We start from the raw sequence: 115343 nt of genomic DNA, 5'->3' as shown, positions 1-115343 counted from the left end.
AAATCCGAAACGACGTTAACGTCACCGGTGAAAAGTGTTCGACTAAAATCTTGATGGCAGTCACGTTTAATCCCCAGATCAGCATAATCAAAACGAGGGATATATAAACGAACGATTTCGACATGTCTAAACTCCTCTCACGCATCAACATGAAGTCATAAAAAAGATAGTGCATCCTTCTGCAAAAAGATGCAGCACGCTCTATTCTAGCAACCATTCAACGAAATGACAACCAAAGTGATTTTCAATGTTCGTGATCCATTCCTATATATGTATGTATTTTTTCACGGCATCATGTTTGTTGTTTCCATTATGTAATATGGTCGCGAATGCATGTGCCGAAAACAGAGATTTTCTCGCGTTATGAACGTCACGAGGCTTGGAAGAACAATTTTTGCATCACCTTTGTTACGGATCAATCACAGCACATACGTTCGTTTTTGTGAATAAAAAACCCTCCGATCCATCTCCCTTACACGCCGTTTAGAAGAGGGAGACTTCTCGGAGAGAATGTTACTTCTTGTTCTCGATAAAGAAGTGGTTTGATCAATCCCTAGCTTTAGAAACAATTTCTCATCGGGTGGTGACAGGCACCAAACCTAAGGGCTGCACATCATTTTCATATTCAATGACAGAGATGACACGCACTAAGACGGGGGAGTATAATAATAGTAAAAATAAGTGAGGATGGAAAAATGACAGGTGGTATATCGTATCATGCGAAAGACGTTTTGTTTAAGTCGTGATTGAAAAAACGATCGAGCTCGCGAAAGAAATTCGTGACGAACCAACGCAACTACACGTCATCGCCGGTATCTTAACCGCTACCGATAAGTTTATTGACGAAGAATATGCCAAAAAAGTAAAGGAGTGGATCAAAATGACAAAGGTCATTCGGCTTTTCGAACAGGAAAAAGAAGAAGCAGTGAAAGAAGCGGAAAAACAGAAGGCAATTGAAATCGCAAAAAACTTACTAGATGTCCTGCCTATTCATGAGATTGCGAAACGGACCAGATTAACCGTCGCTGAAGTGGCAGACTTGGCGAAAGAAATGGGCAAATAATCTGTCACTTACGCCCAATAAACGGAAAATCCACACTTCGGGCAATATTGTCCCTCATGAACCTCTCCTACCTACACTCCGTTAAGAGGCGGGAGACTTCTCGATAAATATGTTAAAAAGTTCCGTAACACAATGGCATGATTGCATTCTTTATCCTTAGCCCCGTAAAGGAGAGTTACTTTTTCTTTTTTTGCCATCGCCATCAGTTCCCTGACCAGCCTTTGTTTTTGTTCCTCCGTTTCCAGTTCCGTCACATAACGCTTTGAAAATTCTTGAAACCGCTCCCTTTTATGATCAAACCATTTTCTAAGTTCGGGGCTCGGGGCAATCTCTTTCATCCACAGATCAATTTTTGCTTCCGTTTTAGAGATGCCTCTCGGCCAAATCTGATCGATTAAAATTCGTTTTCCATCTGCTGGATCATACGGTTCATAAATTCTTTTTAAAAAATAATCTCCGGCCATTCTACCCACTCCCTCTTGAAACCCTCTAATTATCATAGCGCATCTTTTCCAAAACAAAAAGGGAAGCAATCTCCCTGTTTTGCCGGATCGCATCCCGGTATATTCCATCCTGCCGCTTGCAATCATTTTGTTAAATAAAATAGCATCCCCTTTTTGCCATATGATTAGGCACGCAAGAAAGGAAATGGAAAAACGAAGCGTGTTATCAAAGTGATAAAAAAGAGGCTGCTTTTAGATGGAAAAATCCCAACTAAAAGCAGTCTTCATTTTAGCTCAATATCGTGATGGGCTGTTATGAAGAAGCGAAACGAGTTGTTCAAACGAAACAGGAGGGCTAAATAAATAGCCTTGGATTTTATCGCAATGGTGTTGTTCTAAGAAGTATAACTGTTCTGCTCTTTCTACTCCTTCCGCAACCACTTGCAAGTTTAAGTTGTGTGCAAACGTGATCAGCGCAGACGTCAAATGAGCGGTATTTGGATTGGTTGTTACATCGAAAATGAATGATTTATCAATTTTCAATGTGTCAACGGAAATGGTTCGTAAATATCCGATGGAGGAATATCCGATTCCGAAATCATCAATCGCGATGCGGACACCTATATCTTTTAATTCCTGAATGCTATCGATGACATGTTGTTCATCGCATAGGGCAATATTTTCCGTAATTTCTAGCTCTAAATAGTTTGCTTGTAATTTATTTTTTTGTAATAATTGACTGATCAATGCGGTAAAGTCATGATGCCGCAATTGTCGTAAGGAAAGGTTCACGCTGACGTACAAATGATCAAATCCGATTTCGTGCAAATGTTTTAAATCTTGAAGAGCAGTTATTAATATATGCTTGCCAAGCGATACAATGAGACCGTTTTCTTCTGCAACCGCGATAAATTCATTTGCCGGAATATCCCCGATCTCCGGATGGTGCCAACGAGCTAAAGCTTCTAAGCCGATAATCCGTTTTGAAACAGCGTCAACAATCGGCTGATAATATACAGAAATCTCTTCGTTTTCTAATGCGGTGCGAAGCAACTGTTCAATTTTGGATGCTCTTGTTCTCTGTTGTTCTAGTTTGGTCGTATAGAATGAAAATTGGTTTTTTCCTTTCTTTTTCGCATCATACATTGCCATATCGGCATGTTGGATTAAGGTCATTTCGTCATCTCCATCTTTTGGATACACGCTGATCCCTATGCTTGTTGTAACAAAGACTTCTTTATTTTCCAGTTTAATCGGCTGGCTTAATATTTGAATGGTTTTGCAAGCGATTTCCTCAACATTGAAATTTCCGGATAAAAGAACGGCAAACTCATCTCCACCCAAACGGGCGATAAAGCAATCAGGATGAATCATTTTCAAGCGTTGCGCCACGTTTTTTAATAATAAATCCCCCATGACATGGCCAAATGAATCATTAATATTTTTAAAATTGTCTAAATCCAAATACAGTACAGCAATTTGGCTGTTATGTTTTTCTGCGCTTTTCAGTTCGTTCTTCAGCTTCTCAATCAAGTAGCGGCGATTGGGCAAATCCGTTAATGCATCATGGTAGGCTTGATACTTAATTTTTTCATCGTATTTTTTTCGCTCAGTAATATCACGAAAGACAACGACAGAGCCGATTACTTCTCCGTTATCGTCAATCATCGGCGTAGAGACATAAGCAATTGGCAGCAGCGTCCCATCTTTTCGAACATAAAAATCCTCTTCTACGCGATATGCTTTTTTTAATTCCAACGTCTGATGAATCGGACATTCACGAGGAGAAGCGCATTGATTTTCACTGCCGCAATGAATTTTTTGGAACCATGCTTTTTCTAATAATTCCTCTTTTTGATAACCGAGTAAACGCTCCGCTTCTTGGTTCATAAAAGTTATTTTTTTGTCTTTGTCTAATACGATGACTCCCTCACCTAATGACGAGGTGATCGTTTTTAAATGTTTTTCTCGTTTTTTCAATTCTTCCTCTGCTTTTTTCCGGGCATCGTATGGTTCTTTAATCGTCGCAATGTATATTCCTTTCATAAAATAAATGTAGCTGATTCCTTTGTACAAATGGCCTAAAAAATTTTGTACGTCGTACACGTTTTTATACAATGTAAATAAAAGTTCGCTTAACACTAAAAATACAAACGCTAAGATGAGATCAAGATAAGATGTTTTTGGTTGTTTTTTGTAAGAAAGCAACATCATCAAAACGGTGGAAGCATAAAAAAGGATCACAATGTATTCTAAGAAATTTTTTAAATTCGTTGTGCCTTTCCCATCGATCACGAGAAGCGGAAGTGTTTGTTCATAGCGAATGATAATGTAGGAAATAACCAATACATAGAGAAGAGAAAAAATAAACACCGTCTTTTTTTGTCTGCTTTGTACTTGTTTATCTGGAACAAACATGATCAGAAACAGCATGCACGCTTGCGTTAATCTAGCGGCAACCCAAAACCATGTCGCTTTTTGCGTAGAACTTTCCGTAACGATTAAGCCGGGCATGCCTTTATACGAAAGCGTGTGCAGTAAGTCGATGATGCCGATGATTAGAAAGATCCCCGAATACCATAAGCGATATCTAGATAAATGTTGCGGAAAAATCATCCACCCTTGAATCGCAATGGACAATGAGACGGTGATGCTGAGGAATTCTAAGATGGTATGTATGGATAAATATTGTTTTGCTTGGGCGACAAAATACAGTTCATCGCGAAACAAAATGGTGATCAAAAAAAATAAGACAGCGATGCCGGCAATCATGATCGCTTTTTTCTCTTGCTCATTTAAAATGCTACGACTGCTCGCCATCGAAATCTCCCCTCCCCTTGTTGATATCTAACCATTACAACTTTACTAAATATAACCATTACAATTTTACTATATATTGATGATGTTGCAAGACTAGAGTAAAAACTCGAAATTATGCATAAGGATATAGGCATAGAAAAATAGTTTTTAAAACGAGACGAGGCAGCCTGTCAAGGTAAAAAAAGCAACTTCAGCTGGATATATTCTACCGCACCGCTAATTATTGTAAAAAAACAAACAGCGGGAAACCCATCTCGTTCTTGAATATTACATGGATATTTTCCAAAAAAAAATTTGACAAGGAACAAATAAAAGGAAAAGAAACTGAAGCGCTTTGGACGGAAAAACGGATCGCAGAATGTCCCGGAAGCAAGATGAACCTCTCATTGAGAGGACCATTCCTGAAATGAAGAAAATCGGGGGAAAGTGTGAATATTGGTTGATTTATTTCAGCAAAAAACTCATATTGGTACCGTCAAGAATTTTGTGTAATGTAAGTCTCTGAAATGGTTTTAGAATGGGTAGTGGGCTGATTTTCTCCACACAGGAGACTGAATATTTAGCCTCTGTGTAAACAGAGGAAATTCCCTTATTTCATCGACAAGTGACAGGCACCGAACCACTAGTCCACACGGTAATTTCGGATCGCAGTGCAACAGGCACCCACACCAAAAGGGAGAAGAACAATAAAAAACGGAGCCCCGACAAGCTCCGTTTTTTAACACTTTTTCCCCATCACTTTCGAGCGATGAGTAAGCACCCCGATTTCATCCAACACACCGCTGCCTAAAACGACGCCGAGCACGATCAAAATAAATCCCAGCATTTGTGTAAAGGAAATAGATTCTCCGAGGAATACATAAGCCCCCAACAGAGAAAACAAAGGATTCAAATTAATGAAAATCGCCGATTCCACCGCACCAATATGTTGGATGGCTTTGTTGTAAAACATATGGCCGAGCGCAGTGGCAAATACAGCGGAAGCAAGGAAAATCATCCATAAGAATGGCGTACCGTTTACCAAGCTGGAGACGCCATTCGGTTCCATCCACAAACTAATGAAAAATAAAAGCAAAGACCCAAACAACAACATCCAACCTGTCATCACACGCGCATCAACCGTTGCTTTTTTGATCATGATAAAACTGATTCCTTGCGATAATACGGCCAGAAATACATAAACATCGCCAATGGACACATGGTGAATGCTGCTTTCGCCGTTTAACACGACAAATACCACGCCGGTAAACCCGAGAAAAATCCCGGCAAACCGAAACACCGTAAACCGATTGCCTAAAAAGATGACCGCTAACACTGATGTCATCAGCGGAACAAGCCCTAAAATCAAACCGGCGTTGGACGCTGTCGTTTTTGTTAATCCGAGCGCAAGAAAAAGGTGATGGGCAACGACACTAAACAAAGCGGCTATGCCAATATACATAGCCTCCTTCCAAGTTAACTTCCGCAACTGCCCCATAAATAGCAAAATCAGAATCACAACGACCCCTGCAGTAAAAATCCGAAACGACGTTAACGTCACCGGCGAAAAATGTTCAACTAAAATCTTGATGGCAATCACGTTCAATCCCCAAACCATCATAATCAAGACGAGGGAGATATAAACGAACGATTTCGACATATCCGAACTCCCCTCACGCATAAACATGAAATCATAGAAAAACTGTTTTGGAAAAGTATATCCTTCTGCCAAAATATGTGGCATGCATTATTCTAGCAACCATCCAACGGAATGACAATTAAAGTGATATCCAACCGATGATAAAATATTCATGCTCCATTCCTATATATGTATGTGTTTCTTCACGCCATCATGTTTGTTGTTTCCATTATGCAATATGGTCGCGAATACATGTGCCGAAAACAGAGATTTTCTCGCATTATGAACGTCACGATGCTCGGAACAACACTTTTTGCATCATCTGTTTTACGGATCAATCACAGCACATACGTTCGTTTTTGTGAATAAAAAAACCCTCCGATCCATCTCCCCTACACGCCGTTTAGAAGAGGGAAACTTCTCGGAGAGAATGTTCCATGCGTTTCTGGGTTGTGGTCTTCGTCAATCAATTACCATTTACTCATATCTTTAGTTCGCATTTCGACTATGCCACTTCCATGCACTTTCGATGATTTGTTCTAACGAATATTCCGCTTTCCAGCCAAGTTCTTCGTAAATTTTTTGCGATGAGGCAACAAGACGGACTGGATCGCCTGGACGCCGGTCAGTATATTCAATCACCGCTTTACGTCCTGTTACTTTTTCACATGTCTCAATCACTTCTTTGACGGAATAGCCTAAGCCGTTGCCAAGATTGTAAATGGCGGTTTTCTTTTTGCCTGACAACAATGCTTCCAGCGCTAAAATATGCGCCTTCGCTAAGTCGGTGACATGGATATAGTCACGAATGCATGTTCCGTCTGGTGTATCATAGTCCGTACCGAAGACGGAAATTTTGTCGCGCTGGCCTAACAAATGCTGCAAGACAAGCGGAATCAAATGCGTTTCTGGGTTATGGTCTTCGCCAATCTCCGCTGACTCATGCGCTCCAGCGGCGTTGAAATAGCGAAGGACGATATAGTTCAAATCATACGCAGAAGCAAAATCCGCTAAAATTTGTTCGATCATCAACTTTGAACGGCCGTATGGATTAATTGGATTTGTTGGGCAATCTTCCGTAATCAATTTGACGTTCGGAATTCCATACGTCGCCGCGGTTGACGAGAAGATAAAGTTTTTCACATTATACTTTAGCATCGTCTCTAGTAACGTTAATGTAGCGGCAACGTTGTTTTGATAATACTTCAGCGGCTTCACCACCGATTCGCCGACTAAGCTGTTTGCCGCAAAATGCATGACGGCCTTAATCAGATATTTTTCAAAAATCGGTTCCAAATCGGTTGGGTTCCCCAAATCTCCTTGAACAAAAACAGCTTGTTTATCAACTAAATATCGATGACCAGTCGATAAGTGATCAAGTACAATGACTTGCTCTTTTTCCACTAACTCTTTCACTAAATGACTGCCGATATAACCGGCTCCGCCGACGATTAAAATCATAAGTTTCTCTCCTAATTAGATAAAATTTTGCTAATTCCCCCGAAAAGTATATGAGTAACAACCGATGTTTCAGAACATGAAGACTGATAATCCCGTAAAACCTTCAAAGACTTCCATTCCATATCGAACCAAAATGAGCAGTGCATAAACATAGTGCATAAACATAAAAGATTCAAATGACTTATTTTTTAATGACGATCATCTATTAATCGACAAGTGACATCAAACACCGATTAAAAAAACCGACAGAGTCGATTCCTGTCGGTTAGTGAAGGATAAGATCTGATTCTTCTTCCTCGTTTTCAAATTCGTTGCCGAGTTGTGTTTGAAGTGCTTTTTTTGCTTCTTGAATCATCTCGTTGATTTCGACGACGGTGTAGTCTTTATTCGGCAGCGGTTGTTCATAAGCTTGGTAATAGAGGATTTCAGCGAGTTTACGTTGTTTGAGGCTTGCGGGTTTCATATTGCGCTGTTTTTTTTTAATTGATTGCGGAGGCGATCAATATGGTATTTTGCCTCTGCTTTACAAGAGTATGGAAAGTCATCAACCCCGAGCTTTTGAACAAGGCGATTGATTTCTGCGATTTGTTCATCGGTTGGGGGTTCGTTTAACATTTGTTCGATAATCTCGTTGATTCGTTGTGCGAGCTGTTCATGAAATTGTGGGTTGATTTTTACGCTGTCATCTAATTGCTGAAACCATGGTGCGTAGTTATGAATATAGTTGCGCCATTCGTTCATAAATTGGACAGCGTCGTATTTTTGTTCATCCCATTGAATGTTCGCCATGTATTGTTCAAAAACTTTTTTGATTGATCGGGTAATATTCATCTTGATGCCATGTGGTAGCTGCTTTAACATGCGAAAAAAAACCTCCATCTTTATATCATCAATCGTTAATGTTATCACAAATCTACGTTTGATGACAAAGCTTTTTTGTTAGGATGGCATCCGGATGACAATAAAATAGCGCGGGAGATTCCCGCGCTGTTTTTACTCATCCTTATTGTCGGCGTCGTTGGCATCTTGAGGATCTTCCACGACATCTTCTTCATTATCATTGTTGTTGACATCATTGTTGTTGACATCATTGCCATTGACATCATTGTCGTTGACATCATTGTCACCCGGCTGCATTTCTCCTTGATTGTTCGTGTCTTGATCTTGATTATCTGTGTCATCGGTGTTGCAGCCTGTGATCAACATAATCGCCATAAAAGCGCCAAACAATTTCAATAGCCACGATTTTTTCATCATTATTTGTCTCCTTTCCATTATTGACAATATGTAGTCTTTTATATGTTTTCCGGAAAGGAGAAAACTATGCATTTATTTTTTTTCACCGAGGGCAAACATGATTTCCGTTTCGCACACTAATTCGCCGTCTACCGTCGCAACGCCTTTTCCTTTGCCGATCGCACCTTTAAAACGAATCATTTCGACTTCCAAGCGCAGTTGATCACCCGGTTTGACTTGTTTTTTGAAGCGGCAGTTGTCAATGCCCGTGAAAAAGGCAAGGCGGCCGCGATTTTCTTCTTTCATCAACATCGCCACGGCTCCGACTTGGGCGAGCGCTTCGACGATCAAGACGCCTGGCATGACCGGATATTCCGGAAAATGTCCGACGAAAAACGCTTCGTTTGCGGAAACGTTTTTAATCCCGACCGCACGCTTGCCTTCTTCGACTTCCAAAATGCGATCGACTAATAAAAACGGATAACGGTGCGGGATGATTTGTTGAATTTGTTGAATATCAAGCATCGAATCACTCTCCTTATGCAAAAAACGGAAGGAAGCTCCTTCCGCGATTTGTTAAAAATGTACCACGTTTTGAAGTGGTCTGTCCACTATTTCTCCGTATCTTTTTCGACAAGATCGATAATATGTTGCCATGTTGATGGCTTGAGTGCATCCAACGGCTTGCCGTCGCCGAGGACGCTATAACCGACCATCGCTCCGATAGCGGTGCTGATGACGACTAAAACGGCAACGATGATGAGGCGAAGCCAAATCGGAATTAAGCGGCGGCGAAAGCGGCGGCTCGTTCGTTTCTCTTCGTTTTCTTGTTTCGGTTGTTTTTCTTCTGCCATTCGTCATTCCCCTTATGAACGGATGCCGTTAATTAAGCCCATCATTTGATCGGAAAGCGTAATGGCGCGCGCATTCATTTGGTATGAACGTTGTGTGATCATGAGCTCGCTCATTTCCGTTGCGAGTTCGACGTTCGATTGTTCAAGGGCGTATTGTTGCAGTTGAATTTGTCCGCGCAAATTGCCAGTCATGTCAACTGCTACATCCGCTTCGTTCACGCCGTCCGGCAAGGCAAGAAGATTGTCGCCGACCGATTGCAATAGTTGCGGACGCAAGATCGTGGTTACGCCCAATTGTTCCGTTTGCACGATATTCCCGTTTGGATCGATGACATTGATCGTTCCGTTTGGCGTAATTTGAATTTCTTTAAAACCGTCGCGAATGAGAATCGGTTCGTTGTTGCTGTCGAGCACCATATGACCATCAGCGGTCACGAGCATCAATTCATCAGGATCGGCAGCCGATGGGCTGAAATAAAAGGCGCCATCGCGCGTATAGCGAATCGTCTGCGTGCCGTTTTCATCGACGAGCACGCGGAAAAATTGTCCTTCTTTCGTAAAAGCAAGATCGAGCGGGCGATCGCTTTTCATGATCGATCCTTGTTTCAGTTGAATGTTTGTTGAGGCAAGTTTGGCGCCAACGCCTTGGCGAATACCGTTAGGCGTAAGACGAGGCGCTTCATCTTGCGCTGGCAAGTTGTCAAACTGTTGCACGAGCAGCTCGCCAAACGTCGCCTCTCGCTTTTTATAACCGGTTGTGTTGATGTTGGCGATGTTATGGCTAATGACGTCAAGCTGCTGGTGCAGCTGATTCATCGTATTGGCAGCTGTGATCATCGAACGCAGCATTGATCAAATCCCCCATCTGCTTATTTTAATCGGCCAATTTCATTGACGGCTTTATCCATGCTTTTGTCGTACGCTTGTAAAATTTTTTGATTCGCTTCAAAGGCGCGATAGGCCGACAGCATGTCGGTCATCGTCCGCGAGAGGTCGACGTTGGAGCGTTCTAAAAAGCCTTGGCGAATTTGATACGCTTGTCCGTTCGCTTGCGGAAGTTCGCCATTTTCACTGCGGAATAAACCGTTTCCTTCTTTCACAAGCGCATGCTTGTCCGCCGCAAACGCGACCCCTAAGCGCGCGACGATTTCATCGTTTTGCATAATCGTTCCATCGGCCAATACGGTAAAATCATCGCTTCCAAGTTGAATGCGGTCTCCGTTCTCGTCCAACACATAAAAACCTTCATCCGTTGTCAAAAAGCCGTCGGCATCAAGCGTAAAATGACCGTTGCGCGTATAGCGGACAGCCCCGTCTGCATTTTGCACGGTGAAAAAGAGCGCATACGGATCGGTCGGCAGTGTTCCATCAACAAGTGCAAGATCGGTGCGGTTGCCTGTTTCACGCAAATCGCCTTGCGCAAAATTCGGGCGCAGTTCTTGCATGTATACACCTGTATGTAATGTGCCGATCGGTGTACGATTGCGTCGCGAAAGTGGTTTAGCCGTCGGAACCGTCGGCTGTTCTAGACGTTGCATGAACAATTCAGGAAAGGCGCGCAATGATGCTTGATCAGCTTTATATCCCGGCGTGTTCGCATTGGCAATGTTGTTTGTCAACATTTCGATGCGGCTTTGTTGCGAAAGCATGCCGGATGCGGCCGTATACAATCCCCGGAACATACACACACCTCTTTTCGTGAAAACGCTTATTTTTATTATAAAGGAAGAACACTCAAAAAGCGAATAGGCACCATTTCTCAAATGGCACCTAGACGAAACGACGATTTGGAATTTTATCGATGTTATCAAGCATCATGCCTGTACCGATTGCGACGCAATCCATCGGATTTTCCGCAATGAAAACAGGTACTTTTAACTCTTGTGCAAGCAGCTGATCGATCCCGTGCAGCAAGGCGCCGCCGCCTGTCAACATGATGCCGCGATCAATAATGTCTGCTGACAATTCCGGCGGTGTGCGCTCCAGAACGCTTTTCGCTGTCTGAACGATCATATAGACCGTTTCGCGAAGCGCTTTTTCAATTTCTTCGGAACGAACCGTGATCGTACGCGGCAATCCAGTGACAAGGTCACGACCGCGAATGTCCATTTCTTCGTTGCGCGCTCCTGGAAATACGGTAGCGATGTTGATTTTAATTTCCTCAGCTGTTCGTTCACCAATCAGCAGCTTATATTCGCGCTTAATATAATTTAAAATTTCGAGATCGAACTTATCCCCAGCGACTTTAATAGAAGAAGAGGTGACGATGTCGCCCATCGAAAGAACAGCAACATCGGTTGTGCCACCGCCAATATCGACGACCATGTTTCCGCTTGGTTGGAAAATGTCCATTCCCGCGCCAATCGCCGCTACTTTTGGCTCTTCTTCTAAGTATACTTTCTTTCCGCCGCTTTTTTCTGCTGCTTCTTTAATCGCTTTTCGCTCAATCGCTGTGATGTTGGTCGGACAACAAATTAAAATGCGCGGTTTTGCGAAAAATCCTTTTAAATTAAGCTTGCTTAAAAAATGTTTCAGCATGGCCTCCGTAATATCGAAGTCAGCGATGACTCCATCTTTTAACGGGCGAATCGCCACAATATGTCCCGGCGTACGTCCAACCATGCGCCGCGCTTCTTCTCCTACTGCCAATACGCGATTGGTATGCTTATCAATCGCAACGACGGAAGGTTCGTTTAATACAATTCCCTTGCCTTTGACGTAAATGACTAAGTTCGCCGTGCCGAGGTCGATTCCAATATCTCTTGCAAACATTCCTGTTCCTCCTTGCCTTTACTCCTAATTAATTATTGTATCATACTTATTAGGGAAAAGAGAAAATTTTTGGCAAGGATTTGCGATTTATTACATCATTTCTTGTTGTGCCGTTTCTTTTTTATATTTCTTCTTTGTTGCCTCTCCTCCGCGCAAATGGCGAATCGATTTATGGTAATCTAAAATTTCTTTTACCTCGCTCGCTAATTCTGGATTAATTTCTGGCAGACGCTCCGTTAAATCTTTATGAACGGTGCTTTTGGACACACCAAATTCTTTCGCAATGACGCGAACGGTTTTTCTCGTCTCCACGATATACTTGCCTATCTTGATTGTACGCTCTTTGATGTAATCGTGCACACTGCTCGCCCTCCCTGAGTTGGATGTGAGAAGTGTGAAATGAGACTCGTTAGGCGTTTATCGCAGTGGCTTCTACTTGTTTGATCAAAAAAGATTCATTCCATGTTTTTTTGGAGTTGACGATCTCTCACCTCAAACACTCTCGTTGTTCAAGTTTGTAATAGTTTATTAGAGAAATGGGTGATATATGCCAGAAATTATCAAGGGGGACAAGGATTTTGACATAATTTTTTCAAATTTTATGCAACTAGATGGGGATATTCTTCAACAAAATATCGTCTGAACCCTATTTTGTCTACATTTATAGACACATAGAAAAATCGCTTATCCCTTCCATATGTGAAGGAATAAGCGATTGGATTCCCTTTATGTTCTTGCCATTCCGATGGAAGCATCAGGAACCGCGCTCGACGGATTGGCATCTTTGTTGTTTTCTTCTGATTCTTGATTTTCCGCTTTTTGTTCCGTTTCGCCATCCGCTTTTTCTTCGGTCAATGCGGTTAACGGTTGATCAAAATAAGCGACAGGGTTCACTGGCTGACTGTCTTTGCGAATTTCAAAGTGGACATGAATGCCTGCTTCTTTATTAAACTCGTTTTGTCCCGCTTTGGCAATCACTTGACCTTGCTTCACCGTATCTCCTGCTTTTACTTGTACATCCGCTAAAGATTGATAGACGGTCACAACGCCTTGATCGTGCTCCATTTGTACGACATAGCCTAAAATTGGATCTTTCTCCGCCTTGACGACCGTTCCGCTTAGCGATGCGGTCACATCGAAGCTTTCCCCATTTTTCATTGCGATGTCAATACCTTTGTTCGGATGATATTCATCATTATAAGAGACGAGAGCTGCTTCTTGTTCTTCTTCTGAAGCCTCGAAATCATAAAACGGCTTCACGATTTCAACTGCATTCGGATCCAGCACTGGCATCGCAAATTGTTCAACCGCTTCATTGACAGGAACCGCTTCTTCTTGATTGTAAGACGTGTTTGGCTCATTTTCATCGACCGATGGATGTTGCGCCAAATCGTTATTTTTACTTTGGAACCAAAGCACACCTGTTAAAATGAGCGCGGCGCTAAAAAGATAAATAGCAGGAAGAACCCAGCGCTTTCTAAACAAACGTGTTACTTTTTTTGGAGAAGTTAGTTTCTTTTCTTCCTCTCTCATGTTCATCACCTCAGCAACCATTGTGAACAGAAAGAGGAAAATTTATACACGATTTCTAAAAAATTTTCGCCGCTTCAAAATTTCGAAGCGACGAGCGAAAGTCCACGTATTTCCACGCCTTGATAATAATATTTGACGATTTGTTCGTACGTTTTTCCTTCCTTGGCAAGAAAGTTGGCCCCATATTGACTCATGCCGACTCCATGGCCATACCCTTTCGTCGTAATGACAATCCTGTTTCCTTTGCGCGCCCATGTAAAATCCGTTGATTTGAGTTCCAGTTTTTCGCGAATTTCACGCCCCTTTAGCCGCTTTCCGTTAATTTCGACTGTATCGATCCGCTTCCCTGGGGTGCGCGCAATAATTTTGCCGACCGAGCCGTCCGTTGGCAATTTGACCCCTAAACGCCGTTCAAATTCAGCGACCGACATCGTCGTTTGGTCATAAAATTTCGGAGATTTTTCATCCCACGGGCTGGCGACACTTTTTAAGTAAGGAAACGCGTTTTTCCAATACGCTTCCGAATTTTCCGTATAGCCGTTGCTTGTGGAGAAAAACGAAGCTTCAATCGGTTCGTTGTTGTACATTAAAATTTGTCCGCGCGTCGCTTCGACCGCTTCGGTAATTTTTTTGATTTTCCAATCGTAACTGATTCCCCACATCTGTTTTAACTCTTCTTTGCTGTAGTACACCTGATGCATGACGGTGTCGGTGACGTTCGCTCCTTTCGGCAGTTGAATCGGCTGATCGTTTAATAGCTGCTTGACGATGTATGTGCGCGCGGTGAGCGCCTGCGCTTTGAGCGCTTCCAGTTCAAACTCAGCAGGCATTTCGGCAGCAACAACGCCAACAACGTATTCTTCAAGGGGAATGCGTTCAATTTTCTTTTCTTTGCTGCGGTAAACAGCTACTTCAACGGCTGGTTCATCGCGCTCTTGCACCTTCACGGCATGCGTTTCAGCTTGAAGCGTTTTTTCCTTTTTGTCGTGAAATGGCCAAACTAACAAGGTTGGGATCAGCAAGATGAGGGTGAAGAGAAAAAAATTAACAGCAATCCATGGTTTGATCCGTTTCATGATGAAACCCTCCTTTTTTCGGTTATTACATCGTTATGACGGAGGGCAAGCATTTATGCAAAATAAAAAACGACCATTGACTACCTATGTAGCAAACGGTCGTTTTTTGCCATTTTAAATGTTATAAGTTGACATCGGTCACTTGCGGCATGACGACTTCCGCTTCGTCGTTGACGCGCTCAATATCCGCGCCAAGCGCCGCTAATTTTTCGTGGAAGCGAACATAACCGCGATCTAAATGTTTTAGTTCAGTGACGCGCGTATATCCTTCTGCAGCTAATCCTGCCAAAATAAGCGCTGCCGCTGCCCGCAAATCCGTCGCCGTCACTTCTGCTCCTTGCAATTTGCAAGGTCCGTTAATAATGACCGAACGCCCTTCAATTTTAATATCGCCATTCATGCGTCGAAATTCTTCGACGTGCATAAAGCGATTTTCAAAAACGGTTTCGGTCACCATGCTTGTTCCTTCCGCTTTGAGAAGAAGCGCCATCATTTGCGACTGCATATCTGTAGGGAATCCTGGATGTGGCATTGTTTTGATGTCCACTGCTTTTAACTTTTCAGGTCCGATGACGCGTAGTCCATTTTCTTCCTCAATGATCGTCACGCCCATCTCTTCCAATTTCGCAATGAGCGACGTTAAATGTTCAGGAACGGCGCCTTGAACAAGAACGTTTCCGCCTGTAATCGCAGCCGCTACCATAAATGTTCCTGCTTCGATGCGATCAGGAATAACGGTATGCTCTGCGCCGTATAATTTAGTAACTCCTTCAATGCGAATGGTACCCGTTCCCGCACCGCGTACTTTGGCACCCATCGCATTTAAAAAATTTGCGAGGTCGACAATTTCTGGCTCTTTTGCGCAGTTTTCAATAATGGTCGTTCCTTCTGCCAGAACCGCAGCCATCATAATGTTTTCCGTTGCGCCGACACTTGGGAAATCTAAATAAATTTTCGTACCGCGCAATTTTCCTTTCACTTCGGCATCAATAAACCCGTTCCCGATTTTGACGGTGGCGCCCATCGCTTCAAATCCTTTTAAATGTTGGTCAATCGGGCGAGAACCGATCGCACATCCGCCAGGCAACGCCACGCGCGCACGGCCTTTCCGAGCTAAAAGCGGTCCCATTACAAGAACAGAAGCACGCATTTTACGTACATATTCAAAAGGCGCTTCTACGTTTAACTCTCTCGATGCATCGACTGTCACTTGATTTTCGCCAATCGTTACTTCCGCATTTAAGCACCGTAACACTTCGCTAATGGTATATACATCGGAGAGCGCAGGTACATCATGAATGACACTTTTTCCTTCGCTTGCTAATAATGTTGCGGCGATGACGGGCAACACGGCATTTTTTGCACCTTCAACCTTCACTGTGCCGCTTAACCGCTTTCCGCCACGGACGATGATTTTTTCCAAGGTATTCCCCTCCGCGTCCAATTTCTCTATATTAATATTCAGCCGTGATGATTGGGGTTCCAACGATCACGGTCATTGGTGAGCCCAATCGTTCTTGTCGTAATGCGAGTTGAAGATTCATTTGTTGATTACCAGTAGCAAGTGAAGTCTTCCACTGCCCAGTATATGCAGACAGGGAGACAAATGTCTCTTCATTTAAAGACTCAACTGGTTTTGCTTCAAACTCGTCTAAAAGACGCACCGCTTGTTCAAACAAAACATGTTTAAACAAAACACCTTTCATCTTACCATTGAATTCCCCTTTTGCACAAGTGAAAAATGTCGGTTCTTTCACAAACAATTGTGATGTTTGTTTTACAATCATTCGTTCAATTTTTTCATTCCAATCCGAACCTTTTACTTCATACAAAACGATGAGTTGTGGACGATGGTCGACCGTTATAAATTGAATCGTTTCGGTATATGCGGAGGTTTCATGTTTACCAATCACCTTTTGCGGTTCAAACGTCCAATGAAAAGAGGACCATTCCTTCACTTTTTGTTGTATGAATGTGCGAGGGTCTGGTGTGTGTATGCTCTCCCTTGCATAAACGGTCCATTGCTGCATCTGAATATCGTTTTTGTTGAACACGTTTATGATTTGTTCCATTTTCTTTATTTCTTCTTTCGCTTCCCCTTTTTCGTATGCGCGATAAGCGCTTAACATGAAAAGAAGAATGAAAGCGATTCCAATCCATCTTTTCTTCATACCGTTCCCTTCCTCTCCTTAGCTACTATTGTTGCCAGATCAGAAGGGAACATACATCAAAAAACTCGACATCAATCGTCTTTTTTTAAAACAAAAACGGCAATTGGCGCGACCAGCGTAAATAATCTAAAAAGAAGTTGCTTACGATGGAGCCAAGCGCAATCGTTAATAAAATGTAAAACAAGCGCGCTTGAAAAATGCGGTTCGGCTTAAAAATTTTCTCGAGCTGCACCGCTTGTAACGTCCACCACGTTAACGAAATGAAAAATAAATGAGAAAGAATGCTGATGAGCGCTTCTTGTCCAAATTCGACCATCCAAACACCTCCTAACAAAAAAGAAGAGGTATGACACCTCTTCTATTATAGCGTTTATTGCAGAAAATCGCTAAAATGATCAAATTGCCCAAGAAAATCGTAAGCGATGCTTGGAAACAATCCAAACAAAATCGTGCCAAATGCACAAACGGCCACAACAACGATGATGCCAATCGGCCATTCGATTTTTCGTTTATCTTCGACAGGGCGAAAGAACATTTGCACGAAAATGCCGAAGTAATACACGTAGGAAACGACGGTTGTGGCGATCATGATCGCCGCCAACACGTAATGAGCCGGTTCGGTTACAAAAGCGCCAAGAAAAATGTTGACCTTTCCAATAAACCCTGCCGTCCCCGGAATGCCCGCAAGCGACAACAGGAAAATCGCCATCGCTACCGCCATCATCGGCGACCGCTTGTATAAACCCGCAAAAACCTGAATATCTTCAGATTGGCTTTGCGCTGAAACAACTTGTAAAATGGCGAATGCGCCAAAGTTCATAAGCAAATACGCCAGCAAGTAAAACCAAACCGCATCAAACATAAACATCGATAACGTCGCAAAAGCGACAAGAACATAGCCGGCATGAGCGATGCTTGAATAAGCAAGCATCCGTTTGACATTTCGCTGTTTTAACGCGATCGTATTTCCGAGGATCATCGTCACCGCTGCTAAAAACGCGATGTAATCTTGGAGCGAAAGCAACATCGATGGCGAATTCGATCCTTCTGCCGGAATTTGAGCAAAGACCGAAACAAGAAGGCGCAAAACGATCACAAAGCCTGCCGTTTTGGACACAACGCTTAAAAACGCAGTGACCGGAGTTGGCGCCCCTTGATAGACATCTGGCGCCCACATATGAAACGGCGCGGCAGCCAACTTGAACGATAACCCGATCAACGTAAGAAAGAAAGCGAGCGCCAATACGTACTGATGTCCAAGATCGACCGTCTCATTCAAATATTGGGCAATTTCTTTGATGTTCGTCGTGCCTGTAAAACCAAAAATGTAGCTCATCCCAAACAACGTAATCGCCGTCGCAATTCCACCGCTAATGACATACTTGAGCGCCGATTCATTCGCGAGCGCATACTTTTTCCGCAAGCCGACGAGAATATAAGAAGAAATTGACAATAGTTCAAGTCCGACAAACAGCGTAATGAGATCGCCGCTTGATGCCATCATCATCGCGCCAAGAAGCGCCGTTAAAAACAAGTAATAAAATTCGCCGCGATACAACAATCCTTCTTGCGGTTCGTAATGAAGCGAAAGAAGAAGCACGAGCGCTCCGCCAAGAAACAACAATACTTTAAACGCTTTCGCAAACGAATCGAGGCGGAACGTGTCACCTAAAATCGATGTGACATCGACAGAAAGCAAGCTAAGCAACGAAACGAGCGCAACGACGACACCTGTTAACGCAAATAAAGCGAGCGGACGCCGATTGCGATCCTTTGGCATAAACAGGTCGATGAGCGAAAGAATGGTTGCGACGCCGAGAATGATAAACTCTGGCATCATCACGCCCCATTCATACTTCAATAATGTTTCCATCTCCATTCTCATCAGCCCCCTAACCCGTTCATGATCGTTTCAATCGTTGTTTGTAACGGCGCCGCTAACACATTTGGATAAATGCCGATTAGCACAATAAGCGCAAATAAGCTAATGGCTGGAATAAACTCCATTCCGCGCAAATCGCTCACTCGATCGTTTTGTTTCGCTGGTCCGTACGTCATATTTAACACCGCCCGCAATAAGTAGACCGCGGTCATAATAATGCCAAGCGTACCGACAGCAGCGATGACTGGATTGACTTTAAACAAGCCGAGAAACGCCATAAATTCGCTAATAAATCCAGACGTGCCTGGAAGCCCGAGCGAGGCCATCGCTCCTGCCAGGAAAAAGCCTGCCGTCAGCGGCATCACTTTGGCAAGTCCGCCTAAGCGATCGAGCGATGTCGTTTGAACGCGCTCGTAAAGAACGCCGACAAGGAAAAAGAGAAACGCGGAAATAAACCCGTGTGAAACCGCTTGGAAAATCGCTCCTTGCACCCCAGCTTCATTGAGCGAACCGAGCCCGATTAACACAATTCCCATATGCGACACGCTCGAATACGCAAGAACCATTTTAAAATCGTTTTGAACGAACGCTAAAAACGCACCGTACAACAAATTAACGACACCGAGAATGACGATGAGCGTCGAAAGTTGTTGAAATTGCCCGGGAAATAATCCAAGCGCAAAGCGAATCAAACCGAACGCACCTATTTTTAACAAAACGCCTGAATGCAGCATAACAACGGCTGGCGGCGCTTGAACGTGAACGCGCAACATCCAGCGGTGAAGCGGAACGATCGGCAATTTAACGCCAAAGGCGATCAATAGCGCAATAAACAAGCCGTAACGAAGCTGTTCGGAAATCGGTGAAACCATTTGCATTTGCGCAACCGGATCCGTAAAAATGCGGTGAATCTCCGCAACGTTTGATGTGCCTGTCCGCGCCAATAACACCGCAATGACAATAAGCAAAATCGCCGAACCAAGGCCGTTATACACTAAATAGCTGTAAGCGGCCTTTTCTTTTTCGAAATATCCCCATTTCCCGATTAAGAAAAACATCGGGATAAGGGTGATTTCGAAGAAAATGAAAAATAAAACGAGATTGCTAGCGGCAAAAACCCCAAGCATCCCAATCTCTAAAAGAAGGAAAAGCATAAAATATCCTTTCCATTCTTTTGTGATCGAGGTAGATGCCAGCGCCGCAAATGTTGCTAACAGCGTGGTCAACAAAATCATCACAAGCGCCAAGCCATCAATATGCAGCTCATAGCCAATCGTAAAATTGGTTTCATTTAAGAACGAAAATTTCCCAAAATGAATCCATTCGCGCCGCTCCGTCAACTGACTAAGATCATAGCCATTTAGATGCTTGACGAAAGCGAAAAGCGCTAAGAGAAGCGATGGCAACGTTGCCAAAACGCCGATCATCTTAATTGTTTTCTCTTGTTCTTTCGGAATGAGCGAAAGAGCAAGAATGCCAAGAAGCGGGGAGAAAATTAAAAGCGATAAAAAGTACGGTTCATTCATTATAAATACCCCCCTGTGACCGCAAAAATGACGACCAGTAACGCTAAGCCAATAATCGTAACCGTTCCGTACATTTGCACTTGTCCGTTTTGTAAACGAGCGCCGAGGCGACCGATTCCGCTCGCAGTCGCTGCAATCAAGTTTGCCATCCCTTCGACCAAAAAGCGATCGATGTATTGACAGAGGATGCTGACCGCTTTTGTCGCATACACGACGGTGCTGCCGTAAAACTCATCGACATAATATTTATTGAACAGCACGTTGTACAAAAGCGGGAAGCGCGAAGAAAGCCAATCGCGTGCCAACGCTTTTTTTCCGTACATGAGCCATGCGACGAAAATGCCGAGAAGAGAAACCATCGTAGCGACGATCATAATCCAGCTCGGCCCCTCTTCATGCGCATGCCAATGTGTTCCTTCTGTCAGCCATTCGCCTAAAAACGCTCCGAACCAAGGTGTTTGCACATAACCGGATCCAATCGCCAACACGCCAAGGACCATCATCGGAATGGTCATCACGCTCGGCGATTCGTGAACATGGTGCGCATCCAAACGCGCTTCTCCTGTAAAGACGAGAAAGAAAAGACGGAACATGTAAAAGGCGGTGAAAAACGCTGCAATAACCGCAAGGATGAACAAGCCGACATGCCCGTGATTCCATGCGGCAATTAAAATTTCATCTTTGCTGAAAAATCCAGAGAAGAGCGGAAAACCGCTGATCGCTAACGTTCCGATTAAAAACAGCGGTGCGGTTAGCTGCATTTTTCTCCACAGACCGCCCATTTCTTCTATATTTTGTGTATGAACAGCATGAATGACGCTTCCAGCCGCAAGGAATAGCAACGCTTTAAAAAAGGCGTGCGTCATTAAGTGAAAAACACCTGCAACATAGCCCGCTGAACCGAGCGCAAGCATCATATATCCGAGCTGACTGACGGTAGAATAGGCTAAAATGCGCTTAATATCTTTTTGAACAAGACCGATCGATGCGGCAAAAATGGCCGTAAATCCTCCAACGATGGCCACCGTCATCATCGCTGTTTCGCTCGCTTCGTAAAGCGGGAAGAGAGCTGCCACTAAATATACGCCCGCTGCAACCATCGTCGCGGCGTGAATGAGCGCCGATACAGGCGTCGGACCTTCCATCGCATCAGGAAGCCACGTATGAAGAGGAAATTGACCCGATTTTCCGATCGCACCAACGAAAATCAAAATCGCGCTCAGCGTTAACAAAGAAGAAGAAACATCTCCGTTTGCCACCGCTGTAAAAATTTCATCATATTCGAAACTGCCGACTTGCCAAAACAGCAAAATCATGCCGATCAATAAGCCGACATCGCCGATGCGCGTCATAATAAACGCCTTTTTCGCAGCTGCTTTCGCTTCCTCTTTATAGAAATAGAAACCGATTAGTAAAAACGAACCGAGACCGACCAATTCCCAGAAGATATACGTTTGCAGCAAGTTTGGCGATAAAACGAGACCAAGCATCGCAAACGTAAACAGCCCTAAATACGCATAAAAAACTGGAAAACGCTCATCTCCATGCATATACCCTTTTGAATACATATGTACGAGAAAGCTTACGAGCGAAACGATGAGAAGCATGAGCGCATTGAGCGCACTCACTTCAAATCCCGCCGTGAGCTTCATCGTCCCGATCGTCAGCCAAACATATTCCGCTTTGTACGTCGGCATCGTCAACCGCTCATTTAGAACGAAAAGAGAGCCGACAAAAGAGGCAAACGTCAACAACATGCCAACATAAGCGCTCCGTTCTTTCAGCTGCTTCCCAACAACGAGCAAAAGCAAAAACGAAATAAGCGGAAAAAGCGGTATGAGCCATGCATTTTCCATCATCGTTTCATCATCCCCTTTTATCTTAAACAGACAGTTTGCCGATCTATGTAGACCCCTTTTTTGACCGTGCTTTTCATCCCTCTTTTAATGCTTCATGGAATCAACTTCATCGATATGAATCGTTTTGCGATTGCGATAGAGCGCCATTAAAATCGCTAATCCGACAGCCGCTTCTGCCGCAGCAACCGTAATCGTAAATAATGCAAACACTTGTCCCGTAATCCCCGGATTGACCCCATATTTGCTAAAAGCGACTAAATTAATGTTCACCGCATTTAACATCAATTCAATGCAAATCAAAACGATGACGGTATTTCGTTTCGTTAATGCGCCGTATAGACCGATGCAAAAAAGCATAAGAGCTAAAACGAGATAGGCGGATAATGGAACAGAACTCATTTTTCTCCCGCCTCCTTATCGTCTTTTTTCGCTAAAATGATGGCGCCAACTAAAGCGACAAGCAATAAAACCGATGTCAATTCAAACGGAATGACGTAGTTTGTATACAAGGCGACACCGATTTGCTCCGTATTTTTCTCATGCAGCGCGGCCGCTTCTTCTCCAAAATCGAGATGGCGAATGCCAACATAAACGGCGGCACCGAAGGCGAGCGTTGCCAGAAGCGCAAGCGCTTTGCGCAGCGGGCTGCCCGTCGATTGTCCATCGTCTTGATGGCGCGTGAGCATAATGCCAAACAGCATGATGATCGTAATCGCTCCCGAATAAATGAGCACTTGAACAGCGGCGATGAATTCGGCAGATAATAACACGTACACCCCCGCAATGCTGACAAACGTAAAAACAAGCGCGACGACCATATGCACGACTTTCGTCAAATTGAGCATAAAAATTCCGCCAGCAAGAGCGACGAGAGCTAAAGCAAGAAAGGCAATGTATTCTCCACTCATGGCTTATTCTCCCTTCGCACATTCGTATCGTTTTCATCGAGCCATGCCAAGTCTTTAAATAGCTCATCGCGGCTATATGCGGCCAGCTCAAAGTTATTCGTCATGACGATCGCTTCCGTCGGACAAACTTCCGTGCATAAGTCGCATAAAATGCAAATTTCAAAGTTAATGTCGTACGTATCAATAATTTTTCCTTTTTTCGTCGGATCTGGATGCTTTTTCCCGGTCAACTGAATACAGTCCGTCGGACAAATATTGGCGCATTGATTGCAAACGATGCATTTTTCGGGATAAAACTTTTGAATGCCGCGAAAACGATCCGGCAGCGGAAGCGGTTCATTCGGGTAATCATACGTTACTTTTTCTTTCGTCAAGTTCTTAAGCGTATATTTTAATCCCTTTACTAAACCGAGCATTTCTGCCCACCACCTTTAATGTTCTAGAAAAATAGTTGCTTCACAAGCGCAGTAATGAAAATGTTCGCTAAAGCGACAGGAAATAACACTTTCCAGCCAAATTCCATCAATTGATCAGCCCGCAAACGCGGAAACGTAATTCGAAACCAAATAAGCAAAAAGACGACAAGGCTAAATTTTAACGCAAACCAAACCGCGCCCGGAATAAAGTCGAGAAACATAACCGGCTGCCAACCGCCTAAAAAGAGCACGGTCGTCAATGTAGCCATCGCAAAAAAGTATACGTATTCCGCAAGCATAAAAAACGCCCAGCGAAACCCTGAATACTCAACGTGAAAGCCGGCAACAAGCTCTGATTCCGCCTCTGGCAAGTCAAACGGCGTTCGATTTAATTCCGCAACAGACGCGATCAAAAAGACGAGAAAACCGATTGGTTGCACAAAAATATACCAAACATCTTTTTGCGCTTCAACGATGTCATTTAAATTGAGACTGCCTGTGAGCAAAATCACCCCAAGCACCGACATCACAAGCGGAATTTCATACGAAATCATTTGCGCCGCCGCACGCATTCCGCCTAAAAGCGCATATTTGTTATTGGATGCCCATGCGCCTGTCACAACCCCGACCGTTGTCAAGCCTGATACAGCAATGTAATAAAGCAGGCCGACGCCGATATCCGCAAACTGCAACGCATCGGTAAACGGCAATGTCGCAAGCACCATAAAGGCGGGAGCAAACGCAATGACAGGCGCTAATATGAAGAGCGGTTTATCCGCAGCTTTTGGAATGGTATCTTCTTTTAACAGCAGTTTTAATACGTCTGCAACCGTCTGCAAAAGCCCCCAACGCCCTCCGACTTGATTCGGGCCGTAGCGCCCTTGCATAAAGCCCATCACTTTTCGCTCTGCTAAAATGCCGTAGGTAACGAACCCTAACACGACAAGAAGCAAACCGACGCCGAGCGCAAAGAAAATGGCAACATTCGTCCAGCTAGGCGGCGAATGCAATAATTGTTCGATCATTATCCATCGACCTCCCCGAGCACGATATCAATCGCGCCAAGTATGGCAATTAAATTGGCGATATTTTCTCCTTTAAGCAACTTTGGAAGAATTTGAAGATTATAGAAAGACGGTCGACGGAACTTTAAGCGGTACGGCTCTTTTTTTCCATCGCTTGCGATATAACAGCCGATCTCACCGCGCGGCGATTCGATGCGGACGTAGGCCTCTCCCGGTGGCGCTTTAATAATGCGCGGCACTTTCGCCATAATCTCCCCGTCTTTTGGAAATTGCTCACATGCTTGCTCGATAATTTTTAGCGATTCTTCAATTTCAGCGAGACGGCATTCATAACGAGCAAAACAATCGCCTTCTTCACGCACAGGAATGTCAAAATCGAAGCGGTCATAAATGGAGTACGGTTCGTTTTTGCGCAAATCCCATTTAACACCTGTGCAGCGAAGATTGACGCCGCTTAATGAATAAGCGATCGCCTCTTCTTTCGTATACTTCCCGACGCCGATGACGCGCTGACGGAAAATTTCGTTTCCTGTCACCAATTCGTGGTACCCTTCTAACTGTTTGCGCATATATGGAACAAACTGTTTCACTTTTTCAATCCAGCCGTCTGGCGCATCCCATTTAACGCCGCCAACGCGCATATAGTTAAACGTTAAACGCGCCCCTGATAGCTCATTTAATAGATTAATAATCATTTCTCGTTCGCGGAACGCATACAAAAACGGGCTGACGGCTCCGATGTCCAACAAATAGGTCCCCCACCAAACAAGGTGGCTCGCAATTCTCCCAAGTTCCATCGCTAACACGCGCAAATATTCAGCGCGTTCAGGAACTTCAATGCCCATCATCGTTTCGACCGCGTGACAGATGACATAGTTGTTCGTCATCGCTGATAAATAATCCATGCGGTCGGTATACGGAATGATTTGCGTATACTGCAAATTTTCCGCGATTTTTTCTGTCCCGCGATGAAGATAGCCAATGACAGGTGTCGCTTCTTTAATGATTTCCCCATCGATTTTTAACACAAGGCGGAAAACGCCGTGTGTACTCGGGTGCTGTGGTCCGACATTTAAAAGCATTTCTTCTGTTCTAAGCACGCGCGCTATACCCCCATATCATACGGTTCATAATCTTTTCGAAGCGGATAACCGACCCAATTCTCCCCTAAAAAGATGCGAATTAAATTCGGATGCCCTTTGAAGCGAATGCCGAGCAAATCATACGCTTCGCATTCTGGCCAGTTCGCTCCCGGCCAAAGCGGAACGAGCGAATCAATGACCGGATCATCGCGGTCAATCTTGACTTTTAATGCAACCGATTGATTGTTTTTGTACGAATATAAGTGAACGTACACTTCCATATGCGTTTGAAAATCGGTTCCGTGCAATTCCGATAAATAATCAAATCCTAATTGCTCATTATATTTGAGGAATTGAGCAACTTTGTAGTATGTATCTTTTTTGGCAACCAACGTCGGAACATCTTTCGACAACTTATTGATGTAAGCGTTTTCTAACACATCTTTTCCTAAGTGCTCTTCAATTACTTTGACGTATTTATCGAGATATGGCTGATTTGGCGATGGTTTTTCGTCTTTGACCTCTTCAGCTCCGTCCGCTGCTTTTGTCGTCTTTGCTTTCGCCAATGCCGCTGCTTTGGCCTTCGCTGCCGCGGCTGCCTTCTTCTTCGCGAGCTCCTCTTCGCTTAATTCTCCGTTTGATTCTTGCGCTTTTTGCTTCGCTAACGCCGCCGCTTTGGCTTTCGCTGCTGCGGCTGCTTTCTTCTTCGCGAGCTCCTCTTCGCTTAACTCTCCGTTTGATTCTTGCGCTTTTTGCTTCGCTAACGCCGCTGCTTTGGCCTTCGCTGCTGCGGCTGCTTTCTTCTTCGCGAGCTCCTCTTCGCTTAACTCTCCGTTTGATTCTTGTGCTTTTTGCTTCGCTAACGCCGCTGCTTTGGCCTTCGCTGCTGCGGCTGCTTTCTTCTTCGCGAGCGCAAGTTCATCCTCATCATTATGGGCCTCGAGCGATTGCTCAGCTTGTTCCGCTGCTTTTTTCGCCGCTAATCGTTCCTTGGCCAACTGTTTGGCTCGCTCGGCTGCTTCCTTTTTCAGCTGCTGTAAATCTTTTTCGTCGCTCACTTACAGCACCTTCTTTCCTGTTTTTGCTTCATAGCGAATTTTTTCTTTCAGCTTATTAATTCCGTAAATCAACGCAGCTGGATTCGGCGGACAGCCAGGGATATATACATCAACAGGAACGATTTGATCGACTCCTTTCACAACGCAATACGATTTCACATAAGGGCCTCCGGCGGTTGCGCATGACCCCATCGCAATGACCCATTTTGGCTCTGGCATTTGATCGTACAAGCGACGAACAATCGGCGCCATCTTTTTCGTAACCGTTCCCGAAACAATCATTACATCGGATTGACGAGGCGATGTACGGAAAAACGAACCAAATCGGTCTAAATCATAGTGCGAAGAGCCGACCCCCATCATTTCAATCGCGCAACAGGCAAGTCCAAACGTAAGCGGCCATAATGAATTGCTTCGCGCCCACGCCTTTAGCTGTTCAAGCGTTGTTAAAAAGACATTGCGGCGCATTTCTTCCATCTCTTGATCTGGGATATTGAGCAGTTTTACATCCATTTTAACACCTTCTTCTTCCACGCATACACAAGCCCGATGAGCAGCATCACAACAAAAATCAACATCTCAATGAGCGCAAACGCCCCCAGTTTGTCATAGGCTACTGCCCAAGGATACAAAAAGACCGTTTCCACATCAAAAATGACAAACAGCAATGCGAAAATATAATAGCGGATATTGAACTGCACACGCGAATCATGAAACGGTTCAATTCCACTTTCGTATGTCGTTTGTTTTGCCGCATTTGGTGCGTGCGGGCGCAAAAATCTTCCTGCTGTCAACGCAACAACTGGAAGCAACACACCTAAACATAGAAAAACGAAGACGATGAGATAGTTGTTCAAATAAACATTCAGCAAAGCTCCATCCGCCCCCTTTGTGCCTTTATACAAATTTTTCGAAATGGTCATATTATTACGACTTGTAACCGATAACATTATAACATTTATTACAATGCGTGTCGACAAAAGCCGTTCCAAAATTAAGCAAATCATAAACGCAACGCTTCGCACAAGCGCGGTCTCTGCATACGATGATGCACAAAATAAAAAACCTTAGAGGGATAACCCCTCTAAGGTTATTCGTTAAAACTTTCGTTGAGCGACATTTAAACGGTTAATCGCTCGACGCAACGCCAATTCAGCGCGCTTGAAGTCGATATCGTCTTGTTTGGCTTGCAGGCGTCGTTCCGCACGCTCTTTCGCTGCTTTTGCACGAGCAACGTCAATATCTTCAGCACGTTCTGCCGCTTGTGCCAAAATCGTCACTCGATCAGGGCGGACTTCAAGAAAGCCGCCGCTCACAGCGATCAACTCTGTTTCGTTCCCCTTTTTCAAGCGAACCGCACCGATTTCAAGCGGAGCCACCATCGGGATATGTCCTGGTAACACCCCGAGTTCACCGCTTTTTGCCTTGGCGCTTACCATTTCCACGTCCGCTTCGTACACTGGGCCATCGGGAGTTACTACACTGACTTTAATCGTCTTCATCAAAAATCCTCCTAGGTCCCTTTATTAAACTTCTACACCCATCTTCTTCGCTTTTTCCACGACTTCTTCAATGCGTCCAACTAAGCGGAAAGCCTCTTCTGGAAGATGGTCGTATTTTCCTTCAAGAATTTCTTTAAAGCCGCGAACCGTTTCTTTGATTGGTACGTAAGATCCTGGTTGACCTGTAAATTGCTCAGCGACGTGGAAGTTTTGTGATAAGAAGAACTGAATGCGACGAGCGCGGTGAACGATTAACTTATCTTCTTCAGAAAGTTCATCCATACCGAGAATTGCGATGATATCTTGCAATTCTTTGTAGCGTTGCAATGTTTGTTGAACTTTACGTGCCACTTGATAGTGCTCTTCACCAACAATTTCAGGTGACAATGCACGAGAAGTTGATGCGAGCGGGTCTACCGCAGGATAAATACCCATTTCTGCTAATTTACGCTCTAAGTTTGTTGTTGCGTCTAAGTGTGCGAACGTTGTCGCTGGAGCTGGGTCTGTATAGTCGTCCGCCGGTACGTAAATCGCTTGGATCGATGTGATCGAACCATTCGCTGTTGATGTAATCCGCTCTTGCAATTGACCCATCTCTGTCGCAAGTGTAGGCTGATAACCTACCGCTGATGGCATGCGTCCTAGCAACGCTGAAACCTCAGAACCTGCTTGCGTGAAGCGGAAGATGTTGTCAATGAAGAGCAATACGTCTTGTCCTTGTTCATCGCGGAAGTATTCCGCCATTGTTAATCCTGTTAACGCTACGCGCATACGCGCACCAGGCGGCTCGTTCATTTGTCCGAATACCATCGCTGTTTTGCTAATAACGCCAGAGTCTTTCATTTCATGGTAAAGGTCGTTACCTTCACGCGTGCGTTCACCAACGCCGGCGAATACAGAAATACCGCCGTGCTCTTGTGCGATGTTGTTAATCAATTCTTGAATTAAAACCGTTTTTCCTACGCCCGCACCACCGAATAGACCGATTTTTCCACCTTTAATGTACGGTGCAAGCAAGTCAACGACTTTAATTCCTGTTTCTAAAATTTCAACTTGAGTAGAAAGTTGTTCAAATTTTGGCGCTGGACGATGGATCGAATCACGACGAGCATCAGCTGGAATTTCTTCACCTAAGTCGATTGGTTCGCCTAATACGTTGAATACACGTCCAAGCGTCACTTCGCCAACAGGAACCGAAATTGGCGCGCCTGTGTCGATGACTTCCATTCCGCGAACTAAACCGTCTGTAGAAGACATCGCAATTGTACGAACCGTATCGTCACCGAGGTGAAGGGCTACTTCTAATGTTAAGTCGATATCGACTTCTTTTTCGTTCCGCGCTTTATGTTTAACTTTAAGGGCGTTGTAAATCGCTGGTAGGTGTCCGTTCTCGAACTTCACGTCTACAACAGGACCCATCACTTGAATAACGCGTCCTTTTGCCATCGTTTTCCCTCCTAACTTGCTACTAGACCATTATTGCAATGCATTCGCTCCGGCCACAATCTCTGTAATTTCTTGCGTAATTGCTGCTTGACGGGCACGGTTATAAGAAAGTGTAAGCGTACGAATGAGCTCTTTCGCGTTATCTGTCGCGTTTTTCATCGCCGTCATGCGTGCCGCATGCTCGCTCGCTTTCGCATCTAATAACGCTCCGTAAATTAAACTTTCTGCGTATTGCGGCAATAGCACTTCTAAAATTTCTTCTTGAGACGGCTCAAATTCATACATCGTCAATTTTTTGTCTGACACTAAATCGGTAAGCGGCAATAATTTCTTTTTCGTCACATCTTGCTGAATCGCGTTGACGAAATGATTATAAAACATATACAATTCATCGAACGTTCCATCGGCGAACATGTTCACCGTCTGATTTGCAATCTCTTTAATATCAGCAAAAGATGGCTGATCAGGCAATCCGGTAATGCTTAAAACAACCGGAATGTTACGGCGCTTAAAAAAGTTTAAGCCGACGCGGCCAATCGCAATGATCGCATATTCATCCGTTGAACGATGACGCTCTTGAATCGTTTGATAAACGGCGCGAAGAATGTTGCTGTTGTAAGCGCCTGCTAAGCCGCGATCCGATGTAATGACTAAATATCCTGTCTTTTTCACAGGACGCTTGATGAGCATCGGATGGCTCGCATCATTGCTGCCAAGCGCTACGCTCACAACGACGTCTTGAATTTTTTCCATGTATGGCGCAAACGATCTCGCATTATGTTCGGCGCGATTTAACTTTGAAGCCGAAACCATTTCCATCGCCTTTGTAATTTGGCTCGTCTTTTTTGTCGTATTGATTCGCGTTTTAATGTCGCGTAATGATGCTCCCAAAGGTTTCACCACCTTTTGCGCTCAATCTTTTAGGAAGGAGGCACGGAACAGATGAGCTTCACCTGTTCCGTTTGCCACCTGAACCATTATTCAGATACTACAAACGTCTTTTTAAACTCTTTAATCGCGTTGTTGAAATCTTCTTCGTTTGGAAGATCGCCTGTTGTACGAATGTGTTCCATTAAATGTTGACCGTTTTTGTCTAACCATGCATAGAATTCTTTTTCAAAGCGGCGAATGTCTTCTACTGGAATATCGTCTAAGAAGCCGCGCGTTAACGCATAAATGATCGCCACTTGCTTTTCGACTGGAATCGGCTCATGCAAACCTTGTTTTAATACTTCAACCGTGCGAGCACCGCGCGCAAGTTTTGCTTGTGTCGCTTTATCAAGGTCAGAACCGAATTGAGCGAACGCTTCAAGTTCGCGATACGCTGCCAAGTCGAGACGAAGCGTACCAGCAACTTTTTTCATCGCTTTAATTTGCGCTGCACCACCGACGCGTGATACAGAAAGACCCGCGTTAATAGCCGGACGAACACCAGAGAAGAATAAGTCTGATTGCAAGAAAATTTGTCCGTCTGTAATCGAAATAACGTTTGTTGGAATGTAAGCAGAGATGTCGCCCGCTTGCGTTTCAACGAACGGCAATGCTGTTAAGGATCCGCCGCCTTTTGCATCGCTTAATTTTGCTGCACGCTCAAGTAAGCGAGAGTGCAAGTAGAAAACGTCACCCGGATATGCTTCACGGCCTGGTGGACGGCGTAACAATAGAGAAAGCTCGCGGTAAGCTGCCGCTTGTTTAGATAAGTCATCGTATACAACGAGGACGTGCTTTCCTTTATACATGAAGTATTCGCCCATCGCTACGCCCGCATATGGAGCTAAGAAGAGCAATGGAGCTGGTTGAGATGCAGATGCTGTTACGACGATTGTATAGTCTAACGCACCGTATTTGCGCAATGTTTCTACTACGTTACGAACCGTTGACTCTTTTTGACCGATCGCTACGTAAATACAAATCATGTTTTGATCTTTTTGGTTAATGATCGTGTCAATCGCAACAGACGTTTTACCTGTTTGACGGTCACCGATGATTAACTCACGCTGACCACGACCGATTGGTACAAGCGCGTCAATCGCTTTAATTCCTGTTTGTAGTGGCTCATGAACAGATTTACGGTCCATAACGCCAGGAGCTGGGCTTTCGACTGGACGAGTTTCTGTCGTTTCAATTGGGCCAAGTCCGTCAACTGGTTGACCTAACGGGTTGACAACACGTCCGATCAACGCTTCGCCGACAGGAACTTCCATGATGCGGCCTGTACGACGCACTTCGTCTCCTTCTTTAATGCCTGTATATGGTCCTAAAATAACGATACCGACGTTGTTTTCTTCAAGGTTAAGCGCCAATCCCATCACACCGTTGGCAAATTCAACAAGCTCCCCAGACATCACGTTGTCGAGGCCATGAGCACGAGCGATACCGTCACCGACTTGGATAACTGTACCGACATCGCTCACTTCGATTTCAGACTGATAGTTCTCAATTTGCTTTTTTATCAGCGCGCTAATTTCTTCAGCTTTGATGCTCATGCATTTCACCCCTATCTATAAATCTTAACGAGTTAATTGTCGCTGTAATCTCTCAAGTTTTCCGCTGACGCTGCCATCGTAAATGCGATTGCCGATGCGAAGTTTGACGCCACCGATTAAACTTGGATCAATGATATTTTCAAGGCGAAGCGTCGCTTTGCCGATTTTCTTCGCAAACACTTCTGAAAGGGCTTGCTTCTCATCCTCTGTTAACGGGCGAACGGAATAAACAGTTGCTTCTGCCACTCCGCGCGCTTCATTCGCTAATGCGACAAACTCGTCTGCCAATTCCGTCACAATATCGAGACGATGACGGTCAAGCAGCAACATGAGCGTATTTTGCAACGGAACCGAAACATCCGCAAATACTTCTTTTAACAACGCTTTCTTTTTTGCAACCGCTAACTTTGGATGATCTAAAAGAGAAAGGAACTCTCCATTTTCAGCAAAAACTTGTTTGATTGTGCGAAGTTCTGCTTCTAACTGATCAAGGAGCTGCTGTTCTTTTGCGATTTCAAAAAGAGCCGACGCATATCGTTTTGCTACGATTTGTTTATTCATCGGCCTTCTCCTACCTCTTGAATATACTCACTGATCAGCTTCGCTTGATCTTGTTCGCTTAATTCTTTTTCAATGACTTTCGATGCAATTAATACAGATAAAGATGCCACTTGCTGACGCAAAGCTGCCATCGCTTGCTCTTTTTCTTGTTCGATTTCTTTTTTCGCCGCTTCTTTTAAGCGCTCCGCTTCAGCGCGAGCCGCTTGAATGATTTGCTCTTTTTGCTCTTCCCCAAGCTTGCGTGCTTCTTCAATTAATGCTTGCGCTTCTTGACGGGATTTTTTCATCAATTCGCGTTGCTCTTCTGCGAGCTTTTTCGCTTCTTGATGATGCTTCTCCGCTTGCTCGATTTCATTTGCAATATGCTCTTCGCGTTGCTTCATGATGCCCATTAACGGACCAAACGCATACTTGCGGAGCAACAGCATTAACAATAAGAACATGATTAATTGGAATAGAATATCGCCGCCGTTGAATCCGTGTCCAGCAGCGCCCAATACGAACATGTTTACCACCGCGCGTTTCACTCCCTTCAAAAATCGCTCGCAAGGCTATGTACCTCTTGAACGTTTGTGCACGAACATAAAGGAATGGCGAAGGTTCTCATGGAATGATCTTCGCCATTGTTGAACGATTTTCGTTTCAATATGCAGTTAGCCACCCGCGATAAGCGAGCGCTCGCTCTTTGGTTTATCGGCCTTGAACCATGAATGCGATAACAACCGCGATGATCGGAATCGCTTCGACTAACGCTACCCCGATAAACATTGTTGTTTGCAACATTCCGCGCGCCTCTGGTTGGCGTGCGATTCCCTCTACTGTACGAGATACGATTAAACCGTTACCAATACCTGCACCAAGTGCAGCTAAACCAATTGCAATTGCAGCTGCTAATACACCCATTGAAAAGTCCTCCTTCAAAAATTTTTTTTATAGAAATGAAAAGGTTATATGAAATTAATGGTCATGACTCACTTTGTGCGCCATATAAACCATTGTTAACATCGTGAAAATAAACGCTTGGATAGCGCCGACGAAAATACTGAATCCTTGCCATGCGATCGTCGGAATGATCGCGGCAATGGTTCCGCCGACCCCTGTCGCTAAACTTCCAGCGAGCAACGCCAATAAAATTTCTCCCGCAAAAATGTTTCCGTAAAGACGCAGACCAAGCGTCAACGTATTGGCAAACTCCTCAATGATTTTAAGCGGGAATAAAAACCACATTGGAGTAACGAAACCTTTAGCATAATGGCCAAATCCATGTAGCTTGATGCCATAATAATGGGATAGTGCTACGACCATTGTCGCCAGCGTTAGCGTGACAACCGGATCAGCTGTCGGCGACTTCCACCATAACTTTCCGTCAATGACAACGGAAAATGGAAGACCTAACATATTGGCAACAAAGATGTACATGATGAGCGTCATTCCAAGAACGTGGAAACGTCCGCCCGTCTTCCAGTCCATGTTGCTTTTAATGATATTTTTGACGAAATCCATGACCCACTCAAGGAAGTTTTGCATTCCTGTCGGCTTCATCGCCAAATTGCGCGTCGCTAAAACCGCAATGACGAAGACGATGACGGATGTAACCGTAATCATTAACACGTTGGCTAAGTTGAATGTTAGGCCGAAAATTTCATACAAAGGAGCTTCGTGATGCACCTATACTCACCTCTCTTCCCCTTGACGCATTTTTTGCAAAAGAAAATCTATTATAATGACAATGTAGGATGTCATTAATCCCAAAACAACCAAACCAATCGAAAAGTGTTGAGGCCATTCCATCGCCACGAAAACCGCCAAGGCTGCGGCTGCCATTCGCGAAATCATGCCGAGCGAACGCACCTTCTTCCCTTCCGCGACCGCCTGCCCGAACCGTTCCACTTTCCGCACCATCGTCCATAAATTATAAAAGCTGATTGCTGTGCCGAGAAAAAGGCTTAGAAACGCTTGAGGATACGGTGTAAATCCCCATCCTAAAGCATAAAGCGCTAACAAATAAAATATGTATTTCCTTTGTCGTTGAAAATGCTCATGAAGCTCTTTCATTTTTCATCTCCTGAAAAAAATGAACGAATGAGGCGCAACATCGCATAAATGCCTGCTGCCAATCCGACAAGCAAACCGATAATTAAAAAAAGCGGTTCGGTATCCCATTTTTCGTCAAGAAAACGACCGCCAAATATGCCCACTAACACAGAGCCGACTAGCTGGGAAGAAATGGCCGTCATTAACCCCATGGCTCGGAACGGATGGCGCTCATTGGATCGCATATAAAAAAGCCTCACTTTAAAAATTCAGAATTTGCGAACTATTACGTATTTTCAAAAACCTTATCATTGTCCCTTTGTAAGCATACAATAGTCAAAACTTCGTGTCAATGAGTTTCCCCACAAAAAAGTAAGGGATTGACAAAAATTTTAAATGGAAAAACAGGGACGCCAAACGCATCCCTGATTTATGGCTGAAACGGTGCTGGCGGCGTCGCTGTTTGCTTGAAGTAATAGCGAATCGCCTCAACGATTCGTTTCGATGCAAAACCGTCTCCATAAGGGTTAGACGCTTTTGCCATTTTTTCGTATTCTTCTTGATCTGTCAACAGCTGGTTCGCTAGACGGTAAATCGTTTCTTCCTCTGTGCCCGCAAGCTTTAACGTTCCCGCTTCAATTCCCTCTGGACGCTCCGTCGTGTCGCGCAACACGAGGACAGGAACGCCGAGCGATGGTGCTTCTTCTTGCACTCCGCCTGAGTCGGTTAAAATCAGATAGGCGCGTGCCGCAAAGTTATGGAAATCGATGACGTCAAGCGGCTCGATTAAATGAATGCGCGGATCATTTCCTAATATTTCTGACGCTAGTTCACGAACAACGGGATTTAAATGAACAGGGTAAACGACTTGAATGTCATCGTGTTCATTGACTAACCGTTTGACCGCCCGAAACATATTGCGCATCGGTTCACCAAGATTTTCACGGCGATGAGCCGTCAGTAAAATTAAGCGATCTTCGCCAATTTTCTCAAGAATCGGGTGCGTATATTCATCACGAACGGTCGTCTTTAACGCATCAATCGCCGTATTTCCTGTAATAAAAATCGATTCTGGCTGTTTGTTTTCCGCCTTCAAGTTTTCCGCCGCTTTCGTCGTTGGGGCAAAATGCAAATCCGCTAATACGCCCGTCAGTTGTCGATTCATTTCTTCAGGAAACGGTGAATACTTATTCCATGTCCGCAACCCTGCTTCGACATGTCCAACGACAATTTGGTTATAAAACGCAGCGAGGCTGGCGACAAAAGTCGTCGTCGTGTCGCCATGAACGAGAACGATATCTGGGCGTTCTTTTTTCATGACTTCATCAAGCCCAACAAGCCCGCGCGTCGTGACATCGACCAGCGTTTGTCGTTCTTTCATAATGTTTAAATCATAATCGGGCTGAATATTGAAAATGTCGAGCACTTGATCAAGCATTTGCCGGTGTTGCGCCGTCACTGCCACAATGGATTGAAACTGCTCTGGATCTTTTTTCAATTCCAGCACGAGCGGCGCCATTTTAATCGCTTCAGGACGCGTTCCGAAAATGGTCATCACTTTAATTTTTTTCATGTTTCTCACCTTACTTTGTTCCAAATAAGCGGTCGCCCGCATCGCCAAGCCCTGGAACGATATAGCCGTGATCGTTTAATTTCTCGTCTAAAGCGGCGATGTAAATATCAACATCTGGATGCGCTTTTTGCACCGCTTCAACCCCTTCAGGCGCCGCGATGAGGCACATAAATTTAATGCTTTTCGCTCCGCGTTTTTTCAATGAGTTGATAGCCTCAACAGCAGAGCCCCCTGTCGCTAACATTGGGTCGACGACAATAAAGTCGCGCTCCTCAACGTCCGTTGGCAATTTGACGTAATATTCAACTGGTTTTAATGTTTCTGGATCGCGATACAAGCCGATATGGCCGACTTTTGCTGCTGGAATGAGCTTTAAAATTCCATCTACCATGCCGATGCCTGCGCGCAAAATCGGGATGATGCCAAGCTTTTTGCCTGCGATGATTTTTGATTTTGCTCTGCTGACAGGCGTTTCAATTTCAACTTCTACCAGCGGAAGATCGCGTGTGATTTCAAACGCCATCAATGTCGCGACTTCTTCGACAAGCTCACGAAATTCCTTCGTCCCTGTGTTTTTGTCGCGAATGTATGTAAGTTTATGCTGAATAAGTGGATGATCAAACACGTACACCTTACCCATAGATTTCGCCCCTTTTTTACAAATATACACTCCCGTAAATTTTACATAAAAACGATTCGTTGTTCAATAAACGACCGATATGTTCAAAAATGTTCAGAAAAAAAGAGTTGCCTCTCAATCGAGACAACTCTAAAAGTCTACGCATAAAGCGGGAATTTTTCCGTTAACGCCGCGACGCGACGACGCGCTTCTTCTAATTTCTCTTCGTTGTCGATATTTTTTAACGCAAGGGAAATAATGCTCGCAATTTCGTCCATTTCTTCTAAGCCAAAGCCACGGCTTGTAACTGCCGCCGTCCCGATGCGAATGCCGCTTGTGACAAACGGGCTTTCCGGATCATATGGAATCGTGTTTTTGTTGACGGTAATTCCGATATCATCCAACACTTTTTCGGCAACTTTTCCCGTTAGCTGAAGCGAGCGTAAATCGACGAGTAAAAGGTGATTGTCCGTGCCGCCGGAAACGAGCGTAAACCCTTCGTTCATGAGCGCTTCCGCAAGGCGTTTGGCATTGTTGACAACGTTTTGGGCATACGTTTTAAAGCTGTCTTGCAATGCTTCCCCTAACGCAACCGCTTTTGCGGCAATGACGTGCATCAGCGGACCGCCCTGAATACCAGGGAAAATCGCTTTATCGATTTGCTTAGCGAATTCTTCTTTACATAAAATCATGCCACCGCGCGGACCGCGCAACGTTTTATGCGTCGTCGTTGTGACGAAATGAGCATACGGTACAGGATTTGGATGAAGGCCTGCCGCAACAAGACCGGCAATGTGCGCCATATCGACCATTAAATAAGCACCGACTTCATCCGCAATTTCACGAAAACGTTTAAAATCAATAATGCGCGGATATGCGCTTGCACCAGCAACAATAAGCTTCGGTTTATGTTTACGCGCTTTTTCAAGCACGTCATCATAGTTAATGAGGTGCGTTTCCGGATCGACGCCATACTCAACAAAGTTGTATTGAATTCCGCTAAAGTTGACTGGGCTTCCGTGCGTCAAATGACCACCGTGAGATAAATTCATGCCAAGCACCGTGTCACCATGCTCTAATACGGTAAAATAAACCGCCATGTTGGCTTGTGCGCCTGAATGCGGCTGTACATTGGCGTGTTCAGCACCAAAAAGTTGTTTGGCGCGCTCACGGGCGAGCTCTTCAACAACATCGACATATTCACAACCGCCGTAATAACGTCTGCCAGGGTATCCTTCTGCGTATTTGTTCGTTAATACCGAACCTTGAGCTTCCATGACCGCTTCGCTGACAAAGTTTTCAGAAGCGATCAATTCGATTTTGGATTGTTGTCTTTTCAGTTCATCTTGAATGGCTTGAAATACTTGCGGATCTTGCTGTGACAAGCGAACCATCACAAATCCCCCTCCAATTCTGAATATTCTTTTTTATCTTAACATATTTTCGAATGAAAAAGTGAACAAATTTAACCGCTCGAGCATGATACGTTCGCTTTTTCTTGAGAATAGACAGCTCGCTCGCCACCGATTAATTTCGGACGCGTTTTCGCCAATGTGACATGAGCGTGGCCGATTTGTCTGAGCGATGTGCGCACAGGCACCGCAACATGCTTTAAATGCATGCCGATCAGCGTGTCCCCAATATCGATTCCAGCATCTGCGCGGATAAATTCAACAACAACAGGATCTTCTAGTTGCGAATACGCATAAGCGGCCATTGCTCCTCCTGCTGAACGGACAGGAATAACGGTCACAATTTCGAGCTGTTTTTCGATCGCTGTTTTTTTCTCGACGACTAAGGCGCGGTTTAAGTGTTCACAACATTGAAACGCCAATTGCACCCCTGTTTCGTCACGCCATTTTTTCAACTCATCAAAAAGCATGGCGGCGACTTCCATCGTCCCCGCTGTCCCGATTTTTTCACCGATGACCTCGCTTGTGCTGCACCCGATCACAACAATATGCTCAGAAGAAAGCGGAACTTGCGCTCGAAATTCTGTTAAAATCGTTTGCCACTGCTTGCGCCATTCTTCGATGTGAGGCACGAAACTCCCACCTTTTATTGTTTATTTTCGTATTCAGCAATTTTCTTTAAACGATTTTCGTGGCGGCCGCCTTCATATTCTGTTGTCAACCATACTTTCGCAATTTCGCGAGCTAATCCAGGCCCAATGACGCGCTCTCCCATCGCTAAGACGTTGCTGTCGTTATGCTCACGTGTTGCTCTTGCGCTAAAGACGTCATGGACAAGCGCACAGCGAACCCCTTTTACTTTATTCGCCGCGATGCTCATGCCAATTCCTGTTCCGCAAATTAAAATACCGCGATCGACTTCGCCTTTGGCTACTTTTTCGGCCACAGGAATTGCATAGTCCGGATAATCGACCGATGTTTCACACTCGCATCCTAAATCGATATATTCAATTCCCATTTCATCCATTAGTTTTTTGATTTCTTCGCGAATGCGAATTCCGCCATGGTCGGAAGCAATTGCTACTTTCATCGAAATCTCCTCCTCAGCATTTAAAATTAAGGACAAAAATAAGAAAAAACCATCTCTTTTTTCATTTTAAATCATAAGAGACGGTCTTTTCATTCTTTTATTATTTATTTTATCTTTTGTTTTATAATTTATAAGGTAAAGCGCTCAATCGTACGTTTTAGTTTTTCTGCTTGTTCTCCAAGCTCAAGCGCTAATTCCCGCATACTTTCGATGACTGTGGTTTGCTCTTGCGTCGCAGCGGTTACTTCTTCCGCTCCTGCGGATGTTTCTTGCGCAATGGCAGCGACTTCTTGCGATTGAATTGATGTTTCTTGAACGTGCTTCATTTGTTGCTCAACTAATTGCGCGATTTGTTTCACGGCTTCCGCTACTTCGTGAATCGATTTGCTCATTTCAGAAATGGCGGCGTTTGTTTCATTTCCTTTTTGCGCTTCTTCATTCGCCGCTTTTACTTGTTCAGTAATTTGAGCGACAACATTGCCAACTTCGGTTTGAATGCTTTGAATGAGCTCCGAAATGCCTTGGACGGCTTTTGCGCTCTCATCTGCTAGTTTGCGCACTTCTTCAGCGACCACCGCAAATCCTTTTCCGTGCTCACCTGCGCGCGCCGCTTCAATTGATGCATTGAGGGCAAGCAAGTTCGTTTGTCCCGCAATATCGCCGACAAGAGAAATAATTTTTTCAACTTCTTTTGCATGATCTTCTAAGTGACGAACGACGCGCAAAGAAGCTTCGTTATTTTGCGCTAGCCGTTGAATGCCACCGATTAATGAATCGATAATTTTTCGACTTTCATCAAGGATCGTCACCATTTCTTGCGATAACTTTTCTGATTGGATCGCCTTTTGCTGCACTTCGTTCGCAATGTTTAGCACATCATCGACCGCTTCTGCAGTCGTTTGCATCGAAACAGCGGAGTTATCTGCGCCTTTTGAAATTTCTTCAATCGTCTTCGCAATATTTTCCGCTTGCTCTGCCGCTAAGCTAGACACTCTCGTCATCTCAACCACTTTTTCGTTCGTATGTACAAAGTTTTCATGAATGTTGCGCACCATTTCACGCAAACTGCGCAACATGTCGTTAAACGCAAGCGCTAACGAACGAATTTCATCATCTGAAGATGGGATCGGAACATCCTCGTTAATTTGTCCATTTGCTGCTTTGATCGCTGCTTGTTCTAATGATAGAAGCGGCTTCGTAATCAAAATCGCTGCAAAATAAGCAAGTACTCCTGACCAAAAAATGCCGAGAAGCAACGTTATAATAATAAATAATTCTTTGTTGATATGTAACCATTCATTAATATAATCATATAAAACATAAATAAAGAATGCGCTTGTCGAATACGTAATGATTGCTAAAACGGTTGTAAATACAGCTAATTTACGCTGCAAGCTAAATTTATACTTTTTTCTCTCTCCCATGATTCTCCCCCTACCCATCAAAATCACTATAGCTTCTTAGTTAGTTCAATAATGGCATTTTCTAGCTCGTCTCGCGTTTGACGATAAACATCGACGGAACCGCCAAACGGATCAAGGACATCCTCCGCTTCCCCTGTGATAAATTCTTTAAGTGTAAACGTTTTCTCTGCCGCTTCAGGAAAACGATCAATAATATGTTGCTTATGACCACTGGTCATCGTTAACACATACGTTGCCCAATCAATTTGTTCTTTTGTTAACAACGATGAGCGATGCTGTAATTCAATTCCTTTTTCCGCAAGCACTGCTTTCGCATGAGCGGATGCATCGCCACCATCGATCGCAAAAATTCCCGCCGATTTTACTTCCACGTGCGGCAAGTTTTTATGTCTCAATAACGCTTCTGCCATTGGACTACGACATGTGTTTCCTGTACAAACAAATAAAATATTCGTCTTTGTCACCGACATATGTCACATCCTTTCGATGAAAAACATTTCCATATCTTATTTACTATTATAATCGAATATACAACATAAACATAGATGAAAAAAGAAAAAGAACTGGAAAATTCCCAGTTCATAGAGGAAAAAGCAACTTGAGACCAAAAATGAGCAAAATGCTTCCGCCTAATGCTTCGCTGTAAGTGCCAAGATATTGTTGAAAACGGCGACCAAGAAGCAATCCTGACCATGTGAGCATCATGCTAATGAAGCCGAAAATCGCAATCGCAATAATCATTCGAACCCCGTAAATGCCTAAACTTAATCCGACCGAGAAGCTATCTAAGCTCACGCTAATGGCAAATAGAAACAGGCCGAAGCCCGCTGGAGCAATCCATCGGGTTTGTTCGGTCCGAAACGAAGCAATCATCATTTGCAATCCTAATATAAACAACAATCCACCGCCAATGTAAGAGGCGATCGTACCAAATCGATCCGATAAAAAACGGCCAATCATCATCCCCATCAGCGGCATCACAATATGAAAGAAACCAATGGTCAAGCCGATATACGCAATTTGCTTTAAGCGCAAGCGGACAAGCCCCATTCCAAGACTAATCGAAAATGCATCCATTCCTAAAGCAAACGCCATCATTGCTAGTGTAAGCAGCTCGCCAGTCATCTTCAACGCCTCCTCGGACTTGCCTTATTGCCAACATATGCGCGTCCGAGGAAGTTTAGACCCTTATTTTTCCACAATTTGTTGTTGTCCCGCCGCTTTCATTAAACGATTCATAATCGCAGCGCCGATTCCTTCCGATGAGAAACTTTCGCTATAAATGAGATCGACATCGGTTTCATCAAACTGACGCAGCACATCATACAATCGATGAGCCACGGTGGATAAATCGCTTCGCCGCCCACATGTCAGCACGACATCAGCGTTATAATGATGACGCTGTTCTTCCGTTGTCAATACGCCTACTTTTTTCCCTTCCGTTTTTTGTTTATCAATTAATGTTTGCAAAAAAGAAGGACTCCCTTTCACAACGATGAGCGGCGCTTGCGGTGCATAATGAGTATATTTCATTCCTGGTGACTTCGGCGTGGCTTCCTTTTCTTCAAGTCCCGGATCGATCCGCACTTCACCAACAATCTGTTCCATTTCCTCTTTCGTCACTCCGCCAGGGCGTAAAATAACAGGGACAGGTTGTGTGCAATCAACAACAGTTGATTCTACGCCGATCCCTGTCGCTCCTCCATCCACGATTGCCGCAATTTTTCCTTCTAGATCATCAAGCACATGTTTCGCGATGGTCGGGCTCGGACGACCTGAACGGTTCGCGCTTGGAGCCGCAATTGGCAATCCGCTCGCACGAATGAGAGCCAATGCAACCGGATGAGCAGGCATACGAACGGCAACCGTATCTAACCCTGCGGTTACTTTTTCCGAAATGCCTTCTTTCTTTTTGAGCACGATCGTTAACGGTCCAGGCCAAAAGTGGTTCATTAACGTATAAGCCAAATCGGGAATCTCACAAGCGATTTCATGTAATTGTTCGATCGAGGCAATATGAACAATTAACGGATTGTCGCTTGGACGTCCTTTGGCCTGAAAAATCTTTTCCACAGCGGCTGTTGATTTTGCATTCGCTCCTAGTCCATATACGGTTTCCGTTGGAAAAGCGACTAATTCATCACGACGCAAGAAATTCGCTGCTTCGAAAATTTGTGGATAAATAAGCGATTCATCCACAAAATTATCCACAGAAAAAACGTGTGTTTTCAACGAATTCACCTCATAAATATGCAATTTTATATCCATTCCTGTTGAAAAGAATCGAATAATATCAACTATTGGCGCAAAATGTCCTTAACAAAGTATAAAAGATGGCTTTGAATAAAACAAGCTTTATCCACAAAATGTGAATAAAGCTTTCTTTTTTGTTGATAAATTTTGTGGATATGTTTACTGCATGATCTTTTTCAAAACTTCCACAACAAAAAATTTCACTTCTACCGATGGCTCATCATCGATAACTTCCATTGTCTCTTCTTCCATTGCACCTTCATCCATCAGATCTTCGTCCATTGCATCTTCTTCATTCATCGTTCCTTCATCCATTAGATCTTCGTTCATTGGATCTTCATTAAGCTCTGCCGCACGAACCGCTTCTCCATTCGAAAAATCGAGGAAACAAAGCGGCGGGAATAACACGCACCACCAATTGGCTCCTTTTCCTTCTCCGAGCGTAATAAGCACCGCTTCATACTCTCCCGCAGGATAAACATAGTTTCCATAAATTTTTGTTGGGAACGACACATGGTCAAATTTGACTTGATAAGATTGATCACTTTTGTGTTGTTGTAACACTTGTTCAACCGTTTGTTTAATTTCAGGCAAATGCTTTTGAATGACTTCACGCGCTTCAGCAAATGACGTAAGGTCTTTGACCCATGTTGTAATTTGGGCGTTCACCGCATCGCGGACAGCCCGCTTCAATGCCTGATCCGCCGGCGCATCGCTGTTTGCTAAAATGCGCAATCGAACCGCTTCTTTCGGAATGACGACATCCGTTTGCGCTTCCGTTTGCTGTCCGTAGATCGCCACTAACGCTCCAATCATGCATAAAATCATATATAAACATACGAGATATTTTTTCATCTTTTCCACACCGTCCCTTCACTAATGCAGTGTAACCGGAACGGCGGGACGTTAAACTATGAAACTAAAAAAATTTTAATTTTTCATCAGCTCGGCAAACACCATTCGCTCTTTGCCATTGATATCATGAACGACTTCGACTTTCGCATCAGGAAAGGTCGCTTTCAACATGCTCGCCACCGCTTCACCTTGATCCGCACCGATTTCAAACGCGACAAGCCCTCTCGATCGAAGCACTTTCGGCAATTCTTCCATAAACCGCCGATAAAAATGAAGGCCATCTTTACCGCCAACGAGCGCCCTTAGCGGCTCATGCTCCTTCACAACCGGGGAAAGAGAAGCGATGTCTATTTCAGGAATATACGGCGGATTGGACACAACGACATCGACTTTCCGCCCTGCTTTGATCAGCGGCTGAAGCAAATCTCCTTCGATAAACTCAACATGGGCGCCGAGCTGCCGGGCGTTTTGTTTTGCTACTTCCAGTGACGATGAGGCGATGTCAATCGCGCTTACTCGAAGCGAGCGGTTTTCAAGCGCAAGCGTCACAGCAATCGCTCCGCTTCCCGTTCCGACATCAACGACTTCAATATCCTTATGATCGCTGAACATATTGTTGATCTGCTTCAATACTTCAGCGACTAACTCCTCGGTTTCGGGGCGCGGGATTAATACGTCTTCGTTTACAAAAAACCGCCGTCCATAAAAATATTCATAGCCGATTAAATATTGAATCGGAACATGCATCAAGGCGTGCTTTTTTGCATCTTCCATCAATCGTTCTTTCACGGATTCATCGATCGGTTCGCGTAACGAAGAAAAGAACTGCGCGCGCGTCATCTGCAAATGATGGCGCAACAACCACTCCGCGGCAGCTTCTTCTTTTCCATGCTGTTTGAAAAAAGAAGAAGCCCATTGAAGGACTTCATACACTTTACTGCTCATTGTTTGCTTTCTCCAATTTTTTTGACTGATCATCTAAAATCAACGCATCAATAATCTCATCTAATTTTCCTTCTAGCACCTGATCAAGCTTTTGAATCGTTAGACCGATGCGATGATCCGTCACACGGTTTTGCGGGAAATTGTACGTGCGAATCCGCTCAGAACGATCGCCTGTTCCAATGGCTTGCTTACGCGTTTGGTCATATTCCGCTCGAGCTTCTTGTTGATATTTATCGTAAATGCGTGCGCGCAATACTTTCATCGCTTTTTCTTTATTTTTAATTTGCGATTTCTCGTCTTGGCACGAAACCACAATCCCTGTTGGAATATGTGTTAAACGGACAGCCGACATCGTCGTGTTGACGCTTTGTCCACCTGGTCCGCTAGATGCAAATGTATCAACGCGAATATCTTTTTCGTTAATTTCGACTTCGACCTCTTCCATTTCTGGCAAGCAAGCGACCGTCGCTGTCGATGTATGAATACGTCCGCCTGATTCCGTTTCAGGGACGCGTTGAACGCGATGGGCACCGTTTTCATATTTTAATTTCGAATATGCCCCTTTTCCTTGGATCATGAAAATAATTTCTTTATAGCCGCCTAAACCAGTTGGGCTTGCTTCAATCACTTCTGTTTTCCATCCTTGCGACTCCGCATAGCGCGTATACATGCGATACAAATCGCCTGCGAACAACGCCGCTTCCTCACCGCCTGCAGCGCCGCGAATTTCCATAATGACGTTTTTATCATCATTTGGATCTTTCGGTAAAAGTAAAATTTTTAACTTTTCAACGAGTTGTTCTTCGCGATCTTCTAGCTCGCTAATTTCTTCTTTGACCAGTTCGCGCATTTCTGGATCGAGTTTTTCCTCCAGCATCGCTTTTGCCTCTTCGAGTTGTTGGCGAACAGATTTATATTCACGATACGTTTGTACCGTTTCTTCAAGATCCGATTGTTCTTTTGAATAATCGCGCAATTTTTTTGGATTGTTAATAACCTCTGGGTCCATTAACAGTTGATTCAATTTTTCATAACGTTCTTCTACCGCTTGCAAACGCTCAAACATTTCGCTCACCTCAATTTTTCATTATATCATAAAAAAACGCTTACGAAAAAACTCGCCCTATAGGAAGGGACGAGCTGCTATGATTTTATATTTTCTTTCACTTGGAAGCGCTTGCTCGCTGGATGGTCGGGCACTTCGTGATGATGGCGACAACGCGGTTCATACGATTCGCTCGCGCCAATTAAAATAATCGGATCGTTGTAAGAAGCTGGGCGACCATCAATCAGGCGCTGCGTTCTACTAGCTGGAGAGCCGCATACCGTACATACTGCTTGTAATTTGGTAACCGATTCGGCAATCGACATTAATACAGGGACAGGACCGAACGGCTCACCGCGGAAATCTTGATCCAATCCGGCCACAATGACACGATATCCTTTGTCAGCTAAGTATTGGACAACATCGATAATTTGTTCATCAAAAAACTGAACTTCATCAATCGCAATGACGTCCGTTTCCTCTGTCACATGTTGCAACATTTCAGTCGCACATGAGACCGGAATCGCGATGACGGACGTTCCGTTATGCGAAACAACAGCTTCATCGCTATATCGATTATCAATCGCTGGTTTAAACACTTTCACTTCTTGCTTGGCAAATTGTGCGCGGCGCACACGGCGAATGAGTTCTTCTGATTTTCCAGAAAACATGCTGCCGCAAATCACTTCGAGCCATCCTGATTGCTTCATAACGTACATCGGGGCGTCCCCTTTCTTTCAAGCTTTCATCAAATCCCCCACTGATCGCTCGGTTAAATCCTTGCACACGAAGTAGGGAGATCTTGTGCGAATATCATGAAAAAACAGGCAAGTGAATCGACTTCGCTTGCCTGTTTCCATTGCCTACGATTTTAGTTAAGGCCGTATTTTTTGTTGAATTTATCTACACGTCCTGCAGCAGAAACGAATTTTTGACGTCCTGTATAAAATGGATGGCACTCAGAGCAAATCTCTACGCGCAATTCATCTTTAACAGAGCCGCTTTCAAACTCGTTTCCACACGCGCATTTAACCATCACTTTTTTGTAATTTGGATGGATTCCAGCTTTCATCTTTATTCATCTCCTTCCGCCCTGAATCTTTTCGAAACAGAGTTATATTATAATAAATTGTTGATCACAGTGGATTGAAAACACACATGATAAAATTATAACAAGGGTTGCCTTTTTTTGCAACTACCCATTTTTCGCTATAACCGTTTCAAACTTCCTGTCGCTTTCCATTCTTCATCCAACATCGCAAAAAATTCTTCGTTTGATTTTGTTTGTTTTAAAAGGTTTAAAAATTTTTCAACAAAATCAGGAGAGTCGGTCATAGATTTACGGATTGCCCACAATTTTTCAAGGTGCTCTTTTGGAATAAGCAATTCTTCTTTCCGCGTGCCTGAACGACGAATATCAATCGCTGGGAAAATGCGTTTTTCCGCTAAGGAACGATCGAGATGAAGCTCCATATTGCCCGTTCCTTTAAACTCTTCATAAATGACATCATCCATACGTGAACCTGTATCGATGAGCGCCGTTGCTAAAATGGTGAGGCTTCCGCCTTCTTCGATATTGCGGGCCGCTCCGAAAAATCGTTTCGGACGATGGAAGGCTGCTGGGTCAATTCCTCCTGAGAGGGTGCGACCGCTTGGCGGAATGACTAAGTTGTAGGCACGCGCTAAACGAGTAATGCTATCCATTAAGATGACGACATCGCGCTTATGTTCCACAAGACGCATGGCCCGCTCTAACACAAGTTCCGCCACTTTAATATGGTTTTCAGGAACTTCATCAAACGTCGAGCTGACGACATCGCCAGAGACGGATCGTTCGATGTCTGTCACTTCTTCCGGACGCTCATCAATTAATAATACGATTAACTCGACATCTGGATGGTTGGTCGTAATGCTGTTCGCAATCTCTTTCAAAAGCATCGTTTTTCCTGCTTTTGGCGGTGCCACAATCAATCCGCGTTGACCGAATCCAACCGGAGCAATTAAATCAATGATTCTCGTTGATAGTTTATCGGGTGTTGTTTCTAGTTTCATGTGGCGATTCGGATATAAAGGAGTGAGCGCAGGAAAGTGAACACGTTCTTTTGCAATTTCAGGGTCTTCTCCGTTTACTGCTTCGACATGCAATAAACCAAAATAGCGCTCATTTTCTTTTGGAGGACGAACCTTTCCAGATACTTTATCACCATTGCGCAAGTCAAAACGGCGAATTTGTGAAGCGGAAATGTAAATGTCTTCGGAGCTTGGAGAATAGTTGATTGGTCGTAAAAAACCGAAGCCTTCCGATTGAATAATTTCAAGAACGCCTTCCATAAAAAATAAACCGTCTTGTTCTGCTTGCGCTTTCAAAATCGCAAAAATCAATTCTTTTTTTGTCAGTTTGCTGTAATAAGAAATTTTATACTGACGAGCAAGTTCGTACAGTTCTTTCAGTTTCATATTTTCTAACGTTGCAATTGTTAAATCCATTTCGACACCACTCTTTTTCCATTTATTTCGTGATTCAAACTTCGGATGGAAACAAAGAAGATTAAGAAGGTAAATACAGAAGAGGCGGGTAGAACGTATAGCCGCCAAACGTGAAACTTAGTAGAAGTATGCAAATATACGCAGCATGACTATTTTACCCTTTTTCTCTATTTTTAATCAATAAAAATGAGCGAGAGCGCGAAAAAATTCACGCCTCTCGCTAGGATTTAATAACGAGATTCGGTTTTTTCTTTAAGCTATGGCGCCCTTCGATAAAACGAACCGTTCCTGACTTCGCACGCATAACAACAGAGTGTGTTTCCCCATATGCTCCTTTAAATTGAACACCGCGCAACAACTCTCCATCTGTCACTCCTGTTGCCGCAAAAATCGCGTCGTCTCCCTTAACGAGATCTTCCATCCGCAACACTTTATTGACGTCTAAACCCATTTTTTTACAACGTTCTAACTCAGCGTCATTTTGCGGAAGCAACTTTCCTTGAAGTTCACCGCCAAGACATTTTAGCGCTACAGCGGCAAGCACGCCCTCTGGAGCCCCTCCGGAACCGAACAAAATATCGACTCCTGTATGATCGAACGCGGTATTGATCGCTGCCGCCACATCGCCATCGTTAATGAGTTTAATGCGCGCCCCTGCCTCACGAAGTTCGGCAATGATGCGCTCATGGCGCGGACGATTCAACACGACTGCAACAACATCTTCAATGTCTTTATTTTTCGCTTTCGCCACCGCTTTTAAGTTATCGATAATCGGAGCGTTAATGTCGATCATGCCAACCGCTTCTGGTCCAACCGCAATTTTGTCCATATACATATCTGGTGCATGAAGCAAATTGCCATGATCCGCAACAGCGACAACCGCTAATGCGTTCCATCCCCCAGAAGCGACGATATTCGTTCCTTCTAACGGATCGACGGCTACATCAACGCGCGGTCCATAGCCATTGCCGAGTTTTTCCCCGATGTATAGCATCGGCGCTTCATCCATTTCTCCTTCGCCGATGACGACAGTACCTTTCATCGGGATCGTATCGAACACATCCCGCATCGCTGATGTAGCTGCCTCGTCTGCTTCTTCTTTTTTTCCGCGTCCCATCCAGCGTGCCGCTGCTAACGCAGCCGCTTCAGTGACGCGCACAAGCTCCATCGATAAACTTCTTTCCATCGTTCCTCCCTCTCCCCTTTGATGTATTATGCGTTTTTCAATTGTTCAATTTCTTGCTCGGTCATTTTTTCGCGCCAAATAGTTGCGCCTAAACCAGTCAGCTTGTCCACTAGACAGCTGTAACCGCGATCAATATGCTCTAATCCTGTAATCTCGGTTACGCCCTCTGCCATCAAACCTGCTACGACCAACGCAGCACCAGCGCGTAAATCTGTCGCTCTTACTTTTGCCCCTTGCAGCTGCACAGGGCCGGTAACGATAGCGGAACGACCTTCTACTTTGATACTGGCATTCATTCTCCGCAATTCATCAACATGTTTAAAGCGAGCGCTATAAATCGTATCTGTAACAACGCTTGTTCCATGCGCTTTCGTTAATAGCGATGTGAATGGCTGTTGTAAATCTGTCGGAAAACCTGGATAAACGAGCGTTTTGATATCAACCGCTCGAAGCTTATCATTTGTCGCCACAAGAATTTGATCATCGCTTGTTTCGACGCGAACGCCCATCTCGCGCAATTTCGCAATTACCGCCTCTAAATGTTGCGGGATTACGTTATCAATGATCACCTCTTTCCCCATCGCTGCCCCGATGATCATATACGTTCCCGCTTCAATGCGATCGGGAATAATGGAATGTCGGCAACCATGCAATTGATCGACCCCGTCAATGCGAATAACATCCGTCCCTGCCCCTTTAATTCGTGCTCCCATGTTCGAAAGCAACGTCGCTACATCAATAATTTCAGGCTCTTTGGCTGCGTTTTCAATAATAGTGCGGCCTTTCGCCCGCACGGCCGCAAGCATGATGTTAATCGTTGCGCCAACGCTGACGACATCGAGATAAATGCGCGCGCCACGCAATTCTTCTGCACGTAAATAAATCGCACCTTGTTCGTTCGTTACTTTTGCCCCTAGCGCTTCAAATCCTTTAATATGTTGGTCAATTGGACGCGGCCCTAAATGGCAGCCGCCCGGGAGGCCAATGACCGCCTTTTTAAAGCGGCCAAGCATCGCTCCCATTAAATAATAAGAGGCGCGCAACTTTTTTACTTTTCCGTTTGGAAGAGGCATGGAGACAATATGGGTTGGGTCAATCGTGACTTCTTTATCATCAAAATGAAATTTTCCACCGATTTCTTCGATCAGTTCTCCTAAAACGTGAACATCCGAAATGTTTGGCAATCCTTCAATTGTGACAGGTGAGTCGGCTAAAATGGTCGCTGGAATTAAGGCGACGGCGCTATTTTTTGCTCCGCTAATGCGCACGGAGCCTTGAAGAAGATCGCCGCCAACAATTTTTAATTTTTCCATTTTTTTCTCCCTTCTCGCGAAGCGTGCGTGTTCCTAATCTCTATTATAAACGAATGGAACACGTTTACAAAACCAAAACGGCCGTTTTATTACTTTTGATTCGCTTTATTCCAATCCGCTAAAAACTTTTCAATGCCTTGATCTGTAAGTGGATGGTGGAACAATTGCATCAATACTTTATATGGCACTGTTGCAATGTGCGCTCCTTTTAGCGCTGCTTCTGTCACATGAAGCGGATGACGGATCGATGCAGCAATAATTTCTGTTTCAATGTCATGAATCGCAAAAATGTTGGCAATCGTTTCAATGAGATCAAGACCGTTATGACCAATATCATCAAGGCGCCCTAAGAACGGAGAAACATATGTCGCACCTGCACGAGCTGCTAAAAGCGCTTGGTTGGCGCTAAAAATAAGCGTCACATTTGTTTTAATTCCTTTTTCTGAAAACGCTTTGACCGCTTTAAGACCATCTGGAGTCATCGGCACTTTAATCGTGATATTTGGTGCAATTTTTGCTAATTCTTCTCCTTCGGCAATCATGTCTTCCGCTTTCGTTGAAATAACCTCAGCGCTAACAGAACCAGAAACAATCTCTGTAATTTCACGAAGGCGATCATGGAAGGAAACATTTTCTTTCGCGACAAGACTTGGATTTGTTGTGACTCCTGCGATAATGCCTAACTCATTCGCATGACGAATTTCATCAATATTCGCTGTATCAATAAAAAATTTCATTGTATCACCCTCCTAAACGCTTTCATAATTGAAATGAAACAAAACCGCCCGTTTCGGCTGACAACCGAAACGATGCGGCTATGCAATTAAAATGCTTTTCCTGAAGAACCAAATTCGCGCATTTTACCAATTACTGTCGCTTTGATCGCTTCACGGCCAGGGCCGATAATTTTGCGTGGATCATATACTTTTTCGTCTTTTGCCAAGACTTCGCGAACAACTTTTGTAAACGCCATTTGGTTCTCTGTATTCACGTTAATTTTTGATGTACCTAATGAAATCGCACGTTGAATTTGTTCTGTTGGAATTCCTGTTCCGCCGTGTAGAACGAGAGGAACCCCTGTACGGTCACGAATTTCTTCCATTTCCTTGAATCCTAATTTTGGTTCACCTTTGTATGGGCCATGTACAGAACCAAGGGCTGGAGCTAAACAGTCAATACCTGTGCGCTTCACAAGCTCTTCACATTCATTTGGATCCGCATAAATGATTCCATCCGCAACAACATCGTCCTCTTGTCCGCCAACGGTACCTAATTCCGCTTCAACGGATACGCCGCGCGCATGAGCGTATTCAACGACTTTTGTTGTTATCGCAACGTTTTCTTCAAATGGATGATGAGAAGCATCAATCATGACTGAAGTAAAGCCTGCATCGATTGCTTCTTTACATTTTTCAAAGCTGGAGCCATGGTCAAGGTGAATCGCGACAGGAACCGTAATGTTCATGTCTTCCATCAAGCCTTTAACCATGTTTACAACCGTTTTGAATCCGCTCATATAACGAGCTGCTCCTTCAGAAACACCAAGGATGACAGGAGACTTTTCTTCCTCTGCAGCGGCTAAAATGGCTTGTGTCCATTCTAAGTTGTTAATATTAAATTGGCCAACCGCATACTTACCTGCCAATGCTTTGTTAAGCATTTCCGTCATCGAAACTAAAGGCATGATCAAAATCCTCCTTAATGTAGCCATTCGTATTCACTATTCGAAAACGCCTGTCACATGTACGATGACCAAAAGAGCCATGATTTATGCAAGACGTTCTCGAATAGTATGTACATTATAAGAATATCAAACTCCGTTTAAAAACAGCAACACTATTCACCGAAACATCACTTGCTGAACAAGGAACGTTCAAAAAATTGTCAACGACACCGCTTACATTTTTTTTGCGATATTCTCTTTTACTGCTTTGCGAATTTCATCAATATCAAACGGCTTCGCAAAATGCATCAACGCTCCTAGTTCTTTCGTTTCTTGGATCATATCAAGTTCTCCGTATGCGGTCATGACAATGACTTTCACTTTGTCATTTATTTCTTTCATTCTCTTTAAAATCTCGATTCCATCCATTCCTGGAATTTTCATATCTAAAAGCACTAAATCAGGCGAATGTTTCGCAAAAAGATCCAATGCCTGAACGCCGTTCGCCGCTTGAAACGTTTCATATCCTTCCTTCTGAAACACTTCATTCAATAGAATACGAATCCCATATTGATCATCAACAATTAAAATTTTTCCGGACATACAAACACCTCAATTTTTTTCCTTTATCTCCATAAAAATAATTTATTTATTTATCACATTATTTATATTATCACATAATTGTTTCGAAATTTTTACCATTTTTCCTGCTAAAAGTATTTAGAAATTTTTTACAAACGTTCACTGTTTGCACATTTTTTCTTCTTTCACTATAATGAACGGCAGTAACCAATCTTTGAGACAAGGGGCGTTTTGGATGCTGAAAATATTTACGACGCAATTAACAGGTTTATTTAAAAAGATGAGTGAACAAGAAGAATTTGCGTTTGAAGATGGGGCTCGACTGTTGGCGCAAGCATCGCTCGGTGAAGGGAAAATTTTGATTCACGGCTTTAACGAGATGGAAGCAATCGTGTTTGAAGCGTTACATGGGGCCGAACCATTGCCAAAAGCGGATCGGCTTTTCGTCAACGGCCAATTGACAGAAATCGATGAAACAGACCGTATTTTACTCATTACGCGCTTTTCCAGCGATGAAGAAGCGATTGCTCTCGCCAAACAATTGCGCGAACAAGGCCACTGGATCGTCGCCATCTCTGCTGTGACAGAAACATCATCACCGTCTCTTGTTGATTATGTCGATGTACATATTGATACAAAGCTAACAAAGCCGCTTATTCCTGATGAAGATGGATCCCGCTTCGGATTTCCTTCCGTCATGACGGCCCTTTTCGCTTATCACGGCTTAGTTTTAACGATAAAAGAAATTTTATCTGAATATTAAAAAGGGGTGGCAACGCCAACCCCTTTATTTTATCGAAGTGAAGCGCGAATAAATTCACGGAAAAGCGGTTGTGGTCTTGTTGGACGCGACTTAAATTCTGGATGGAACTGTGCCGCTACAAACCACGGATGATCTTTTAATTCAATGATCTCCACTAAGCGGCCATCTGGGCTTGTACCAGAAAAGACAAATCCGTGCTGTTCCATTACTTGACGATACTGGTTGTTAAACTCATAGCGATGACGGTGACGCTCATAAATCACTTCGTCTTGATAGGCTTCATACGCCTTTGTTCCTTCTGTCAACTTGCAAGGATACAGTCCAAGACGCAACGTACCGCCTAAATCTTCGACATCTTTTTGCTCTGGCAATAAGTCAATGATCGGATGCGGTGTATTCGGATCAATTTCGGATGAATGCGCTCCTTCTAGCCCAACCACATTGCGCGCAAATTCAATAGATGCAAGCTGCATGCCAAGGCAAATGCCGAGGAACGGAATTTTTTGTTCGCGCGCATAGCGAATCGCTTCAATCTTTCCTTCAATTCCGCGATCACCAAAACCGCCTGGAACAAGAATTCCATTCACTCCGTTAAGCATCTCAGCAACATTTTCTCGATTCACATGTTCGGAATTGATCCAACGAATATCAACTTCCGTATCAAATGCATAGCCAGCGTGCCGCAATGCTTCAACAACCGAGATGTACGCATCTTGCAATTCAACATACTTACCCACGAGCGCAATCGTTGTTTTGTTTGAAAGGTTTCGCACTTTCTCCACAAGCGCTTTCCATTCAGTCATATCTGCTTCTTTGCATTTTAACTTCAGATGATCGCATACGATTTGATCCAGCTTTTGTTCTTGAAGCATGAGCGGAACCGCGTATAACGTATCGGCATCACGCGCTTCGATTACCGCTTTCGGGTCGATGTCGCAGAACAACGCAATTTTATCTTTCATCTCTTGCGACATCGGCATTTCGGTGCGAACGACGATCACATTTGGCTGAATACCTAAGCTGCGCAATTCTTTTACGCTATGTTGCGTCGGTTTCGTTTTCATTTCTCCCGCCGCTTTAATGTAAGGAACAAGCGTACAATGGATGTACATGACATTGTCGCGACCGACATCGCTTTTAATTTGGCGAATCGCTTCTAAAAACGGCAACGATTCAATATCGCCAACCGTTCCGCCAATTTCAGTAATCACAACGTCAGCGTTTGTTTCACGCCCAGCACGAAAAACGCGCTCTTTAATTTCGTTCGTAATGTGCGGAATCACTTGAACGGTACCGCCTAAATAGTCGCCGCGACGCTCTTTTTTCAAAACTGTTGAATAAATTTTCCCTGTCGTCACGTTGCTGTATTTATTCAAGTTAATGTCAATAAAACGTTCATAATGGCCTAAATCCAAATCCGTTTCTGCCCCATCATCTGTCACAAACACTTCACCATGCTGATATGGACTCATTGTACCTGGGTCGACGTTGATGTATGGATCAAATTTTTGAATCGTCACGTTCAATCCACGATTTTTCAGCAATCGACCTAATGATGCGGCTGTAATCCCTTTACCGAGAGATGAAACAACACCGCCAGTCACGAAAATGTATTTTGTCATTACAGCTTCCCCCTTGGCTAGTTTATAGAATATTTACATTGTGTGTGAATACACTATGTTTTATTAGGGGACAAAAATAAAAAAGCTCCGCTTACAAAACGTAAGGGAGCAATATTATCTCTCTATGAAAAGAGCCCAAACAGAATTCTACATAGATGGATAAAAAAAGTCAAGATTATAATTCCTCATCTTCTAATTCAAGTTCTTCTTCCAGCTCTTCTTCTAATTCTTCATCTAACTCTTCATCACCGAGGTCTAACTCTTCATCTAAAATATCATCAATCACTTCTTCTTCATCACCAAGCACAAATTCATCATCTTCAAGCAAATCTTCGTCGTCTAATATTTCGTCATCGCCTTCAAATTCATCTAAATCATCGTAATCCAAATCATCTTCGTCGATTTCATCGAAATCATCAAAATCGCCGACTGCTTTCTTCTTCTTCACGCGCACGGTTGGCATCGTTTCTTCTTCAATTTGATCATAAGGATACCAAGCGCGCAATCCCCAGCGATTTTCACCGACGCAAATAAAACGGCCATCAATGTTTAAATCTGTATAAAACTGCGCCATTCGCGCTTTTACTTCGTCTTCAGACCAGTTCATAACCGCCGCGATTTCATCCAGAATTTCTTTGAAAGAAATCGCTTGCTTTTTCTCAGATAATAGCAAATAGGCAAGTTCAACGAAAGACATCTCTCGTAATTGCTCTTGAGAGTATTGCTCCAAACTCACTTTCCGCACTCCCTTTCTACATAAATACACATATGAAAACAACCCAAATCCATACCATTCATTATAAACAATTTCCTTGACTTTATGCTAGAGCCATTCTTTTTCATTTCGAAAAAAAATGTCGAGAGAATTCTCTCGACTACATATTGCGGCGATATTGTCCTCCTACTTCATACAACGCGCGTGTAATTTGCCCAAGGCTAGCAACTTTAACGGTTTCCATCAATTCTGCAAAAATATTACCGCCGCTGACCGCGACTTGTTTCAAACGTGCCAAAGCTGCCTCCGCTTCATCTTTATGTTGTTCTTGAAACTTGCGTAAATTAGTCAATTGCAGCTGCTTTTCTTCATAGGATGCACGCGCAAGTTGGATGCTGTCTATCTCTTCTTCCAGCGCCGAATTCGGATTTACATACGTATTCACACCGATAATCGGAAGCTCACCGCTATGTTTTTTCATTTCATAGTACATAGATTCATCTTGAATTTTGCCTCGTTGATATTGCATCTCCATCGCGCCGAGCACGCCGCCGCGCTCATCTAATCGTTCAAATTCTTTCAATACCGCTTCTTCTACTAAATCCGTAAGCTCTTCAATAATAAAAGAGCCTTGAAGAGGATTTTCGTTTTTCGTAAGCCCATGTTCTTTTGTAATAATCAACTGAATCGCCATCGCGCGACGTACCGATTCTTCAGTCGGAGTGGTGATCGCTTCATCGTAGGCATTTGTATGCAGCGAGTTGCAGTTATCATGAAGCGCCATTAACGCTTGAAGCGTCGTACGAATATCATTAAAATCAATCTCCTGCGCGTGAAGCGAGCGCCCTGACGTTTGAACATGATATTTTAACTTTTGGCTGCGTTCGTTTGCACCATATTTTTCACGCATGGCAATTGCCCAAATGCGACGAGCGACACGACCAAGAACCGTATATTCAGGATCAAGGCCGTTGCTAAAGAAGTACGAAAGGTTCGGTGCGAAATCATCGATATGCATACCGCGGCTTAAATAGTATTCGACATACGTAAATCCGTTCGCCAATGTAAAGGCCAATTGCGTAATCGGATTCGCCCCTGCTTCGGCGATGTGATAGCCAGAAATGGATACAGAATAGTAGTTACGCACTTTGTTTTGGATAAAGTATTCTTGAATATCGCCCATCATTTTGAGCGCAAATTCCGTTGAGAAAATGCACGTATTTTGCCCTTGGTCCTCTTTTAAAATATCCGCTTGAACCGTACCGCGCACCGTCTGCAATGTCCACGCTTTTACCTCTTCATATTCCTCTTCCGTGAGCGGTCTTCCGAGTTCCGCCTCTTTCTTTTCCACTTGTTGATCGATCGCCGTATTCATAAACATAGCTAAAATGATCGGCGCTGGACCGTTAATCGTCATCGAAACGGATGTGAGCGGGTGACATAAATCAAACCCTTTATATAGCTTTTTCATGTCATCAAGCGTACAAACGCTGACGCCGCTTTCGCCAATTTTCCCGAAAATATCCGGGCGCTCGTTCGGATCTTCCCCGTACAATGTCACCGAATCAAACGCCGTGCTTAACCGTTTCGCAGGGTCATCTTTACATAAGTAATGGAAACGGCGATTCGTCCGCTCAGGCGTTCCTTCTCCTGCAAATTGCCGCTTCGGATCTTCTCCTTGGCGCTTAAACGGGAACACACCTGCGGTAAATGGAAACGAACCAGGGACGTTTTCTTTATACACCCAACGCAAAATTTCACCGTAATCTTTAAACTTCGGCAACGAAACTTTTGGAATATCTAGTCCTGATAAACTTTTGGTTGTTAACTCGGTGACGATTTCTTTGTCGCGCACTTTTGTCACAAATTGTTTCGCAGCGTATTTCGCTTTCACGTCTTCCCATGAAGTTAAAATTCGTTTTGATTCATCGGTTAGCTTCCGTTCATACTCTTGTTTCAGCATCTCAAGCGAAGCAACGACTTCTTCATTTCGCTCCCGCTCTTTGACCGCCTCAATCGCTCCTTCTAATTGGAACAGACGGCGAGCTATGCTCGCTTGTTCATCCACCCGCTTATGATAGTTGCGTACGGTTTCAGCAATTTCGCGCAAATAATGGCGGCTTTCATTCGGAATAATGATATTTTGCTTTTCGACATGGTCAACTTTTTGCAAAGTTGTCGTCCAATTCGTTCCCATTCGTTCATTAATCAGTTCAATTAAAGCAACGAAAAGCGTGTTTGTGCCTGGATCGTTAAACTGGCTTGCGATCGTACCATACACCGGCATTTCTGATAAATCTTTATCGAACAGTTGATGGCTGCGCTGATATTGTTTTTGCACTTGCCGCTTCGCATCTTCCGACCCATGCCGTTCGAATTTATTGATAACAATTAAATCAGCGTAGTCAATCATATCAATTTTTTCAAGCTGCGACGGGGCGCCAAACTCGCTCGTCATCACGTACATCGCAATGTCACAAATATCCTTAATCGCCGCATCCCCTTGGCCGATTCCGCTCGTTTCAACGATGATTAAATCGAACCCAGCCGCTTTCACAACTTCAATCGCATCTTTAATGGCTAATGACAATTCGGAACGAGAGCTCCGCGTTGCTAAGCTTCGCATATAGACGCGCGGAGAAGAAATCGAATTCATGCGAATGCGGTCGCCTAATAACGCTCCGCCCGTTTTTTGCTTCGTCGGATCGACAGACAACACCGCTACTTTCTTTTCTGGAATTTCGTTTAAAAAGCGGCGAATCAATTCATCTGTAAGGGAACTTTTCCCTGCTCCCCCCGTTCCTGTAATGCCAACGACAGGAACATTTTTTGCCATTGCCTTTACTTTTTGCAATACAGATTCAGCGGACGCTGCCACTTCCTCAGAAGCATGAACGCGATTTTCACAAACGGTAATGAGGCGAGCGATCGCTTGCACATCTCCCGTTTGCAACCTTTCAAGCTCATCCGTTATTTCACGAACGGTTGGAAAATCACACTCTTCCATCATGATGTTAATCATTCCTTGCAACCCAAGTCGACGGCCATCTTCAGGTGAAAATATCCGGGAAATACCGTACGCATGAAGCTCTTTTATTTCCCTAGGAATAATGACGCCGCCTCCTCCGCCATAAATGCGGATATGGGAAGCGCCACGCTCTTTTAGAAGATCGTACATATATTTAAAAAACTCCATATGCCCGCCTTGATAAGAAGAAACAGCAATCCCCTGCACATCTTCTTGAATGGCGGCGTTAACAATTTCTTCAACAGAACGGTTATGTCCTAAATGAATCACCTCTGCACCGCTTGCTTGTAAAATACGTCGCATAATGTTAATCGCAGCATCATGCCCATCAAACAAACTAGATGCTGTCACAAAGCGAACATGGTGTTTCGGACGATAAATATGCGCCATGCTCTCCCTCTCCCCCTTTGTGTCACGTGCGTTTCATAATTCCCTCTAACAACAATTTGGTTTGAATTTCAATATATTCTTCTAATGTATACAATTTTTTCAACGCCCAACGGCGAAACCCCCACATTTGACCGAGAACGAAAATGTTATGCGCAAACAACTGAATTTCTCGTTCGTTTAAATGAAAAACCCCATTGCCGACACAGCGTTTTAAAATATTTTCAAACATCGCCACCATTTGCAATTCTTTATTTAATACATATGGCAATGAATCTTTTCCAAGCGATTTTGCTTCTTGATACATCACTAACACTTCATCTTGCAATTCATCGACGACTTTAAAATAATAGGCAATCGCCAATTTTAAACTATTGAGATCGCCTTGTCTCGTATCAATCGCTTGTTCCATTCGGTCGCGCACTTCATCATAAATGCGATCACAAACTAAATAAAGAACGTCTTCCTTTTTACGGATATATTCGTACAACGTGCCGATGCTAAATCCAGAGGCGCGCGCAATTTCTCGCGTCGTTGTTTGATGAAATCCTTTTTGTTTAAAAAGAGTAATCGCCCCTTTAATCATTTGATTGCGCCTCTTTTTCACGAGGCGCTCATCTTTCACTGAGGCTGGAACTTCGCGCTTTTTCATCACATCCCCACCTTATTTTGTGAGCATTCTTGAAATAACGAGACGCTGAATTTCTTGCGTTCCTTCATAGATTTGCGTAATTTTTGCATCGCGCATAAAACGTTCAACAGGATAGTCTTTTGTATATCCGTATCCGCCGAAAATTTGCACCGCTTCAACGGTTACTTTCATCGCGGTATCTCCTGCAAATAATTTGGCCATCGCCGATTCTTTTCCGTACGGAAGACCGTTTGACTCAAGCCATGCCGCTTGATATGTTAAAAGACGTGCCGCTTCGATGTTCGTTGCCATATCCGCTAATTTAAAAGCGATGCCTTGCTGCTCGGCAATTGGCTTTCCAAACTGAACGCGGCCTTTCGCATATTCAATCGCCGCATCGAGAGCGCCTTGGGCGATGCCGACCGCTTGGGCGGCAATGCCGTTTCGTCCGCCATCTAACGTCATCATCGCAATTTTAAATCCTTCTCCTTCTTGTCCGAGGAGATTTTCTTTCGGAATGCGACAATCTTCAAAGATCAATTCAGTCGTTGGCGATGAACGAATGCCAAGCTTCTTTTCTTTTTTGCCGATCGAAAAACCCGGCGTTCCTTTTTCGACGATAAAGGCGCTAATTCCCTTATGTCTTTTCTCAGGATCCGTCACGGCAAAAACAATATAAATTTCCGCTTCACCGCCGTTTGTAATCCATACTTTTGAGCCGTTCAAAACATAATGATCTCCATCTAAAACAGCCCGCGTTTTCATTGATGACACGTCAGAACCTGCTCCCGGCTCTGAAAGTCCATAAGCGCCAAGCTTTTCTCCGGTGGCTAACGCACGTAAATACTTTTGCTTTTGCTCTTCGGTACCGAATTTATAAATCGGCCAGCTTGCCAACGAAATATGTGCCGATAACGTAACCCCTGTCGACGCGCACACTTTTGATAATTCTTCCACCGCGATCACATAGGCTAAATAATCGCTGCCGATTCCGCCATATTCCTCAGGCCACGGAATTCCTGTCAAACCGAGTTCGGCCATTTTGTTGAAAATTTCGCGGTCAAACCGCTCTTCTTCATCCCGCTCCGCTGCAGTCGGTGCCACCTCATTTTTCGCAAAATCGCGCACCATTTTTCGAATCATTTCATGCTCTTCCGTTAATTGAAAATTCATTTCCCCATCCCCCTTCATAACTGCTTACTAATCACAAGGCGTTGAATTTCGCTCGTTCCTTCGTAAATTTCACATACTTTCGCATCACGGAAAAAGCGCTCAACCGGATAGTCTTTTGTGTAACCGTTTCCACCGAAAATTTGAATCGCTTCAATCGCGTTATCCATCGCTGTTTTCGATGCAAATAATTTTGCCATCGATGCTTCTTTGCTGCATGGCAATCCTCGCGAGCGTAAAGAAGCCGCGTGATAGACTAATAGTTTCGCCGCTTCAACATTAGTTGCCATATCCGCTAGTTTAAAAGCAATGCCTTGCTGCTCGGCAATCGGCTTTCCAAATTGAATGCGCTCTTTTGCATAAGCGATCGCGTGTTCAAGCGCCGCTTCGGCAATGCCGAGCGATTGCGCCGCAATCCCAATCCGGCCAACATCGAGATTGGCCATCGCGATTTTAAACCCTTGGCCTTCTTCTCCGAGTAAATTTTCAGCTGGCACTTTCATCTCTTCAAACGAGAGTTGCACCGTTCGCGAACCGTGCAATCCCATTTTTTTCTCGTCTTTTCCGATGATCAAACCCGGCGTGTTTTTCTCGACGATAAATGCCGAAATGCCTTTGCTTCCTTTTTCCTCCGGATTCGTGCGGGCAAAAACGATATACGTATCCGCTTCGCCCCCATTGGTAATAAACACTTTTGACCCGTTTAAGACGTAATGATCGCCGCGGCGAATCGCCGTCGTTTTTAAGCTTGCTGCATCTGATCCCGCACCGGGTTCCGTCAAACAAAAGGCCCCTAAATACTCACCGCTCGCTAGCTTCGGTACATATTTTTTCTTTTGCTCTTCTGTTCCGAAATAAAGAATCGGATTCGTGCCAACGGATGTATGAACCGATAAAATCACACCAACCGTCGCGCTTACTTTTGAAATTTCGTGAATCGCGATAATATAAGAAGTAAAATCCATGCCCGCTCCACCGTATTGTTCAGGAATGGTGATGCCCATTAATCCGAGTTCAGCCATTTTCTCGATGATCGGACGTGGAAATTCTCCCCGCTCCATTCGTTCCACAAATGGAGCGATTTCGTTTTCCGCAAATTCTCTCACCATTTTGCGCATCATTTCTTGCTCTTCAGTAAAATGTAAATTCATGCTGCCACCGCCTTCGCCTTATTCGTACGTATAGAAGCCTCGTCCTGTTTTTCTTCCGAGCCAGCCTGCTTTGACATATTTTCTTAATAACGGACAAGGGCGATATTTATCGTCGCCTAATCCTTCATGAAGCACTTCCATAATGTATAAGCACGTATCTAAACCAATAAAGTCCGCTAATGTTAACGGCCCCATCGGGTGATTCATCCCGAGCTTCATCACTTCATCAATCGCTTCTTTCGTTGCGACTCCTTCATATAAGCAATAGATCGCTTCGTTAATCATCGGCATAAGCACACGATTGGAAACAAAACCAGGGAAATCGTTCACTTCTACCGGAACTTTTCCTAATGTTTTGGTCATTTGTTCAATCGCTTCGTACACTTCATCCGCTGTCGCTAATCCGCGAATAATTTCAACAAGTTTCATCACGGGAACTGGGTTCATAAAATGCATGCCGATCACTTTTTCCGGTCGTTTCGTAGCTGCGGCAATTTCTGTGATTGGAAGGGAGGATGTGTTCGTTGCTAAGATGGCATGCGGAGGAGTGATTTCATCTAGTTGCGTGAAGAGTTTTGCTTTGACCTCCATATTTTCGACGACCGCTTCAATGACTAAATCAACGTCGCTTCCATCTTGAAGATCGACAGAAGAAGTGATGCGATCTAAAATTTTCGCTTTTTCTTCCGCCGTCATCCTTCCTTTTTCCACTTGACGCGCTAAATTTTTAGAAATCGTCGCCATTCCACGTTCAACATATTCTTGCTTTAAATCGTTCAAAATAACATCGTATCCCGCCATTGCACACACTTGGGCAATCCCTGAACCCATTTGCCCAGCACCAACCACCATGACTTTTTTGATACTCATTTTTCCCATCCCCCATTAATGAACTTCAATCATAATCGCATCGCCTTGACCGCCGCCGCTGCAAATCGCTGCAATACCAATGCCGCCACCGCGACGTTTGAGCTCATGAATCAATGTAATGATGATGCGCGCTCCGCTTGCGCCGATCGGATGGCCAAGTGCGATCGCTCCTCCGTTCACATTCACTTTTTCTTCGCTAATTCCGGCAATTTTCATACTCGCTAACGCAACAGCTGCAAACGCTTCGTTAATTTCAAATAAATCAATATCATCCACCGTTTTGCCTGTTTTTCGCAATAGTTCATTAATAACAATGCCCGGTGTTTTCGGGAAATCTTTCGCTTCCACCGCAATCGCTGTATGGGCTAAAATCGTTGCAAGCGGCGTTCTTCCTTCTCTTTGCGCCCTTTCTTCGCTCATCAACACGAGAGCAGCGGCTCCGTCGTTGACTCCTGGTGCATTTCCTGCCGTAATCGTTCCCGTTGGATCAAAGACAGGTGCTAACTTGGCTAGTCTTTCAAGCGATGTATCCTTTCTTGGCGATTCATCTACCGAAACCGTGATCGGGTCCCCTTTCCGTTGCGGTACGCTTACCGGCACAATTTCTTCTGAAAGCTTGCCAGACTCAATAGCAGCAATCGCAAGCTGATGGCTTCGGTATGCCCATGCATCTTGTTCTTCACGGGTAATGCCCAACTCTTTCGCCGTATTGCTTCCGTAAATCCCCATATGCACACCTGTGAAACTACATGTAAGACCGTCATACACCATTAAATCTTTCACCGTTCCATCGCCCATGCGCAATCCCCAGCGAGCTTTTGGCAGCAAATAAGGCGCGTTGCTCATGGACTCCATTCCACCAGCGACCATCACTTCTCCATCGCCTGCACGAATCATTTGATCCGCAAGAGTAACGGCACGCATTCCAGATGCACAAACTTTGTTAATTGTCTCCGTTTTTACTTCCCAAGGAATACCAGCTTCTCTCGCGGCTTGTCTTGAAGGAAGTTGACCTTGCCCACCTTGCAAAACTGTTCCGAAAACAACTTCATCGACCGTTTCAGGACTGACAGAAGCGCGCTGCAACGCCTCCTTGATGGCGATGCCGCCCAGCTGAGCCGCGCTAAAAGCGCTTAAATTTCCGCCAAACTTCCCAAACGGTGTTCGCACTCCACTTAAAATGACCGTTTTCCCCATTTGAATCCCCCTTGTTTTTAATCAGGTTAAGAAAGCCCTTTCAATAACATTGAAAACAATATCGAGCGAACGCTCGTTCATTAAATTGTTCATAAAGAAGGCGCACGCAACGTTGTACACCTTCTTTCGCCTCGTCGGCAATTCTATTATACTGAATATTTCCAAAAAATAAAACTATTTATTTTATTTAGAAAATTTTAATGAACAGGACCAAATACCGCTTTTTCTAACAATTCAGCTACATCGTACGTTGCTACTTTGTCTTCCACTTCTTTTGCTTTCGTTCCGTCTGTTAACATTGTCAAGCAATATGGGCAGCCGGAACTGATGACCGTTGGATTCACTTCTAACGCTTGTTCTGTACGGGCAACATTAATACGATTGCTCGTTGTTTCTTCCATCCACATTAACCCTCCGCCCGCTCCGCAGCACATTCCTGTTTCGCGATGGCGCTCCATTTCCACTAACTTCACCCCTGGAATGGCTTTCAAAATTTGACGCGGCGGATCATATACTTCGTTGTAACGTCCTAAGTAACAGGAATCATGGAATGTAATGACTTCATTCACTTCATATTTCGGAACGAGTCGTCCTTCTTCGATTAGCTTTGCTAACAACTCTGTATGATGATATACCTCCGCTTCAAAGCCAAAATCCGGATATTCGTTTTTAAATGTGTTATATGCATGCGGATCGATGGTGACGATTTTTTTCACGCCCGCTTTTTCAAATTCAGCAATATTGGCAGCCGCTAATTCTTGGAATAAAAATTCATTTCCTAAACGACGCGGCGTATCGCCTGAGTTTTTCTCTTTATTTCCTAAAATCGCAAACTTGACTCCCGCTTCATTTAGAAGTCGTGCAAAGGCTAACGCAATTTTTTGGCTGCGATTATCAAACGAGCCCATTGAACCAACCCAGAATAAATATTCAAACTCTTCTCCCGCTTTTTGCATTTCTTTCACGGTCGGGATATGCACATCTTCGCGCAACTCGCGCCAATTTTCTTTTTCTTTACGGTTTAATCCCCATGGATTTCCTTGACGTTCAATGTTCGTCATCGCTCGCTGCGCATCAGGATTCATCTTTCCTTCCGTTAAAACAAGATAGCGACGAAGATCAATGATTTTATCAACATGCTCGTTCATAACTGGACATTGGTCTTCACAGTTGCGGCACGTCGTACATGCCCAAATCTCTTCTTCTGTGATCACATCGCCAATTAGGCTAGGCATCTCGATCGTCGCCGCTTGTTCTTGCACACCTTGACCTTGTGCCATCAATGCTAATTGATTTCCTTTCGTATTCGCAAAAGCAAATGTCGGGACCCACGGTGCTCGCGATGTAATAGCTGCGCCTTTCTCCGTCAAATGGTCGCGCAATTTTAAAATTAAATCCATCGGCGATAACAGTTTTCCTGTTCCTGTCGCCGGACACATGTTTGTGCAGCGTCCACATTCAACACAAGCGTATAAATCAATGAGCTGGGTCTGCTTAAAGTCCTCGATTTTTCCAACGCCAAACGACTCTTGTGTTTCATCTTCAAAATTGATTTTCTCTAGTTTTCCCGGACTTGTGAGACGGCTAAAAAAGACGTTGACCGGACCCGCAATTAAGTGCGCATGCTTCGATTGCGGGACATACACTAAAAACGTTAACAAAATAAGCAAGTGCACCCACCAGGCAACATAAAACAAAACAGCCGCTCCCGTTTCGCCAACCCAGCTGAATAAGCTCGCAACGACGGAAGCAACAGGTTCACTCCAAGCAACCCCTTCGCCATGCCAAATGCGGCTCATTCCATTGCCAAATAAAACAGAAAGCATTAATCCACCGATAAAAATAAGCACCAATCCCGCTTTAAAATCGCGCTTTAAGCGAACAAGCTTTTCGATATAACGACGGTGAAACGCCCAAAGAACAGCGATTAAGACCATGAGTGTGACCAGTTCTTGGAAAAATGTAAATGCAGGATAAAGCGGTCCCAACGGCAAGTGGGCGCCAGGCACTAATCCTTTGATAATAAAGTCAATCGCTCCAAACTGCACAAGAATAAAGCCATAAAAGAACATGACGTGAATGATTCCGCTTTTTTTATCTTTCAATAATTTTTTCTGACCAAACACGTTTACCCATATTTTCTGAAGACGTTCTTTTACTTTTCCGTCAAACTCGACTTTTTTACCGAGTTTAATATAAGCCATCCTCGTTTGAACTAAATAAATAAATAAGTGGACGGCGTAGGCAGTCACAAGCAAAAAGGCAATCCAGTTGGCCCATAATAAGCTGCTCACCATTTCTCCCCCTTTTTTAAAAATAAAATAAATTTTCTGAATAGACTTACTTCCATTATATAATGAATGAGCATTCAGTCAATATTTTTTCTCATTTTTTATCTGCCTTGCGGGAATACTAAACAATCATAGCTGAGAGGGGACAAAAAATGAGAATTTTACTTATTGCGATCATTTTATTTTTACTTGTCATGCTTGATTATAAATTAGGAGAACGCGTATACAAATCGGCACTTAAAAAAAAAGAATATCCGAACCGCCAAAGTGATCTTACTTTATTTACAACAGGCGAAGCGCTATTTAACGATTATTTCGCAGAGCTCAAACAGGCGAAATACCACATTCATATACTATTTTATATCGTTCGAAACGATGACGTAAGCCAACAACTTCTCAATCTTTTAAAGAAAAAAGCAGAAGAAGGGGTGGAGGTGCGTGTACTTGTTGATTGGATTGGGAGCTTGGGATTATCGAGAAAGACCATTCAATCGTTAAAAGAAAGCGGCATTCAGTTTGCCTTCAGCAATAAACCATCTTTCCCTTTTTTCTTTTATAAATTAAATGAACGCAATCATCGAAAAATTACCGTCATTGATGGGAAAATCGGTTATCTAGGCGGATTTAACGTCGGCAAAGAGTACATGGGTCAAGATCCAAAGTTCGGAAACTGGCGAGATTACCACTTAAAAATCGTCGGTGAAGGAGTTCAAGATTTACAAACACAATTTAGAACGGATTGGAAACAAGCAACAGGAGTCGCCTTCAGCAAAACCGAAACATACTTCCCCCCTTTACCACAAGGGAAGATGAAACATCAACTCATCCCGACGGATGGAATGTACTTGCAAGAAAAATACATTGATTTGATCAAGCAGGCGAAGCGAGAAATCATCATCGGCAGCCCTTATTTTATCCCCGGAAAAAAAGTGATGAAAGCCTTGTTAGACGCAGCGGAACGCGGTGTTCATATTACCATTATCACTCCGATGCAAGCGGACCATATGTTTGTGAAAGAGGCCGCCATGCCCTATTTTCACCAATTGCTTAAGGCCAATTGCGATATTTATCGCTTTTACGACGGTTTTTACCACGCCAAAGTGATCGTTATTGACGATGAAGTCTGTGATATCGGCACAGCCAATTTTGACAAGCGCAGCTTTTTTATTAATTATGAGATGAACGGCTATATTTATGACAAAGCATTTATTCAATCATTGAAAGAAGCCATTGCTCGCGATCTCGAAACATCGGAGAAATTAACGATGCCATTTTTTCAAAACCGAACGATCGTGGATCGAGTGAAAGAAACGATTGCGACCATCCTATCTCCATTACTATAAAAGGGCAATCTCAAACCGAGATTGCCCTTTTTGTTACATTTTCTCTGGCGCAGAAACGCCGACGAGCGCCAACGCGTTTTGTAATGTAATTTGCACCGCCTTCATTAAAGCGAGACGAGCGCGGCTTTTTTCAACGTTTTCCGCATCTAACACTTTTTCTGCATTATAAAAGCTATGCAAAGCGGAAGCCAAATCAAAAATATAGTTGGTTATGCGATGTGGTGTGCGTTTTAACGCTGCTTCAGCAACCGCAGACGGAAATTCCCCTAACTTCTTCAATAAATCGATCTCTTTTTCCGATTGGATATAATCGAACTGCAAATCACCTTCATACGACAAGTTTTGTTCTTGTCCTTGGCGCAAAATGCTGCATACGCGCGCATGCGCATATTGAGCGTAATAAACAGGGTTTTCATTCGATTGCGATACCGCTAAATCCATATCGAAATCTAAATGCGTATCACTTGAGCGCATCGCAAAGAAATAACGTGTCGCATCAAGCCCGACTTCTTCCATCAAATCACGCATCGTTACGGCTTTTCCTGTCCGCTTGCTCATTCTTACTTTTTCACCGTTTTGATACAAGCTGACAAGCTGAATAATTTCCACTTCAAGCACGTTTGGATCATAACCAAGCGCTTCAATGGCCGCTTTCATGCGCGGAATATAGCCGTGATGATCCGCTCCCCAAATATTAATCAACTTGTCAAAGCCGCGTTCCAATTTATCTTGGTGATAAGCAATATCCGGCAACAAATAAGTATAAGAGCCGTCTTGTTTAATCAAAACGCGATCTTTATCGTCGCCAAATGTCGTCGAACGGAACCATGTTGCGCCATCTTTTTCATAAATATGCCCTTTTTCGCGCAAAGCGTTTAATGCTTTTTCAATTTTGCCGTTATGATACAAAGATGTTTCTGAATACCAAACATCGAATTTTACGCGGAAATCTTCCAAGTCTTTCTTAATTTTGTCCATCTCATAGTTCAAGCCGTATTCGCGGAACAATTTCAAGCGCTCTTGCTCATCCATATGCACGAATTTGTCGCCATGCTCTTCGGCTAACTTTTTGCCTAACTCAATGATGTCATCGCCATAATAGCCGTCTTCCGGCATTTCTTTATCGATTCCGAGCGCTTGGAAGTAACGAGCTTCCACCGACTTCGCTAAATTCAAAATTTGATTTCCGGCATCGTTAATATAATACTCGCGCGTTACATCAAATCCAGCTTTCTCTAAAATGTTGCATAGCGAATCGCCAACCGCCGCGCCACGCGCATGTCCTAAATGTAAGCTTCCAGTCGGGTTCGCTGAAACAAACTCCACTTGCACTTTTTGCCCGTTTCCGACGTTCGTTTCGCCGTAAGAAGCGCCTGCCTCTAAAATCTCCGGAATTAATTTTGTTAAATAGCGGTTATCCATGTAAAAGTTGATAAAGCCTGGACCCGCAATTTCAATTTTTTCAACCGATACCGCTTCTTTTTCAAAATGACGAACGATTTCCTCTGCAATCATTCGCGGCGCTTTTTTCGCCACGCGCGCCAACTGCATCGCCATATTGGTCGAATAATCACCGTGCGCCTTATCTTTTGGCGTTTCTAAAATAACGTCCGGAAGTTCGTCTTCTTTTGCTAAGTTTGCTTTTAGCACGGCATTTTTAATTTCTTCTTTAAGCTTTTGTTTCATTTGTTCAACAATATTCATGTTCACGCCTCCCTAAATGTAATCGTCATTGTATGACGCCCGACTTGTTCATGTTGCATCTCAAGTATGTAAGATAGAAATAATTGCCCTTTTTTTGTTTTTTCGTTATATCGAAATTCGATATGATCTGTTTTTGTTTTCATTGTCCAACTTCCAAACGAGGTTTGATAGCTTCCAGTCGTTTCATCTCTTTCGCGAAATACATGCCGCATATGAATCGCACCAGAGCGAAGCACCATGACTTCCCGATCTTTAATTTTGACAACTGTTTTCACTTTTCCTACTTCTTGATTTTCCTCAAACGTTAAATACACGGCGCTTCCTTTTACGTAGTATAGACCATTTGTTTCAAATACAACAGTTTCTTTTCGAAGACCATCTCGAATGTCCGTGACTTGTTTGAGATAAATCGGAGTTCCGTTTGTTTTTTCCACGATGGACACATCCTTACAATAAACACATTGTAACTTTCTTAAGTATAAAGGAATGGTTTAGCGATGTTCAAGAGTCCAAACCATGAAATAAGGTGGTCTCTTTCCCTATTAGAGACCACCTTGTTTGGATCTATGCTTATGAACCTCTCCCACCTACACGTTGTTTAGAGGGGGGAGACTTCTCGGTGAACATGTTAAATATGTTTTATGACAATAAAACCCGCCTTTTCGCAAGGCGGGTTTTAACATTCCATTTTCCATTATTTCCGTTTTTGCACCCAACCGAGAATCATTTCGCGAATAAGTTTGCTTGCAGTATTCGCCGTTTGCTCGGAATGGTCATAAATAGGCGCAACTTCTACCAAGTCTGCACCAACGACACGCACATCGGATCGAGCAATTTCATGAATCGCCGCAAGCAATTCTTTTGACGTAATTCCTCCTGCATCGACCGTACCTGTTCCTGGGGCGTGCGCTGGATCTAAAACGTCAATATCAATGGTCACATATACAGGGCGGCCAGCCAATGTTGGAAGCACTTCTTTCAACGGCTCTAGCACTTCAAATTTAGCAATGTACATGCCGTTTTCTTTCGCCCATTCAAACTCTTCTTTCATTCCGGAACGGATGCCGAAAGAGTAAACATTTTGCGGTCCGATCAGCTCGGCAATTTTCCGGATTGGCGTTGCATGAGAAAGCGGCTCTCCTTCGTAATGTTCGCGCAAGTCCGTATGCGCATCCATATGAATGATCGCTAAATCTGGATATTTTTTATACACAGCTTTCATTACAGGCCAAGAAACTAAATGCTCACCGCCAAGACCGAGCGGAAATTTATCCGCAGCTAAAACGCGGTCAACAAATTCTTCGATTAGATCTAAGCTGCGTTGAGCATTGCCGAATGGAAGCGGAATATCGCCCGCATCGAAATATTTCACTTCTCCTAGTTCACGATCTAAATACGGGCTATACTCCTCAAGTCCAATGGACACTTCACGAATGCGCGCCGGACCAAAACGAGAACCAGGGCGATAGCTGACCGTCCAGTCCATCGGCATTCCGTAAATGACCGCTTCGCTTTCCTCAAAATTCGGGTGGCTTTTAATAAACACGTTACCGGAATATGCTTCATCAAAACGCATGCTCATTCTCCCCCTGTTATTTCACTAAATCAGCAACAAATTTCGGCAACACAAAGCAAGCTTTATGCAATTCTTTTGTGTAATATTTCGTTTCAATTTCATGGAAACGATCATCGCTTACTTCAAGTGGGTCATATTTTTTCGAACCCATTGTAAATGTCCACATACCGCTCGGATACGTTGGAATGTTTGCGATGTAAAGGCGGGTAATCGGGAAAATTTCGCGAACATCGCGATGAACGTTGCGAATTAAGTCTGCTTTAAACCACGGATTGTCCGTTTGCGCAACGAAAATGCCGTCTTCTTTTAACGCCTTTGCAATTCCTGCGTAAAATCCTTTTGTGAACAAATTGACCGCTGGACCAACCGGCTCAGTTGAATCAACCATAATGACATCGTATTCATTTTCGCTTTGGGCAATATGCATAAATCCGTCATCAACTTTCACTTCAACGCGAGGGTCATCCAATTTTCCAGCAATCTCAGGAAGGTATTTTTTCGAATACTCGATAACCTTTCCGTCGATTTCCACTAGCGTCGCTTTTTTCACGCTTGGGTGTTTTAATACTTCACGAATAACTCCGCCGTCGCCACCGCCAACAACGAGAACGTTTTCTGGATTTGGATGTGTAAACAACGGAACGTGAGCAACCATCTCATGATAAACAAATTCGTCTTTTTGCGTGGTCATGACCATTCCGTCTAAAATAAGCATGTTGCCAAACTCTACGGTTTCGACCATGTCGAGCTTTTGAAATTCCGTTTGTTCTGTATGTAAAGTGCGTTTAATTCGTGCTGTAATACCAAAGTTTTCTGTTTGTTTTTCAGTAAACCAAAGTTCCATCTTGAACACCCTTTCATAAATGATGCAGCGCTTATCATTTCCTAAAATTTAAAAAACTAAACATGAAAAAGTATAGAGCAATCTAGCAAAATTTCAAGTAAAACTTAATAGAAAAACGTTTAAAAAAAGAAAAATCTTTTCATACTAAATTTAAATGCAATGAACAATGCAAGGAACGAGGTGATGAAAGTGGAAATCATCGCAATGAATCGGTTCAAAGGAACGTTGAAATATATTCGCCTACTGATTTTGATCACCATCATAGCCGCCGTGTTGCTCACCTTGTTTGTGATCGGATTGATCGGCTTTGCGAAATGGAAAGGAGCTCCTCCTTTAGCTGTTCCACAATCGACGATTTTTTATGCAGAAGATGGAACAAAAATTGGGGAAAACCATCACGGAGGAAAACGATATTGGGTTCCGTTGGAAGACATTTCGCCATACGCCATCCAAGCAACTTTATCGATTGAAGATCGGAAGTTTTTTGAACATCACGGCTTTGATTTTAAGCGGATCATGGCCGCCATCATTGCCGATATCAAAGCGATGGCGAAAGTGCAAGGAGCGAGCACGATTACGCAACAATACGCGCGCAATTTGTTTTTAAGCTATGAAAAAACGTGGTTCCGAAAATGGAACGAAGCGATTTATACGATTCGACTTGAAGCGAACTACAGCAAAGAACAAATTTTAGAAGGATATTTAAATACGATCTATTACGGCCATGGTGTATACGGCATTGAAGCCGCCGCCAATTATTATTTCGGCAAATCGGCAAAAGAATTATCCCTCGCTGAAGCAGCAATGCTTGCGGGCATTCCGAAAGGACCAAGCTATTATTCTCCGTTGGTAGACGAACAGCGTGCCAAAGAGCGGCAAAAAATCGTTCTCCGTTCAATGGTCGAAAACGGAGCTATTTCGGAAAAAGAAGCAAAAGAAGCCGAAAAGGTCCGTCTTCACTATTCCAAAGGCCAAGAGATGCTTACACAATCGATTGCTCCGTATTTTCAAGATGTCGTTAAAACGATTTTGCGCACAAAATTAGGATTGGATGAAGAAACGATTGAAATGGGTGGCCTTCGCGTCTACACGTCGCTCGATGTCGACATGCAAGCGATCGCTGAAAAACAAATCGAAACGATCATATCGAAACAATCCGATATTCAAGCTGCACTCGTAGCGATGGAACCGAAAACGGGGGAAGTGAAAGCGTTAGTCGGAGGACGCGATTACACAAAAAGCCCGTTTAACCGCGCTGTTCAAGCAGAACGACAGCCCGGGTCCACCTTCAAGCCGTTTCTTTACTACGCAGCGCTTAAGCATGGATTTACTCCTTCAACGGAATTGCGCAGCGAATTAACAACGTTTACGCTTGAAGATGGAACGACGTACACACCGCATAACTTCAATAATTATTATGCAAACGACTCCATCACGCTTGCTCAAGCAATCGCTTTATCGGATAACGTATTTGCAGTAAAGACGCATCTATTGATCGGACAAGAAGAACTCGTACAAACCGCCAAACAATTAGGCATTACAAGCAAGCTAAAAGCCGTTCCTTCCCTTGCACTCGGCACATCACCTGTTAAAGTCATCGACATGGTCCAAGCTTACAGCACGATCGCTAACAACGGGAAAAAAATAGAGCCTGTGTTTATAAAAAAAATCGTGAACTATGAAGGAAAAGTCATTTATGAACATAAACCGGTACACGAACAAATTCTCGATCCCGATCTCGCTTTCGTCACGACTCACTTAATGACCGGAATGTTTGATCCCGCATTAAACGACTATTCAACGGTTACGGGGCAGTCCATCATAAGCGAAATCACCCGTCCATATGCAGGAAAATCAGGAACGACCAAAACGGATAGTTGGATGATTGGCTATACACCTCAATTAGTTGCCGGGGTTTGGACAGGATATGACCGCGATCAAACGATTGATAAAATAGAAGAAAAACAATATGCGAAAAAAATTTGGGTCCGCTTCATGGAAGAAAGTTTAGAAGGAAAAAAAGTAAAATCGTTTGAACCAACGGATGGGGTTGTCGGCGTATACGTCGATCCGCATAATGGAAAGCTAGCCACAGACTCTTGTCCAACGAAACGATTCAGCTACTACATTGCTGGAACGGAACCGACAGAATCTTGCACCGACCATTTCCATGAAAAAAAGAAGAAAAAGAAAAAACCAAAAGAAAAAGACTCTTGGCTTAAACACCTCTTTGATTGGTTCTAGTCAGCAAGAATGCCCAAGCTGTAACAGCTTGGGCATTCTTGCGTCCTAGTTTTATAATGTGTTACTTATCTAGGTTTAGTTTACTCCTTTTCCCACAAAATCACAAGTATTGACAACTTTTCGTTCACAAAATTGTCAAATATTATCCATTATTTTCTAATAGTTTTTGTTTCAATTCCTCGCTTGAACGGTTCCACATCTCGATATTATGATTTTGTAAAAACGTCGCCAACACTCGTTTTGAACGTTCATCCATATGTTCAACAATAATATGGCGCTTTAATGATTTATCCATGCGATTCACATGTTCAGGAAGCGATTTGTATCCCCGACGTGCTTCGCGATCCACCGTCATTTCACAAGCAGTAACCCCCGCATAGTAAGGGCCGTCTTCTTTATGATCGACCGTTACCCACACGAGCCAGTACGGCTTTCCATTCGGCACTTCCTCACGATGAGGGGTAAATTTAATTCCTTTTTCAACCGCGCTGCGCGCATGCATCGCTCCCATATCAATAAACGCTTCCCCTGCTTCAATGTCGATAATGACAGGAGACACGTTCGCAAGACTGAGTACACCCGCACCGAAACTGCCATGCACTTCCGGTTCGTTTTTAATAATGTTAAACGCAAGCTTTTTCTTTTGCTCCAAAATGGTTTCATCCTTTCTTTACAAAATTAATGTCGCAAAAATCGATTGGAGCCATTGGCCAATGAACGGAATGGCGGTATGGAAAATCGGTTGAATCGTGTATTGATCAAGCGGTGTGAAAATAAGAATAAGGAAAATCAATGCGCCATAATTTTCAAACTGCGTCATTTTCACGCGAAGATCGTTTGGTGCTAAATCTTCAATGATTCGATAGCCATCCAGCGGCGGAAACGGAAGCAAATTAAAAACAAACAGCAAAATATTCAACCCGATATAAATCTCAAAAAACTGATAAAGCCCATCGCTAAACCACGGCGGGATCAAATCGAACAAGCCGAAGCGAATCATGCTGTACCAAAGCGCAAAACCAATCGCCGCTAACAACAAGTTGCTGAGAGGCCCCACTGCGGATACGAGAATACCTGCGATGCGAGGATGACGAAAATATCCGCGATTCACAGGCACCGGTCGCGCCCAACCGAATCCTGCTAAGAAAATCAGCAATGTACCAAGCACATCTAAATGCGCCAATGGCGAAAGCGTCAACCGACCTTGCTGTTTCGCCGTCGGATCACCAAATTTATAAGCAACATAAGCATGGGCGAATTCATGAACAGAAAAAGCAATCGCTAAAGCCAACACGACATATGGAATTTCTCGAATCGGATATGCTAAAAAGTTCTCCACTTTTCTACTCCTTTTCATATATTTCCTCAATTGTTCATTATACACGAAAAACCAAGAGAAAAACTACTTTCAAATGTGTCGAAGATGGTATAATAAGGATGTCGAAAAAAAGATCAAGGAGACGATGAACATGCCATATGTCACTGTCAAAATGCTAGAAGGACGCACAGAAGAACAGAAAAAAGCGCTCGTGGAAAAAGTAACGGAAGCGGTTGCTGAAACAACTGGCGCACCAAAAGAAAAAATTGTCGTATTCATCGAAGAAATGTCGAAAAATCATTATGCGGTCGGCGGAAAACGTTTAAGCGACGAATAATACACATCATGAAGGAAGCTAATGAATCAGCTTCCTTATTTTTTTCATTTTTTTATTGCATATCTCTTAAAAAACGAATAATATAATATATGGTTTTTAAAAATGTTCGTTTTTTTGGGAGAGATGAAAATGTTTCAAAATACGAAAACAGAAATTATAGCTGGTTTCACTACCTTTTTAACGATGGTGTATATTGTCGTCGTCAACCCGGTCATTTTGTCAGACGCTGGCGTGCCGTTTGAGCAAGTGTTTACAGCAACCATTATCGCAACCGTCATCGGAACGCTTTGGATGGCGCTGTTTGCCAACTATCCGATCGCGATTGCGCCCGGCATGGGACTGAATGCGTATTTCGCTTATTCCGTCGTCGGCTCGCATGGGAATATTTCGTATGAAGTGGCGTTTTCCGCTGTCTTTGTCGCAGGAATTATTTTCGTGATCTTATCGTTAACGCCGTTTCGCCGCAAGCTCATTGAGGCGATTCCAGACAACTTAAAACATGGCATTACGGCGGGAATCGGCCTGTTTATTGCTTTTATCGGCTTACGTTTAACAGGAATTATTAAAGCTCATCCGCAAAACTTAGTGGCATTAGGCGATTTGCATTCTCCTTCGGCCATTCTTACATTAATCGGCCTAGCCGTTACGCTTATTTTCATGTCGCTTCGCGTGAACGGTGCGCTCTTTTTCGGGATGATTGTAACGGGAATCATCGCTTATTTTACGGGTCAATTGAAATTTGACAAAGGCTTCGTTTCTGTGCCTTCACTTCCTGAAGGATTGATCATTGTCAATCCTTTGACAGCCATTGGAGATGTTGTGCAATATGGACTGTACGCGGTTGTCTTTTCGTTCTTGCTCGTCACCATTTTCGATACAACAGGAACGATGATTGGCGTTGCGCAGCAGGCAGGCTTAATGAAAGGGAATACGATGCCACGCGCCCGCGAAGCGCTTTTAGCTGACTCGATCGCGACAACCGTTGGCGCAATATTTGGAACAAGCCCGACTTGCGCTTACATTGAATCTTCTGCCGGAGTAGCCGCTGGAGGGCGCACAGGATTAACCGCTTTAACGGTCGCTGTGCTATTTGCCGTCTCCGCCTTTTTCGGCCCGCTTGTCGGTGCGGTTTCCGGAATTGCCGCGATTACGGCGCCTGCCCTCATCATTGTCGGAAGCTTAATGATCAGCAGCATCTCTCACATTAAATGGGACGAGTTAGATGAAGCGTTCCCGGCATTTCTGATCATCTTGAGCATGCCGCTTACATCCAGCATCGCAACAGGAATCGCATTAGGCTTTATCTCTTATCCGCTTCTAAAAATAACGCGCGGAAAATGGCGCGAAGTCCATCCGCTCGTCTATCTTTTTGCGGTATTGTTCTTCTATCAACTGGCGTTTTTACCTCATTAAGACGCCGCGATAAACGCCAAAACGTAAAAAGAAGTCCTCGCCATTAGGTGCGGACTTCTTTTTTTACTTTGCTACGCAATTGCTCGATATAGGAATGCGCCTGCTCGATTTCTTCTTCCGTATAACGTTGTTTGCTTTTGAGCGTGAATACTTTTTCTTTTATTTCTTCTTTGCTTAAGTCTTCAAAATAGAGAATCGTTGAAACAAGCTCTAAAAAACGCGCACTTTGTTCGTTCATGTCACGCAAGCAATCTTCTAAATGGGGCATGTCCAGTTCGTAATGGCTTAAAAATTCTTCCCCTGACTCTGTCAGCATGTAACGATATTGATAGTAACCGCCTTTTTTCTCTTTCACTTCATGTAAAAAACCTAAGTTGCATAGTTCTTCAATGCGCAACGTTAATTCTTCGGAATAAGGACCGTAAAAATGAAAATCAAATTTTTCATAGAAAGGAAAATCAATCTTTTTAGCGATATAAATCATTTTTTGCAGCTTTTTTCTCCCAACAATTTCCCCAACTGCCGCAAGGGCTTTCATAATTTTCGCATGCTCGATCAACAACGTTCCGTCATCTCCTAACCCTCTAAAATTTCTTTAATCTTTTTCTTAATGTTTCGTTTTGTCGATACATCGTCGAGAAAATCTTGCGGAAAGTACAGTTTATGGTCTGTTCGCCGCTTGCCTGAAATCGCATCGACAATCGTGGATTCGCGTGATAGTTCACGAAGTTCTCCGTTTGGCATTAATAAATAAATCGGCAAGCGCTCTTCTTCTTCTCCCGGGCGATAAAAATCATAAGGGAGGTCAGACGAAGAATCGACAACTAAATAATACTCAGGATCGATGCCTGCCTTTTTAAATAGCGTTGTCAATTCCATTAACTTTTTCATCTGTTCGTTCGTTGGATGAAATTCGACGTATTTGAACAAGTTTCGATTGATAAAACGACGGCATAAATCACTTAAAATCTCATCTTTTTCGTCTTGCCATTGTTGAAAATAATAAAGAACGACCGCTTCATCTAGTTTCAAGTAGTCTTGTAATTGAATGTTTCCAACAAACAGAGAGTGGAAATGAACAGGAGGTGTTTGAAACGTATATCCTGCCAAATAGAGATGTTTCGCACGGTGTAAAATTTTCGTTAAAATCACTTCAGCGCTGCGCGTAACCGGATGAAAGTATACTTGCCAATACATTTGATAGCGGCTCATGATGTAATCTTCGACGGCATGCATGCCGCTTCGTTTAATGACGACTTGGTCTTCACGCGGACGCATGACGCGCAAAATGCGCTCCATATCAAAGTGACCGTAACTAACACCTGTATAATACGCATCACGCAATAAATAATCCATCCGATCGGCATCAATTTGGCTCGAGATTAAGCTGACGACCAACTTATTTGGATACGTTTTTGCAATGACTTCGGCTACTTTTTTCGGAAAATCATCAGAAACGCGGCGAAGAACCGCATTCACTTCCGTATCTCCTAAAATAATGGCACGCGTAAAATGTTCATGATCGAGATGAAACACTTTTTCAAACGAATGGGAAAACGGTCCGTGACCTAAGTCGTGAAGAAGTGCAGAGCATAAACAAAGCAAGCGCTCATTCCGATCCCAATCATCTCGGCCATCAAATACGTCATCGACAATGCGACGAACGATCTCATAAACCCCGAGGGAATGGTTAAAACGGCTATGCTCCGCTCCGTGAAACGTTAAGTACGTCGTCCCGAGCTGTTTAATGCGGCGAAGACGTTGAAACTCTTTTGTCCCAATTAAATCCCAAATTACTTTATCGCGAACGTGAACATATCGATGCACAGGATCCTTAAATACTTTTTCTTCGCTTAATTTTTCGTTGGGATACAATCTTTCTCCCCTCTTCCATTCATAACATAGCTTTATTATAGAGCGTGAATCGACATAAACAAATACTTAATTTTTCCTAAAAATATAAAAAAATCACCTTGCATCTAGATGAAGGCGATTTTTCGTCATTTCTTTAGTTTTTCCGCAATCTTGGCGATCAATTCATCTTCGTTTGCCGCAGATACAGGACGGTTATTAACAAACGCGAACGATTTTTTCCGACCAGGACCGCAGTAAGATTGGCAACCAATTTCAATTTTTGCGTTAGGATCTAATTTTTTCAAACGAGGCAACAACGTTTTTAAATTGGTTGCTTGACAATCGTTGCAGACGCGAAATTCGTTTGCCATTGCATTCAACCTCCTTGCTTACGCTTTGACGCTAACGTGTATTCTAACGCTTCTGTCCAAACAATGCAAGTCACATCTATTTCCTTAAAAAAATAGTATATATTCCTCTTTTTTTGGTGATTATGAAAATAAAAGAATGTGAAAGGAGAATGTTTAATGAAACTACGACAAGATGCATGGACAGAAGAAGAGGATCTTCTTCTTGCTGAAACGGTGTTAAGACATGTACGCGAAGGAAGCACACAATTAAATGCGTTTGAAGAAGTGGGAGATAAATTGAATCGCACGTCCGCTGCTTGCGGCTTTCGCTGGAATGCGGTGGTACGTCAGCGCTATGAAGAAGCGCTGCAAATGGCGAAAAAATATCGAAAACAGCGTCAACGTGCGCTCGGAAAACAGCAAGCCGTTCGCAAACGGTTACTGTATCATCCGCCTGTTCCAACACTGGAAGAAATCAGTGCAGAGCCATTGCATGCGGAAGCAGAAGAAACAAATGGTCTCACACTTGATCATGTCATCTCGTTTTTGCATACGTTAAAGAGAACGTATACAAGCCAAGAAACGCTGCGCATTGAAAATGACAGATTAAAAAAGGAGCTAAACGAAATAAACAGCAGAAACAAAGAGTTAGAAAAGAGAGTGAATGAATTAGAGCAAAATGCTTCTACCATGCAGGAAGACTATGAAACATTAATGAGAATTATGAACCGTGCAAGAAAAATGGTGCTTTCCGAAGAGGAAGAACATTCGCCAACGGTCTTCAAAATGGACAAGAATGGCAATCTAGAAAAAATTGAAAGAATTGCGGAATAAGAAGAAGCTGTCTCTTGATACAAGAGACAGCTCTTTTTTATCATTTCAACACTTTTTCGTTTCGTTCAACGATTCGCTGCCAATACAGTTCATATCGTTCCCATTCTTCAGGCGTTAACGAGGAAGAAACAAGGTTGCTCCCACGCGATTGAAGCGCCTGAAATAAACGTAAGATGAGCGTTTGCACGGTTATTTCTTCTTTTAATAATTCGGTTAACGACGCCATCGTTTCAGGAACGACCGTCGGGTAAACAAATTTTGTTTGTTCCCCAGAAAGAGCGTGCTCATAAAATTGTTGGATGAGTTCGGCGCGCTCTGCTCCGCTTCCGCTTGCGCATAAATAAATTTGCACAGCCACTCCACCGCGCAGACGGCGTTGCGAAATCCCCGCAAACTTTTTGCCATGAATGCTTAAATCAAAGCTACCTGGACAATACGAACCAACCACTTCGCCCGCTTTCACTTCTGCACCGTAAGGAGCCAGCATATACTGAACAAGTTGCGCCATCGCTTCATATCCCCGGTCAATATCGATTCCTTTTTTCGTGTCTGGGAAAATGAGCGAAACATTCAATACCCCTTCGTCTAAAACGACGGCTAAACCTCCTGAATTGCGTACGATGACATTCCATCCTTTTTCACGCAACAAGCGAACCCCTTTATCTAAATAAGGCAACTTCGTATCTTGAATGCCTAACACAACGGTTTGATGATGCACCCACATGCGCACAATCGGTTCAGACCGACCGCTCCCAACTGCCTCGCAAAGCGCATCATCAAACGCAAAAGACTGTTTTGCATCAAAATGGTAGCCTAAACTAGAATGATCAATGATTCTCCATGTCGGTTGCTTTAAAAGCTCGCTCATCATCGCATCGCCACTTTATAGCGCTTGAGCGGCAGTAATTAACGAAAGTTTGTATACATCTTCTGCGCTGCATCCGCGTGATAAGTCGTTCACCGGTTTGTTTAGCCCTTGTAAAATTGGACCAACCGCTTCAAAGTTACCGAGGCGTTGCGCAATTTTATAGCCGATATTTCCCGCTTCTAAGCTTGGGAAGATAAAGACGTTCGCATCGCCTTGAATGACAGAATCTGGCGCTTTCTTTTTCGCTACAGATGGAACGAACGCCGCATCAAATTGAAACTCTCCATCCAATACCAAATCTGGAGCCATTTCTTTTGCAATGCGCACCGCTTCGATCACTTTTTCTGTTTCTGGAGATTTCGCAGACCCTTTTGTCGAAAAGCTTAACATCGCAACACGCGGTTCGATGTCAAACATCTTTGCCGTATTGGCGCTTTCAATCGCAATTTCCGCTAAATCTTGGCTATCTGGAGAAATGTTGATCGCGCAATCCGCAAATACATACTTTTCATCGCCGCGAACCATAATGAACACACCGGAAGTTTTGCGGATGCCTGGTTTTGTTTTAATAATTTGCAGCGCTGGGCGAACCGTATCGGCTGTTGAATGAGCCGCCCCGCTCACTAAGCCGTCCGCTTTGCCAACATAGACAAGCATTGTTCCAAAGTAGTTTTCATCTAACAAAATTTTGCGCGCCTCTTCTTCCGATACTTTTCCTTTGCGTCGCTCAATAAATGAGGCAACGAGCGCATCCATTTCTTCGTATTGCTCTGGATCGATGATTTCAACGTTCTGTAACGTCACTCCAAGCTCTTTCGCTTTGTTGGCTACCGCCTCTTTATTCCCGATCACGATCGGCAATAAAATGTTTTCCTCCGCTAAACGTCCAACAGCGGTTAAAATTCGTTCATCTAATCCTTCAGGAAACACAATTTTGATGTTTTTTCCCGCTACTTTCTCCTTTAAAATTGAAAATAGATCGCTCACAAAAATTTCCTCCTTAATTTATTGAAAAAATTTATCTACTTATTAGGATACTATTCTGAACTTGAAAAGCAATCAATTACATCCCAACAGAAAATAGTCTTTTTTTTATAATAATTCTGTCACATTTTCTCATTTATTAACCGTTAAAAAAGAGCAAAACTAGCAAAGAAAATGAAACATATGATACAATTCCGATAGTACATATGTAGAAGGAGTTGACATGACAATGAGTGAAGCAGCACAAACGTTAGATGGTTGGTATTGTCTTCATGATTTCCGTTCAATCGACTGGTCCGCATGGAAAACGCTCACAAGCGATGAGCAGCAAGCAGCCATTCATGAATTTTTAGCATTAGTAGAAAAATGGGAAAAGACAGAAGCAGCTAATAAAGGCAGCCATGCGATCTATACGATCATGGGGCAAAAAGCGGACATCATGTTCATGATTTTGCGTCCGACGATGGAAGAGCTTCATGAAATCGAAACAGCCATTAACAAAACAAAATTAGCGGAATATCTCGTTCCGTCGTATTCTTACGTTTCCGTTGTTGAATTAAGCAACTACTTGCCTGCTGATGCTGGCGATCCATATGAGAATCCAGAGATTCGCCGTCGCCTTTATCCAATTTTACCAAAAACAAAACATGTTTGCTTCTATCCGATGAATAAGCGTCGTCAAGGAAATGACAACTGGTACATGCTTTCGATGGAGGAACGCCGCAATTTAATGCGTGCTCACGGCATGACAGGACGCAAATACGCAGGAAAAGTCGTACAAATCATTACAGGTTCCGTCGGATTTGACGATTATGAATGGGGCGTCACCCTCTTCTCTGATGACGTACTGCAATTTAAAAAGCTCGTATACGAAATGCGCTTTGACGAAGTAAGCGCGCGTTTTGGCGAATTCGGCTCTTTCTTCGTCGGCAACTTGTTAACAAAAGAAAAAATGTATTCATTTTTACACGTATAAAGACCTCTTTACTTAGAGGTCTTTTTTCTTTCTGTCATAATCGTCGATATCGATTGATACATATGAAATAGAAGAAGATATTTTTGTCACCTTTTTCCGCTTCAATAATAGCCTATTATTGTTGAGTTGATTGCTTTATAAGCGAGGTGAGGAAATGGCTGTTGTTGCTCATAACGAAGAAGATGTGAAGCTTCTTGCGAGATTAATGCGGGCCGAAGCGGAAGGAGACGGGCAACTCGGAATGTTGATGGTAGGCAATGTCGGCATTAATCGCATACGAGGAAACTGTTTAGACTTTAAAGGATTGCGCAGCATTCGCCAAATGGTTTTTCAAAGTCCTGGAGGATTTGAGGCAATTCAAAAAGGATATTTTTATCAGCGAGCGCGAGAAGAAGATATGCGTCTCGCACGCAACGTCATTAGAGGATGGCGCTATCATCCAGCTACCAATTGCCTTTGGTTTTTTCGCCCTGCCGGGGCATGTCCAGCGCAATGGTTCAACCAATGGAATACAGGACGCTATAAATCCCATTGTTTTTATGCACCGAGTCGTTCGGATTGTCCACGCGTGTATTAATTTTTAGGAGGGATCTTTATGAGCCAATATGAAAATGATGATCGTCAACAAATGCCTTACTACACGCAACAAGTTCCTTATTACACCTATCCTTATTACTATCCATATACAGGCCAACAAATGCAACCATATACAGGCCAAATGCAAACGTTCCCATTCGGAATGCCTTCACCAACATTTGTACCGCAAATGCCAACAACTGCCGCACAAACACCTGTTACCGCCAGCCAACCGTTACCTGGCATGTTGCCGCTCGAAGAATCGTATATTGAAAACATTTTGCGATTAAATAAGGGAAAAGTCGCTACCGTTTATATGACATTTGAAAACAACCGCGAATGGAACGCCAAAATTTTTAGAGGCAGAATCGAAGCGGCTGGACGCGATCATCTCATTTTAAGCGATCCACAAACAGGCATGCGCTACTTATTACCGATGATTTACTTAGATTACGTCACATTCGATGAAGAGATTGTGTATGAATACCCGTTTGCTGATGCGGGATTAAGCACATACGCACCACGTTAAAAAACGAGGCTTGTCTGCCTCGTTTTTTCATTACAAATATTTGATTGCGGCATAACCGATTAACAACCATCCAATGAGAAAAGCGACTCCGCCAAACGGAGTAATGGCGCCGAGAACTTTGATTTGCGTCACGCTTAAGACGTACAAACTACCTGAAAATAAGACGATGCCTGCAAACATTAACCATCCAGCGATTGGAATAGAACTAACATGCGGCCATTTTGCCGCTAAAAGCGCCACAATAAATAATCCGAGCGTATGAAACATTTGATATTGCACAGCCGTTTGCCACGTCTCGATATACTTATCAGGAATTTTTCCTTCTAAAACGTGCGCTCCAAACGCACCTAATGCTACAGATAAAAAGCCATTAATCGCCCCAAGTAAAACAAAAATTTTCATATTCTCTCTCCCCATTTCTATTAAAATTCAAACAATGACGGACCGTTCGCATCATCGCCGATTTCAATACGCTCACGCTTAGAAAGCAACGGTGCTGTCGGTTCATCAACTGAAGTGACTGCTTGTTCTTTTTCTTGCAAAACTAAATCGCAAAGGACACGAATAGCCGCCATATGCTCACGAACATTCTCAATCGATTGCGCCCGCTGAGCTTGGGCAATCTCTTCCGCCATCTTTGCTAAAATTTTTGTTAAAGATATTTCCAAAACGTTTTCACTCCCGTCTTCCTATTTCGTCTAAACTAATGTTATCTTATACATAGAAAGTTTTCAATTTGAAAGCGCTTTAAGATGGTGGCGACAGATGAAGCGAACATGGTGGTACATTGTTTAAAAGTCAATCCAAACCATAAAGAGATCAACGTCAAAAAAGCGCTCAAAGATTCAAATTCCGTCTACCATTGTTAAAGCTCATTCAATTACGAAAAGAAAATTCAGTGATGGTACTATTCGAAAAACGATTCATACATTTATGCTTATACGCGTGAGTTGGATGGCGTTATGCGAAGCGCGCATTTATGAAATAAAACAGGACTGACATCGCTCAGTCCTGTTTTCATTTCGCTGCTTCTTCAAAGCTGGAAAGCTGCTCCTTTTTTCCGAAAATAATAGCTAAATCCCCCACTTGCAATCGTTCATCTGGGGATGGATTGCTGATGATCGTTCTTCCGCGCTGAATCGCGACAACAGTCACACCATAACGAGTGCGAATCTCACTTTCTCGCAACGAACGGTTCACGAACGAAGAGTTGACCGCAATTTTTACTTCCTCCACCGCAAACTCTTCTTCATGTTCATGGAAAATGGTATCTACATAATCAACACTCACCGGTTTCAAAATCGTCATCGCCATTCTCCGTCCGCTTAAAAACGACGGATTGATCACTTTATCCGCACCAGCGCGACGCAGCTTTTCCTCTGTCTCGGGCCGTTCTGCGCGGGCGACGACTTGAATGTCGCGATTCAAACCTTTTGCCGTCAACGAAATAAAAACATTATCCGCATCCGCAGGCAAAGCCGCAACCAAACCAGCCGCCCGCTTGATTCCTGCCGCAAGCAACACATCATCTTCTGTCGCGTCTCCTTCTATGTATAGCACTTGATCGGCCATTTCTTCGAGATGTTCAATGTTTCGTTCAACAACGACATCTGTCCCGTTTTTTAATAACTCTCGCACCACTTGTTTCCCGACACGCCCGAAACCGCAAACAATAATGTGGTTCGACAATGATTCAATTTTCTTTCTCATTCGTCTCCTCCGCACCGTTTTTGAAAATTCCCCTTCAATCATCATCGACGCGACTGCCCCTGTCGCATACGTCACAATGCTAATCCCAATCGGAATAATAAGAAGCGCAAACATTTTCCCATAAAATGTTTGGGGCACCGTATCCCCATAACCAACCGTCAAAATCGTCACAACGGTCAGCCACAGGGAGTCAAAAAAGAGAGCTGTTCAGAAAACATAAATCCGATCGTTCCAACACCGATCGCTAAAAACATCGCCACCACGGATGCGACGAGCGATTTCGATGAATTCATCGCTCCATCCCCTCTTACTTTCTTTTCTCCACAAATTTCATACATTCCGTACCTGAAGATTGCTTTACGACAAGCGAAGGCATCGCTGCGCTTTTAAATCCGAACGCGCGACAGCCTTTCGGAAAATGCCGGTCCCACGTCACATAAAAGTGCTGACACTTATAACAATTCACCCGTTTCTCCATCGCTCTCCCTCAAATGTTTTCGATTTGCCAATCGATTGGCTCATGGCCAACTTTTTGTAAAAAGGCATTTGTCTTCGAAAACGGACGGCTACCGAAAAAGCCGCGCGCTGCCGAAAATGGGCTTGGATGCGGCGCTTCAATAATGTAATGGTGCGGATTTGTAATCAGTTCCTTCTTTGCTTGCGCATGGCGCCCCCATAAAATGAACACAACTGGCGTTTTCTTTTCGTTTACAAGTTCAATGACGCGATCGGTAAATATTTCCCATCCTTTTCCTTTATGCGAGTTTGCTTGGCCTCGTCGTACCGTTAACACCGTATTTAACAATAACACGCCCTGCTTCGCCCATTTGACTAAATAACCGTTGTTTGGAATATAACAGCCAAGGTCGTCATGCAGCTCTTTAAAAATATTTAACAACGATGGAGGAATCGGAACACCCGGTTTTACGGAAAAGCTTAATCCGTGCGCTTGTCCCGGTCCGTGATATGGATCTTGTCCTAAAATAACGACTTTTACTTGTTCGTACGGGGTGTAATGAAGCGCATTAAAAATGTCATACATATCGGGATAAATCGTTCTTGTGCGATATTCTTCCTTCAAAAATTCCCGCAACTTTAAATAGTACGGTTTTGTAAATTCTTCTTCTAAAAGCATTGCCCAATCATTTTTTAGCACAGCCATCCCGCTTAACTCTCCTTGTTTTGTTTATATTGAAAAGGCTACCCTATTTCATAGGATAGCCTGTTTTTGATTAAAATTGAATTTTCTCTTCTAAGAAGTTTTTCAATTCCGTGATTGGGATGCGCGTTTGTTGCATCGTGTCGCGGTCGCGGACCGTAACCATGCCATCTTCTTGTGAATCGAAGTCATACGTGATGCAGAACGGTGTACCGATCTCATCTTGACGACGATAACGTTTTCCAATTGAACCCGATTCATCGTAATCGACCATAAAATGCTTCGCCAAGTCTTCGAAAATTTGGCGCGCTCCCTCTGATAGCTTTTTCGACAATGGCAAGACTGCGGCTTTGTATGGAGCCAATGCTGGATGAAGACGCATGACTGTCCGTGTCGTACCATCTTCAAGCTGCTCTTCTTCGTATGAGTCAATCATAAACGCTAATGTGACGCGGTCCGCACCAAGAGAAGGCTCAATGCAGTATGGAATGTAGCGCTCATTCGTTTCTTGATCGAGGTAATGGAAATCTTCACCTGAATATTCCATATGGCGGCGCAAGTCATAGTCTGTCCGTGAAGCGATGCCCCATAATTCGCCCCAACCAAACGGGAATTTATATTCAATATCCGTTGTTGCGTTGCTGTAGTGAGACAATTCTTCTTCCGAATGGTCGCGAAGACGAATGTTTTCGCGTTTCATTCCGAGCGATAAAAGCCATTGTTCACAATATTGTTTCCAATAATCGAACCATTGTAGTTCTTCCCCTGGCTTGCAGAAAAATTCAAGCTCCATTTGTTCAAATTCACGCGTACGGAACGTAAAGTTACCTGGTGTAATTTCGTTGCGGAAGCTTTTTCCGATTTGCGCAATACCAAATGGAAGTTTTTTACGCATCGTTCTTTGCACGTTTTTAAAGTTAACGAAAATGCCTTGCGCTGTCTCCGGGCGAAGATAAATTTCGTTCGCGCTTGTTTCCGTGACCCCTTGGAACGTTTTAAACATCAAGTTAAATTGACGAATGTTTGTGAAGTCGCGGCTGCCGCAATCTGGACATGCGATGTCGTGTTCTTTTATGAGCTCTTCCATTTTTTCAAACGGAAGGCCGTCGACGATCATCTCGATTCCTTTCGCTTCTAACGCGCTCTCGATGAGTTTATCAGCACGATGACGAGCCTTACAATTTTTACAGTCAATCATTGGATCGTTAAAGTTTCCTAAATGCCCAGACGCTTCCCACGTTCTTGGATTCATTAAAATCGCCGCATCTAAACCGACGTTATACGGTGATTCTTGCACGAACTTTTTCCACCATGCTCGCTTAATATTATTTTTTAATTCCGTACCTAATGGACCGTAATCCCACGTATTCGCCAAGCCGCCGTAAATTTCTGATCCTGGGAACACGAAGCCGCGATGTTTCGCATGAGCAACGATTTGTTCCATTGTCACTGCCATTTCTTTTACCTCCTTAATATTTTTTTCGCCATTAAAAAACGCTCACGTCCTCAGGCACAATCGCCTAGGGACGAGAGCGTGACTCCCGCGGTTCCACCCTAGTTGATGCAAAGCTGCATCCACTTTTTCACACGCGCAACTCCGGACTGCCGTTTCACTGAACCTCTTTATCGGGCTTCCACCGTCCCCGACTCGCTAGAAAAGAGCGCTTCAGCTACTATCCATCCTTCATCATTGCTTCAATATTTCATTTGTTAGCTATTTTATCAAATGAAAGAGACGATCGTCAATATCGCCCATCAACCGTCAACGCGAGCCGAGAACGAATCGGTTTTCCGTCCCAAATCACTTCACTTGCCGCTTTTCGCTTCGCTACTTCCGGTTCAGAAAGAAGAAGCCAAAAGTTTTTCGTTGGCAAATCGCCAAGCCCATGTTTGGCGCTTAATCGGTCTAAATACATTTTTCGCGTTTCATTCATTTGCTTCGATAAGTGATCGCCTTCGTTTGAAAATGCATAGAGAACGCTTGCGACAGCGACGCGCTTTACTCGAAATTGCGCGGCAGTGCGCAAAAAGAAATCCCAATCCCAATAATTGTGCACATATGGATCAAAGTACCCAATCGCGTCATGAATGGATTTTCGATATAAACTGCCCGAAGGAACATACGTCGAAAATTTCCGCATTGCTTCGAGATCATATTCATATGCAAATAAAAAGCGATTGATCGGTACGCGTCCCCCGTTTTCCATGCGGTAATGAAAAATTTCCACATCAGAATAAACAAAGTCAACATCTTGAATTTCCTTCACCATTCGTTCGATATGGCACGGCAATAATAAATCATCATCGTCACAAAGCATAATAAACTCGCCTTTTGCCGAACGTACGCCAAGATTGCGCGCTTCCACATGACCGACATTTTGTGCTAATTGAATGAGACGAATGTTCAATTCGGGATACAGTTTAACGACTTCATCGATTTTTTCACCTCCATCATTGACAATGACGACTTCAAAGTGCTGATACGTTTGATGACTTAACGACTCTAAAAGTTCCGCAAGCGGAAGAAGTCGATTATACGTTGCCACAACAACCGAAACAAATGCGTTCAAAGACTCATCCCTGCCCTTTCTTTCGATGTCAACAAAAAAGAAGCTACAATGTCACCATTATAGCTTCTTTTTGCTCATTTATTCCAACTCTTGCTGTTTTGTTTCTGTTCCTAGCAATAAAACGGCCAACACACCGATGAAAATGGCTGCACAAAAAACCGCAAAAATCATCGTAATGGACACTTGTTGCGCAACGAGATAACCGACGACGAGCGGACCAAGAATGCCGCCAATTCGACCAAACGATGCCGCCATTCCCGCACCTGTTCCACGAATAACCGTCGGATATTGTTCTGGCGTGTAAGCATAAAGCGCACCCCAAGCGCCAAGATTGAAGAAGGATAATAAAATTCCAAACGCCATTAACATGGCGGCCGATTCCGCATTTCCGAAGAAATAAGCACTCACCGCTGTACCGATTAAATAAACGACAAGCACAAATTTCCGCCCAACGCGCTCAATCAACCATGCCACACTGAAATAACCTGGAAGCTGAGCAAACGTCATCATTAACACGTATTCAAAACTTTTAATTAAACTAAATCCTTTCATGACCATAACGCTTGGAAGCCATAAAAACATACCATAGTACGAAAAGACAACGGAAAACCAAAGAATCCAAAGCATCGTTGTTTGTTTTGCATACGGCTTCGACCAAACCTCGGTGATATTTTGCCAAATCGAACGTCTTTCCGTTTTTTGAACGACGCGGAAGCGATCTGAATCAGGAAGATTCACCCTCAAATAAAGCGCATAAAGAGCTGGGAGCGCTCCTAAAATCAACGCCATTTGCCAGCCGTATTTTGGAATAATAAAAAACGAAATCAGTGCTGCAATCAACCAGCCCCCCGCCCAAAAACTTTCAAGCAACACAACAACCTTTCCGCGTTCTTGCGCTGGAACGCTTTCGGAAACGAGCGTAGAGGCGACTGGAAGTTCCCCTCCTAATCCCATGCCGATGAAAAATCGTAAAATGAGAAAAACGGTTAACGTTGTCGCCAAGGCTGAAAGACCGCTGCCGATTGAAAATAGTAAAAGCGTAATGATAAAGACATGCTTTCGGCCAATACGATCGGCTAGAAGCCCGAAAACGAGCGCACCAACAGCCATTCCGATCGAGTTAATGCTTCCAATCCACCCCATTTGTTCCGCAGTTAAATTCCACTCTTTTTGCAATGCAGCCATAATAAACGAAAGCATCCCGACATCCATCGCATCAAATAGCCAGCCAAACCCTGCAACCCAAAGAAGCCTCTGCTTTGAAACGACCGCATCTTTACTCATGTCATCCCCTCCGTTGTCACCTGTAAACTTACTGTCTCTTATCATTATATTTCCTTTCCATCTATTGTTCAATGTATAGCCAAAAAAATAAGCGCCGGTTTTCCGACGCTTATTTTAAATTTAATTCATCAGCAGCTATCCTTTTTTGGCTCTTTAATTGAAAAACGTCTTCATGATCCAATCAAAAACGACGCCACCTAAATATACGCCAACCACGCCCATCACTCCTGCTAAAACTGGCGGAGCCGGAAGTGGCAAACGTAAGAATTTGAACACGACGCCAATAACAAGCCCTGCAAGCAAACTTAATAATACATCTTTCATTACATTCCCCTCCGTTTCGTTAATAACTTGCCTTAGACGTTTTACCTTGAACAATAGCTGGACCTGAGCTTGTACCAATTCTGGTTGCTCCTGCTTCAATCATCGCCTGCGCATCAGCTGCGCTACGAACGCCTCCAGATGCTTTCACACCAACGTTTGGTCCAACCGTTTTTCGCATCAAGGCCACGTCTTCTACGGTTGCACCGCCGCTTGCGAAACCAGTCGATGTTTTCACATAATCAGCACCTGCACGAACCGCCATTTCACAAGCGCGTACCTTTTCTTCATCCGTCAATAATGCTGTTTCGATAATGACTTTTGTCAATGCTTTTCCTTTGGCTGCTTCAACGACGGCGCGAATATCGCGTTCAACCAATTCGTCATCGCCGCTTTTAAGCGCACCAATATTGATGACCATATCCACTTCTTGCGCTCCGTGTTCAATCGCTTGTTTCGTTTCAAATGCTTTGACTTCTGGTGTTGTGGCCCCTAAAGGAAAACCGATGACCGTACATACTTTAACAGGGGTTCCTTTTAGCTTTTCTGCGACTAGTTTAACCCAAACAGGATTGACGCAAACGGAAGCAAATTCAAACTTTTTCGCTTCTTCGACTAGTTTCTCAATTTGTTCTTTTGTCGCTTCTGGCTTTAATAACGTATGATCGATCATCTTTGCAATTGATTTCATAAAAATCCCCTCTTCTCTCTATCTTAAATAAACATTCCTGCAATGGATGCACTTAATAAAGATGCAAGCATTCCTGCTAGAACTGCTCTCAATCCCATGCGCGCAATATCGCTGCGACGATTTGGCGCTAAGTTTCCTAATCCGCCAAGAAGAATTCCCATTGAAGAAATGTTAGCAAATCCACATAATGCAAAGCTCACAATCGCAACCGTCTTTGCTGATAACTCTGGAATTTGCGGCGCAAATGATGAATAAGCAACAAATTCATTTAAGATTAGTTTTTGACCGATGAATCCACCAGCTGTAACTGCTTCAGACCAAGGAACACCAATCGCAAATGCTAACGGCGCAAACGCAAAACCTAAAATTTTCTCCAATGTTAAACCGTCATAGTTAAATAATTGACCAATGCCGCTAAGCAATCCATTGATTAATGCGATTAAAGCAATGAATGCAAGAAGCATCGCACCGATGTTTAATGCAAGTTTCAATCCGTCGCTTGCCCCGCGAGCAGCGGCGTCAATAAGGTTCGTTGATTCTACATCTTTTTCCATTTCGAAATGTTCATCTTCCTTAATTTCTTCTGTCTCAGGAACGATTATTTTCGCCATAACCAGTCCTGCAGGTGCCGCCATAAAGCTAGCTGCTAACAAATATTTAAGCGGAACCCCAAGCAATGAATAACCGACAAGAACAGAACCGGCAACAGAAGCTAATCCTCCTGTCATGACCGCAAACAATTCGGATTGCGTCATTTTTGCCAAGTATGGACGAATCACAAGCGGCGCTTCTGTTTGACCAACGAAAATATTTGCTGCTGCAGACATGGACTCTGCTTTACTTGTTCCTAGTAATTTGGCTAACGGACCACCAATTAACTTGATAATCCATTGCATCACACCAATATAATAAAGAACAGAAATTAACGCTGAGAAGAAAATGACAACCGGTAACACTTGAAACGCAAACACAAACCCAATTCCTTTTGCGGCAAACATACCACCAAACAAGAAGTTAATTCCTTCGTTCGCATAGTTAATAACACTTGTAACAGCATTGGTTAACCATTGTAAAAACGCTTTCCCGGCTTCCCATTTTAAAACGATAAACGCAAACATTACTTGGATCGCTAATCCACCTAAAATCGTTCGTGGATTAATCGCTTTTCTGTTGCTTGAAGAAAGAAAACCGATACCGAGCACAACGAAAATACCAATTAATCCCCAAAGAATATTCATGTTGAACACTCCTATTTTTAAAAATTTTATTGACACCATCAAATATAACAGGAAAAAGAACATATGTAAACGTTAACAAGAACAAATGTAAAACAAAATTCATGGATATTACACAAAAATATGCATAAAAAAGAGCGGTCTCTTTAAAGTATTCCCGTTTTTTTTTCGAAAAACCTTAAATGAACACAATAAAAATCACATATTCATTCGCACAAAAAAGCTTGAGGAAATCTCCTCAAGCTTTATCACTATTCCACTAACGCACCTGTTAGCCAACCATGAAGCGAGCTTCACCGCAGATGATGGAAGTGAATTCGTTCTTCCATGGATTATGTTAGAAAAATAAAAAATCAAGTGTAAAACCTATGCGATTTTACACTTGATTACCTATGTTATTTGGATTGTTTCTCCACGTTATCGACCTTTTATTCCTTTTCAAGCAAACATTGAGCGGTAAATTGATCGGTAACTAAGACGTTTGCATATCCTCCTTTTAATGCTCCGCAAATCCCAGCTACTTTATGAACTCCGCCAGCAATGGCAATCGAATATTCTTTTTTTCGCAAATCCTCTAATTCAATGCCAAGTGTTCGAGCATTCAATTCTTCGCTACAAAGATTTCCATTTTGATCAAAAAAGCGTGAACAAATGTCACCAACCGCTTTTGAATAGATGATGCGCAAATCTTCTTCCGTGAAATAACCGAGCTGGAACAGCAAGGATTCCGATTTGATTGGTCCAATTGTGAATACCGCGATATTCGCTTTTCGGCCGAGATCAAGTATTTTGCGAATATGGCGATCTGCTTCCATTGCCTGCTTTACAACCACATGATCGACAATCGCCGGCAAAGGCAAATGATGTACTGTTGCATTGAATGCGCTTCCAAACAAGTGCAAAATATCCGACGCAAACGTATTCGTTTCTGAATGACTAACGCCGCCTTTTAATTGTACAACTTTTACATCTTTTACGTGCTTATGTCTTAACTGCAAAGCGACGTGATAAAGGGTCGTCCCCCATGTCAGCCCAATGATATCGCCGTCTTTTACAATCGAACGCAAATAGTCGGCTGCTTCCTTTCCTAAGTACTTTTTAATAATTCCATCCTGATGCTCTGGAACCGAAACAACGATCGCCTTTTTAAGATTAAACTTCTGCTCAAGTTGCAAAGAAAGATTTTTTATATCTTCGGTAGGATCATTAATTTTAATCTCGACGATCCCTTCTTCCTTTGCTTGCTGCAGCAGTCTCGATACGGTCGGGCGAGACACCCCAAGCTTTTTCGCAATATCGTGCTGGTTGTAATCAAGCAAATAATAAAGCTTCGCCGCCTCTACGACTTTTCTTAGCTTATCTTGTTCCATTCCTTCATCACCTTGCATGCATTAATAAAAAGGAGCGATCTCCCATTTTTGAAGAGATACTCCTTTTTATTTCATAATATTCCTAAACGTGAACATTTGACAAGCAAAAGTTTTAACATAATTTCCACTTTTTTAAATCAAATGATATCCTGTCATTTGCTTGAAAGATGATTTGTTCGTTATTGGAATCCGGGAAAATGCGCGCTGTAAATACTTCTTCGCCATCATTTAAAAAAATTTCAACTGACGACGTATCCAAAAACATACGTAACGTGCGCAATTCATTCAATTGACATTGTCTTTTCTCGACCTGTCCATCAACAAAGCTTTTTCGCTCCAATGTTGCAATGCCATTTTCGTAGTCATATAGAAATTTAGCATTGTCACGAATATGAATGGTCAAAATTCCTCTTCCATCTATCCGCTCTAGAAGCAGCTCGACCGATTGCCCAGAAACATTTGAAAACTGCTTCGTTTCAGACATGAGCGCGACATTTGGATAAACGACTTCTTCTCGGCGAAGCTTCTTTAATTCCTCCACTGGCCGTTGATGCAACTTTCCATTTACCAATTCCAACTCGCGCGGAATCGTCAATGCATGAATCCATTTGTAAGCAATCGTTGGATGTTTGTCCTCATATTGATCTGGAACCCCCATCCATGCAATCAATAATCTTCTTCCTTTCGCATCAACCGTTGTTTGCGGTGCATAAAATTCAAAACCGCGATCTAGTTCGGTAAAATCTCCATGGACGTATTGAATGTTGTTGTAGTCTAACTCGCCAACAAAATAACCCGATTGATATACGTTGTTGTAAAGCATTCCGTTCGGCTTTAAACCTTGCGGACAAACAATTAAAACATCTTTTCCGTCAAGCTCAAACAAATCTGGGCATTCCCACATATATCCAAAATCTCCGTCATGTCCACCGGCAATCGCACCTAGATGCTCCCAGTTCGTCAAATCTTTCGAACGAAACAGTACCGCTTTTCCGTCTAAATTTTCGCTTTGAGCGCCAACGATCATGTACCAGACATCGTCTTTTTTCCATACTTTCGGATCACGAAAATGAGCTGTATATCCCGATGGAAGCTCTAAAACAACACCTTTTTTTGTAAAATCCGTTCCATTTTCCGATACCGCCATACATTGATACGTGCTTCGCTCGCCTTTTTCGTCTTTTACATTTCCTGTATAAAACAACGTTAAGGTGCCATTATGATCAATTGCACTTCCCGAATAACATCCATCTTTATCAAACCATTCACTCGGTGCTAACGCAATTTTTTCATGTCGCCAGTGGACGAGATCGGCAGATGAATAATGCCCCCAAAATTTTGCGCCGTGACCGGTTTTAAACGGCATCCATTGATAAAAAACGTGATACGTTCCACGCCAATGAATGAAGCCATTCGGGTCATTCATCAATCCAACAGGAGGCATAAGATGGTATCGAAGCCGATAAGGATCTGCATTGACAATGGCTTGATTTTTTTCAATTTCTGCTTCAGCTAGTTGAATCAGTTGTTGCTCTCTCGCTGATTTCATATTGACCATCCCTTATTTAAAATTTGTTGTACTTGTTGTAACGTTGGCAACGCCGTCATCGCACCTTTTGTTGATGCGGCTAACGCGCCTGAAACGCTCGCAAAACGCGCCATTCGCTCGACTTCTTGCAACGTGAGAGAATCAAGCGTACCTTCATATTCGTTCAGACAATATAAAATTCCTGACACAAACGCATCTCCCGCTCCGGTTGTATCAACCGCTTCCACCTTTAAAGCAGGGATAAAGACGGATCCTTCTTTTGTAAACACATAGCTTCCTTTAGCGCCAAGCGTAACGAAAATAAGTGGAATGTTGTAAGAAGAGAGGGCATCGATTCCTTTTTCGATTTCCTTTTCACCTGTTATAAATTCCAATTCTTCTTCCGAAATTTTTAAAACGTCCGCTTTCGGCAGCATCGAAATGATCATTTCGCGCGCTTGTCCTTCGCTCTCCCATAAACCGAGGCGCAAGTTTGGATCGTACGAAACGATCATTCCGTTTTCCTTCGCTAAGGAAACCGCCTTTTTCGTTGCGCTACGAGCAGGTTCGCTAATGAGCGAAATGGAACCAATATGTAAAATTTTATGCTGATGGAATATGGATTCATCGATCTCGTTTTCTTCTAAAAAGCGATCGGCGCTCGGATTAATATAAAAATCGAAGCTTCGCTCGCCATTTTCAGCCAATGTGACGAACACGACTCCGGTACGAACCTCTTTGCTGAGCAACATAAAAGACGTGTTGACGCCGTATGCCTCAAGCGTTTCTTTTAAAAATGTTCCTAATACATCTTTTCCGACTTTGCCAAGAAACGTCGACTTTGCCCCTAACCGCGCAACACCGACGGCAACATTCGCAGGAGCGCCACCCGGGCTTTTTTGATAGACCGTATTTGTCGCATCAAGCGGAATAAAATCGATTAACGCCTCACCCAAACTAATGATACCTTTTTTCATCATCGTTCCCCCTCCACCTGATTGCAAAAATAGGCGAGTGAATGCTCGCCTATTTTTCTTCTTCTTTGAATCCTAATAACAATGTTGCCACAAACGCAGTCACAACCGCGATCGCAAATCCGATGAGGTAGTTGACTAAGTTTTCCATTCCCATCGGTGCCACAATCGCAATCATTGGAATACCTGTTAATCCGTACGCGTTGGCAACGACGTTTGTAAATACAACGTACGCTCCGCCAAACGCTCCGCCGATCGCTGCGGCAATGAACGGCTTACGATATTTTAAGTTTACACCGAAAATAACCGGCTCTGTAATTCCTAAAAACGCTGAGAATGCGGAAGGCAGAGCGATCTCTTTCGTTTTTGTGTGTCTTGACTTAAAGAAAACAGCTAAACCCGCGCCGCCTTGAGCAACGTTGGCCATTGACCAAATTGGCAATAAATAGTTTTTGCCAATATCCGCTAACAACCCAGCTTCAATCGCATGAAAGCTATGATGAACACCGGTAATCACAATCATGGAATATAAACCACCGAAAATCAGTCCTGCTAATGCGCCGCCCGTATCATACACAAAGTTTAATGTTGTCGTAATTCCTTTACCGAGCATGTTTCCAAGCGGACCAATCGCTAAAATAGTCGTAAATCCTGTCAAGATGACGGTGATAAATGGAGTGACAAGCAAGTCGACAGAATGTGGAACGACTTTGCGCAAATTTTTTTCAATTTGGCTCATCACATACGTCGCTAACAAAATTGGAATGACCGTACCTTGGTAACCAATCATGGCGATATCCAAGCCAAGAAAATGGAGATATTCTGGCTTTGCATTCGCTAATCCCCAAGGGTTTAACAGCGTAGGGTGCGTCATAATTCCGCCGATGACCGCTCCTAAAAACGGATTCCCGCCAAATTCTTTCGCTGCGCTATATCCAATTAAAATAGGCAAAATGATAAACGCAGCACTTGAAAACATATCTAACAGAACAATCCAAGCACTATCTGCCGCAACCCATTTAAATGCCTTCATCATACCGAGAAGACCCATTAACAAACCGCTCGCCACAATCGCTGGAATAATCGGCACGAAAATGTTGGATAACGTTTTTGCCAATCGAGCAATCGGATTCATTTTTTGTTTCACAGCTTCTTGATGAGCATCTGCGCTCACATGTTGTAAACCAGCTTCTTTTACAAATTGCTCATATACTTTATTCACAACACCTGTTCCGAAAATGATTTGGTACTGGCCAGAACTTGCAAAAGCCCCTTTCACTCCATCCATATTTTCGATCGCCTTTTGATCGACTTTTTTCTCATCGCGTAAAACGAGACGAAGACGTGTCGCACAATGAACCGCACTGACAATGTTCTCTTTTCCGCCTAAAAGCGGAATTAACTGTTTAACCATTTCTTGATAATTCATCTTTTTCCCTCCTCGTTCATTCTTTATCGTTTAAAAACAAAAAAGACCTAAAACGTACAAAGATGTTTTTCACATCTTTCGTACATTTTAGGTCTTGCCTGCTAACATGCAGTCACAATCCCGCAGTATTCATTTTTAATGCGCTTTCATTTTAGCGTATTTCACCTTTTTGTCAATATTATACAAAAATTTTAAACTTTGCTTGTTAATCGCTGAATGTGCAATGTAATATAAGCAAGTTCGGCATCAGGAAAGTCAATGCCATACTCATCTTTAGCATATTGTGACATTTTTAACGCACAAGCAAATTCTTTTTCGTATTTCGTTTGAATTAAGCGAAACATGTCTTCATCCATCGCATGAAACGGCTCTCCGTTTTCGATTCGGTTTAGCGCAAAACGCAAATGTGTCAGCAGACGTTGATACGAAAAGCTCTCTTCATCGATATTCATGTTTAATTCTTTTTCAATGATTTCAATCATTTCGCGAATAAGGGATGTTTGCTGCAGCGTTTTGTTCATGCTCGCTGCATCCATTTTCGCTGTATGAATATGAAGCGCAATATGTCCAACCTCATCATCAGGAATCTCGATTCCAAGCCGCTCGCGAATGAGCTGCTTCGCCCAAAGGCCAATTTGATATTCTTTTTTGTACAGCACTTTAATTTCATTTAACAATTTATTTTGAATTTGATATCCTTGTTGAATTCGTTCGATCGCAAAAGATAGATGATCGGTTAACGCGATATGGATATGGTTGTTAAGAGGAGCTTGCAGCTCCCCTTCAGCGTAACTAATAATTTCCTCAGCGATTTGAATATGTTCCTCTGGAAGTGTTCGCAATAACTCTTGAAACTTTTCATTTTCGTCTTCCATCACGAAAATTTTTTCAATTTTTGCCCGGGGAACGATGTCATTTTTTCGCTTTTGGAATGCAATTCCTGGCCCCATCACAATTTTTTCTTGCCCTTCGTCTAACACAACCACCGCGTTATTGTTTAAAATTTTATGAATCCTTAACGCCATCTTTCGTCCCCTCAACGAACAAAGTTTTTACTACTATTATATCCTGCATCAACCTTTCTCTTAAGTAAAAACTTATTTTGCCTTGACGGTCATGATGGTTATTTCACCTTTTTGTCCCATCACATTTTCCACTTTTTCTAAATGATCAACAAAATCCCCATTTGTAATAATGATAGGCGTCATCGTACTTTTGGCCTTCTCTTTTACTAATTCCAAATCGAATGTAATTAAACGATCTCCAGCTTTGACGCGATCTCCCGCCTGAACATGCGCTTCAAATCCTTCTCCGTTCATGTTGACAGTCTCAAGACCGATGTGAATCAAAATCTCTAACCCAGCTTTGGAGCGTAATCCAACCGCATGTTTGGTCGGAAAAACCTGAATGATTTCACCATCGACAGGTGCAACAACGACGCCTTCTGATGGCTCAATCGCGACTCCATCGCCCATCATTTTTTGCGAAAAAACTGGATCAGGAACTTGATCAATCGAAACGATCTTCCCTGTTAACGGGGCAACCAGTGTTTCTGTTTTCTCTTTTTTCCCGAATAATTTCCCGAAAATCAACGTAAATCCCCTTTCTAAAAAAATGCAAAAAAGACCTAAAACGGCACACGTCTCCCCATGCACTCGCTTTAGGTCTTGCCTGCTGAACGCAGTCACAATCCCACAATATTCTATTTCTGTCTATTAGACTAGTGCAAAGCCTTTCATTTGTCAAACGGATTTTTTTACGCAAAAAAATGATAAAATAACATTTAAGAACAATACAGAGAAACGGAGCGTGTTCGATGAATCCATTTGCGACAAATTTTGATAGTTTAGAAGAGTTCGCGGATCGCGTTAGTGAAGTGTTACAATGTCCGATTACGATCGAAGATGCCAATCACCGTTTAATTGCTTACAGCACACATGAACATTACACTGATCCAGCTCGAACCGCAACGATTATTAATCGCCGCGTTCCCGAAAAAGTCATTAACAGTCTATGGAGAGAAGGCGTCATTCCAAAATTACTAAGCTCCGATGAACCGGTTCGTGTTGACACAATTTCTGAAGTTGGACTCGGCAAACGAGTCGCCATTTCGATTTGGAAAAATAAAGAAGTGTTAGGGTTTATTTGGGCGCTGGAAATGAACCGCACATGGACCAATAAAGATTTTGAACTGCTCAAACAAGCAGCAAAAGCAGCAAAAAACTTGCTGTTGCAACTGCAAATTCGCAAAAACAAAAAAGAAGAACGAGTACAAGAATTTTTTTGGAAACTGCTCACCGGACACTTTACATCGCATGATGAAATAAAAGAACATTTTCATTTGCTGCATATTCCGATTCATCATCCGTTTTGTGTTATCGTTTTTCGTTTTAAGCAAGAAATTCAATCGGATGTAGAAAGGCAAATTAATTATATTTTAAAAACAACTCAACAAATTCATATCCCGCTTTACACGATCGATCATCGCCAACTCATTTTACTTGCCATCCCAAAATCGATGGAACAATCCTCAAATGAAGTAAAACATTTTTTGAATTCGTTCATTTCACAAATGAAAGAACGCTTTCATGTCGATGTCATTGATGGCGGATTTGGTGGAATATATGATCACTATACGGAAATTAAAAAAAGCTACAAAGAAGCATTAACGGTTTTGAAAATGAAAGAAACATTCGGAAAGCAAATGAAAATGGTTGATAGTTATCAAGAACTCGGTATTTACCAATTTTTCGATTTGCTTCTTGAAAAAAAACGTGAAGGCGAGTTTCGTAACGAAACGCTTATCAAACTAAAACAATATGATGAAAAACATCATACCAATTTAGTAAAAACGCTTGAAGTATTTTTAGATCTCGACAGCAACGTCAACGAAACAGCCAAAGCATTAAACATTCACCCAAATACGCTCGCTTATCGATTAAAACGAGTAAGCGAAGTGGGGGAAATTGATTTAAAAAATATCAACCAAAAACTCAAGCTTTATATCGATATCAAACTCGATCAATACGGAAACACGTAGCTTTTGTGGAAATCCACAAAAGCTTATTTTCTCTTTCTCTTTTCTTAACAAAGAATAAATCATAAAAATCATTTATACTGTAGATAATAGAATAAGACAACATGAAAGGGGAAACATCGAATGATTATCGGGGTTCCAAAGGAAATTAAAAACAATGAAAATCGTGTTGCGATTACTCCAGCAGGAGTTATGTCATTTGTAAATGCCGGTCATAAAGTATTAGTTGAAAAAGACGCTGGAATTGGAAGCGGTTTCACTAATGAAGCTTATATGAATGCAGGAGCGGAAATCATTGAACGTGCCGCGGATGTATGGGCACAAGCAGACATGGTGATGAAAGTAAAAGAGCCGCTACCAAGCGAATACGACTACTTCCGACCAGGATTAATTTTATTCACTTACTTGCATCTCGCTGCAGAACCTGAACTCGCTCGCGCATTAAAAGAAAAAGGCGTGATTGCGATCGCTTATGAAACGGTGCAAGTTGGTCGCACATTGCCTCTTCTTACACCAATGAGCGAAGTAGCAGGACGCATGGCCGCACAAATCGGGGCACAGTTCCTTGAAAAGACAAAAGGCGGAAAAGGTATTCTTCTTTCTGGCGTACCAGGTGTAAGCCGCGGAAAAGTAACGATTATTGGCGGCGGTGTCGTCGGAACAAACGCAGCAAAAGTAGCGATCGGATTGGGTGCTGACGTCACAATCATCGACTTAAGCGCAGAGCGTCTTCGCGAATTAGATGATATTTTCGGAAATCAAATTAACACGTTAATGTCCAATCCAATGAACATTGCCCAAGCAGTTGCCGAATCTGATCTTGTTATCGGCGCCGTCTTAATTCCAGGCGCAAAAGCTCCAAAACTTGTCACAGAAGAAATGGTAAAAGCGATGGAACCAGGTTCCGTCATCGTTGACGTAGCGATCGACCAAGGTGGAATTGTTGAAACAAGCGATCACGTTACAACGCACGATAATCCAACATACGTTAAACATGGCGTTGTTCATTACGCAGTCGCCAACATGCCTGGAGCAGTTCCAAGAACATCCACATTAGCGTTAACAAACGTAACCATGCCATATGCGTTGCAAATCGCTAACAAAGGCGTTCGCAAAGCGATTGCAGACAACCCTGCATTACGACTTGGTGTCAACGTTGCTAACGGCGAAATCACGTATGAAGCCGTAGCAAGAGATCTTGGTTACGAATACGTACCAGTCGAAGTGGCATTAGAAAAACAGCTTTCTTTATAATGTCCCCCATCAAATTTATAAAAAGCCGATGCGTCATCAAAGCATCGGCTTTTACTATATTACAATACTTTCGATAAAAACAATTTTGTTCGTTCATGTTTTGGTTGATCAAAAATGTCACTTGGTGTTCCTTCTTCCACAATCACTCCGTCATCCATAAAAATCACACGATCCCCGACTTCGCGCGCAAATCCCATTTCATGCGTCACGACCACCATCGTCATTCCCTCTTTGGCTAACTGTTTCATAACGGATAGCACTTCCCCAACCATTTCAGGATCTAATGCGGATGTTGGTTCGTCAAATAACATCACTTTCGGCTCCATCGCTAACGCGCGCGCAATCGCCACGCGCTGCGCTTGTCCACCTGATAACGAATCCGGAAATACGTGCGCCTTATCTTGCAATCCGACTTTCGCCAACAATTGCATCGCTTTTTCTTTTGCTTTTTCGATTGGCCATTGCCGCACTTTTACCGGAGCGAGCGTAATATTATCAAGCACCGTCATATGCGGAAATAAATTAAAACGTTGAAACACCATCCCGACTTCTTCGCGCACTTTATTAATGTCCGTATTCGGATCTTTTAAATTGAATCCATCAACAATAACTTCTCCTTCGTCAAAATTCTCTAAAAGATTTAAACAGCGTAAAAATGTTGATTTTCCTGAACCTGAAGGTCCAATGACGACAACGACCTCTTTTTCTCGAATATGAATGTCAATCCCTTTTAACACTTGTACGGTTCCATATGATTTCCTTAAATTCGTGACCCGAATCATGTTTGATACCTTCTTTCTACATGGTGTAACACTTTGTTGAGCGTGAGAGTAAGAATTAAGTAGATAAGTGCAACCGTTAAGTAAGGCTCCCACACACGATAATATTGCCCTTGCAACGCTCTCCCCCAATACATTAATTCAGGCGCAGCGATAACGGCAGCGAGGGAAGAATCTTTAATAAGAACGATAAATTCGTTGCCAAGCGGCGGGATCATCCGCTTCACCGCTTGCGGCAAAATGACGTAACGCATCGCTTGAACATGCGTCATTCCAAGCGAACGCGCCGCTTCCATTTGGCCTCGATCAATCGATTGAATGCCCGCGCGGAAAATTTCAGCGATATATGCCGCTGCATTCAACGAGAGCGAAATCGCGCCGGAAGCGATGGGATTTGGCTGCGAAACAAAGAGCGGCATAAATCCGAAATGAATAAGCAAAATTTGCACAAATAACGGGGTGCCTCGAAAAAAATGAACATACCATTCAAATGGTAATCGTAACATTCGATTTTTTGACATTTTCCCAAGACCAATGACTAAACCAAGAATGGTTCCGAAAATAATTCCGATTAACGAAAGTCCGATCGTCCATAAAACCCCTTTGAAGAAAAAAGGAGCATATTCGGCAATAATATCAAAACGAAAATTCATCTCTCTCACCTTTCCCTATAAAAATTGCGTAACTAATGAGAGTTACGCAATTTTTAAACAATCATTGCTGTTTTAATAAATTGTCGATATTTGGTTCCTTGCCAAACCACTTTTTATAAATTTCTGTGTATTTTCCACTTTCAATCACTTTCTTCAGCGCAGGATCGATTTTCGCTTTTAATTCGCTTCCTTTCGGGAACATAAAGCCATAAAACTCAGATTCAAAATTCTTTCGGTCTTCGATCGCTTTCACTTTTGCGTCTGGATTGTTTTTGACGTACTCATTTGCAACCGCGTTGTCTGTCACAACCGCTTCGACTCCGCCGTTTACGAGATCCATAATCGCAACGACACTGTTTTCAAATTTTTTAATATTTTTATTTTCAGCCCCTAAAATTTTCTCTACCGCCGTTTGTCCTGTCGTACCGTTTTGAACCCCAACGACTTTTCCTTTTAAATCAAGGGCATTTTTAATGGTGCTTCCCTCTTTGACAAGAATCATATGTGTAGATTCAAAGTATGGAATCGAGAAATCATACGTTTGTTTTCGATCTTTATCGATCGTAATTGCTGAAACAGCCATATCGGCTTCTTTCCCTTGAACCGCCGCAAATAAAGGATCCCAACCGATATTTTTTAATTCGTATTCCATTCCTGCTTCTTTCATCACCGCATCTAACAAATCAACGTCAAATCCAACGATTTTCCCTTTATCCATGTATTCAAACGGAGCAAACGTAGCATCCGTTACGACCTTGACTTTCTTACTCTCCTTTTCGCTTCCCCCCGATGAAGATGTTTTGTCTGATGAGCTGCCGCACCCCGCTAGGGCAACAGCGAGCATAATCGCCAATGCTAAAAAGATTCCTTTTTTCACTTCTCGTTTCCCCCTTACTATTTGTTTAAAATAATAATAATTTTCTTTGAAGTAAGAATATTTTTTATATTCATCATGTTACCAACTTTTTCGTGTTTATGCAATGAATTTTATAAAAATAATTTTCATAAAAATCTTTATTTTAAAAAATATTATTGATCAACATTTCACAAATTCGTAAATAATGACTTTCTCTTTTCGAACTAAAAAGTAGTATTCTTTATAGTAGGAAATGCTTCTTTGAATCTCATGGGAGGGGAACCTTTATGGAACAAATGGTGATGGAAAAAGCTACAATGGATCCTTGGAGAGGATTTAAAGGACAAAAATGGAAAAAAGAAATTGACGTTCGCGATTTTATCTTAAATAACGTAAGCGTTTACTATGGGGATGAATCATTCTTAGAAGGGCCAACAGAAGCTACGAAAAAACTTTGGGAACAAGTAATGGAATTATCCAAATTAGAACGCGAAAAAGGCGGCGTTCTGAACATGGATACAGAAATTGTGTCCACCATTACTTCCCATGGACCTGGTTACTTGAACAAAGAACTCGAAAAAATAGTCGGATTCCAAACAGACGAACCGTTCAAACGCGCATTGATGCCATTTGGCGGTATTCGCATGGCAGAACAAGCATGCGAGGCCTATGGCTACAAAGTAAGCGATGAAATTAAAAAGATTTTTACAGAATATCGTAAAACACACAACCAAGGTGTATTTGACGTCTACACCGACGAAATGAGAGCAGCACGTAAAGCAGGAATCATCACGGGTCTTCCTGACGCATACGGCCGCGGACGCATCATCGGCGACTATCGTCGCGTTGCGTTATACGGTGTCGACCGCTTAATCGAAGAGAAGAAAAAAGACTTTAAAAACACAGGAGCGCGGACAATGACGGAAGATATTATCCGTCTTCGCGAAGAAATTTCCGAACAAATTCGCGCATTGAATGAATTAAAACAAATGGCCATGAGCTATGGTTATGACATTTCTCAACCTGCCCGCAATGCACATGAGGCGTTCCAATGGCTCTACTTCGCTTATCTTGCAGCCATTAAAGAACAAAACGGTGCAGCGATGAGCTTAGGACGCGTATCCACATTCTTAGATATTTACATTGAGCGCGACTTACAAGAAGGCACGCTCACTGAAAAAGAGGCGCAAGAACTTGTTGACCATTTCGTTATGAAATTGCGTCTTGTCAAATTCGCAAGAACACCTGAGTACAATGAGTTATTCAGCGGCGACCCAACATGGGTAACAGAAGCCATTGGCGGAATTGCGATTGACGGTCGACCATTAGTAACGAAAAACTCATTCCGTTTCCTTCATACATTAGATAACTTAGGTCCTGCGCCTGAACCAAACTTAACTGTACTTTGGTCAACAAAATTACCAGAAGCGTTCAAGAAATATTGCGCGAAAATGTCTATTAAAACAAGTTCGATTCAATACGAAAATGACGATTTAATGCGTCCTGAGTTTGGCGATGATTACGGTATTGCTTGCTGCGTATCCGCTATGCGCATCGGTAAGCAAATGCAGTTCTTCGGTGCACGCGCCAACCTTGCGAAAGCACTTTTATATGCGATCAACGGCGGCGTCGATGAAAAATTAAAAATCCAAGTTGGTCCTGAATTTGCGCCAATTACTTCTGAATACTTAGATTACGATGAAGTCATGCGCAAATTTGACAACGTCTTAGAATGGTTGGCGGAATTGTATATCAATACATTAAACGTCATCCACTACATGCACGATAAATATTGCTATGAGCGCATTGAAATGGCGCTTCACGACACAAACGTCATGCGCACAATGGCAACAGGAATCGCTGGACTTTCCGTTGTCGCCGATTCATTAAGTGCGATTAAATATGCGAAAGTAAAAGCGATTCGCGACGAAAATGGCATTGCGGTCGACTTCGAAGTTGAAGGAGACTTCCCGAAATACGGAAACAACGACGATCGCGTCGATTCCATTGCGGTAGATATTGTTGAACGCTTCATGACAAAATTGAGAAAGCATAAAACATATCGTGATGCAAAACATACAACATCGATCTTAACAATTACGTCAAACGTCGTATACGGCAAAAAGACAGGAAACACACCAGACGGCCGTCGCGCAGGAGAACCATTCGCTCCAGGTGCGAACCCAATGCACGGACGCGACACGAAAGGTGCTCTCGCATCATTGAGCTCTGTCGCAAAATTGCCTTATGAATACGCGTTAGATGGTATTTCAAACACATTCTCCATCGTGCCAAAAGCGCTTGGAAAAGATGATGAGTCACGCGTTCGCAACCTTGTCGCAATCTTAGACGGATATGCAGAAAAACGCGGACACCACTTGAACGTGAACGTCTTTAACCGCGAGACATTGCTTGACGCGATGGAACATCCAGAAAAATATCCGCAACTCACTATTCGTGTATCTGGTTATGCGGTGAACTTCATTAAGTTAACACGCGAACAACAAATTGACGTCATTAACCGGACGTTCCACGAAAGCATGTAATATCAAGCTCCCACGAAATGGTGGGAGCTTTTCTAACTAGGAGGCATACCAAAGATGAAAGGCTTTATTCATTCGATTGAATCATGCGGAACGGTTGATGGTCCAGGCATTCGCTATGTCGTGTTTACCCAAGGATGCCTGTTACGTTGCCAATATTGTCATAATGCCGATACATGGGAAATCGGCAAAGGCAAGGAAATGACCGTCGATGAGATCATCGCTGATTTACAAACATATTTACCATTTATCAAGGCATCTGGCGGCGGAATTACGATCAGCGGCGGCGAACCGCTTTTACAAATCGATTTTCTCATTGAATTATTTAAACGATGTAAAGAGCTTGGCATTCATACAACGATTGATTCTTCAGGCGGCTGTTATACCGAGGAAGAAACGTTCCAACGAAAGCTAGATGAGTTGCTGAAGTATACGGATTTAATTTTGCTCGATTTAAAACATATCGACGAAAAAAAACATCGTAAACTTACTGGAAAAACGAATCAACATATTTTAAAGTTTGCGCAGCTTTTATCAGAAAAAGGAGTTCCTGTTTGGATTCGTCACGTTCTCGTTCCAACCGTAACCGACGATGAGGAAGATTTGCGCCGTTTAGCCGATTTTATTCGCACCTTAAAAAACGTAGAAAAAATTGAAATTCTTCCTTATCATAAATTAGGGGTATATAAGTGGAAAGAATTAGGTTTGACGTATCCGCTAGAAGGCATTGAACCGCCAACAGAAGAAACCGTTCGAAAAGCGCGTGCCATTTTAGGCGCAGTATAACGATAAAAAGCTGGCTTCTGCATCTCACAATAAGCCAGCTTTTTTATGTTCAAATCTCTCTTTCAATTCGCTCCACGTGATTTCCGCCGTTGAATGCACGAGCCAATCCGGCTGCAAATCGGTTAAATGTTTACCGATCCCGACAGAAAACATATCTGTCTCTTTGATGGCTCGCAATCCTGCTTCTCCATCTTCAATGGCCACACAATGATGAGGAACGACCCCTAACCCTTGTGCCGCCTTTAAGAAAATTTCCGGATCCGGTTTCATCTTTTTAATCGTTTTGACGTCAACGATATAATCAAAAAATGAACGGACTTGCAAACGTTCAACAACGAACGACGCATTCGAACTGGAAGAAGCTAAACCGATTTTAACTCCCTCTTCTCGAATATCCTGCAACAATTGCAACATGCCAGGCAAAACGTCATGAGGCGTTAATTGTTCAATTAATTGCCGATAATATTCGCCTCTTTTATTGCCAAGGGCCACTTTTTCTTCATCTGTCCATTCGTTTGCCTGATCGCCAAGCAACGCTTCGACCATGCTTAATCGGCTCATTCCTTGCAGCTTTTGATTTAACGTTCGGTCAAACGGAACACCGATTTCATCAGCCAAGCGTTTTGTCGCTATATAATACAATTCAACCGTATCGGCAATCACGCCATCTAAATCAAAAATGACCGCCTCAAGCTTCATCGCAATCCTCCAACTTTACTTGCAACCATTTTTCGTACACGAGGACTGAGCGATAGCATCATCCAATGCTCGTACAACTCTTTCTTTTCAGCTAATGGCAAATAATAACGTTCCTTCGCCATTTGCTTTGCTCGACTCGTTACATCGTACAACGAAATGGCTGCCGCAACGGAAATATTAAAACTTTGAACAAAGCCGCTCATCGGGATGACAAATTTTCCATCCGCTAATTCAACCGCTTCCTCGGATACTCCACTATGCTCATTTCCGAACAAAAGCGCCGTCGGTTTAGATAGATCGATTTGTTGCAGCGGAACCGTTCCTTCGCCAAGATAGCTTGCAAACACTTGATACCCTTTTGCTTTCAAGTCTTTAATCGCGGTTTGAATATCTGGCTTTTGATGAATCGTCAGCCACTTGTCCGCATGTTTGGTCACAAATTTATTCGGTTCAAACGGTGCTCTTCCCGTGACAACAAATACGTCTTGGATGCCAAATGCCTCGGCTGAACGCAAAACAGCGGCTTGGTTGTGCGGATCATCAACCGCTTCCGTTAAAATCGTAATATAACGCGTTCGTTCCTTTAACACATCGTACATTCGCTTAAGACGGCTTGGCAAAATCATTTCCCATAACATTCGATTTTCTTCCGTCAATAGCCCTTCCGCCATTCGCTCCTCAATCCATTGACGTTCTTCTTCTTTTGTCATTCTCATGTATCCAAATCCCCCTTACGAAAGATGGGTTGTCCGACATCCATTTTACTAAATGAAGGTCCATAAATTCCACGATTCTCTTTGTATTCTTCACCTAAAATCTCAGACATAAGAACGCCAAAAATTAGTTAAAATTTTTTTACAAATCATCTCTTTTATTGCATAATTTTACCCATTCAACTAAAATAGGTAATGCAACCGGTTGCATTGAAGTTGATGAATTTGTTTGAAAATCGCACAAGAAAATGTATTCGCTTTCAACTACCCCCCCTACCATTTAGAAGGGAGAGAGAAAAAATGAAAAAAATGAAATTGACATCATTCGATTTTTGGCAAAAGTTCGGGAAAGCATTGATGGTCGTTGTTGCTGTCATGCCTGCAGCCGGTTTGATGATTTCATTAGGAAAATTAATTGGCATGATGAGCGGAGATGTTTCATTCGTGCAATCGATTGCACGGATTATGGAGGATATCGGTTGGGCGATCATTGTCAATCTCCATATTTTATTTGCGGTCGCAATCGGGGGCTCTTGGGCAAAAGAGCGTGCAGGCGGAGCTTTTGCGGCACTTATTGCATTTATTTTAATTAACCGTATCACAGGAGCGATTTTTGGCGTCAATAATGCCATGTTGCAAGACCCAGAAGCAACTGTCGTCACCATTACTGGAAGCAAACTAATTGTTAAAGATTACTTTATCTCTGTTCTCGGAGCTCCGGCATTAAACATGGGGGTTTTTGTAGGAATCATTTCAGGATTTTTAGGAGCTTCCTTATATAATAAATATTATAACTTTGATCGTCTTCCAAAATCTCTTAATTTCTTTAATGGGAAAAGATTTGTTCCATTTGTTGTGATCGTCGGTTCAGTTATCACAGCGCTTATTTTATCGATCGTATGGCCGTCTGTTCAAAGTTTATTAAACGGATTTGGACGTTGGATCGCTACGTCTAAAGATACAGCGCCAATCATTGCACCTTTCATTTTCGGTACGTTGGAGCGTCTCTTATTGCCATTTGGCTTACATCATATGTTAACAGTGCCAGTGAACTATACAGAGCTCGGTGGAACCTATACGATTCTAACCGGTTCAAAAGCAGGACAAATCGTTGCTGGTCAAGATCCTTTATGGCTTGCATGGATCACCGATTTAAACAACCTGTTAGCTTCTGGAGACACAAAAACATACCATCATTTGCTTGAAACCGTTCATCCAGCACGATTTAAAGTTGGACAAGTGATTACATCGACCGCTTCTCTCATCGGTGTTGCATTAGCTATGTATATCAATGTTGATAAAGACAAGCGCGAAAAATATAAATCCATGTTTTTCTCTGCAGCATTAGCCGTATTTTTGACAGGCGTGACAGAACCGATCGAATTCATGTTTATGTTTGTCGCACCCGTTTTATATATTGTGTATGCGATTACAACTGGTTTAGCGTTTGCCCTTGCCGATCTAATCCATTTACGTATTCACGCATTTGGCTTTATTGAATTTTTAACAAGAACACCAATGATCATTAAAGCAGGACTTGTAAAAGATTTGGTGAACTTCGCTATTTCTTGCCTTGCATTTTTCGGCATCAACTTTGTTGTATTCAATGCACTGATTAAAAAACTGAACTTGCCAACACCGGGTCGAAACGGAAACTATATAGAAGCAGAAGAGCCAGCTCAATCTCAATCAAAAAATACAACCAATGACGATTCGTTGGCCGCTCATATTATTGAATTACTCGGCGGCAAAGATAACATTGAGGATGTCGATGCGTGCATGACACGTTTACGTGTAACGGTAAAAGATATTCATAAAGTGGCTTCTGAACAAGAGTGGAAAACAGCAGGAGCACTCGGATTAATTTTAAAAGATAAAGGCGTTCAAGCCATTTATGGACCAAAAGCAGATGTTTTAAAATCCAATATTCAAGATCTTTTAGGGGTTTAAGCCATGAAATTACTAACATTAAATTGCCACTCATGGCAAGAGGAAAATCAATTGCAAAAAATTAAGTATTTAGCTGAAATCATAAACGAAAAAAAATACGATGTCATCGCTTTGCAAGAAGTAAGCCAATCGATTGAAGCTCCATACATCTATGAAAACATAAAAGAAGATAACTTTGCATTCATTTTATTAAAAAATCTTGAGCAACTCGGTTGTCGTGATTATTCTCTCGTTTGGGATTTTGCTCATATCGGCTATGAGAAATATGAAGAAGGATTAGCCATTTTAACAAAACATCCTATTATAAAGAAACATTCTTTCTATGTTTCAAAAAATCAGAATCCTTCATTTTGGAAAACTCGCAAAATCGTTGGGGCAACCATTCGTTGGCATGGACGCCCTCTCTCGTTTTATTCTTGTCATCTTGGTTGGTGGCATGATGAAGAAGAACCTTTCGACAATCAGTTTGATACACTGCTTAAAAAAATTGAATATGAAGACGTTTTCTTCCTCATGGGCGATTTTAATAACGACGCCCACATTCGTGGAGAGGGCTATGATTACATGATGAGTAGAGGGCTTTATGACACATACGTACTAGCAAAAGAGAAGGATAGCGGTACTACGGTTCAAGGGAAAATTGATGGTTGGAATGAAAACGAAAAAAACTTACGCATTGATTTGATTCTATCAAACAAGCTTTTACACGTAAAATACTCTAAAACCATTTTTAACGGCCAAAATGGCCATGTCATTTCTGACCATTTCGGAGTAGAGGTAGAAATTGAAGACGGACTCGCCTAGTTGTGTCCGTCTTTTTCTTTTACAAGATCGACGAGCGTTGCACCCGTCATCTTCTGCAAATCATCGACGCACAGTTCGATTTGCATGCCAATCTTTCCTGCGCTGACAATGATTTTTTTAAGTTGAGGAGCCGTTTCATCAATAAACGTGGCATATTGCTTCTTCATTCCAATCGGTGAACATCCGCCGCGAACATAGCCTGTGTGCTTTTCAATCTCATGAACAGGAAGAAGCTCTACTTTTTTCTCTTGTGCCGCTTTCGCTGCTTTTTTCAAATCAAGTTCCGCCTCTACAGGAATGACAAATACGTAAATCGTTCCGCTGCTTCCTTTTGTCACTAACGTTTTATAGACGGTTTTTGGGTCTTTTCCGATTTTTTTCGCTACGGATACCCCATCGATTTTTCCATCGTTGTTTTCATATGTCCACACATCATATAAGATGCCTTCTCGGTCTAATAGACGCATCGCGTTCGTTTTTGCTTGTTTCATCTCATTTCCCCTACCTATTAAGTAGCTTCATGTTTAGTTTACCTTGAACCGCTTTTCTTAACAACTTTTACGGACCAAGGGAAGCGAAGAAGTCTTCGATCATGATAAAAAGGGACATCCCCGCGGGACATCCCTGTTTTTTCATTCAACTCCTTTATATGCTTGGCGATAAATTTCGGCTAAATCGCTGACTAACGGCAATTTAGGGTTTGCCGTTGTACATTGATCTTCGAACGCAAGCTCTGCCAATTGATCGACTTTGCTTTCGAATTCTTCTTTGCTGACGCCTGTTTCCGCGATGCTTAATGGCATTTCAAGCTCTTTTGCAAGCTTGATAATCGCTTGAATGAGGCTTTCGACTCCTTCTTCCGTTGTGCGTGCTGGCAATCCTAAAATGCGTGCGATTTCCGCATAGCGTTTATCCGCGATAAAATGTTCATATTTAGGGAACGCTGCAAATTTCTTCGGTTTTGTCGCGTTATAACGAATGACGTGCGGCATTAAAATCGTATTGGCACGTCCGTGAGGAATATGGAATTCCGCACCGAGTTTATGCGCTAAGCTATGGTTAATGCCAAGGAACGCATTCGCAAACGCCATCCCTGCAATCGTTGAAGCGTTATGCATTTTTTCGCGCGCCAATTCGTCATTGCCATTTTTATAAGCGCGAGGTAAATATTCAAAGACAAGCTGAATCGCCTTAATAGCAAGACCGTCTGTATAGTCGTTTGCCATGTTTGATACGTACGCTTCAATCGCATGAGTTAAAACGTCCATACCCGTATCCGCTGTGATGTGTTTCGGCATGGTCATGACGAATTGCGGGTCGACAATAGCCACATCTGGTGTTAATTCATAGTCTGCAAGCGGATATTTAATGTTATTTTTCTTATCGGTAATCACCGCAAATGATGTGACTTCAGAACCTGTACCAGAAGTCGTTGGAATCGCGACAAATTGCGCTTTTTGACCAAGTTTTGGATATTTAAAGACACGCTTGCGAATGTCTAAGAATTTTTGTTTTAAACCGTTAAAGTCTGTATCTGGATGTTCATAGAACAACCACATGGCTTTTGCCGCGTCCATTGCCGAACCGCCGCCGAGCGCAATAATGACATCTGGCTCGAAGCTTCTCATCATGTCGACGCCTTTCATCACTGTATCGATGGATGGATCTGGTTCGACTTCTGAGAAAATTTCGCAATGGACATAGTCTGGACGTTTGCGCAAGTAATACAACACTTTATCGACATAACCGAGCTTCACCATGCCAGGGTCTGTCACGATAAAGGCACGAGAAATGTTCGGCATTTTTGCTAGGTATTGTGTTGAATGTTTTTCGAAATAAATTTTTGGTGGTACTTTAAACCATTGCATATTCACATTCCTTCTCGCCAATTTTTTTATGTTCATTAAATGAATGGTTCCAACGTTTGTAGAAACAGAGTTTCCGCCATATGTTCCGCATCCAAGGGTTAAAGATGGGATGTAGGCGTTGTAAATATCGCCGATTGCTCCTTGAGAAGATGGCGCATTGACAATTAAACGGCACGCTTTCATTCGCTTACCGAATTCAAGAATAACTTCTTGATTTTCTGAATGAATGACAGCAGAGTGTCCAAGACCGCCAAACTCCAACATTTCTTCCGCGCG

The 115343-nt window shown here is 43.1% G+C and carries 118 protein-coding genes and 3 pseudogenes (2 of these 121 cut by a window edge); 17 read left to right on the top strand and 104 right to left on the bottom strand.

What is annotated here, in order from left to right:
• Positions 1-124 carry the 5' portion of a DMT family transporter gene (locus EDD69_RS02495; RefSeq protein ID WP_132947375.1) on the bottom strand. The gene continues 797 nt to the left of window position 1, outside the view, so the window shows 124 of its 921 coding nt (coding positions 1-124); the start codon lies at positions 122-124; its stop codon lies beyond the left edge, outside the window.
• A 618-nt stretch (positions 125-742) separates the two neighbouring features.
• Here EDD69_RS02495 and EDD69_RS02490 point away from each other — a divergent pair.
• Positions 743-1063: pseudogene (locus tag EDD69_RS02490) on the top strand (transcriptional regulator); the annotation flags it as partial.
• Between the two features lie 71 nt (positions 1064-1134).
• On the opposite strand, the gene EDD69_RS02485 reads toward EDD69_RS02490, so the two are convergent.
• From EDD69_RS02485 to EDD69_RS02195, 59 genes are all read right to left on the bottom strand, one after another.
• Positions 1135-1527: a DUF488 domain-containing protein gene (locus EDD69_RS02485; protein ID WP_132947374.1), complete on the bottom strand. Its 393-nt coding sequence runs from the start codon at positions 1525-1527 to the stop codon at positions 1135-1137.
• Between the two features lie 273 nt (positions 1528-1800).
• Positions 1801-4326: a bifunctional diguanylate cyclase/phosphodiesterase gene (locus tag EDD69_RS02480; RefSeq protein WP_132947373.1), complete on the bottom strand. Its 2526-nt coding sequence runs from the start codon at positions 4324-4326 to the stop codon at positions 1801-1803.
• Between the two features lie 718 nt (positions 4327-5044).
• Entirely contained in the window at positions 5045-5965 is a 921-nt protein-coding gene (locus EDD69_RS02475; RefSeq protein WP_132947372.1) for a DMT family transporter, read from the bottom strand.
• Between the two features lie 468 nt (positions 5966-6433).
• Complete coding sequence (gene galE, locus EDD69_RS02470; protein ID WP_132947371.1) at positions 6434-7405, bottom strand: UDP-glucose 4-epimerase GalE; 972 nt, start codon at positions 7403-7405, stop codon at positions 6434-6436.
• 265 nt (positions 7406-7670) lie between these two features.
• Entirely contained in the window at positions 7671-7868 is a 198-nt protein-coding gene (locus EDD69_RS02465; protein WP_132947370.1) for a hypothetical protein, read from the bottom strand.
• Positions 7865-8266, bottom strand: coding sequence for a hypothetical protein (locus EDD69_RS02460; RefSeq protein ID WP_132947369.1), 402 nt, complete (start codon positions 8264-8266; stop codon positions 7865-7867). Before EDD69_RS02460 ends, EDD69_RS02465 begins: the two co-directional genes overlap by 4 nt.
• A 132-nt stretch (positions 8267-8398) precedes the next feature.
• Positions 8399-8659: a hypothetical protein gene (locus tag EDD69_RS02455; RefSeq protein WP_207893240.1), complete on the bottom strand. Its 261-nt coding sequence runs from the start codon at positions 8657-8659 to the stop codon at positions 8399-8401.
• A gap of 75 nt (positions 8660-8734) precedes the next feature.
• On the bottom strand, positions 8735-9166 hold the full coding sequence (gene fabZ / locus EDD69_RS02450) for a 3-hydroxyacyl-ACP dehydratase FabZ (protein ID WP_132947367.1): 432 nt from the start codon (positions 9164-9166) through the stop codon (positions 8735-8737).
• An 86-nt stretch (positions 9167-9252) separates the two neighbouring features.
• The gene (locus tag EDD69_RS02445) at positions 9253-9495 is read right to left on the bottom strand and encodes a DNA-directed RNA polymerase subunit beta (RefSeq protein WP_132947366.1); all 243 of its coding nucleotides are present in this window, start codon (positions 9493-9495) and stop codon (positions 9253-9255) included.
• Positions 9496-9507: 12 nt separating this feature from the next.
• Positions 9508-10344 carry a flagellar hook-basal body protein gene (locus EDD69_RS02440; protein WP_132947365.1) on the bottom strand — a complete coding sequence of 279 codons (837 nt, stop codon included), beginning with the start codon at positions 10342-10344 and terminating at the stop codon, positions 9508-9510.
• A gap of 20 nt (positions 10345-10364) precedes the next feature.
• Positions 10365-11177 carry a flagellar basal-body rod protein FlgF gene (gene flgF / locus EDD69_RS02435; protein WP_132947364.1) on the bottom strand — a complete coding sequence of 271 codons (813 nt, stop codon included), beginning with the start codon at positions 11175-11177 and terminating at the stop codon, positions 10365-10367.
• A gap of 88 nt (positions 11178-11265) precedes the next feature.
• Positions 11266-12267: a rod shape-determining protein gene (mreB, locus tag EDD69_RS02430; protein WP_132947363.1), complete on the bottom strand. Its 1002-nt coding sequence runs from the start codon at positions 12265-12267 to the stop codon at positions 11266-11268.
• A 90-nt stretch (positions 12268-12357) separates the two neighbouring features.
• Positions 12358-12627 (bottom strand): sporulation transcriptional regulator SpoIIID, encoded by a 270-nt coding sequence (gene spoIIID, locus EDD69_RS02425; RefSeq protein ID WP_132947362.1) that lies wholly within the window; start codon positions 12625-12627, stop codon positions 12358-12360.
• A 366-nt stretch (positions 12628-12993) separates the two neighbouring features.
• Positions 12994-13800, bottom strand: coding sequence for a stage II sporulation protein SpoIIQ (spoIIQ, locus tag EDD69_RS02420; protein ID WP_132947468.1), 807 nt, complete (start codon positions 13798-13800; stop codon positions 12994-12996).
• A 74-nt stretch (positions 13801-13874) separates the two neighbouring features.
• Positions 13875-14876 carry a stage II sporulation protein D gene (spoIID, locus tag EDD69_RS02415; protein WP_132947361.1) on the bottom strand — a complete coding sequence of 334 codons (1002 nt, stop codon included), beginning with the start codon at positions 14874-14876 and terminating at the stop codon, positions 13875-13877.
• Between the two features lie 121 nt (positions 14877-14997).
• Entirely contained in the window at positions 14998-16299 is a 1302-nt protein-coding gene (murA, locus tag EDD69_RS02410; RefSeq protein WP_132947360.1) for a UDP-N-acetylglucosamine 1-carboxyvinyltransferase, read from the bottom strand.
• 31 nt (positions 16300-16330) lie between these two features.
• Positions 16331-17047 (bottom strand): YwmB family TATA-box binding protein, encoded by a 717-nt coding sequence (locus tag EDD69_RS02405; protein WP_132947359.1) that lies wholly within the window; start codon positions 17045-17047, stop codon positions 16331-16333.
• An 85-nt stretch (positions 17048-17132) separates the two neighbouring features.
• Complete coding sequence (locus EDD69_RS02400) at positions 17133-17363, bottom strand: DUF1146 family protein (RefSeq protein WP_132947358.1); 231 nt, start codon at positions 17361-17363, stop codon at positions 17133-17135.
• 54 nt (positions 17364-17417) lie between these two features.
• Positions 17418-18926 carry an NADH-quinone oxidoreductase subunit NuoN gene (gene nuoN / locus EDD69_RS02395; RefSeq protein WP_132947357.1) on the bottom strand — a complete coding sequence of 503 codons (1509 nt, stop codon included), beginning with the start codon at positions 18924-18926 and terminating at the stop codon, positions 17418-17420.
• Between the two features lie 5 nt (positions 18927-18931).
• The gene (locus tag EDD69_RS02390; RefSeq protein ID WP_132947356.1) at positions 18932-20455 is read right to left on the bottom strand and encodes an NADH-quinone oxidoreductase subunit M; all 1524 of its coding nucleotides are present in this window, start codon (positions 20453-20455) and stop codon (positions 18932-18934) included.
• On the bottom strand, positions 20455-22314 hold the full coding sequence (gene nuoL, locus EDD69_RS02385; protein WP_132947355.1) for an NADH-quinone oxidoreductase subunit L: 1860 nt from the start codon (positions 22312-22314) through the stop codon (positions 20455-20457). Before nuoL ends, EDD69_RS02390 begins: the two co-directional genes overlap by 1 nt.
• 84 nt (positions 22315-22398) lie before the next feature.
• Positions 22399-22713, bottom strand: coding sequence for an NADH-quinone oxidoreductase subunit NuoK (nuoK, locus tag EDD69_RS02380; RefSeq protein ID WP_132947354.1), 315 nt, complete (start codon positions 22711-22713; stop codon positions 22399-22401).
• Complete coding sequence (locus EDD69_RS02375; protein WP_132947353.1) at positions 22710-23222, bottom strand: NADH-quinone oxidoreductase subunit J; 513 nt, start codon at positions 23220-23222, stop codon at positions 22710-22712. Before EDD69_RS02375 ends, nuoK begins: the two co-directional genes overlap by 4 nt.
• Entirely contained in the window at positions 23219-23638 is a 420-nt protein-coding gene (nuoI, locus tag EDD69_RS02370) for an NADH-quinone oxidoreductase subunit NuoI (RefSeq protein WP_132947352.1), read from the bottom strand. The genes EDD69_RS02375 and nuoI overlap by 4 nt, the downstream gene beginning before the upstream one ends.
• A 23-nt stretch (positions 23639-23661) precedes the next feature.
• Positions 23662-24663, bottom strand: a complete 1002-nt coding sequence (gene nuoH, locus EDD69_RS02365; RefSeq protein WP_132947351.1) for an NADH-quinone oxidoreductase subunit NuoH — start codon at positions 24661-24663, stop codon at positions 23662-23664.
• Positions 24663-25763, bottom strand: a complete 1101-nt coding sequence (locus EDD69_RS02360; RefSeq protein WP_132947350.1) for an NADH-quinone oxidoreductase subunit D — start codon at positions 25761-25763, stop codon at positions 24663-24665. Before EDD69_RS02360 ends, nuoH begins: the two co-directional genes overlap by 1 nt.
• A gap of 5 nt (positions 25764-25768) precedes the next feature.
• Complete coding sequence (locus tag EDD69_RS02355) at positions 25769-26803, bottom strand: NADH-quinone oxidoreductase subunit C (RefSeq protein WP_132947349.1); 1035 nt, start codon at positions 26801-26803, stop codon at positions 25769-25771.
• The gene (locus EDD69_RS02350; protein WP_132947348.1) at positions 26804-27316 is read right to left on the bottom strand and encodes a NuoB/complex I 20 kDa subunit family protein; all 513 of its coding nucleotides are present in this window, start codon (positions 27314-27316) and stop codon (positions 26804-26806) included. It abuts the gene before it with no gap.
• Positions 27307-27726, bottom strand: a complete 420-nt coding sequence (locus EDD69_RS02345) for an NADH-quinone oxidoreductase subunit A (protein ID WP_132947347.1) — start codon at positions 27724-27726, stop codon at positions 27307-27309. Before EDD69_RS02345 ends, EDD69_RS02350 begins: the two co-directional genes overlap by 10 nt.
• A gap of 174 nt (positions 27727-27900) precedes the next feature.
• A complete protein-coding gene (locus EDD69_RS02340) occupies positions 27901-28305 on the bottom strand; it encodes a F0F1 ATP synthase subunit epsilon (protein WP_132947346.1) in 405 nt (134 codons plus the stop codon).
• A gap of 24 nt (positions 28306-28329) precedes the next feature.
• Positions 28330-29751 carry a F0F1 ATP synthase subunit beta gene (atpD, locus tag EDD69_RS02335; RefSeq protein WP_132947345.1) on the bottom strand — a complete coding sequence of 474 codons (1422 nt, stop codon included), beginning with the start codon at positions 29749-29751 and terminating at the stop codon, positions 28330-28332.
• Positions 29752-29781: 30 nt separating this feature from the next.
• On the bottom strand, positions 29782-30642 hold the full coding sequence (locus tag EDD69_RS02330) for a F0F1 ATP synthase subunit gamma (RefSeq protein ID WP_132947344.1): 861 nt from the start codon (positions 30640-30642) through the stop codon (positions 29782-29784).
• Positions 30643-30728: 86 nt separating this feature from the next.
• Entirely contained in the window at positions 30729-32237 is a 1509-nt protein-coding gene (gene atpA, locus EDD69_RS02325; RefSeq protein ID WP_132947343.1) for a F0F1 ATP synthase subunit alpha, read from the bottom strand.
• 24 nt (positions 32238-32261) lie between these two features.
• Positions 32262-32798 carry a F0F1 ATP synthase subunit delta gene (locus tag EDD69_RS02320; RefSeq protein ID WP_132947342.1) on the bottom strand — a complete coding sequence of 179 codons (537 nt, stop codon included), beginning with the start codon at positions 32796-32798 and terminating at the stop codon, positions 32262-32264.
• On the bottom strand, positions 32795-33304 hold the full coding sequence (gene atpF / locus EDD69_RS02315) for a F0F1 ATP synthase subunit B (RefSeq protein ID WP_132947467.1): 510 nt from the start codon (positions 33302-33304) through the stop codon (positions 32795-32797). Before atpF ends, EDD69_RS02320 begins: the two co-directional genes overlap by 4 nt.
• 184 nt (positions 33305-33488) lie before the next feature.
• Positions 33489-33701, bottom strand: coding sequence for a F0F1 ATP synthase subunit C (gene atpE / locus EDD69_RS02310; RefSeq protein WP_003253662.1), 213 nt, complete (start codon positions 33699-33701; stop codon positions 33489-33491).
• Between the two features lie 54 nt (positions 33702-33755).
• Entirely contained in the window at positions 33756-34466 is a 711-nt protein-coding gene (gene atpB, locus EDD69_RS02305; protein ID WP_132947341.1) for a F0F1 ATP synthase subunit A, read from the bottom strand.
• Positions 34467-34472: 6 nt separating this feature from the next.
• On the bottom strand, positions 34473-34853 hold the full coding sequence (locus EDD69_RS02300; RefSeq protein WP_132947340.1) for an ATP synthase subunit I: 381 nt from the start codon (positions 34851-34853) through the stop codon (positions 34473-34475).
• Positions 34850-35077, bottom strand: a complete 228-nt coding sequence (locus EDD69_RS02295) for an AtpZ/AtpI family protein (protein WP_132947339.1) — start codon at positions 35075-35077, stop codon at positions 34850-34852. The genes EDD69_RS02300 and EDD69_RS02295 overlap by 4 nt, the downstream gene beginning before the upstream one ends.
• 185 nt (positions 35078-35262) lie before the next feature.
• Entirely contained in the window at positions 35263-36405 is a 1143-nt protein-coding gene (gene wecB, locus EDD69_RS02290; protein WP_132947338.1) for a non-hydrolyzing UDP-N-acetylglucosamine 2-epimerase, read from the bottom strand.
• A 10-nt stretch (positions 36406-36415) separates the two neighbouring features.
• Complete coding sequence (gene upp / locus EDD69_RS02285; RefSeq protein ID WP_132947337.1) at positions 36416-37045, bottom strand: uracil phosphoribosyltransferase; 630 nt, start codon at positions 37043-37045, stop codon at positions 36416-36418.
• Between the two features lie 137 nt (positions 37046-37182).
• On the bottom strand, positions 37183-38418 hold the full coding sequence (gene glyA / locus EDD69_RS02280) for a serine hydroxymethyltransferase (RefSeq protein WP_132947336.1): 1236 nt from the start codon (positions 38416-38418) through the stop codon (positions 37183-37185).
• Between the two features lie 71 nt (positions 38419-38489).
• The gene (locus tag EDD69_RS02275) at positions 38490-39059 is read right to left on the bottom strand and encodes a TIGR01440 family protein (RefSeq protein WP_165871713.1); all 570 of its coding nucleotides are present in this window, start codon (positions 39057-39059) and stop codon (positions 38490-38492) included.
• A gap of 23 nt (positions 39060-39082) precedes the next feature.
• Positions 39083-39526, bottom strand: coding sequence for a ribose 5-phosphate isomerase B (rpiB, locus tag EDD69_RS02270; RefSeq protein WP_132947334.1), 444 nt, complete (start codon positions 39524-39526; stop codon positions 39083-39085).
• Between the two features lie 128 nt (positions 39527-39654).
• Positions 39655-40950, bottom strand: coding sequence for a methyl-accepting chemotaxis protein (locus EDD69_RS02265; RefSeq protein ID WP_132947333.1), 1296 nt, complete (start codon positions 40948-40950; stop codon positions 39655-39657).
• 26 nt (positions 40951-40976) lie between these two features.
• The gene (locus tag EDD69_RS02260) at positions 40977-41420 is read right to left on the bottom strand and encodes a low molecular weight protein arginine phosphatase (RefSeq protein WP_132947332.1); all 444 of its coding nucleotides are present in this window, start codon (positions 41418-41420) and stop codon (positions 40977-40979) included.
• 109 nt (positions 41421-41529) lie between these two features.
• Positions 41530-42075, bottom strand: a complete 546-nt coding sequence (locus EDD69_RS02255) for a manganese efflux pump MntP (protein WP_132947331.1) — start codon at positions 42073-42075, stop codon at positions 41530-41532.
• 63 nt (positions 42076-42138) lie between these two features.
• Complete coding sequence (locus tag EDD69_RS02250) at positions 42139-43218, bottom strand: L-threonylcarbamoyladenylate synthase (protein WP_424565324.1); 1080 nt, start codon at positions 43216-43218, stop codon at positions 42139-42141.
• 144 nt (positions 43219-43362) lie between these two features.
• Positions 43363-44058, bottom strand: a complete 696-nt coding sequence (gene spoIIR / locus EDD69_RS02245; protein ID WP_132947330.1) for a stage II sporulation protein R — start codon at positions 44056-44058, stop codon at positions 43363-43365.
• 75 nt (positions 44059-44133) lie between these two features.
• Positions 44134-45003 carry a peptide chain release factor N(5)-glutamine methyltransferase gene (prmC, locus tag EDD69_RS02240; RefSeq protein WP_132947329.1) on the bottom strand — a complete coding sequence of 290 codons (870 nt, stop codon included), beginning with the start codon at positions 45001-45003 and terminating at the stop codon, positions 44134-44136.
• On the bottom strand, positions 44993-46069 hold the full coding sequence (prfA, locus tag EDD69_RS02235; RefSeq protein ID WP_132947328.1) for a peptide chain release factor 1: 1077 nt from the start codon (positions 46067-46069) through the stop codon (positions 44993-44995). The genes prmC and prfA overlap by 11 nt, the downstream gene beginning before the upstream one ends.
• Before the next feature lie 77 nt (positions 46070-46146).
• Complete coding sequence (locus EDD69_RS02230; RefSeq protein WP_132947327.1) at positions 46147-46767, bottom strand: thymidine kinase; 621 nt, start codon at positions 46765-46767, stop codon at positions 46147-46149.
• Positions 46768-46919: 152 nt separating this feature from the next.
• On the bottom strand, positions 46920-47120 hold the full coding sequence (gene rpmE / locus EDD69_RS02225) for a 50S ribosomal protein L31 (RefSeq protein ID WP_132947326.1): 201 nt from the start codon (positions 47118-47120) through the stop codon (positions 46920-46922).
• 137 nt (positions 47121-47257) lie between these two features.
• Complete coding sequence (rho, locus tag EDD69_RS02220; protein ID WP_132947325.1) at positions 47258-48535, bottom strand: transcription termination factor Rho; 1278 nt, start codon at positions 48533-48535, stop codon at positions 47258-47260.
• Between the two features lie 220 nt (positions 48536-48755).
• Complete coding sequence (gene glpX / locus EDD69_RS02215) at positions 48756-49721, bottom strand: class II fructose-bisphosphatase (RefSeq protein ID WP_132947324.1); 966 nt, start codon at positions 49719-49721, stop codon at positions 48756-48758.
• A 26-nt stretch (positions 49722-49747) separates the two neighbouring features.
• Entirely contained in the window at positions 49748-51034 is a 1287-nt protein-coding gene (locus EDD69_RS02210) for a UDP-N-acetylglucosamine 1-carboxyvinyltransferase (protein WP_132947323.1), read from the bottom strand.
• Between the two features lie 89 nt (positions 51035-51123).
• Positions 51124-51771: a fructose-6-phosphate aldolase gene (gene fsa, locus EDD69_RS02205; RefSeq protein ID WP_132947322.1), complete on the bottom strand. Its 648-nt coding sequence runs from the start codon at positions 51769-51771 to the stop codon at positions 51124-51126.
• 86 nt (positions 51772-51857) lie between these two features.
• Positions 51858-52718 carry a class II fructose-bisphosphate aldolase gene (locus tag EDD69_RS02200; RefSeq protein WP_132947321.1) on the bottom strand — a complete coding sequence of 287 codons (861 nt, stop codon included), beginning with the start codon at positions 52716-52718 and terminating at the stop codon, positions 51858-51860.
• A gap of 213 nt (positions 52719-52931) precedes the next feature.
• Positions 52932-53300 carry a response regulator gene (locus tag EDD69_RS02195; protein WP_132947320.1) on the bottom strand — a complete coding sequence of 123 codons (369 nt, stop codon included), beginning with the start codon at positions 53298-53300 and terminating at the stop codon, positions 52932-52934.
• A 214-nt stretch (positions 53301-53514) separates the two neighbouring features.
• Between EDD69_RS02195 and EDD69_RS02190 the strand changes: the two genes are divergently transcribed.
• Positions 53515-54042, top strand: a complete 528-nt coding sequence (locus EDD69_RS02190) for a DUF2529 domain-containing protein (protein ID WP_165871704.1) — start codon at positions 53515-53517, stop codon at positions 54040-54042.
• A gap of 29 nt (positions 54043-54071) precedes the next feature.
• On the opposite strand, the gene EDD69_RS02185 is transcribed toward EDD69_RS02190, so the two are convergent.
• The 9 genes from EDD69_RS02185 to EDD69_RS02145 form a co-directional block, all read right to left on the bottom strand.
• Positions 54072-55664, bottom strand: coding sequence for a CTP synthase (locus EDD69_RS02185; protein ID WP_132947319.1), 1593 nt, complete (start codon positions 55662-55664; stop codon positions 54072-54074).
• A 175-nt stretch (positions 55665-55839) separates the two neighbouring features.
• The gene (gene rpoE / locus EDD69_RS02180) at positions 55840-56400 is read right to left on the bottom strand and encodes a DNA-directed RNA polymerase subunit delta (RefSeq protein ID WP_165871703.1); all 561 of its coding nucleotides are present in this window, start codon (positions 56398-56400) and stop codon (positions 55840-55842) included.
• 139 nt (positions 56401-56539) lie between these two features.
• Positions 56540-59797 (bottom strand): fused isobutyryl-CoA mutase/GTPase IcmF, encoded by a 3258-nt coding sequence (icmF, locus tag EDD69_RS02175; protein WP_132947317.1) that lies wholly within the window; start codon positions 59795-59797, stop codon positions 56540-56542.
• A 22-nt stretch (positions 59798-59819) separates the two neighbouring features.
• On the bottom strand, positions 59820-60446 hold the full coding sequence (locus EDD69_RS02170; protein ID WP_132947316.1) for a TetR/AcrR family transcriptional regulator: 627 nt from the start codon (positions 60444-60446) through the stop codon (positions 59820-59822).
• 12 nt (positions 60447-60458) lie between these two features.
• Positions 60459-61598 (bottom strand): acyl-CoA dehydrogenase, encoded by a 1140-nt coding sequence (locus EDD69_RS02165; RefSeq protein ID WP_132947315.1) that lies wholly within the window; start codon positions 61596-61598, stop codon positions 60459-60461.
• 14 nt (positions 61599-61612) lie between these two features.
• On the bottom strand, positions 61613-62746 hold the full coding sequence (locus tag EDD69_RS02160) for an acyl-CoA dehydrogenase (protein ID WP_132947314.1): 1134 nt from the start codon (positions 62744-62746) through the stop codon (positions 61613-61615).
• 18 nt (positions 62747-62764) lie between these two features.
• On the bottom strand, positions 62765-63616 hold the full coding sequence (locus EDD69_RS02155; protein WP_132947313.1) for a 3-hydroxybutyryl-CoA dehydrogenase: 852 nt from the start codon (positions 63614-63616) through the stop codon (positions 62765-62767).
• 15 nt (positions 63617-63631) lie between these two features.
• A complete protein-coding gene (locus EDD69_RS02150; protein ID WP_132947312.1) occupies positions 63632-64813 on the bottom strand; it encodes an acetyl-CoA C-acetyltransferase in 1182 nt (393 codons plus the stop codon).
• Positions 64814-65010: 197 nt separating this feature from the next.
• A complete protein-coding gene (locus EDD69_RS02145; RefSeq protein WP_424565323.1) occupies positions 65011-67110 on the bottom strand; it encodes a (Fe-S)-binding protein in 2100 nt (699 codons plus the stop codon).
• 146 nt (positions 67111-67256) lie between these two features.
• On the opposite strand from EDD69_RS02145, the gene cls reads away from it, so the two are divergent.
• Positions 67257-68447, top strand: a complete 1191-nt coding sequence (gene cls, locus EDD69_RS02140) for a cardiolipin synthase (RefSeq protein WP_132947310.1) — start codon at positions 67257-67259, stop codon at positions 68445-68447.
• A gap of 33 nt (positions 68448-68480) precedes the next feature.
• Here cls and argS read toward each other — a convergent pair whose 3' ends face one another.
• The 4 genes from argS to speE form a co-directional block, all read right to left on the bottom strand.
• Positions 68481-70151: an arginine--tRNA ligase gene (gene argS, locus EDD69_RS02135; RefSeq protein ID WP_132947309.1), complete on the bottom strand. Its 1671-nt coding sequence runs from the start codon at positions 70149-70151 to the stop codon at positions 68481-68483.
• A gap of 2 nt (positions 70152-70153) precedes the next feature.
• Complete coding sequence (locus EDD69_RS02130) at positions 70154-70585, bottom strand: YwiB family protein (protein ID WP_132947308.1); 432 nt, start codon at positions 70583-70585, stop codon at positions 70154-70156.
• Between the two features lie 260 nt (positions 70586-70845).
• Positions 70846-71727: an agmatinase gene (gene speB, locus EDD69_RS02125; protein WP_132947307.1), complete on the bottom strand. Its 882-nt coding sequence runs from the start codon at positions 71725-71727 to the stop codon at positions 70846-70848.
• Positions 71728-71743: 16 nt separating this feature from the next.
• Entirely contained in the window at positions 71744-72571 is an 828-nt protein-coding gene (gene speE, locus EDD69_RS02120) for a polyamine aminopropyltransferase (RefSeq protein WP_132947306.1), read from the bottom strand.
• Positions 72572-72760: 189 nt separating this feature from the next.
• Here speE and EDD69_RS02115 point away from each other — a divergent pair, with 189 nt between their 5' ends.
• Positions 72761-74815: a transglycosylase domain-containing protein gene (locus EDD69_RS02115; protein ID WP_132947464.1), complete on the top strand. Its 2055-nt coding sequence runs from the start codon at positions 72761-72763 to the stop codon at positions 74813-74815.
• 142 nt (positions 74816-74957) lie between these two features.
• Here EDD69_RS02115 and EDD69_RS02110 read toward each other — a convergent pair whose 3' ends face one another.
• Both EDD69_RS02110 and EDD69_RS02105 read right to left on the bottom strand, forming a co-directional pair.
• Positions 74958-75467 (bottom strand): YwhD family protein, encoded by a 510-nt coding sequence (locus EDD69_RS02110; RefSeq protein ID WP_132947305.1) that lies wholly within the window; start codon positions 75465-75467, stop codon positions 74958-74960.
• Between the two features lie 18 nt (positions 75468-75485).
• Entirely contained in the window at positions 75486-76154 is a 669-nt protein-coding gene (locus EDD69_RS02105; RefSeq protein ID WP_132947304.1) for a site-2 protease family protein, read from the bottom strand.
• Between the two features lie 130 nt (positions 76155-76284).
• On the opposite strand from EDD69_RS02105, the gene EDD69_RS02100 reads away from it, so the two are divergent.
• Positions 76285-76470 (top strand): 2-hydroxymuconate tautomerase, encoded by a 186-nt coding sequence (locus EDD69_RS02100; protein WP_243643016.1) that lies wholly within the window; start codon positions 76285-76287, stop codon positions 76468-76470.
• Between the two features lie 129 nt (positions 76471-76599).
• A complete protein-coding gene (locus EDD69_RS02095; RefSeq protein WP_424565322.1) occupies positions 76600-77883 on the top strand; it encodes an NCS2 family permease in 1284 nt (427 codons plus the stop codon).
• A 43-nt stretch (positions 77884-77926) separates the two neighbouring features.
• On the opposite strand, the gene EDD69_RS02090 is transcribed toward EDD69_RS02095, so the two are convergent.
• The 3 genes from EDD69_RS02090 to EDD69_RS02080 all read right to left on the bottom strand — a co-directional run bounded on the left by EDD69_RS02090 (position 77927) and on the right by EDD69_RS02080 (position 80108).
• Positions 77927-78445, bottom strand: coding sequence for a YwgA family protein (locus tag EDD69_RS02090; RefSeq protein ID WP_132947301.1), 519 nt, complete (start codon positions 78443-78445; stop codon positions 77927-77929).
• A gap of 14 nt (positions 78446-78459) precedes the next feature.
• Positions 78460-79758 carry an HD domain-containing protein gene (locus EDD69_RS02085; RefSeq protein WP_132947300.1) on the bottom strand — a complete coding sequence of 433 codons (1299 nt, stop codon included), beginning with the start codon at positions 79756-79758 and terminating at the stop codon, positions 78460-78462.
• Between the two features lie 125 nt (positions 79759-79883).
• Positions 79884-80108, bottom strand: a complete 225-nt coding sequence (locus EDD69_RS02080) for a YuzB family protein (protein ID WP_132947299.1) — start codon at positions 80106-80108, stop codon at positions 79884-79886.
• 156 nt (positions 80109-80264) lie between these two features.
• Between EDD69_RS02080 and EDD69_RS02075 the strand changes: the two genes are divergently transcribed.
• Positions 80265-80921: an RsfA family transcriptional regulator gene (locus tag EDD69_RS02075; protein ID WP_132947298.1), complete on the top strand. Its 657-nt coding sequence runs from the start codon at positions 80265-80267 to the stop codon at positions 80919-80921.
• A gap of 40 nt (positions 80922-80961) precedes the next feature.
• On the opposite strand, the gene lipL is transcribed toward EDD69_RS02075, so the two are convergent.
• Both lipL and pta read right to left on the bottom strand, forming a co-directional pair.
• Complete coding sequence (gene lipL / locus EDD69_RS02070) at positions 80962-81792, bottom strand: octanoyl-[GcvH]:protein N-octanoyltransferase (protein ID WP_132947297.1); 831 nt, start codon at positions 81790-81792, stop codon at positions 80962-80964.
• Between the two features lie 12 nt (positions 81793-81804).
• Complete coding sequence (gene pta, locus EDD69_RS02065; protein WP_132947296.1) at positions 81805-82776, bottom strand: phosphate acetyltransferase; 972 nt, start codon at positions 82774-82776, stop codon at positions 81805-81807.
• A gap of 226 nt (positions 82777-83002) precedes the next feature.
• Here pta and hemQ point away from each other — a divergent pair, with 226 nt between their 5' ends.
• The 3 genes from hemQ to gerQ all read left to right on the top strand — a co-directional run bounded on the left by hemQ (position 83003) and on the right by gerQ (position 84854).
• A complete protein-coding gene (hemQ, locus tag EDD69_RS02060) occupies positions 83003-83749 on the top strand; it encodes a hydrogen peroxide-dependent heme synthase (RefSeq protein ID WP_132947463.1) in 747 nt (248 codons plus the stop codon).
• Positions 83750-83903: 154 nt separating this feature from the next.
• Positions 83904-84326, top strand: coding sequence for a cell wall hydrolase (locus EDD69_RS02055; RefSeq protein ID WP_132947295.1), 423 nt, complete (start codon positions 83904-83906; stop codon positions 84324-84326).
• 18 nt (positions 84327-84344) lie between these two features.
• Positions 84345-84854: a spore coat protein GerQ gene (gene gerQ / locus EDD69_RS02050; protein ID WP_132947294.1), complete on the top strand. Its 510-nt coding sequence runs from the start codon at positions 84345-84347 to the stop codon at positions 84852-84854.
• A 30-nt stretch (positions 84855-84884) separates the two neighbouring features.
• On the opposite strand, the gene EDD69_RS02045 is transcribed toward gerQ, so the two are convergent.
• Together EDD69_RS02045 and EDD69_RS02040 are read right to left on the bottom strand one after the other, a co-directional pair.
• Positions 84885-85256: a DUF423 domain-containing protein gene (locus EDD69_RS02045; protein ID WP_132947293.1), complete on the bottom strand. Its 372-nt coding sequence runs from the start codon at positions 85254-85256 to the stop codon at positions 84885-84887.
• A gap of 20 nt (positions 85257-85276) precedes the next feature.
• Positions 85277-85522 (bottom strand): YwdI family protein, encoded by a 246-nt coding sequence (locus EDD69_RS02040; protein WP_165871702.1) that lies wholly within the window; start codon positions 85520-85522, stop codon positions 85277-85279.
• 123 nt (positions 85523-85645) lie between these two features.
• On the opposite strand from EDD69_RS02040, the pseudogene EDD69_RS15745 reads away from it, so the two are divergent.
• A pseudogene (locus EDD69_RS15745) lies at positions 85646-85816 on the top strand (glucohydrolase); the annotation flags it as partial.
• Between the two features lie 55 nt (positions 85817-85871).
• On the opposite strand, the pseudogene EDD69_RS02030 reads toward EDD69_RS15745, so the two are convergent.
• From EDD69_RS02030 to EDD69_RS01960, 15 genes and pseudogenes are all read right to left on the bottom strand, one after another.
• Positions 85872-86857: pseudogene (locus EDD69_RS02030) on the bottom strand (potassium channel family protein).
• 14 nt (positions 86858-86871) lie between these two features.
• On the bottom strand, positions 86872-87042 hold the full coding sequence (locus EDD69_RS02025) for a uracil-DNA glycosylase (protein WP_132947292.1): 171 nt from the start codon (positions 87040-87042) through the stop codon (positions 86872-86874).
• Between the two features lie 9 nt (positions 87043-87051).
• Complete coding sequence (locus tag EDD69_RS02020) at positions 87052-87726, bottom strand: uracil-DNA glycosylase (protein ID WP_132947291.1); 675 nt, start codon at positions 87724-87726, stop codon at positions 87052-87054.
• A 70-nt stretch (positions 87727-87796) separates the two neighbouring features.
• The gene (locus EDD69_RS02015) at positions 87797-89179 is read right to left on the bottom strand and encodes a glycine--tRNA ligase (RefSeq protein WP_132947290.1); all 1383 of its coding nucleotides are present in this window, start codon (positions 89177-89179) and stop codon (positions 87797-87799) included.
• 286 nt (positions 89180-89465) lie between these two features.
• Entirely contained in the window at positions 89466-90293 is an 828-nt protein-coding gene (locus tag EDD69_RS02010; RefSeq protein WP_132947289.1) for a glycosyltransferase family 2 protein, read from the bottom strand.
• 78 nt (positions 90294-90371) lie between these two features.
• Positions 90372-91577 carry an MFS transporter gene (locus tag EDD69_RS02005; protein ID WP_132947288.1) on the bottom strand — a complete coding sequence of 402 codons (1206 nt, stop codon included), beginning with the start codon at positions 91575-91577 and terminating at the stop codon, positions 90372-90374.
• A 153-nt stretch (positions 91578-91730) separates the two neighbouring features.
• Positions 91731-91901 (bottom strand): XapX domain-containing protein, encoded by a 171-nt coding sequence (locus EDD69_RS02000; RefSeq protein WP_132947287.1) that lies wholly within the window; start codon positions 91899-91901, stop codon positions 91731-91733.
• Positions 91902-91920: 19 nt separating this feature from the next.
• Positions 91921-92589: a deoxyribose-phosphate aldolase gene (gene deoC / locus EDD69_RS01995; protein ID WP_132947286.1), complete on the bottom strand. Its 669-nt coding sequence runs from the start codon at positions 92587-92589 to the stop codon at positions 91921-91923.
• Positions 92590-92612: 23 nt separating this feature from the next.
• A complete protein-coding gene (locus EDD69_RS01990) occupies positions 92613-93827 on the bottom strand; it encodes a NupC/NupG family nucleoside CNT transporter (RefSeq protein WP_132947285.1) in 1215 nt (404 codons plus the stop codon).
• 425 nt (positions 93828-94252) lie between these two features.
• The gene (locus EDD69_RS01985) at positions 94253-95194 is read right to left on the bottom strand and encodes a sugar-binding transcriptional regulator (protein WP_132947284.1); all 942 of its coding nucleotides are present in this window, start codon (positions 95192-95194) and stop codon (positions 94253-94255) included.
• Between the two features lie 112 nt (positions 95195-95306).
• Positions 95307-96743: a glycoside hydrolase family 32 protein gene (locus EDD69_RS01980; protein ID WP_132947283.1), complete on the bottom strand. Its 1437-nt coding sequence runs from the start codon at positions 96741-96743 to the stop codon at positions 95307-95309.
• The gene (locus EDD69_RS01975; protein ID WP_132947282.1) at positions 96740-97699 is read right to left on the bottom strand and encodes an aminoimidazole riboside kinase; all 960 of its coding nucleotides are present in this window, start codon (positions 97697-97699) and stop codon (positions 96740-96742) included. The genes EDD69_RS01980 and EDD69_RS01975 overlap by 4 nt, the downstream gene beginning before the upstream one ends.
• A 49-nt stretch (positions 97700-97748) precedes the next feature.
• Complete coding sequence (locus EDD69_RS01970; RefSeq protein ID WP_132947281.1) at positions 97749-99125, bottom strand: sucrose-specific PTS transporter subunit IIBC; 1377 nt, start codon at positions 99123-99125, stop codon at positions 97749-97751.
• A 191-nt stretch (positions 99126-99316) separates the two neighbouring features.
• Positions 99317-100150, bottom strand: coding sequence for a BglG family transcription antiterminator LicT (licT, locus tag EDD69_RS01965; RefSeq protein ID WP_132947280.1), 834 nt, complete (start codon positions 100148-100150; stop codon positions 99317-99319).
• Positions 100151-100222: 72 nt separating this feature from the next.
• Positions 100223-100714 carry a PTS sugar transporter subunit IIA gene (locus EDD69_RS01960; protein WP_132947461.1) on the bottom strand — a complete coding sequence of 164 codons (492 nt, stop codon included), beginning with the start codon at positions 100712-100714 and terminating at the stop codon, positions 100223-100225.
• 227 nt (positions 100715-100941) lie between these two features.
• Here EDD69_RS01960 and EDD69_RS01955 point away from each other — a divergent pair, with 227 nt between their 5' ends.
• Both EDD69_RS01955 and ald read left to right on the top strand, forming a co-directional pair.
• Positions 100942-102165: a PucR family transcriptional regulator gene (locus EDD69_RS01955; protein ID WP_132947279.1), complete on the top strand. Its 1224-nt coding sequence runs from the start codon at positions 100942-100944 to the stop codon at positions 102163-102165.
• 120 nt (positions 102166-102285) lie between these two features.
• Complete coding sequence (gene ald / locus EDD69_RS01950; RefSeq protein ID WP_132947278.1) at positions 102286-103416, top strand: alanine dehydrogenase; 1131 nt, start codon at positions 102286-102288, stop codon at positions 103414-103416.
• A gap of 59 nt (positions 103417-103475) precedes the next feature.
• On the opposite strand, the gene EDD69_RS01945 is transcribed toward ald, so the two are convergent.
• The 3 genes from EDD69_RS01945 to EDD69_RS01935 all read right to left on the bottom strand — a co-directional run bounded on the left by EDD69_RS01945 (position 103476) and on the right by EDD69_RS01935 (position 105692).
• Positions 103476-104198 carry an amino acid ABC transporter ATP-binding protein gene (locus tag EDD69_RS01945; RefSeq protein WP_132947277.1) on the bottom strand — a complete coding sequence of 241 codons (723 nt, stop codon included), beginning with the start codon at positions 104196-104198 and terminating at the stop codon, positions 103476-103478.
• Complete coding sequence (locus tag EDD69_RS01940; RefSeq protein ID WP_132947276.1) at positions 104195-104848, bottom strand: amino acid ABC transporter permease; 654 nt, start codon at positions 104846-104848, stop codon at positions 104195-104197. The genes EDD69_RS01945 and EDD69_RS01940 overlap by 4 nt, the downstream gene beginning before the upstream one ends.
• A gap of 61 nt (positions 104849-104909) precedes the next feature.
• Positions 104910-105692 carry a basic amino acid ABC transporter substrate-binding protein gene (locus tag EDD69_RS01935; RefSeq protein WP_132947460.1) on the bottom strand — a complete coding sequence of 261 codons (783 nt, stop codon included), beginning with the start codon at positions 105690-105692 and terminating at the stop codon, positions 104910-104912.
• 329 nt (positions 105693-106021) lie between these two features.
• On the opposite strand from EDD69_RS01935, the gene pflB reads away from it, so the two are divergent.
• Both pflB and pflA read left to right on the top strand, forming a co-directional pair.
• Entirely contained in the window at positions 106022-108250 is a 2229-nt protein-coding gene (pflB, locus tag EDD69_RS01930) for a formate C-acetyltransferase (protein ID WP_424565325.1), read from the top strand.
• A 54-nt stretch (positions 108251-108304) separates the two neighbouring features.
• Positions 108305-109033 (top strand): pyruvate formate-lyase-activating protein, encoded by a 729-nt coding sequence (gene pflA / locus EDD69_RS01925; protein WP_132947275.1) that lies wholly within the window; start codon positions 108305-108307, stop codon positions 109031-109033.
• A 24-nt stretch (positions 109034-109057) separates the two neighbouring features.
• Here pflA and pgmB read toward each other — a convergent pair whose 3' ends face one another.
• Together pgmB and EDD69_RS01915 are read right to left on the bottom strand one after the other, a co-directional pair.
• Positions 109058-109732 carry a beta-phosphoglucomutase gene (gene pgmB, locus EDD69_RS01920; protein WP_132947274.1) on the bottom strand — a complete coding sequence of 225 codons (675 nt, stop codon included), beginning with the start codon at positions 109730-109732 and terminating at the stop codon, positions 109058-109060.
• Complete coding sequence (locus tag EDD69_RS01915) at positions 109729-110448, bottom strand: TrmH family RNA methyltransferase (RefSeq protein ID WP_424565321.1); 720 nt, start codon at positions 110446-110448, stop codon at positions 109729-109731. Before EDD69_RS01915 ends, pgmB begins: the two co-directional genes overlap by 4 nt.
• A gap of 306 nt (positions 110449-110754) precedes the next feature.
• Here EDD69_RS01915 and EDD69_RS01910 point away from each other — a divergent pair, with 306 nt between their 5' ends.
• Both EDD69_RS01910 and EDD69_RS01905 read left to right on the top strand, forming a co-directional pair.
• On the top strand, positions 110755-112395 hold the full coding sequence (locus tag EDD69_RS01910; RefSeq protein ID WP_132947457.1) for a PTS transporter subunit IIBC: 1641 nt from the start codon (positions 110755-110757) through the stop codon (positions 112393-112395).
• A 3-nt stretch (positions 112396-112398) separates the two neighbouring features.
• A complete protein-coding gene (locus EDD69_RS01905) occupies positions 112399-113199 on the top strand; it encodes an endonuclease/exonuclease/phosphatase family protein (RefSeq protein ID WP_132947273.1) in 801 nt (266 codons plus the stop codon).
• Here the strand turns inward: EDD69_RS01905 and ybaK are convergent.
• Positions 113196-113690, bottom strand: a complete 495-nt coding sequence (gene ybaK / locus EDD69_RS01900; protein ID WP_132947272.1) for a Cys-tRNA(Pro) deacylase — start codon at positions 113688-113690, stop codon at positions 113196-113198. The genes EDD69_RS01905 and ybaK overlap by 4 nt on opposite strands.
• Positions 113691-113831: 141 nt before the next feature.
• Positions 113832-115343, bottom strand: partial view of a bifunctional acetaldehyde-CoA/alcohol dehydrogenase gene (adhE, locus tag EDD69_RS01895; RefSeq protein ID WP_132947271.1) — the 3' portion only. Its footprint extends 1095 nt past the window's final position; 1512 of the gene's 2607 nt are visible here — the last part of the coding sequence; its start codon lies beyond the right edge, outside the window — the gene reads right to left on this strand; the stop codon is at positions 113832-113834.

Source organism: Thermolongibacillus altinsuensis (genome assembly GCF_004341205.1).
Lineage (GTDB): Bacteria > Bacillota > Bacilli > Bacillales > Anoxybacillaceae > Thermolongibacillus > Thermolongibacillus altinsuensis.
This window is presented reverse-complemented; position numbering and strand designations above follow the sequence as displayed.

Excerpts from the sequence above, each read along its gene's own strand:
- EDD69_RS02485 (WP_132947374.1), bottom strand. The coding sequence starts at position 1,527 with ATGGCCGGAGATTATTTTTTAAAAAGAATTTATGAACCGTATGATCCA.
- EDD69_RS02480 (WP_132947373.1), bottom strand. The coding sequence starts at position 4,326 with ATGGCGAGCAGTCGTAGCATTTTAAATGAGCAAGAGAAAAAAGCGATC.
- EDD69_RS02475 (WP_132947372.1), bottom strand. The coding sequence starts at position 5,965 with ATGTCGAAATCGTTCGTTTATATCTCCCTCGTCTTGATTATGATGGTT.
- galE (WP_132947371.1), bottom strand. The coding sequence starts at position 7,405 with ATGATTTTAATCGTCGGCGGAGCCGGTTATATCGGCAGTCATTTAGTG.
- EDD69_RS02465 (WP_132947370.1), bottom strand. The coding sequence starts at position 7,868 with ATGAAACCCGCAAGCCTCAAACAACGTAAACTCGCTGAAATCCTCTAT.
- EDD69_RS02460 (WP_132947369.1), bottom strand. The coding sequence starts at position 8,266 with ATGTTAAAGCAGCTACCACATGGCATCAAGATGAATATTACCCGATCA.
- EDD69_RS02455 (WP_207893240.1), bottom strand. The coding sequence starts at position 8,659 with ATGAAAAAATCGTGGCTATTGAAATTGTTTGGCGCTTTTATGGCGATT.
- fabZ (WP_132947367.1), bottom strand. The coding sequence starts at position 9,166 with ATGCTTGATATTCAACAAATTCAACAAATCATCCCGCACCGTTATCCG.
- EDD69_RS02445 (WP_132947366.1), bottom strand. The coding sequence starts at position 9,495 with ATGGCAGAAGAAAAACAACCGAAACAAGAAAACGAAGAGAAACGAACG.
- EDD69_RS02440 (WP_132947365.1), bottom strand. The coding sequence starts at position 10,344 with ATGCTGCGTTCGATGATCACAGCTGCCAATACGATGAATCAGCTGCAC.
- flgF (WP_132947364.1), bottom strand. The coding sequence starts at position 11,177 with ATGTTCCGGGGATTGTATACGGCCGCATCCGGCATGCTTTCGCAACAA.
- mreB (WP_132947363.1), bottom strand. The coding sequence starts at position 12,267 with ATGTTTGCAAGAGATATTGGAATCGACCTCGGCACGGCGAACTTAGTC.
- spoIIQ (WP_132947468.1), bottom strand. The coding sequence starts at position 13,800 with ATGAGAGAGGAAGAAAAGAAACTAACTTCTCCAAAAAAAGTAACACGT.
- spoIID (WP_132947361.1), bottom strand. The coding sequence starts at position 14,876 with ATGAAACGGATCAAACCATGGATTGCTGTTAATTTTTTTCTCTTCACC.
- EDD69_RS02405 (WP_132947359.1), bottom strand. The coding sequence starts at position 17,047 with ATGAAGAAAAGATGGATTGGAATCGCTTTCATTCTTCTTTTCATGTTA.
- EDD69_RS02400 (WP_132947358.1), bottom strand. The coding sequence starts at position 17,363 with ATGGTCGAATTTGGACAAGAAGCGCTCATCAGCATTCTTTCTCATTTA.
- nuoN (WP_132947357.1), bottom strand. The coding sequence starts at position 18,926 with ATGGAGATGGAAACATTATTGAAGTATGAATGGGGCGTGATGATGCCA.
- EDD69_RS02390 (WP_132947356.1), bottom strand. The coding sequence starts at position 20,455 with ATGAATGAACCGTACTTTTTATCGCTTTTAATTTTCTCCCCGCTTCTT.
- nuoL (WP_132947355.1), bottom strand. The coding sequence starts at position 22,314 with ATGATGGAAAATGCATGGCTCATACCGCTTTTTCCGCTTATTTCGTTT.
- nuoK (WP_132947354.1), bottom strand. The coding sequence starts at position 22,713 with ATGAGTTCTGTTCCATTATCCGCCTATCTCGTTTTAGCTCTTATGCTT.
- EDD69_RS02375 (WP_132947353.1), bottom strand. The coding sequence starts at position 23,222 with ATGAGTGGAGAATACATTGCCTTTCTTGCTTTAGCTCTCGTCGCTCTT.
- nuoI (WP_132947352.1), bottom strand. The coding sequence starts at position 23,638 with ATGCTCGGTTTAGTAAAGGGATTAAAATATACGCTTAAGAACTTGACG.
- nuoH (WP_132947351.1), bottom strand. The coding sequence starts at position 24,663 with ATGATCGAACAATTATTGCATTCGCCGCCTAGCTGGACGAATGTTGCC.
- EDD69_RS02350 (WP_132947348.1), bottom strand. The coding sequence starts at position 27,316 with ATGGATGTAAAACTGCTCAATATCCCAGATCAAGAGATGGAAGAAATG.
- EDD69_RS02345 (WP_132947347.1), bottom strand. The coding sequence starts at position 27,726 with ATGACCATTTCGAAAAATTTGTATAAAGGCACAAAGGGGGCGGATGGA.
- EDD69_RS02340 (WP_132947346.1), bottom strand. The coding sequence starts at position 28,305 with ATGAAGACGATTAAAGTCAGTGTAGTAACTCCCGATGGCCCAGTGTAC.
- atpD (WP_132947345.1), bottom strand. The coding sequence starts at position 29,751 with ATGGCAAAAGGACGCGTTATTCAAGTGATGGGTCCTGTTGTAGACGTG.
- atpA (WP_132947343.1), bottom strand. The coding sequence starts at position 32,237 with ATGAGCATCAAAGCTGAAGAAATTAGCGCGCTGATAAAAAAGCAAATT.
- EDD69_RS02320 (WP_132947342.1), bottom strand. The coding sequence starts at position 32,798 with ATGAATAAACAAATCGTAGCAAAACGATATGCGTCGGCTCTTTTTGAA.
- atpF (WP_132947467.1), bottom strand. The coding sequence starts at position 33,304 with ATGTTCGTATTGGGCGCTGCTGGACACGGATTCAACGGCGGCGATATT.
- atpE (WP_003253662.1), bottom strand. The coding sequence starts at position 33,701 with ATGGGTGTATTAGCAGCTGCAATTGCAATTGGTTTAGCTGCACTTGGT.
- EDD69_RS02300 (WP_132947340.1), bottom strand. The coding sequence starts at position 34,853 with ATGAAAGAGCTTCATGAGCATTTTCAACGACAAAGGAAATACATATTT.
- EDD69_RS02295 (WP_132947339.1), bottom strand. The coding sequence starts at position 35,077 with ATGCGATCCAATGAGCGCCATCCGTTCCGAGCCATGGGGTTAATGACG.
- wecB (WP_132947338.1), bottom strand. The coding sequence starts at position 36,405 with ATGAAAAAAATTAAAGTGATGACCATTTTCGGAACGCGTCCTGAAGCG.
- upp (WP_132947337.1), bottom strand. The coding sequence starts at position 37,045 with ATGGGTAAGGTGTACGTGTTTGATCATCCACTTATTCAGCATAAACTT.
- glyA (WP_132947336.1), bottom strand. The coding sequence starts at position 38,418 with ATGGTTCGCTTGTCACAGCAAGATCCGCAAGTATTTCAAGCCATTCAA.
- rpiB (WP_132947334.1), bottom strand. The coding sequence starts at position 39,526 with ATGAAAGTAGCAATTGCTTCCGACCATGGCGGAATTCGCATTCGCGAA.
- EDD69_RS02265 (WP_132947333.1), bottom strand. The coding sequence starts at position 40,950 with ATGGGAGAGAGAAAAAAGTATAAATTTAGCTTGCAGCGTAAATTAGCT.
- EDD69_RS02260 (WP_132947332.1), bottom strand. The coding sequence starts at position 41,420 with ATGTCGGTGACAAAGACGAATATTTTATTTGTTTGTACAGGAAACACA.
- EDD69_RS02255 (WP_132947331.1), bottom strand. The coding sequence starts at position 42,075 with ATGACTGGCGAGCTGCTTACACTAGCAATGATGGCGTTTGCTTTAGGA.
- EDD69_RS02250 (WP_424565324.1), bottom strand. The coding sequence starts at position 43,218 with ATGGATATAAAATTGCATATTTATGAGGTGAATTCGTTGAAAACACAC.
- spoIIR (WP_132947330.1), bottom strand. The coding sequence starts at position 44,058 with ATGAAAAAATATCTCGTATGTTTATATATGATTTTATGCATGATTGGA.
- prmC (WP_132947329.1), bottom strand. The coding sequence starts at position 45,003 with ATGAGCAGTAAAGTGTATGAAGTCCTTCAATGGGCTTCTTCTTTTTTC.
- prfA (WP_132947328.1), bottom strand. The coding sequence starts at position 46,069 with ATGTTTGAGCGTTTGCAAGCGGTAGAAGAACGTTATGAAAAATTGAAT.
- EDD69_RS02230 (WP_132947327.1), bottom strand. The coding sequence starts at position 46,767 with ATGTACGTTATGAAGCAATCAGGATGGCTCGAAGTGATTTGCGGCAGC.
- rpmE (WP_132947326.1), bottom strand. The coding sequence starts at position 47,120 with ATGAAAGCTGGAATCCATCCAAATTACAAAAAAGTGATGGTTAAATGC.
- rho (WP_132947325.1), bottom strand. The coding sequence starts at position 48,535 with ATGGATTTAACAATTGCAACGTTAGAAAATATGAAACTGAAAGAACTG.
- glpX (WP_132947324.1), bottom strand. The coding sequence starts at position 49,721 with ATGGAAAGAAGTTTATCGATGGAGCTTGTGCGCGTCACTGAAGCGGCT.
- EDD69_RS02210 (WP_132947323.1), bottom strand. The coding sequence starts at position 51,034 with ATGGAAAAATTAAAAATTGTTGGCGGCGATCTTCTTCAAGGCTCCGTG.
- fsa (WP_132947322.1), bottom strand. The coding sequence starts at position 51,771 with ATGAAATTTTTTATTGATACAGCGAATATTGATGAAATTCGTCATGCG.
- EDD69_RS02200 (WP_132947321.1), bottom strand. The coding sequence starts at position 52,718 with ATGCCTTTAGTTTCGATGACGGAAATGCTTAACAAAGCATTGGCAGGT.
- EDD69_RS02195 (WP_132947320.1), bottom strand. The coding sequence starts at position 53,300 with ATGTCCGGAAAAATTTTAATTGTTGATGATCAATATGGGATTCGTATT.
- EDD69_RS02190 (WP_165871704.1), top strand. The coding sequence starts at position 53,515 with ATGCTGAAAATATTTACGACGCAATTAACAGGTTTATTTAAAAAGATG.
- EDD69_RS02185 (WP_132947319.1), bottom strand. The coding sequence starts at position 55,664 with ATGACAAAATACATTTTCGTGACTGGCGGTGTTGTTTCATCTCTCGGT.
- icmF (WP_132947317.1), bottom strand. The coding sequence starts at position 59,797 with ATGGCGCATATTTATCGTCCGAAACACCATGTTCGCTTTGTGACAGCA.
- EDD69_RS02170 (WP_132947316.1), bottom strand. The coding sequence starts at position 60,446 with ATGAAAAAGCGCGAAGTTCCAGCCTCAGTGAAAGATGAGCGCCTCGTG.
- EDD69_RS02165 (WP_132947315.1), bottom strand. The coding sequence starts at position 61,598 with ATGAATTTTCAATTAACGGAAGAGCATGAAATGATTCGAAAAATGGTG.
- EDD69_RS02160 (WP_132947314.1), bottom strand. The coding sequence starts at position 62,746 with ATGAATTTACATTTTACTGAAGAGCAAGAAATGATGCGCAAAATGGTG.
- EDD69_RS02155 (WP_132947313.1), bottom strand. The coding sequence starts at position 63,616 with ATGAGTATCAAAAAAGTCATGGTGGTTGGTGCTGGGCAAATGGGTTCA.
- EDD69_RS02150 (WP_132947312.1), bottom strand. The coding sequence starts at position 64,813 with ATGGGGAAAACGGTCATTTTAAGTGGAGTGCGAACACCGTTTGGGAAG.
- EDD69_RS02145 (WP_424565323.1), bottom strand. The coding sequence starts at position 67,110 with ATGGTGAGCAGCTTATTATGGGCCAACTGGATTGCCTTTTTGCTTGTG.
- cls (WP_132947310.1), top strand. The coding sequence starts at position 67,257 with ATGAGAATTTTACTTATTGCGATCATTTTATTTTTACTTGTCATGCTT.
- argS (WP_132947309.1), bottom strand. The coding sequence starts at position 70,151 with ATGAATATTGTTGAACAAATGAAACAAAAGCTTAAAGAAGAAATTAAA.
- speB (WP_132947307.1), bottom strand. The coding sequence starts at position 71,727 with ATGCGTTTTGATGAAGCATATTCCGGTAACGTGTTTATTAAAAGCCAC.
- speE (WP_132947306.1), bottom strand. The coding sequence starts at position 72,571 with ATGGAACTTTGGTTTACTGAAAAACAAACAGAAAACTTTGGTATTACA.
- EDD69_RS02100 (WP_243643016.1), top strand. The coding sequence starts at position 76,285 with ATGCCATATGTCACTGTCAAAATGCTAGAAGGACGCACAGAAGAACAG.
- EDD69_RS02095 (WP_424565322.1), top strand. The coding sequence starts at position 76,600 with ATGTTTCAAAATACGAAAACAGAAATTATAGCTGGTTTCACTACCTTT.
- EDD69_RS02080 (WP_132947299.1), bottom strand. The coding sequence starts at position 80,108 with ATGGCAAACGAATTTCGCGTCTGCAACGATTGTCAAGCAACCAATTTA.
- EDD69_RS02075 (WP_132947298.1), top strand. The coding sequence starts at position 80,265 with ATGAAACTACGACAAGATGCATGGACAGAAGAAGAGGATCTTCTTCTT.
- lipL (WP_132947297.1), bottom strand. The coding sequence starts at position 81,792 with ATGATGAGCGAGCTTTTAAAGCAACCGACATGGAGAATCATTGATCAT.
- hemQ (WP_132947463.1), top strand. The coding sequence starts at position 83,003 with ATGAGTGAAGCAGCACAAACGTTAGATGGTTGGTATTGTCTTCATGAT.
- EDD69_RS02055 (WP_132947295.1), top strand. The coding sequence starts at position 83,904 with ATGGCTGTTGTTGCTCATAACGAAGAAGATGTGAAGCTTCTTGCGAGA.
- gerQ (WP_132947294.1), top strand. The coding sequence starts at position 84,345 with ATGAGCCAATATGAAAATGATGATCGTCAACAAATGCCTTACTACACG.
- EDD69_RS02045 (WP_132947293.1), bottom strand. The coding sequence starts at position 85,256 with ATGAAAATTTTTGTTTTACTTGGGGCGATTAATGGCTTTTTATCTGTA.
- EDD69_RS02025 (WP_132947292.1), bottom strand. The coding sequence starts at position 87,042 with ATGGAGAAACGGGTGAATTGTTATAAGTGTCAGCACTTTTATGTGACG.
- EDD69_RS02020 (WP_132947291.1), bottom strand. The coding sequence starts at position 87,726 with ATGGCTGTGCTAAAAAATGATTGGGCAATGCTTTTAGAAGAAGAATTT.
- EDD69_RS02015 (WP_132947290.1), bottom strand. The coding sequence starts at position 89,179 with ATGGCAGTGACAATGGAACAAATCGTTGCTCATGCGAAACATCGCGGC.
- EDD69_RS02005 (WP_132947288.1), bottom strand. The coding sequence starts at position 91,577 with ATGAGTAAAGATGCGGTCGTTTCAAAGCAGAGGCTTCTTTGGGTTGCA.
- EDD69_RS02000 (WP_132947287.1), bottom strand. The coding sequence starts at position 91,901 with ATGAAAGATGTATTATTAAGTTTGCTTGCAGGGCTTGTTATTGGCGTC.
- deoC (WP_132947286.1), bottom strand. The coding sequence starts at position 92,589 with ATGAAATCAATTGCAAAGATGATCGATCATACGTTATTAAAGCCAGAA.
- EDD69_RS01990 (WP_132947285.1), bottom strand. The coding sequence starts at position 93,827 with ATGAATATTCTTTGGGGATTAATTGGTATTTTCGTTGTGCTCGGTATC.
- EDD69_RS01985 (WP_132947284.1), bottom strand. The coding sequence starts at position 95,194 with ATGGAACAAGATAAGCTAAGAAAAGTCGTAGAGGCGGCGAAGCTTTAT.
- EDD69_RS01980 (WP_132947283.1), bottom strand. The coding sequence starts at position 96,743 with ATGAAATCAGCGAGAGAGCAACAACTGATTCAACTAGCTGAAGCAGAA.
- EDD69_RS01975 (WP_132947282.1), bottom strand. The coding sequence starts at position 97,699 with ATGAAAAAAGGTATCATTAGTTTGGGTGAGGCGTTAATCGATTTTATT.
- EDD69_RS01970 (WP_132947281.1), bottom strand. The coding sequence starts at position 99,125 with ATGAATTATCAAGAAATGGTTAAACAGTTAATTCCGCTTTTAGGCGGA.
- licT (WP_132947280.1), bottom strand. The coding sequence starts at position 100,150 with ATGGCGTTAAGGATTCATAAAATTTTAAACAATAACGCGGTGGTTGTG.
- EDD69_RS01955 (WP_132947279.1), top strand. The coding sequence starts at position 100,942 with ATGAATCCATTTGCGACAAATTTTGATAGTTTAGAAGAGTTCGCGGAT.
- ald (WP_132947278.1), top strand. The coding sequence starts at position 102,286 with ATGATTATCGGGGTTCCAAAGGAAATTAAAAACAATGAAAATCGTGTT.
- EDD69_RS01945 (WP_132947277.1), bottom strand. The coding sequence starts at position 104,198 with ATGATTCGGGTCACGAATTTAAGGAAATCATATGGAACCGTACAAGTG.
- EDD69_RS01940 (WP_132947276.1), bottom strand. The coding sequence starts at position 104,848 with ATGAATTTTCGTTTTGATATTATTGCCGAATATGCTCCTTTTTTCTTC.
- EDD69_RS01935 (WP_132947460.1), bottom strand. The coding sequence starts at position 105,692 with ATGCTCGCTGTTGCCCTAGCGGGGTGCGGCAGCTCATCAGACAAAACA.
- pflB (WP_424565325.1), top strand. The coding sequence starts at position 106,022 with ATGGATCCTTGGAGAGGATTTAAAGGACAAAAATGGAAAAAAGAAATT.
- pflA (WP_132947275.1), top strand. The coding sequence starts at position 108,305 with ATGAAAGGCTTTATTCATTCGATTGAATCATGCGGAACGGTTGATGGT.
- pgmB (WP_132947274.1), bottom strand. The coding sequence starts at position 109,732 with ATGAAGCTTGAGGCGGTCATTTTTGATTTAGATGGCGTGATTGCCGAT.
- EDD69_RS01915 (WP_424565321.1), bottom strand. The coding sequence starts at position 110,448 with ATGAGAATGACAAAAGAAGAAGAACGTCAATGGATTGAGGAGCGAATG.
- EDD69_RS01910 (WP_132947457.1), top strand. The coding sequence starts at position 110,755 with ATGAAATTGACATCATTCGATTTTTGGCAAAAGTTCGGGAAAGCATTG.
- EDD69_RS01905 (WP_132947273.1), top strand. The coding sequence starts at position 112,399 with ATGAAATTACTAACATTAAATTGCCACTCATGGCAAGAGGAAAATCAA.
- ybaK (WP_132947272.1), bottom strand. The coding sequence starts at position 113,690 with ATGAAACAAGCAAAAACGAACGCGATGCGTCTATTAGACCGAGAAGGC.